Here is an 87,206-nt window from a genome sequence, read left to right as displayed (position 1 = left end):
AACGGACACGCCACCAGCGAATCAACCTGACCAGGCACTACTAGAGGTCGTCCGGTGTGCCGAGGCCGGTGAGGGCGCCCACCGGGTCCAGGTCGGGGGTGCCGCGGGGCCACCAGTCGTCCTGGCCGGGCTCCGACTCGTAGGCGTACCACAGGCCGTCATGGCCGAGGCGGAGCTGGACGTGGCCGTGTGGGTGGGTGAGGCGGTTGCGCCAGGGGCGGAACGCCGGGAGGTCGGCGGCGAGCAGCAGCGGGCGGGCCCGGTCGAAGCGGCCGGCCGGCGGGTCCCATGTCTCCTCCAGGACGGCCAGTCCCGCGAGCCCGCCCTGGCGCCAGGCCGCGACGGCACGCGCGAGGTCGGCCGAGGTGCGGCCGACGGCCGTGGCGAGCGTGGCGTAGAGCGTGCGGGTGGTGGCCGTGAGGCCGGAACCGGGGCGGGCCGCGGCCAGCCGCACCGCGTCCTGCCACAGGGTCAGCTCGCCCACCGGGTCGTGTCCGGTCACGAGCAGCGCATGGGCGCGGGCGGCGGCGTCGGTCGCCAGCTGGTCCAGCGCGAACGGATCGGGGCCGCCGGGCGCCGCCGGATACGCCGGTGGCTGCTCGGGGTGCGGGGGCGTTGGCAACGGCATGGGCAGCGGCGGGAGTTGGCGTGGGGCGAGGGCGTCGGTGGCGCGTACGCCGGGCAGGGAGTCCGGCTGCCGGTCCTGGGCGGCGCGGGCCGCGCGGGCGGCACTGCGCCGGGACAACGCATCGACCAGGTCCTTCTCGCTACGTCCGCGCAGCAGGAGCAACACGAAAGGGTCGGCGTCGAGCAGCCGTGCCGTCTGGTAGCAGAGTGCGGCCGCGTGCTTGCAGGGATGACCGGAGTCGGGGCAACTGCAACGCGGGGCGAGGTCGCCGGGGCCGGGCAGCAGAGGGACCCCGCAGTCGGCCAGGGACTGGGGCAACTCCTTGTCGAGCAGCGCGGCGATGTGCCCCGGCCGGTCGGCGGCCGCGTCCAGGAAGCGCGCCCAGACCTCGTCCTCCAGCGTGCGGACCCGCACCTGCACCCGGTACGGGCGTGGCCGGCTCCCGCGCACGTACGCCAGCACGAGCCCCGGTGTCACGGTGATCGCGTCGACATGGCCCTGGTCGGCATAACCGCGGCCCCGTGCCACCCTCTTGGCGTCCAGCGCACCCTGCTCCAGCGCGTCCGCCCATGCGTTGCCCCACCAGGTGGCGGCGAACGCCGTGCCCTCGGCAGTGGCCTCTCTCGGTGCGAACGCCCGGAACGTACGCCTCAGTTCGGTGTCGCGGTGAGGGGCGGCCATGGTGGCGGGCAGGTGCGGGGACGCCGGGATGGGCGCGGGGGCCGGGTGGTCCGGTCCGATGCGGTCGGCGGAGTCACTGGTGGTCTCCGGGGGCTGTGTCCACTTCTCCTCCGGGGTGTCGGACTCCGGGGTGTCGGACCCCGTCGGCATCCGGAAGGCGTTGGCCAGGTAGTACCGCATGTCCCGGGCGGCCTTGACCCGGGCGCCCCGGGAGTCTGCCCCAGGAGCGGGTGACGTGCGCGGCCCAGGGGCGGGGGACGCGTGCGGCGCGGCAGTGGGTGACGCCTGCGGCGCTGGGGCGGCGGAACTCCCGCTCGCGCGCGGGCCGCGCCCGGTACGGGGGTCGGCCGTCCGCTTGCCGCGCGCGGCAGCCTCCGCCGCCTCGGCCTCGGCCTGCAGCGCCTCCCGCCGGGCCGCACGCAGCGCTTCCCGGGCCAGGTCGGCGGGACGCCCGCCCTGCGTGGCGGCCGGGCGGTCCGGGCCAGCCGGTGGCATGGGGTGTTCGTCCTCGGCCGCGGCGGTCACGCCGGGCGGTGCGGTCGCGGCTGCGGCTGCGGCTGCGGCTGACGGTGCGGTGACGGCAGCCCTGAGTGCCGCCCGTGCCGCGTCGGCGGGCCTCGGCCCGGTGCCGGCCGGGTGTTCCGCCGTGGGCTCGGCGGGCTCGGCGGGGTCCGCCGGCGCGTCGGCCGGTGCGACGGGTGACTCTTCCTCAGTCTTCTCCGGTGTCTGCGGGCTTGAATCGGCCTGTGCCAAGGGTGCCGCTTCCCCAGTCCCCTCCGGTGCCTGTGCGCGCTCGGTTCCAGCCCGTTCCCGTGCGGCCCGCAAGGCGCGGCGGGCCGCGTCGGCGGGGCGTGGTGCGGTGGCTGTCGTGGGGTGCTCCGGCGGGAGACTCATGGCGTCCTCCGGTTGGGGAGTCATGGTGTCCTCCGGAGCGAGACGAGGTCGGACAGCTCGCGGTCGGTCAGTTCGGTGAGGGCTGCCTCGCCGGAGCCGAGGATGGCGTCCGCGAGGGCGCGCTTGGCCGCCAGCATCTCGGCGATGCGGTCCTCGACCGTGCCCTCCGTGACCAGGCGGTGGACCTGGACGGGCTGGGTCTGGCCGATGCGGTACGCGCGGTCCGTGGCCTGCTCCTCGACAGCCGGGTTCCACCAGCGGTCGAAGTGGACGACGTGGCCCGCGCGGGTGAGGTTCAGGCCGGTGCCGGCGGCCTTCAGGGAGAGCACCAGGACCGGGGTCTCGCCGCTCTGGAAGCGGTCAACCATGCGCTCGCGCTCCGGGACCGGGGTGCCGCCGTGCAGCAGCTCGGCCGGGATCGCGCGGGCGGAGAGGTGGGCGCTGATGAGGCGGGCCATGCCGACGTACTGGGTGAAGACGAGCGCCGAGCCGTCCTCGGCCAGCAGGGTGTCCAACAGCTCGTCCAGCAGGGCGAGTTTCCCTGAGCGGTGGACGAGGCGGCGGGTGTCGGTCTCCTCCTTCAGGTACAGCGCCGGGTGGTCACAGATCTGCTTCAGGGCGCCGAGCAGCTTCAGGACCAGGCCCCGGCGGGCGATGCCCTCGGCGGTCTCGATGGCCAGCATCGACTCGCGCACCACCGCCTCGTACAGCGCGGCCTGTTCCCGGGTGAGCGGGACCGGGTGGTCCGTCTCGGTCTTGGGCGGCAGTTCGGGCACGATGCCGGGGTCGGACTTCTTGCGGCGCAGGAGGAAGGGGCGGACCAGGCGGGCCAGCCGGTCGACGGCTTCCCCGTTCTCATCCCCGCCGTTCTCCACGGCGCGGGCGTGGCGGGCGCGGAAGGACTTGAGGGGACCGAGGAGTCCGGGGGTGGTCCAGTCGAGCAGGGCCCACAGTTCGGAGAGATTGTTCTCGACCGGGGTGCCGGTGAGCGCCACGCGCGCGGGTGCCGGGATTGTGCGAAGGGCCTTGGCCGTGGCGGAGTACGGGTTCTTCACATGCTGGGCCTCGTCGGCGACGACCATGCCCCAGGGCTGCTCGGCCAGGCGGGCCGCGGTGGAGCGCATGGTGCCGTACGTGGTGAGGACGAAACCGCCGTCGAGGCCGTCCAGGGTGCGATCGGGGCCGTGGAAGCGGCGCACCGGCACACCGGGCGCGAAGCGGGTGATCTCCCGCTGCCAGTTGCCGAGCAGGGAGGCCGGGCAGACCACGAGGGTCGGCTCGGTGCGGGCGCGCTTCAGGTGCAGGGCGATGAGGGTGACGGTCTTGCCGAGGCCCATGTCGTCGGCGAGGCAGCCGCCGAGACCCAGGGAGGTCATGAGGTCCAGCCAGGCGAGACCGCGCAGTTGGTAGTCGCGGAGGGTGGCGGCCAACCCCTCGGGCGGGTCGGCCGGGTGCAGGCCTGCCGTGAGGCGGTCGCGCAGGGCGGCCAGCGCGCCCACGGGGACGGCTTCGACGGTCTCGCCGTCGACGTCGGCGGTGCCGATGAGTGCGACGGACAGCGCGTCGACCGGGTCGAGCAGGCCCAGTTCGCGCTTGCGGGCCTTGCGGACGAGGGCCGGGTCGACCAGCACCCAGCTGTCCCGGAGTCGTACGACCGGACGGTGGGCCTCGGCGAGGGCGTCCATCTCGGCCTCGCTGAGCGGCTCTCCGCCGAGCGCCAGCTGCCAGCGGAACTGGAGCAGGTCCTCGCTCTCGAAGAAGCCCGTGCCGTCGGTCGCCGAGCCGGGGGCCGGGCGGACCACCGCGGCGGCCGTCAGATCGCGGGCGAGGTCACGGGGCCAGTGCACGGCGACCCCGGCGGCGGCCAGCCGTGCGGCGCCGACGCCGAGCAGCTCGCCCAGCTCCTCCTCGGACAGGGCGAGAACGTCCGGCGCCTCCTGCTCGGCGAGCCGGTCCAGGGGCGGCCAGACGCGGGCCGCGCGCCGCACGGCGAGGGCGGCGTCCACACGCGCGCGGGGCCCGAACGCCGTGCCGGCCTCCCCGGCCCACAGGGCCGCCGCGTCGGCCACCAGGGTGGGGTCGGCGAGGCTGTGCACTTGAACGATGGCCGCTCCCGCGGCGCGGGCGCCGTCGCGCACGCCAGGGTCGAAGACGTCGTACGCGGACAGGTCCAGGCGCAGAGAGATCCGTACGCCCGCGTCCATGCCGGCGGCGACCTCGGCCGCCCATTCGTGGGCCTGCGGCAGGGCCACGGGCTCCCGGGCGGCGAAGGGCCGGCCGGAGGTGTGCGGGGCGGCCGGGGTGCGGGGCAGGGTGTCGGCGACCGCGTCCAGGAAGGAGCGGACCAGGGACTCCGGCTCGGGCAGCCGGAGCGGGCCGGGGTCCGGGAGCGGAACGGCGTGGCCCTCCGGGGGCAGGGCCGCGGCCACCGCGCGCAGGTGCGCGATGTCGTCGGGCTCCAGCGGGCCGGCCCGCCAGGCGTCCTGCCCTGCCGGGGTGAGGCCCGGCAGCAGTCGGCCGCGGGCGACCAGCCGCAGCGCGTGCAGCGCGGCGGCGCCCCAGCAGGCCGTGGCCGGATGGGCGGCCGGGTCGCGGCGGGCCCGGACCAGCAGCGGCAGGGCCTCGTCGAGCGGCAGGGTCAGCGCGGGCACCCGGCGGCGGCGCACGCCGGTTCCGTGACGTCGTACGACCGTCAGCTCGGTTGTGCCGCCCTCGGTGCCCGTCCGGGCGGGCAGGGTGCCGCCGTCGGGGTCCCAGAAGGCGATGCGGCCCTCGCGCGGGAGGGGCGCGGGGAGATAGACGGACGCGAGGCGCACCGGAATGGGGGGTCCGGCCTTGCCGGTATCTCCCGTGTGCTCGGCCACTGGCGCCGTGCCGCCGCTCATACGTCCTGCCACCTCCCGCCCATGTGTCGGATCAGCCGTCGTCGGATCAGCCGTCTTCGACTCTACGGGCGGGGTCTGACAACGGGCCCCGGAGACCGGCCGGGGCCGGTGTTCACGGCACCGTGCGGGAGACGACGTAGACCATCGGGTTGTCCGGGTCGGACAGGTTCACGACGACGTCCTGGGTGGGCGCCGGGTTCTTCTGCGCGTGGGTGAGTCCCCACCAGGGGCCGGGGCCGGTGAAGTGCCAGCCGCTGACCTTCCGGTCGCGGGCGCCGATGGTGATGTCGTCCTTCTTGAGCTGGTCCCGGCGGGTGCCCATGATCTCCAGGAAGCTGTCCAGACCCGCGGGGTTGGTGCTGAACTGCATATAGAGACGGCTGGTCTTCCAGTTGTTCGTCTCGTAGTAGGCGACGTGGTCGGCGGGGTGCGGGACGGTCACCTGGTAGAGGCGGCGCTGTACCTTCGACGGCCAGCCCGCGCTGAGGCCGGTCGCCGAGTACTTCGCCTCCTTGTCCTTGCCGCTGTTGCGGCTCTGGTTGGCGGAGATCACCAGGTAGCCGGCCGGGACGCCGATCAGCAGGCCGATGATCAGCAGGGTGAGCGCGCGGCGTCTGGCCTTGTGCCGGCCGTCTTCGGCGGGGCGGCGCGGCTCGTCCGGCGGGCCGCCCTGGTGGGGCAGCGCCGGGGTCATGCGCTGTCCCGGTCGCGGCGGGCCTGGGTGTACCGCTCGTAGCGCTCGTACCGCTCCACCCGGCGGCGCTTGGCGCGGCGGAACCGGCGGGCGACCAGCCGGGCCAGGTCGGCGGCGCCCACCATGCCGGCCTCGGGACCGAGCTGGGCACGGGTGATGCGGGCCTCGGGGCGGTAGCCGCGGCCGGTGAGATGGCGCTTGAAGGCGTCCCGGGCCGGGCCGATGAGCAGGTCGTCGGCGGCCGAGACCCCGCCGCCGATGACGAAGCAGGACGGGTCGAGGGCGGCGGCGAGGTTGGCGATTCCGACGCCGAGCCACTGGCCGATGTCCTGGAGCAGCTCGATGCACATGGCGTCGCCCTCGCGGGCCAGCTCGGTGATCATCGGGCCGGTGATGTCGGCGATGTTGCCCTTGACGTGCTCGATGATGCCGTAGGCGACGGGCGAGTCGGCGGCGGCCAGCTCCTTGGCCTCGCGGACGAGGGCGTTGCCGGAGCTGTACTGCTCCCAGCAGCCGCGGTTGCCGCACGGGCAGCGGTGCCCGCCGGGCACGACCTGCATATGGCCGAACTCGCCGGCGACGCCGTACTTGCCGCGCTTGACCTGGCCGTCCTCCAGGATGGCGCCGCCGATGCCGGTGCCGAGCGTGATCATGACGAGGTGGTCCTCGCCACGCCCCGCGCCGAAGCGCCACTCCGCCCAGGCGGCGGTGTTGGCGTCGTTGTCCACCAGGACCGGCACGGAGAGGCGACCGCTCAGGCGGTCGCGCAGCGGTTCGTTGCGCCAGGACAGATGGGGTGCGAACAGGACGCGGTTGCGGTCGGCGTCGACCCAGCCTGCCGCGCCGATGCCGACCGCGTGCACGTCGTGCCGGTCGGACAGGTCCAGGACCAGTTCGACGATGGTGTCCTCGACGACCTTGGGGCTCTTGGACTTGTCCGGGGTCTCGGCGCGGAGCTTCTCCAGGATGTTGCCGTCGGCGTCCACGACGCCCGCCATGACCTTGGTGCCGCCGATGTCGATGCCGACCGTTGGCACACGGGGTGCGGTCAGGTGGGAGCGGCGCTCGCGCGTGCCGACGGTTCGCAGGACCGGGGCTCGGCGGGAGCCGATGGGGGCGGTGAGGTCGCGGTAGGTGCTCATCGTTCGTCGATTCTGCCTCACCGTGGGTATGGGTGCCGTACGGGGAAGGGGGAGGGGGTGGGGCGAGTATTGCCGTCCGCGGGTGCGCTGTGGTTGCTCGCGCCCCGCGGCGGAGCCGCGCATCGGCACAGCCCCGCTCCCCTTCAGGTCCGCTGCAGTTCGTGGACCAGAGCGTCGAGGTCGGATCCCCCGGCCATCTGCTTCGTCAGCTCGTCCAGCGATATTTCGTCCCGGATGTAATTGCCCACCATCGTGCCCCGCCTCAGAAGCACGAAGCGGTCGCCCACCAGGTACGCATGGTGCGGGTTGTGGGTGATCAAGACGACACCCAGGCCCTCGTCGCGTGCCGCGGCCACATATTTGAGGACCACACCGGACTGCTTCACACCCAGTGCCGCCGTCGGCTCGTCGAGGACGAGGACCTTCGCGCCGAAGTGGACGGCGCGGGCGATGGCCACGCACTGGCGTTCACCGCCGGAGAGGGTACCGATGGGCTGATCCACGTCGCGCAGGTCGATGCCCATGCGCAGCAGTGCCTCGCGGGTGGTGCGGCGCATGAGGTCGGTGTCCAGGCGCTTGAAGGGGCCGACGCCCTTGCGGGGCTCGGAGCCCAGGAAGAAGTTGCGCCAGACCGGCATCAGCGGGACGACGGCCAGGTCCTGGTAGACCGTGGCGATGCCCCGGTCCAGGGCCTCGCGCGGGGAGGCGAGGCGGGTCTCCTCGCCCTCGATGCGCAGGGTGCCGGCGTCGTGCCGGTGCAGGCCCGCGATCATCTTGATCAGGGTCGACTTGCCGGCGCCGTTGTCGCCGAGTACGCAGGTGATCTCACCCGCGTGGACCTCCAGGGAGACACCCTCCAGGGCGCGGACGTTGCCGTACTGCTTGCCGGCGTCGGTCAGTTCGACCAGCGGCGTGCGCTCGGCGGTCTCGGTCTCGGTCACGTCATCGGTCACATGGTCGGTCATGTCGTCGCCTCCGCGCGCTTCTTGACCCAGGCGTTGAGCAGGGTCGCGAGGAGCAGCATCGCTCCGAGGAAGAACTTGAACCAGTCGGGGTTCCACTCGGCGAAGACGATGCCCTTGCTGGTCATGCCGAAGAGGAGGGCACCCACGGCGGAGCCGATCGCGCTGCCGTAGCCGCCGGTGATCAGACAGCCGCCGATGACGGCCGCGATGATGTAGATCAGCTCGTTGCCGACGCCCTCGCCCGACTGGACGGCGTCGAACGAGAAGAGCAGGTGCTCGCCCGAGATCCAGGCGCCGAAGGCCACGCCCATGTAGAGGCCGATCTTTGTCTTGGCGACGGGGACGCCGACGGCGCGGGCCGCGTCCTGGTTACCGCCGACGGCGAAGATCCAGTTGCCGGCGCGGGTGCGCAGCAGGATCCAGGAGGCGAGGGCGACCAGGCCCAGCCACCACAGGATCGTGACCTTGAAGTCGACGCCGCCGATCGTGAGGGTCGAGGCGAAGAGGGCGTGGGCGGAGGGGAAGCCCTCCATGTCTGCGATGGTCTTCGTCGACACCGTGCCGTCGATCAGCTTGGTGAAGCCGAGGTTCACGCCGGTCAGCATGAGGAACGTGCCGAGCGTGACGATGAAGCTGGGCAGCTTGGTGCGGGTGAGCATGAAGCCGTTGAAGGCGCCCACGGCCAGCGTCACGAGGAGGGACACTCCTACGCCGACCCAGGTGTTCGCCGTCATCTGGTAGCTGAACATCGAGGAGATCAGCGCCGAGGACGTCACGAGGACACCGGCCGACAGGTCGAACTCGCCGCCGATCATCAGCAGGGCCACGGGTACGGCCATGATGCCGATGGTCGAGGAGGCGTACAGGACCGTGCTGAGGCTGGCGACGTTGAGGAAGCCGTCGGCGGCGAAGGCGAAGAAGACGAAGACGGCGAGGGCGCCGACGACCGAGCCCAGTTCGGGGCGGGAGAGGAGCTTCTTCAGCGGAGAGGTCTGCAGAATCCTTTCATCGCCCGACATTCCGTCGCCCGACATTCCGTCGGCCGATCTCTCATCGGCCGTCCTGTCGACCGTCGCGCTCATCGGGTGCCCCGCTCGGTGTAGGCGGCCAGCGCGGCGGCCTGGTCCTTGGTGACGATCTGCGGGCCGGTCAGAACCGGCTGGCCGCCGCCGAGGACGTCGCCGTTGTACTTGTAGGCCCACAGCAGGTCGACCGCCTCGTAGCCCTGGAGGTACGGCTGCTGGTCCACGGCGAAGCCGAGGGTGCCGTTCTTCAGCTCGGCGGCGACCTGGGCGTTGAGGTCGAAGGTGTCGATCTCGGCCTTGCTGCCCGCGTCGTTCTTCGCCTTCACGGCGGTATCGGCGTAAGGGGCGCCCAGGGTGACTACGGCGTCGAGGGAGCTGTCGGCCTGGAGCTTGGCCTCGATCGCGGACTGGACGTCGGGCATGTTGGTGCCGTTGACGTAGAGCTTCTGCAGGGTGCCGTGGAAGGTCTTGGCGACGCCGTCGCAGCGCTGCTCGTGGCCCACGTTGCCCTGCTCGTGCAGCACGCACAGGGCCTTCTTCCTGCCGCGCTTGTTCAGCTCGTCGCCGACGGCCTCACCGGCGACGGTCTCGTCCTGGCCGATGTGGGTGAGGGCGCCGAAGGCCTTGGACTCGGCGGAGCCGGAGTTCACCGTGATGACCGGGATGCCGGCCTTCTCGGCGCGGGCCACGGCGGCCTTCATGGCGTCCGGCTTGGCGAGGGTGACGATGATGCCGTCGACCTTCTTGTCCACGGCCGCGTCCACGAGCTGCGCCTGCTGCTGGGCCTGGTCGTCGTGCGAGTACAGGAAGTTGATGTTGTCCTTGACAGCGGCCTGCTTGGCGCCGTTCTGCACGATGTCCCAGAAGGTGTCGCCGTCTCCCGAGTGGGTGATCATCGCGAAGGTCCAGCGCGGGGTGTTCACCGCCGCCCTCCCCTGGGCCGCGGCGGCCTTGCGGGCGTCCTCGGCCCGCTTGCCTCCGGTGCTGCTGCACGCCGACAAGGACAGCGAAACTGCCCCTGCCAGCGCGATGACTGCCCAGGTCCGAAACCGTGCCACGAGGCGGTGCCCCTTCTCGCTGTGTTCTTGCTGTGTTCCGACGGACGAGAGGGCTGCCGATCACCTCGGCAGCCCCAAACGCTCCAGTATCGAACACGGGGAACACTCATGACACAGTCGGGGGTGCCGCCGCCCGTCCGGTTGTCCGGACATTGCGACGTAGCCGGCCACTGTCGGTCAGGGCCGGACGAGCAACTGGAACTCGAAGGAGTAGCGCGTCGGACGGTAGATGTGGTCGCCGAACTCGACCGCGCGGCCGGTGTCGTCGAAGGTGGTGCGCTGCATGGTGAGCAGCGGGGCGCCCTCGGCCTCGGCGAGCCGCTCGGCCTCGGCGGCCGTGGCCGCGCGGGCGCCGATGGACTGGCGGGCGCTGTGCAGGGTGATGCCGGCGGAGCGCATCAGCCGGTACAGGCCGGTGGCCTCCAGCTGCTCGGTGTCCAGGTCGAGCAGGCCCGCCGGAAGGTGGTTGATCAGGTACGCCATCGGCTCGCCGTGGGCGAGGCGGAGCCGCTCGACGCGGCGCACATCGCTGCCCTCGGGGACGCCGAGCGCGGCAGCGACGGCGGCGCCGGCCGGCAGCACGTCGTTGACCAGCACCTTGGTCGCGGGGCGCTGGCCGGCCGCCTCCAGGTCGTCGTAGAGGCTGCTCAGCTCCAGCGGGCGCTTGACCTGGCTGTGCACCACCTGCGTACCGACGCCGCGGCGGCGCACGAGGAGCCCCTTGTCGACGAGGGACTGGATGGCCTGGCGGACGGTCGGCCGGGACAGGCCGAGCCGCGCGGCCAGCTCGATCTCGTTGCCGAGCAGGCTGCCCGGGGTGAGGCTGCCGTGCTCGATGGCGGCCTCCAGCTGCTGGGAGAGCTGGAAGTACAGCGGCACCGGGGAGCTACGGTCCACACGGAGGTCGAGCGAGACGGTCGGGTCCACATCTGGTTTCGGCACGGGCTTGAGCGTAGCCCCGTGATCGGTTGACGGGAAGTTGTGTAGTCCGATTGTCCGGACATGCACATTGACAGCGTGCGGGCTCCGCCCTCACTTTGTTTCCATGCGCATCGGGGTCATCGGTACGGGCCGCATCGGCACCCTTCACGCGAGAACGCTCAGCCGCCACCGTGATGTCGGATCGCTGATCCTGACGGACGCGGATCCGGCGCGGGCGCAGGGGCTGGCGCACCGGCTGGGCGAGACGGCGGCGCCGGGGGTGGACGAGATCTTCACGTGGGGCGTGGACGCGGTGGTGATCACCACGGCGACACCGGCCCATGCGGAGCTGATCGGGCGGGCGGCACGCTCGGGTCTGCCGGTCTTCTGCGAGAAGCCGATCGCGCTCGATCTGCCGGGCACGCTCGCCGCGCTCGCCGAGGTGGAGACGGCGGGAACGGTCCTGCAGATGGGGTTCCAGCGACGCTTCGACGCGGGATACGCGGGCGCCCGCGAGGCCGTGCGCGCGGGGCGGCTCGGGCGGCTGCACACCGTACGCGCCATGACGTGCGACCAGTCCCCTCCCCCGGCCGTGTGGCTGGCGCTGTCCGGCGGGCTGTTCCGGGACACGCTGATCCACGACTTCGACGTGCTGCGGTGGGTGACGGGGCGTGAGGTGGCCGACGTGTACGCCGCCGGGTCGGACGGCGGGCCCGCGATGTTCCGTGCGGCCGGCGACGTCGGCACGGGTGCGGCACTGCTCACCCTGGACGACGGCACGCTCGCCACGGCCACGGCGACGCGGCTGAACGGGGCCGGGTACGACGTGCGCATGGAGCTGGCCGGGGAGCAGGACACGGTCGTGGTGGGCCTGGACGACCGTACGCCGCTCGCGTCCACCGAGCCAACGGGGCCGCCGCCCGCGGACAAGCCGTGGACGGGCTTCCTGGAGCGGTTCGGGCCCGCGTACGAGGCCGAACTGAACGCCTTCGTGGACGTGGTGCTGGGCGAGCGTCCCAACCCGTGCGACGGCCACGAGGCCCTGCAGGCCCTGCGGGTGGCCGAGGCCTGCGAGGTCTCCCGACGGGAGCGGCGCCCGGTGGCCCTGGCCGAGATCCCCGACCGGGTGCGGGCGTCCTAGACCGGTCCCGGCACAGCTGTCGCACGGCGGGCGGCCCGGTACGACGATGGTGCGGCGGGCCGTCGGCGCCGTCAGTCCGGGCCGGCCGGGGGTTGAGGCCCGACGGCCCGCAGCTACGTGGGCGCGACAGCCCAGCCAGGGTCCGCCCCAGAGGGCTACCAGCGGACCGGAAGGGTGCGTACGCCTCTCATCAGGAGGCCGGGGAGCCAGTCGGTGGGGTGGCTGTCGAGGGTGAGGGCGGGGGCTCGGCGCAGGAGGGTGGCTATGGCCGTGCGGCCCTCCAGGCGGGCCAGGGGGGCGCCCAGGCAGAAGTGGATGCCGTGGCCGAAGGCGAGGTGGCCGCGGGGGTCGCGGTGGATGTCGAAGCGGTCCGGTTCGGCGTAGCGGGCGGCGTCCCGCTGGGCCGCGGTGAGGCCGACCATCACGTGGTCGCCCTGCTTGATGGGGACGCCTGCGATCTCCATCGGCTCGGCGGCATAGCGGAACGTGGCGGTCTCCACCGGGCCTTCGTACCGCAACATCTCCTCGATCGCGCCGTCCAGCAGGCCCATGTCGGCGCGCAGGGCGGCGAGTTGGCCGGGGTGGGTGAGAAGGGCCAGGACGCCGTTGCCGATGAGGTTGACCGTGGTCTCATGGCCCGCGATCAGCAGCAGGAAGGCCATGCCGCGCAGTTCCTCCGGCGAGAGCCGGTCGCCGTCCTCGGCGGTGGTGCGGATCAGGTCGCTGAGCAGGTCGTCGGCCGGACCGGAGCGCCGCTTTTCCTCGATCAGCTCCGTCAGATACTCGGCGAGGCGGACCATGGCGTCGTACTCGGTCTGCGAGTTGGTCGGTGCGACCACCTCCGTCGACATGCCGCGGAACTCGTCGCGGTCGATCTCGGGGACGCCGAGCAGTTCACAGATGACGGTGATGGGCAGCGGGTAGGCGAGGGCGCCGATGAGGTCGGCCCGGCCGGCCGGCAGCATCTCGTCCAGCAGATCGTCGGTGATCTGCTGGATGCGCGGGCGCAGCCGCTCCACCCGGCGCATCGTGAACGCGCGGGCGACGAGGCCGCGCAGGCGGGTGTGCTGCGGTGGGTCGACGGTGAGCAGGTTCGGGCCGATCAGGTCCTCGTCGAGAAACCGCACATCGATCTTGCTGCCGTCCTTGGCCAGGCGGGGGTCGGCGAGTGCGGCGCGGGCCTCCTCGTATCCGACGACGAGCCAGCTCGCGTAGCCCTCCTCGGCGCCCGGGGGCCGGACGAGGTGCACCGGGCCCTGCTCGCGCAGCCGGGCGTACACCGCGTGCGGATCGCGGCGCAGTTCGTCGCCGTACTCCCCCAGATCGATCCGTTCCATGACCATCCCGTCCTCCCGTGGCGGCCCCCGAGGCCAGGACTCAGCACCCCATGCACCGACAACGTCCCGAGCACGCGATCAGTGCCCGTCGCCTTCGAGGAGTCCGGCGTCGTACGCCAGCAGAGCGATCTGTACCCGGTTGTCCAGGTCGAGCTTGGCGAGGATGCGGGAGACGTGGGTCTTGACGGTGGCCACGCTCATGAACAGGTCCGCGGCGATCGCGGCGTTGGCCAGGCCGCGGCCGACGGCGACGGCGACCTCGCGCTCGCGGTCGTTGAGGACGGCGAGCCGGTCACGCGCGCGTGCCTGGCGTGCGTCGGCGGCGCTGCCGGCCGCGTGCCGCATCAACTGCCGGGTGACGGCGGGCGACAGCACGGGGTCGCCGGCCGCGACCCGGCGTACGGCGTCGACGATCTCGGCGGGCGGGGTGTCCTTCAGCACGAATCCGGCGGCGCCCGCGCGCAGGGCGTGCAGCACCTGCTCGTCGGCGTGGAAGGTGGTGAGCACAACGACCTGCGGGGCGTCGGCCCGTGCACGCAGCCGCTCGGTCGCGGTGAGCCCGTCCACCGACGGCATACGGATGTCCATGAGGACGACGTCGGGCCGGGTCTGCACGACGAGTTCCTCGGCCTGGGCGCCGTCCGCGGCCTCCCCGACGATCTCGATGTCCTCGGCCCCGCCGATCATCAGGGCCAGTCCGGCCCGGACCAGCGGGTCGTCGTCGACGAGGAGGAGTCTGATCGGCGTCATGAGCCTTACGTAATCATGGTGCGGGCGGCGCGTGGGGGGTGTATCGGCGTACGGGCGCCGTCGTCAGGGCGTCGGTCCGGTCTGTCCCCAGGGCAGCCAGGCCCGGACCGCGAACCCGCCGTCGACGGTGCTGCCGTGCTCCAGGCGGCCGCCGGTGAGGGTCGCGCGTTCGGTGAGGCCGATCAGGCCCTGGCCGGAGCCGGGGACGAGCGTGGGCTCGGCGGTGGGCGGCGGGTTGGTGACCGTGAGGGTGAGGCCGTCGCCGGGGGTGCCGGTGAGGCTCAGGGTGACCTCGGCGCCGGGGGCGTGTTTACGGGCGTTGGTCAGTGCCTCCTGGGCGATGCGGTAGGCCGTGCGGCCGACGGAGGCGGGGACCGCGGCCGGATCGGCGACGCGGTGGTCCAGCGCGACCTTCATGCCGGCCTCGCGGCACTCGCCGACGAGGGCGTCCAGGGCGGCCAGGGTCGGCTGGCGCCGCTCGCCGGCCGTGTCCTCGGACTCCCCGGCCCGCAGCACGCCGATGATCTCCCGCAGATCCTGCAGTGCCTCGTGCGCGCTCTCCCGGATCACCCCTGCGGCCCGGACGATCTCCTCGCGGGGCGCGTCCGGCCGGAATTCCAGGGCGCCCGCGTGCACGCTGAGCAGGGTGAGCCGGTGGGCGAGGACGTCGTGCATCTCGCGGGCGATGGCCTCCCGGGCGAGCCGTTGCGCCTGCTCGGCACGCAGCCGGGCCTCGCTCTCCGCCCGGCGGGCCCGCTCGCGCAGGCTCAGCATCAGCAGCCGCTTGGAGCGTACGAACATGCCCCAGCCGATGACGGAGACGGCGAGCAGCACGGCGAACACGACCGATCCCGCGTAGGGCAGGTCGTTGTCCGGGCGCAGCCAGTAGTAGAGGGGTACGAGGGCGAGGTTCACCCCGCCGATCCAGGCGACATAGCGGAAGGGCCGGTGCACGGCCAGGGTGAACAGGGCGACCAGGCTCGCGCCGCCCGCGGTGGAGGAGACCAGGCCGACGGCGACCATCGCGGCCGCGAGAGCGACCGGCCAGCGGCGGCGCACCCAGACGGTGCCGCAGGACAGGCCGCCGAGCACCACATCGAGGACGACGATGCCTTCGGGCACGTCCGGGTGCTCGAACAGAACGGCGGCGGTCGCGAGGTACAGCAGGACGGCCAGCAGGAAGCAGCAGGTGTCGACGACCCAGTCCCGAGCGGTGCGCCGGGGCGGCCGGCCGTCGGGGCCGGAGTCGGGGTCGAGCCCGTGGAGCAGGGCCGAGGGCAGCATCCACCGGCGGGCTCCTGCCTCGCTCGCCATGGTGTGGCCCAGCCCGTTCTCGTTCACGGTCGACCAATTTACGCAGGGCGCGGGGCGCCGGCCGCATCCTGCGCGGGATCGGCTACCAAAGTCGCGGCCGCATGGACTTTGGGCATCCGCGGAAGCAGGAACTCTGGCGCGTCGCGGAAGCATGGATTCCGGCGGCGCTCCGTCCCACCAGGCCCGGCGTGCCGGAACACCAGGCCGGCGTGCGTCCCCGCAGACTCGTTCCGCCACCCTCGGCCGGCCGCGTTCCCGGCGGTCCTCCGGCCCCGCACGGCACCCGGGGACGTCGAACCACGCGTCATGCACAGCGGCATCGCCCGGCGCCGGCTCGGCACGGTCCGGCTGACCGCCCGTATCGGGGCGACCGGTGGCGGCGAGTTCCTAGGCTCCTGCGGGATCCGGTACGTCGCTCATCCGCCCGTCGCACCGTCCCTGGTCGACCGCACCGGCCCCGGGGACGTCGTCGTCGCTCCCCCGTCCAGGCCGCACCGCCGCCAACTGCGCACGGGCTTCTCGAATTCCGTGCTCCTGGGCCATCCGCACGACCGTCTGCCGGGCATGGTGCCGCTCGGGGCCGCGACCCGGGCCGTACGCGCCTCGGCATCGGGCCATGCGCGGCCCGCCGTTCGCGGCTCCTGGTGACCGGCGCCCAGAACGGCGCCGAGGCCTTCGTCACGACGGTGGCCTTCGAGTCGCCGACCGTCGCACTCCTCGGGGCATCCGTAGCGCACGACAGCGGGCCGCCGGGACGGATTCCCGGCGACCCATCGTGACATGGAGCTCCTGCCCTGCCCGCGGCCACTGGCGTGGGGGGTCAGCCGCGGGGCGGGGCCTGTGTCTCACACGTGTCGCGCTGTTCCCTGTGATCCTGCCGACCGGTTCAGCAGCTGAAGTCGATCAGGTTGAACGTGGCGTAATGGTCGGAGGTGTAGTAGTCCTCCTGGCTCTGCTCACCGGTGACGATGCGTCGGGCACCGCGGGTGGGAGAGCCGGGGGTGATCACCGTGTACTCGTGGTAGTACCCGGACGACTGGCTGGGCAGGACGCCTTCCTTGTTCGTGAAGACGGTGCCGTCCTGGGAGTACGGGTAGGGGCCGCCCTTGGCGATCAGGTCCAGGGTGTCGTGGGCCTGCGACGGCAGGGAGTTGTAGCAGATGCTGCCGACCGAGTCGGCCGCGGCGTCCGCCGTGGTGGCGGAGACGGTGCCGCCCACGAGGAGGGCGGACAGGAGCGCGGCTGCGGCGCCGATACGAGTTGCGCGTGGGGGGAATCTCATGCACCCATGATGACGCGCGTAGACGTTGGCATGTCAACGACAAGGTTGAAGATTTTTCCTTCATGTCAGTTGAGTTTTCAGGGAGTTAACCTGCCGGGCCGCGCCCCCACGCGGCCCCCACAAGCATCGGAACAGCGACACTCTGCGGTCAGGGGACGCGGGCGGCTCAGGCGTCCTCGGGGAGTTCGTACGAGCCGTACTCGGGGTCGCCTGCCAGGTCGTAGGTCTGGATGGAGACACCCGCGCCCGTGACGCGGCCGCCGGTGTGCCGGAAGCCGGTGGGGACCGTGCCCTCGGTGAACAGGCGGTGGCCGGTGCCGAGGACGACCGGGAAGGTCAGCAGGTGCAGGGTGTCCAGGAGCCGGAGGTCGATCAGGGAGCGGACCAGGGCGCCGCTGCCGTGGACCTGGAGTTCGCCGTCCGTGCGCTCCTTCAGGGCCTGCACCTCCTTGGCGAGGTCGCCGCCGATCACGGTGGTACCGGACCACTGCGGGTCCTGGAGAGTGGAGGAGACGACGTACTTCGGGCGTGCGTTGAGCCGGGCGGCGATCAGGTCGGCCGGGTCGGTCACCTTCGGCCAGTGGGCGGCGAAGATGTCGTACGTACGGCGGCCGAGCAGGAAGGCGCCGACGCGGTCGAAGACCTCGGTGACGAAGCGGCCGAAGTCCTCGTCGCCGTACACAAAGCTCCAGCCGCCGTGGGTGAAGCCGCCCCTGGTGTCCTCCTGGGGGCCGCCGGGCGCCTGGTACACGCCGTCGAGGGTGACGAAGATGGTGGAGACGAGCTTGCCCATGGCGGGTGCCTACTTCCGGGTGCGGGGTCTGCGGTCATCGGTGCAGACCCCGCGGGCACCCGGAACTCATCGGTTCATCTGGGTCCATTCATGAATACCCCCCGGCTTCAGCCCGGGCGTGTCCGACGGGTCCGTGACCTGGCAGCGTCGGCGTCGTTCGGGCTCTTGTGGGCGGGGTGATCCGTCAGACGCGAAGTGGCTCGGCCGGAGCCATACCTTCCGAAGAACATGGGTCGGGGCGGGCGTTGGAAGAGTCGTCGCAGGGTGTTCAACGGTGTTCTCTTCCGGCAGCGAACCGGTATTCCGTGGCGGGACCTGCCGACGCGGTTCGGGAAGTGGAAGACGGTGCGTGACCGCCACCGCGGGTGGTCGGCGGACGGCACCTGGGACCGGATTGTGCGGGCCGTCCAGGCTGACGCCGACGCGGAGGGCCGGGTCGACTGGTCCATGGCCAGTGTGGATTCGACCTCCTGCCGGGCCCATCAGCACTCCGCAGGTGCCCGCATCCGCGCAGCACGTCTCCCCAGACGTCGGGGCCGGCCGGCTCATCGTCGCGAGGACGAGGCACCGGGACGGCCCCGGGGTGGCCTGACCACCAATTCATCTGGCCGGTGAGGGCGATCGGCGTCCGCTCGCGTTGTCATCACGCCAGGGCAGTGGGGCGATGCTCCACAGTTGATCCCTGTCTTGGACCGGATCCGTGTACCGCGTCAAGGCGGAGGACACCCGCGCACCCGGCCCGACCATCCGGACGGCGACAGGCGTACAGCTCCCGGCGGAACCGACGCTGCCTGCGACGCCGCCAGATCAAGCACACCATCCCCGAACGCCGGGACCAGCGGGCCAACCGACAGCGACGCGGCAGCGTCGACGGCCGGCCCACCGGATTCGACAGCGCCAGGTACAGGCGCCGCGACGAAGTCGAGCGAACGATCAACGCCCTCAAGGGCTTCCGGGCCGTAGCCACAGGGCAGCGGCGTCAGGTCGTCCGGTGACGTCACCGGACCGTCCGCGCGCATCACCGCGGCGGTCGCGACGACGAACGCGATCCCGCCACCAGCGAGACCATGATCCGCTGGGCCGCCATCGGCCTCACGAACCGGCGCCGCCCGGGGTGAGGATCTCCATGAGATGCGCGTCGGGGTCGCGGAAGTAGGTGCCCCTGCGGCCTTTGGTGCACTTACTGTGATAGATCTGCCCAATCTCTTGGCATGCGGGATCGCCGTAGTGGGTGATTCCGCCGTGCTGGATGCGGGCGAGGGCGGCGTCGAACTCCTGCTCGCCGACCATGAACGCGTAGTGGTGTGGCTCGAAGTCGTCCAGCTGGTCGTAGTCCAGGCTGACCTGGTTGGCCAGCGTGACCGGCGTGAAGTGCGCCAGCTGCGGATCGACACTCAGGCCGAGGATTTCGGCCAGGAACTGCGCCGAGGCTTGCGGGTCACGGGCGGGGACGATGGTGTGATTCAGTTCCACGGTCATAGTGACTCCTCTTCAGGGACGGGACTCCGCGTAGTGGGGGTGCTCGGCGCCCTTGGCGACCCGCCATGGTGCGTGGATGTGTGACTGCAGGGGGGAGGGCAGGGCTTCTCCGGCTGCCCTCCCCTGCTACGGCTGCCGTGTCATACGTCGATCTGCTCGAAGATGTGCGGGTACGACACGACGTCGTCGGGGGACTCGGCCACCATGCGCTGGAACTCCGGGCTGGCGAACGCCGTGGCGAGCGCCTCGGTCGACTCCCAGACCGCGACGTTCATCAGGAGTTGGCTGTCCGCCGTTCCCTTGTGCATCTGCAGGGAGACGAATCCCGGCTGAGCCTTCATGAATTCGGCCTGCCTGTGAAAAAGGGCCAGGAACGATTCGGTCCTCTCCTTCGGGACGACGAAGGTGTTGGCCAGGACGATGGGCCCGGTCTTCTCCTTGAACTGCGCGAACAACGGTGTATTCGGGTCGAGACTCTGCAGCTTGGCCATCTTCGGTACTTCCTCTCGCTATCGGTCAGTGGGTGTCGCCGGCGCCCGAGTCCTGGGGATACCAGCGGAGTTCGAGGGTGTTGGTGTCCGGGTCCTGGATGCAGACGGAGGTCGCGGTGCCGCACTTCGGGCGCACGGCCGGGCGGCTGCGGCTGACAGCCGGGCGGGTGAGCCCGCGGGCTCATGCAAGGGCGGCGACCAGTGAGGCGAAGGCGGCGATGAGGACGGCGACGCGGACGTAGTGGAGGCGCTCCCAGCGGTTCAGCTGCTGCTTCCAGTCGGCGGGCCGGTTGTCAGGGGTCCACGTCTTGTTCCGGTTGTTGATCGGAACGAGCAGCAGAAGCGACATGACCACACTGAGGATCAGCAGCGCGCCGGCGGTGACGAGGAGGCTGGTGCCGTGGTGGTGCCGTCCGGCGACGGCCCAGACCGCAACGAGGACGAGCGAGCCGATGTACCAGACCGGCATCACGGCGCCGAGCATCCGGCCCCCGTGGGCGTGGCCGAGCTGGCCGGCGTCGCCCGGGAGTGCGTTGAGGATCCGGTTCATGACGAAGGCGACGGAGAACTCCACCCCCACCATCACACCGACGATCACGGTGGTGACGACCTCAAGTGCGCTGAGCATGATGACCCCTCCTGGGATCTAGCGTCGCTAGATGATGAATCAACGCTAGCCCTGCTGCCGCTCGCTTGTCTAGCGATGCTAGGATCGAATCATGTCGGTACAGGAACGCAAGGCACGCGAACGGGCGGAGCGCGAGCGCCTCATCGTGGCGACGGCCCGCGAACTCGCCGAGGAGCAGGGCTGGGACGCGGTCACCACCCGTCGGCTCGCCGAGCGCATCGAATACAGCCAGCCCGTCCTCTACAGCCACTTCCGCGGCAAGCGCGAGATCATCGGCGCCGTCGCCCTCCAGGGCGCCACCGAGATGGCCGCGGCGGTGCGGGCCGCGACCGCCGCCGCGGACGGCCCGCGCGCCCGGGTGTACGCCCTCGCCCGCGCCTACCTCGACTTCGCCGCACGCAACCCGGCGGTCTACGACGCCCTCTTCCAGCTCGACGGCGGCCTGGCGTACGCGCAGGAGGACACCCCGGAACCTCTCAAGGACGCCTTCGCCGCGCTGCTGGAGTGCCTCGGCGAGGTCGCCGGGGACGGCGTTGCCCCGGGGCTGTTCACCGAGGTGTTCTGGGCGTCCCTGCACGGGGTGGCGACCCTGACCCGGTCGGGACGGCTGCCGCCGGAATACACCGAGCCGAGGGTGGAACTGCTGGTGGACCGGCTCGCCATGCTCTGACGCACCGCCCTTGCGGGCACACAGCCGGGGCCCTCGGGCCCCGCCGCTGCCTGTCTGCGGCATCGCTTCCGGTCACGCGCGCCCATATGGCGCAGCCGCAGATCGCCGGGCCCCGTACCCCAGACGGGCACCAGCCCCGGAAGCTGCGACGCTCATTGATCACGACCCGATACGCGCCCCAGGGGATTCAGAGCTGTGGTGACTCCTGCGAACAGAAAGTCGACACCGTTCTCCGCACACAGTCGTGGCCCCGGCGGCGCACCGATCCGACAGATCACCTCGCCCCACGCCGGCCGGAACGACGCCAGCGCGGCTCGCTCACGCGACCCGTCGGACACGCCGCGTCGGACACGCCGTAGGGAGGAAACGCGCTCCTGCGGAGCAGGGCAGGACGCGGGGTTTCACCTTCAGGGCGAAAGTCAGTGCTCTGACCAGCAGACTTGAGCTTCACGAACAACATGGCGCTTGCGGTCCGCAGGGCGGCGTGGGCGCTGCGTCAGGAGCGGATCAACTACGACGCGACGTCGGCGATGCTGACAGCGTTCACGAACTTCTTTGGGAAGCGGGCGAAGTACCCGCGGTTCAAGTCGAAGAAGAAGTCGCGCCGGTCGGCCGAGTAACCGGAAGGAGCGCGGCCGTCCACAGTGACGGCTTCGCAGGACAGCGGGGGCCGATGGTTCGTCTCCCTCCTGGTCGAAGACCCCACCGCGTCCGGCTGGCCAGAGCCCAGCGGAGACTCGCCCGCAAGACCAGGGGCAGCAGCAACCGGGCCAAAGCCGACAAGGAGTGGCGCGCATTCATGCCCGCATGGCGGACCGGCGCCGCGACACCCTCCACAAGATCACTACCTGGCTCGTTCGTGAGAACCAAACGTTCGTGATCGAGGATCTGACCGTCCGGAACATGCTCAAGAACCGCAAGCTTGCCCGCGCCATCTCTGACGCCGCCTTGGCCGACTTCCGGAGTCTGCTGGAGTACAAAGCCCACTGGTACGGCCGCACCCTGATCGCCGTCGACCGCTGGTTCCCCAGTTCCAAACTCTGCTCGAAAGGAGTACTCCTGGCGGGCAGTCGGCGACGAAGCAGGAAACCCCACGGCGCGAGTCGTAGGAATCCCCCCTCCTTGAGGAAGGGGAGGAAGTCAACCGGCGTGGGTGGAGAACAGTCCGCCGGTCGGGCCCTGCTTGTCGCCGCCCTGTGCCTTCTTCAGGGCGTTGGCGAGGCTCTCGATGGTGAGGGACTGCAGGATCACCCGGCCGTGGCCCTCCAGCGTGGCCAGGGACAGGCCCTCGCCGCCGAACACGGCGTTCATGATCCCCTGGCGGTTGAGGCCGCCGATGCGCTGGACGCCGTACTGGATGCCCTCCTCGAAGGCGACCACGCAGCCGGTGTCCACCTCGATGCGGCCGCCGAAGTCCGCCGGGTTGAGGTCGATGAAGTTGCCCGCGCCGGCGATGATCACCGTGCCGTACCCGGTGAACTTCTCCAGGATGAAGCCCTCGCCGCCGCTCATGCCCGTACGGCCGCCGGCGAAGGCGATACCGAAGTCGACGGTGGACTCGGCGGCCACGAAGGCGTCCTTCTCGGCGAACCACGCGCGCGTGCCGTCGAGTTCCAGGGCCCGCATCTCGCCGGGGAGCACGCCCGCGAAGCCGACCGTGCCCTCGCCGCCCTGGGAGGTGAAGTACTGGAACGCCATCGACTCGCCGGCCAGCATGCGCTGGCCGACCTGCATGGCGGTGCCCATGGCCTGGCGCAGCATGCCGCCCATGCCGCCGCCCGAGCCGCTCTGCTGCTGGCCGCCGCTGCCCGACGGGCCGGACAGCCGCGTCTCCATGGTCACGTTCGTGGTCTTGAACAGGAACTTTCCGGCCTCGCAGTACACGGTCTGGCCGGGCTGCAGGTTGACGACCGCCATCTGCATGGCATTGCCGACGATCTCTTGCTGAAGGGTCACGTCGGAAAGAACGCGGGAGACGGACCCGTAAGTTCCAGAGGGCGGGAACCGGGTCCATACGGGTGACACGCGAGGCGCCCGGTGCTGTCCATGCCGGGGCGCCCCGCGCGCGTGCGGGGTGGGTTCAGCCGCCCAGTTCCTGGTGACGGGCGGCGAGGCCCGCCGCGCCCTGCTCCGTCAGGGAGCCGAAGAGGCGCAGGCGCGAGATGCCGCCGTCGGGGAAGATGTCGATCCGGGCGTGTGTGCCGACGGCCGGCTCGGGGAGCACGAAGCGGTGGCCGGTGTCGGGCTGGAGGCGGGTGCGCGGCAGGATCTCGGTCCACTCGCCGCTCTCGCCGTCCTTGACGGAGACCGAGGCCCAGCCCGCGCTGTTGCCCTTCAGATAGGCGGTGTCGATCTCGACGGCGCGGATCTGCGCCTGGGCGACCAGCTGGTAGCGGATCCAGTCGTTGCCCTGGTCACGGCGGCGGCGGGTCTCCCAGCCGTCGTCCATCTTGCGGGAGCGGCCCGGCTGGATGGTGTTGGTGGCCGGGGAGTAGAAGAGGTTGGAGGCGTCCTCGACCCGGCCGCCGTTCTCCAGGGCGACCACATCGAGGGTGCCGAGGACCGCGAGCCACTCGGGGTCGGGGACGACCTCGCCGTACACCCGCAGGCGGGCGATGCCGCCGTCGGGGTGCTGGTTGACGCGCAGGTGCGTGAAGCGCTGCTCGACCGATATGGAGAAACCGTTCGCCGCGTGACCGCCGACCGCGGTGCGCGGGACTAGGGTTGTCCACTTCACCTCGCCGGAGAGCAGCTCTTCGGGCGAGGGCGAGCCCGGTACCGAGGCAGCCTCGATGGAGACGGCCTGCGGGTAGTTGCCGCGGAAGTGGGCGGTGTCGACGACGATCCCGCGGATCACACCGGGCGCGCCGAGGCGGACCAGCGCCCAGTCGTGGTCCTCCGCGGTCGGCCACGGGTGCTCGGCGGACACACCGCGCCGGCGGCGGGTCTCCCAGCCGTCCATGATCTTGCCCTTGTGCCCGAAGTGCTCGGGGTCGAACTCGGCCCGCTCGGGCACCAGCAGGTTCTCCCGCTGGGCGAAGAACTCGTCGTTGGCGGCGATGACACCGGCGCCGAGCTGCCGGTCGGCGAGGTTGGCGTACTGGGTGAAGGGGAAGTCGGCGGTGCGGTAGTCCGCGTACGGGTCGCCGCCTCCGTAGGGGTTCGCGTCGCCGGTGAAGCTAGGTATCGCCGTCACGGTGATCAGGGGTTCCTTTCTGGGCGTCGGCCGTTTGCCGGTGGCCGGGGTGGCTTACTGGGGGCGGGCGAGCAGGGAGCCCTTGGGCTGGGTGAACTCGCCGCCGTCGACGATGCGTTCGCCGCGCAGCCAGGTGGACTTCACGACGCCGTACAGGGTCTTGCCGGCGTACGCGGTGACCCGGTTGCGGTGCTGGAGGCCGGCCGGGTCGACGGTGAAGGTCTCGTCGGGGGCGAGGACGGCGAAGTCGGCGTCGCGGCCGGCCTCGATGGCGCCCTTGTCCCCCAGGCCCACGAGTGCGGCCGTCCGCGTGGACATCCAGCGCGCGACGTCCTCCAGGCCGTATCCACGCGCGCGTGCCTCGGTCCATACCGCTGAGAGGCTGAGCTGGAGACCGGAGATGCCGCCCCAGGCGGTGGCGAAGTCGGCGGTCTTCAGGTCGGCGGTGGAGGGCGAGTGGTCGGTGACGACACAGTCGATGGTGCCGTCGGCCAGCGCCTCCCAGAGCAGGTCCTGGTTGGCGGCCTCGCGGATGGGCGGGCAGCACTTGAACTCGCTGGCGCCGTCCGGGACTTCCTCGGCGGTGAGGGTGAGGTAGTGCGGGCAGGTCTCCACGGTGACGCGGACGCCCTCGGCGCGGGCGGCGCGGATCAACGGCAGCGCGTCGCTGGAGGACAGGTGCAGGACGTGCACGCGCGCGCCGAGCCGCTTCGCCTGCGCGATGAGGTTCGCGATGGCCGTGTCCTCGGCGCCGCGCGGGCGGGAGGCGAGGAAGTCGGCGTACTTGGGGCCGCCGTGCTGCGGGGCGGCGGCCAGGTGGTGCGGGTCCTCGGCGTGCGCGATCAGCAGGCCGCCGAAGCCGGCGATCTCTGCCAGGGACTGGGCGAGCTGGTCCTGGTCGAGGTGCGGGAACTCGTCCACGCCGGACGGGGACAGAAACGCCTTGAAGCCGAAGACGCCGGCGTCGTGCAGCGGGCGCAGGTCCTTGACGTTGTCCGGCAGGGCGCCGCCCCAGAAGCCGACGTCGATGTGCGCCTTGTCGGCGGCGACCTGCTGCTTGACCCGCAGGTGCTCGACCGTGGTGGTCGGCGGGAGGGAGTTCAGCGGCATGTCGATCAGCGTGGTGATGCCGCCGGCCGCCGCCGCGCGGGTGGCGGTCCAGAAGCCCTCCCACTCGGTGCGGCCCGGGTCGTTGACGTGCACGTGGGTGTCGACCAGGCCGGGCAGCAGGACGTGGTCGCCGAAGTCCTCCAGCCGGGCGCCGGCCGGGATCTCGGTGTCGTACGGCAGGACGGCCGTGATCTTCCCGGCGGACACGGCGACCGAGGCGGCCCGCGTTCCTTCCGGAGTGATGACGCGCGTCGAGCGCAGGACCAGTTCAGCGTCGGACACCCGAACCCCTCTCTGTACCGCCGTTTTACGCCCCAGAAACGGGATTTACACCCACGTAACGGATTTCAACGTTCTGTTGAAGGAGTCTTCACTCCCACTTCTCCGCCGTCAAGGGGCACACTGCTGGGCAGCGCGCACCCTGCACCCACTCTGGACGTTTCCACAAAGCGGAATTAGAATTCCAGCAAGCAGAACGTAGCTACGTACAAGCAGGGAGTCAACCGACTGCCGGGTAGGCTTCTGCACTCCTGCCAGCCCCCGAAAGGAACGCGCCGTGCCGACGTCCAGCGCCAGCACCACCGACTCCGCCAAGCCCTCCGCCGGGGGCGGTGTCCAGTCCCTGGAGCGCGCCTTCGACCTGCTCGAGCGCATGGCGGACGCGGGTGGCGAGGTCGGTCTGAGCGAACTGTCCGCGACCAGCGGGCTACCGCTGCCGACCATCCACCGGCTGATGCGCACGCTGGTCGCCTGCGGCTACGTCCGCCAGCAGCCGAACCGGCGGTACGCGCTCGGCCCCCGGCTCATCCGGCTCGGCGAGTCGGCGTCCCGGCTGCTCGGCACATGGGCGCGGCCGTATCTCGCCCGGCTGGTCGAGGAGACCGGCGAGACCGCGAACATGGCACTGCTCGACGGCGACGAGATCGTGTACGTGGCACAGGTGCCGTCGAAGCACTCGATGCGGATGTTCACCGAGGTGGGCCGGCGGGTGCTGCCGCACTCGACCGGGGTGGGCAAGGCGCTGCTGGCCGGGGTGCCGGACGACGACGTGCGGGCCCTGCTGTCGCGCACCGGGATGCCCGCGGCCACGGAGAAGACCATCACCACACCCGAGGGGTTCCTGGCGGCGCTGGAGGATGTGCGACGCACCGGGTACGCCGTCGACGACAACGAGCAGGAGATCGGGGTGCGGTGCCTCGCGGTGTCCGTGCCCGAGTCTCCGACGGCTGCGGCGATTTCGATCTCCGGGCCTGCTGGACGGGTCACCGAAGCCGCGACCGACAAGATCGTGCCGGTGCTGCAGCAGATCGCCCTTGAGCTGTCTCAGGCGCTGGCCAGTTCCGGCACCTGAGAGCCCGGGAGGCCTTCCTCGCCGGCGGGTGCGGGCGCGTTGCGGCTTGTCGCACGGCTCTCCGCGCCCCTGGGCGGCAGACCTAGGGGTTTCGTACGGATCAGCCCGGGTCCGCGACGCCCGGCACGGCACCTCGCCGCGTTGTCCGATCACCCGAGTACGCCCAGTACGCGGGTGATCCTCCGCCCTGCGATGCACCACCCCGGACGCCGCGGCCCGATCCGACCTGATCCAAACGAAACCCCCTAACCCCACTGTGTCGGTTCCCCGAAGAGGTCCACTGCCTCCCGGACCCCGCTCAGGCCCCTCGCCAGGGCACTCACCGAACCGATGGCCCCGGCGATCAGTAACAGGGAGTTGCGCAGGCGCGGGATCTCCGGCGAACCGCCGGTGGCCATCGCGGCGAGGGCCGCCAGTTCGTCCTCGGCGATGGCGCGGTCGGGGAACTCGGACGGGAGCGCGGCGAGTTCGCGGCGCAGCCGGGACACCGCGGTCCGCAGTTCCGCCACTCTCGGGTCCTCGTAGCTGCCGGTCACCGGTCTCTGCCCCAAGCTCCGCAACACAGCCCTCCCCCTCACACGCCGTCGTGCGCGGGCCAGTAAACGCCACCCCGTCCGGGAGCGCCACAGCGCGGACCGAAATTCAGCCCAAGGGAAACCGGCCGCCCCGTCCTGCGTCAGGTATGCAGGACTCATGACGGAGAACCATCACGACGAGGTCGCCGGGCTGCTGCTCGCCGCCGGCGGGGGCAGACGGCTCGGGGGGCGGCCCAAGGCGCTGCTGACGCACCGGGGGCGGCCGCTGGTCGAGCATGCGGTGGGGGTGCTGCGCGCGGCCGGATGCGCGCGGGTGCACGTCGTGCTGGGCGCCCGGGCGGACGAGGTGCGGGCGCGGGCCGATCTGAGCGGCTGTGTGCTCGTGGACAACCCCGACTGGGCCGAGGGCATGGGTTCCTCGCTGCGGGCCGGACTGGCCTCGCTCGCCGGTACAGGGGCGCGGGCCGCCCTGGTCAGCCTCGTCGACCAGCCGGGCATCGGGCCGGCGGCCGTGGCGCGGGTACTCGGCGCCTACGAGGACGAGAAATCACTGGCCTCGGCCGCCTACGACGGTATGCGCGGGCATCCGGTGCTGTTCGGCGCGGCCCACTGGGCGGACATCGCGGCGACCGCCACCGGCGATCGTGGCGCTCGCGCCTATCTCAAGGAACACGTGGCTCAGATCCGGCTCGTGGAGTGCGCCGACGTGGCCGAACCGTACGACATCGACACCGAGGCCGATCTACGCCACCTTGAGTGAAGAGGGTGGCACTGGGCGCCACCTTGCCTCGACCCAGAGAATCTCGACATCAACAAACCATTGAAGTTCCACAATGAGGAAACTACTATCCACTGTTCAGAAGCGCCTGCCCGCACAGTCGGCGCTGTTTGCCCTATTCGTGCCACCAGGCACCCGGTGCCACCGCTGAAGGAAGTGACAGCTCATGTCCGCACCAGCGCCGTCCCCGCTGGCCATCGTCGACGCCGAGCCCCTGCCCCGGCAGGAAGAGGTCCTCACGGACGCGGCGCTCGCCTTCGTGGCGGAGCTGCACCGGCGGTTCACCCCGCGCCGTGACGAACTCCTCGCCCGCCGGGCCGGGCGCCGCGCCGAGATCGCCCGCACCTCCACGCTCGACTTCCTTCCCGAGACGGCCGCGATCCGCGCGGACGACTCCTGGAAGGTCGCCCCGGCCCCGGCCGCGCTGAACGACCGGCGGGTCGAGATCACCGGCCCCACCGACCGCAAGATGACCATCAACGCGCTCAACTCGGGCGCGAAGGTCTGGCTCGCCGACTTCGAGGACGCCTCCGCGCCGACCTGGGAGAACGTGATCCTCGGCCAGGTCAACCTGATCGACGCCTACACCCGGAACATCGACTTCACCGACCCGGCTTCCGGGAAGTCGTACGCCCTGCGCCCGAACGAGGAGCTGGCGACCGTCGTCATGCGGCCGCGCGGCTGGCACCTGACCGAGCGGCACCTCGTCGACGCCGACGGCACACCGGTCCCCGGTGCCTTCGTCGACTTCGGCCTCTACTTCTTCCACAACGCCCAGCGGCTGCTGGACCTCGGCAAGGGCCCGTACTTCTATCTGCCGAAGACCGAGTCGCACCAAGAGGCGCGGCTGTGGAACGACGTGTTCGTGTTCGCGCAGGACTACGTCGGCATCCCGCAGGGCACCGTCCGTGCCACCGTGCTGATCGAGACGATCACGGCCGCGTACGAGATGGAGGAGATCCTCTACGAACTCCGCGACCACGCCGCCGGGTTGAACGCCGGGCGCTGGGACTATCTGTTCTCCATCGTGAAGAACTTCCGGGACGGCGGCGCCAAGTTCGTCCTGCCGGACCGCAACGCGGTCACGATGACGGCCCCGTTCATGCGGGCGTACACCGAACTCCTCGTCCGCACCTGCCACAAGCGCGGCGCGCACGCCATCGGCGGCATGGCGGCCTTCATCCCGTCCCGCAGGGACGCCGAGGTCAACCAGGTGGCCTTCGAGAAGGTCCGCGCCGACAAGGACCGCGAGGCGAACGACGGTTTCGACGGTTCCTGGGTCGCGCACCCCGACCTCGTCCCGATCGCCATGGAGTCCTTCGACAAGGTCCTCGGCGACAAGCCCAACCAGAAGGACCGGCTGCGCGAGGACGTCCACGTCGAGGCGGCCGACCTCATCGCGATCGACTCGCTGGAGGCGAAGCCGACGTACCACGGTCTCATCAACGCCGTCCAGGTCGGCATCCGTTACATCGAGGCCTGGCTGCGCGGGCTCGGCGCGGTCGCCATCTTCAACCTGATGGAGGACGCGGCCACCGCGGAGATCTCCCGCTCGCAGATCTGGCAGTGGATCAACGCGGGCGTCGAGTTCGAGAACGGCGACCGGGCCACGCCGGAACTGGCCCGCAAGGTCGCCGCCGAGGAACTGTCCAATATCCGCCAGGAGATCGGCGAGCAGGCCTTCGCCGCCGGCCACTGGCAGGAGGCCCACGATCTGCTGCTGCGGGTCTCCCTGGACGAGAACTACGCCGACTTCCTCACCCTGCCGGCGTACGAGCAGCTCAAGGGCTGAGCCTTACGCGTACGAGGCGGGTGCGAGCGGCCCCGGGATCCTCCGGGGCCGCTCGGTCGTCTCTCAGCCCAGGTGGGCCGACCAGTCCTGTTCCGCGGCGGGCTTGCCGTGCAGGTCGGGGACCTGCTTGAGCCAGGCCGGGCGGCCCGCCTGGATCTTCGCCGTGCGGAGGGACTCCTCGGCGGCGAGTTGCTCGCGGCTCGGGAAGTCGGTGGGCAGCCACTCCTGCGACAGGCGCACCCGGGCGAGCAGGTAGTCGGCATAGGCGGCGCGGACGTCGTCCGGGGTGGCGAAGCCGGCGTCCTCGGCCAGCCAGGCGTCCGGGACCTCGGCGACGATGCCGCGCAGCAGTTCCTCGGTCACCCGCGGGGCCAGTTCGGCGTCGGCGGCGCGGACGTCGGGGCCGTAGTGGCCGAGGGCGTGGTGCCGGAAGTCGTACCTCTTGCCCGGAGTCGTGGTGTCCCAGCGGTGGTGGAAGACGAGGGCGGCGCCGTGGTCGATGAGCCACAGGCGCGGCGGTACGGTGCCGAGCGTGGGCCAGACCATGAGGTTGGAGCTGTGCACCGTGCGGTCCACGTTGACGGTCAGCGCGTCCAGCCAGACGATCCGGCCGGCCTCCAGCGGGTCCACGGGGAAGCTCCTCGCGATCTCCGGAGTGAAGTCTCGGGCCCCGGGCAGATGGTCCATGCCGAGGTTCACGCCCGCGCTCGCGCCGTGCAGCTCCCGCACCTCCTGGTGCGGTTCGGCGGCGGCGATGGCGGGGTCGAAGTGGACGAGGACCAGCTCGGGGAAGCGCAGGCCGAGCGCGCGGGCGAGTTCCCCGACGATCACCTCGGCGACCAGCGCCTTGTGCCCCTGCGCGGACCCGGTGAACTTCACCACGTACGTGCCGTCGTCGTCGGCCTCGACGACTGCGGGCACGGAGCCGCCGGACCGCAGCGGGGTCAGGTATCGAACAGCAGTCACGTCGCGCAGCACATCGATCAGCGTATGCGCTCCGCCGGGAGAGCCGGATCGGTTGCGCCTTCCGACGTGATATCCATCACAGTCACATCGGCAACTACGCGTGGGAGATAGTAGACGCGACTCCGGAGACATATGGGATTTGTCCCTCTTGCTGTGGACATGAGGCGTCCCTGCGAGCAGCCGCACGCTGCCCGCTCGACACCCTCCCGTATTTGTCGCCCATGGACTCCTCCTGACGGAGCGCCAGCCGCAAGCAAACATCGCGGACGCGAAGGCGGCACCTCAGGGCCCTCCTGGCAAGAGGCTTCCAGATCTACGAGGTGCGATAGTAGGAGCGGCCTTTGCGCTCCATGTGAGGCCGTTCTGAAAATGAGCGCTCGGCGATCACCGAGTGAGGTTCACGCATGGCCAAGCACCGCAAGACGCAGCGTTTCCGGCGAATAGTCGTCGCGTCCGTCGTCATCGGCGCCGTGGGCGTACCGTCCGTCGCGCTGGCCTGTTCCGACTGGCCGTACGACAGGGCGGACCGGACGGACCAGGCCGACGTCGCGGCGACGAGCACGCACCAGCAGCAGAGGCACCACGGCCACCGGCATCACCATCGCAACGACCGTCACCACACCGGCACGCCGCGGGCCACCGGGTCGCCCTCGGGGCACCCGACCGCCCACGAGCCCCGGCGGACCGCCGCTCCCCAGCCGGCCGCCTCCGCTTCCTCGGCCCCCGCCGCGCCGAGCACCCCGAAACCCACCGCCACGGCGTCCGGGGTCGTCGCGCGCATCCTGCAGCTCGTCAACGCCGAGCGCGCCAAGGTGGGGTGCCAGGAACTGACCCTGAACTCGGCGCTGGCCAATGCCGCGCAGGCGCACAGCGCGGACATGGCGGCCCACCAGAACATGTCGCACACCGGATCCGACGGCTCGTCCCCGGGCGACCGCATCACGCGGGCCGGCTTCGACTGGAGCGCCTACGGCGAGAACGTCGCCTACGGCTACGCCACCGCGGACCAGGTCATGGCGGGCTGGATGTCCAGCCCGGGACACCGGGCCAACATCCTCAACTGCTCGTTCAAACAGATCGGCGTCGGTCTCGCGCAGCCGGGCAGCTACTGGACCCAGGACTTCGGCACGGCCCGGTGACCCCGGATCAGCGGCCGGCCAGCGGGTTCGGCACGGGCAGATAGCGGGCGGCCGCGCCGTCCGCTCCGGTCCAGCGCAGCAGCAGGTTGGTCTTGCCGGGCAGGGTGGGCGAGGCCAGCAGGGCCGGGATCTCGGGCAGGTCGTGCCGGGCCAGTTCACGGCGGGCGGCGGGCCAGGGGTCGAGGCCGGGGTGGTGATCGGCGAGGGCGGCGGCGATCTCGGTGAGATGGTTGACGACCAGGCAGTACACCAGCCGCTCCCAGCCGGCGGCCCGTGTGACGTCGGGCAGCAGCTTGGCGCCCTCCGCGTCCCGGAACAGCGCCTGGACGGGCATGCCGGCGGCGTCGACGGCGACGAGGGTGTTCTGCAAGTGGGCCTCAAGGACGACCCCGTGGTCGTCGAAGGCCTCCAGCGCGGGCGGGACGACCTGGCGCAGATACGCCTCCCACCAGAGCGCCGGATCGGGCGCGGCGGCCAGCGGGCTGCCTTCGAAGCCCTCGGCGAGGGCGGCGGCGAGCAGCGCGGTGGTGCCCGGCAGCAGATGGCCGCGCAGCCCGTCCCGGGCGAGGACGGCCAGTTCCTCGAAGGCGAAGGCGGCCGTGCGGTAGCCACGGTCGCTCAGCCAGGCCGCGGGCCCGCCCAGCGCCGCGAAGGCGTCCCCGGCGGCCGAGTCGGTACGGCGCAGTTTGCGCAGGTCGTGGCCCCACAGCCGGCGGATGTCGTTGGTGATGCGGACGTCCAGGCTGAACTTCAGGAACAGATCGCGCCCAGGCTCGTACACCGTGCGGATCGCCGCCGTCGGCCAGGTGTCGCAGGCGGTCGTGCCGAGGCGGAGCAGACGGCCGTCCGCGAAGGCCTCCGCCAGCTCCCGGCCCACCAGGTCCAGCTGCCAGGGGTGGGCCGGGAGGAGCCGGTAGCCGGGCGGTGCCGTGCCGAGGGCGTCCAGGGCGCTCGTGTCGCCCTCCTCGGCGACCTGGTCCTCGCGGACGGCGAGCAGCACCAGCGGGAAGCGGGCGTGCGCCTCGGGGGCGTACGGCAGCCAGGACGCGACCGGGCCGCCGCCGCGCGCCTTGGGCGCCGGGTGGTACGGGTGGCCGGTGATCAGGGACTGCTCGGAGCGCAGATAGGGGTCCGTGGGTGCCGTCGCCCGGGCGCGGGCGGTGAGGAGCGCGGCGACCGCGTCCCGGCTGTCGATCATCTCGGCGGGCAGATCGCCGCCCGGCAGCCCGGTGTACCCACGCAGTTCCTCCGCCACCAGTTTGACCAGCTCGGTGTGGCCGACGTGGTGCCAGGTCCCGGCCGCGCACAGCTCGGGGTCGGCGGGGCGGCGGCCGGCCGGCACCCGCAGCAGCCGCCCGCTCGGCAGCCGGTGGACCCGTGGGTCACCGGGGGCCGCGCATGGCTCGGCCACCTCGCGCAGCAGGCAGTTCAGCAGGGGTGCGGCCGCGTAGGCGTCGGCGCGGGGGCCGACGTCGCCGGTGGGGGGTGTGAGGTCCACGCGATCCGTTCGTTTCGTCGGGGGTCGTCGCGCTCAGTATGTCTCTCGTCCCCGACAATCGTCCTCCGCCGTCCGCGTCCCCGAGGAGCCGCCGTGCACCGTCCCCCCGCCGCCGAGGCCGTCGCCGAGGAACTGGCCGTCGTCCGGCCCGCGCTGCTGCCCCGGTACACGGCGGAGCTGCCGGGCGCCCGCGCCGCCGTTCTGACCCGGCTGTGGCGGGCGCTGGCCCATGAGCCGCTGCCGTGGATCACCGGCAGGGTGCGGGGCGCGCACAGCCTCGCGCTGCGCCTCGCCGACGGACGGACGTTGTACGGGCCGCACGCGGACCCGTACGCCACGAGCGCGTATGTCACCGGGGTCCGCCTGGACCGGGAGCGCCAGGTGGATCCGGCCGAGCTGATGACCGCCCTGGCGGTGCCGCACTCCGCCTCCTTCGCGGCCGAACTGGCGGACAGCGTCGCCTCGTTGGCGCTGTCGCGGGCCGACGCGGATCACTCGAAGGAGTGGCCGGACCGGGACTGGGCATGGGAGCAGCGGGTGACCGACGGGCACCCCTTCCACCCCAACTGCCGTTCCCGGCCCGGTTTCTCGGTGGCGGAGCAGCTGGCGTACGGCCCGGAGCACCGGCCGGTGGTGGAGCTGGGGACGGTGCCGGTACCGGCGGACGAGTGCCTGGTGAGCGGCGACTGGCCGGCCGAACTGCGGGACGGCGAGCGGGTGCTGGTGCCCGTGCACCCATGGCAGGCCGAGCACGTCCTCAAGCGGTCGTACGACCCCTGGTGCCCGGCCCGTCCGCTGCTGTCCCTGCGCACCCTCGCGCTGGACGACGGCCCGCATGTGAAGACCGCGCTGAGCGCCCGGCTGACGTCCTCCGTGCGGAACATCTCCCTGTACTCGGTGCGGGCCGCCGCGCCGCTGTCCGCCCTCGGCGAGGAGCTGGCGGCGCGCACCGACGGCCTGCTGCACATCACCCGCACGCTCGGCGCGGTCTCGGCCCACTCCCCCGATCTGGCCGCGCTGCTGCGGGAGTCACCGCAGGGGTACGCGGGTCCGGGCGAACGGGTCGTCCCGGTGGCCGCGCTCGCCATGACCGGCCTGCCAACGGCGCCGGGCCGGCTGGCCGCGCTCACCCGGCTGGCGCTGGCCGTGGGCCTGCGGCTGCTCGACCTCGGCGTGGCCCTGGAGGCGCACGGGCAGAACCTGCTGGTGGTCCTGGCGGCCGACGGAAGCCCGGTGCGGCTGGTCTACCGCGATCTGGCCGACATCCGGATCAGCCCGGCCCGGCTGCGGCGGCACGGCATCACCCCACCGCCGCTCGCCGGCCGCCTGATCACCGACGACGAAACGGTCCTGCGCCGCAAGCTGTTCGGCTCCCTGGTGGGGGGTGCCCTGGCGGGTACGGCGGGTTCGGGCCCGGCGCTGGGGGCGGCGCTGTCCGCCGCCGTACCGGACCTGCCGGACACCCCGGACCTGCGCGCCCTGCGCCAAGGACCGCTGCCGGTGAAGGCGTTGACGCTGATGCGACTGTCCCCGGGAATGCCGGGCGACCAGTGGGCGTCCCTGCCGAATCCGCTCGTTTTGGAGCCCGGCCCGTCCGATCAATAGGATCCGGCGATGATCACAAGACAACGGCTGGCGGCGGGAGTCTGTGCGCTGCTCGCCGCCCTGGCGGCCGGGATCGCGTTTCCCGGCGGAGCCGTCGCCGACGAGACACAGACGGCCGCGCCGAAGGTCGAACTCGTGCTGGACGTCAGCGGTTCGATGCGGACGCGGGACATCGACGGCGGCTCCCGGATGGCCGCGGCGAAGCAGGCGTTCGACGAGGTGCTGGACGCGACCCCGCAGGAGGTCCAGCTCGGCATCCGCACCCTGGGCGCCAACTACCCCGGCAACGACCGCAAGGAGGGCTGCAAGGACACCGCGCAGCTCTACCCCGTCGGCACGCTGAACCGGACCGACGCCAAGACGGCGGTGGCCACGCTGCAGCCCACCGGCTGGACGCCGATCGGGCCCGCGCTGCTGAAGGCGGCGGACGACCTGAACAGCGGCGGCGGAACGCGCCGGATCGTCCTGATCACCGATGGCGAGGACACCTGCCAGCCGCTCGACCCGTGCGAGGTGGCCCGTGAGATAGCGGCCAAGGGCGTCGGGCTGACCATCGACACCCTCGGCCTGGTGCCGGACGCCAAGACCCGTGACCAGCTCAGCTGCATCGCGGACGCCACCGGCGGCACCTACACCGACGTACGGCACAAGGAGCAACTGAGCAGCCGGGTCGGCCAGTTGGTCGACCGGGCGGCCGATCCGGTGGTGACACCGGTGGCCACCGAGGGTGCCGCGCAGTGCGAGAAGGCGCCGACGCTGAAGTCCGGGCTGTACACGGACCGTGAGGAGTTCGGGCAGCAGCGCTGGTACAAGGTCGACGTCGATCCCGGCAAGGAGCTGCGCGCCTCGGTGAGCGTGGCCGACGACCGTGCCGTGGGCCCGAACTACGGGATGCTGTTGCGCGCGGTGACCGTGCACGGACGGGAGATCGTGCGCGGCGAGGCCGCCGGCACCGGGCGTACGGACGTGATCTCGACGGGTCTGCGCTATCCGAAGGCCGCGAGCGGCGACGACAACGCGCCCGCGGAGACCGTGTGTCTGCAGGTCACCAACTCCTTCGCGGCCGGCCCCGGGGTCAAGACCACGCCCGGACTGCCGCTGGAACTGACCGTCGACGTCGTGGACGGGCCCTCGGGCCATCACGACGTGGCGTCCTTCGGCCTCGGCAGGGGCTGGTGGCTGCTGGGCGCGCTGGTGCTGATCGGCTTCCTGGCAGGTCTGCTGTGGGGCTGGCTGTCGCGCTGGCGGGTCGCGGTCTGGAGGACGAACTGATGCGGATCACTCGTGTACTGGGCGGCGCGCTGCTGGCGCTGGGCCTGGCCGCCGGGCCGGCCGCCGCCGACTCCCCGAGCCCTTCGCCGAGCGCGTCCGCCGACGGCTCGGCGCCCACCAAGGCGGGCACCTCCTTCCGCACGGCGACGGAGCTGGAGCAGGGGCAGCAGGCCACCGCGTCCGGCTCCACCGGTGACTACCTGTACTGGTCGTTCCCTGCGGACATCGGCCAGCGGCCCACCGTCAAGGCGACGGTGAAGCTCCCGCGGACGCACGGCGCGCAGAGCTGGCAGCTCGACGTGTACGACGGGCTGCGGCGCAGGCAGGCCTGCCAGTACGGCGCCGACCCCGGTACCGCCGCGCAGGACGCCCCCTCGGTCGAGCTGGCCTGTGTGCTGCGTACGGTGCGCGGCTGGGCGGAGCCGTCGGCCGACGACCCGCTGCCGGGCACGTACTACATCCGGCTGACCGTCGTGGACCTCGGGGCCACCGACCTCGGTCAGCCGGTGAGCGCCGAGGTGCGCGTCGACTCCAAGGACATCGGCGGTGCGGCCGCGGCGGACGGCACGCTGGGCAAGCCGCTGGTACCCGGTATCGCCGTCAAGTCCGGGGAGAAGACCGGCGCTTCGAAGGCAGCGGTGCTGTCCAGCTTCGGCTCGCACGACGGCTGGTCCTCCGGGTGGTGGTCCGACCGATGGGTGTGGACCGGGATCGGGGCCGTGCTGGCGGCTCTCGCCGGGATCGGGGGGTACGCGCTGACGCGCGGGTCGGGACGGCCGTCCCGGGTGCCGCCGAACGTCTGAGCCGACACGGCCGAAGGCCCGCCCGCCGGCGGGCCTTCATTCTTTGTCCACCCGCCCACCCGACTCGGCCGGAAGGCAGGTCGGAGTCCGGGGTGGCGGCTCGTTTCACGCCTCCCGCAGGGCCTTCGCCAGTGTGCTGTCGCCGGTCACCGTCACCCGCCCGGCCCGTACCGCCTCCGTCAGGCCCAGCTCGCCCCGCGCCACGGCCTCGCAGGTCGCCGCGTCCATCGCCAAGCGGGCGTCGGCCTCGGTGGGCGCGGGCCCGTCGCCGTACACCGGACCTTCTTCCGCGCCCACTCGCAGATGGAAGTCCCCTTCCTCCAGATGGACTTCGACCAGGCCCTCCCCGTCCAGGCCGCGCAGCAGCGGCAGGGCGAACCAGTGGGCGCGGACCGCGTCCGTCGGGCGGCGTTCACCCAGTTCCGGTGCGCCCCATGCGCCCAGCGCCTGGAGCACCGGCAGCAACTCCCGCCCGCGGTCGGTGAGTTCGTAGACATAGGCCGCGCCCGGCGGTGGCAGCCTGCGGCGGGTCGTGAGGCCGTCGCGCTCCATGTCCTTGAGCCGGGAGGCGAGGACGTCCGTGCTCACACCGGGCAGGTCCGCGTGCAGGTCCGTGTAGCGGCGGGGGCCGGCCAGCAGCTCCCGGACGATCAGCAGGGTCCAGCGGTCGCCGACGAGATCGAGGGCGCGGGCGGCGGAGCAGTACTGGTCGTAGCTTCGGCGTGGTGACATGCGACGCAGTCTAGACACGTTGTTGGACTTTCCAAGCTCTAACTTGGTAAAACCAAGCAACACAAGTTTCCGGAGGGGCGCATGGAGTTCCGGCAGTCGAACAAGCTCAGCGAGGTCTGTTACGAGATCCGCGGCCCGGTCATCGAGCACGCCAACGCGCTGGAGAAGGCGGGGCACAGCGTGCTGCGCCTGAACACCGGCAACCCCGCGGCCTTCGGCTTCGAGGCGCCGGAGGAGATCCTCCAGGACATGATCCGGATGCTGCCGCAGGCGCACGGCTACACCGACTCGCGCGGCATCCTCTCCGCCCGCCGTGCGGTCGCCCAGCGCTATCAGAACCTGGGCCTGGAGGTGGGCGTCGACGACGTCTTCCTCGGCAACGGCGTCTCCGAGCTGGTCTCCATGGCCGTCACCGCGCTCGTGGAGGACGGCGACGAAATCCTCATCCCCGCCCCGGACTTCCCGCTCTGGACGGCCGCGACGACCCTGGCCGGCGGCAAGGCGGTCCACTACCTGTGCGACGAACAGGCCGACTGGAACCCGGACCTGGCCGACATGGCGGCGAAGATCACGGACCGGACGAAGGCGGTCGTGATCATCAACCCGAACAACCCGACCGGCGCGGTCTACCCCAAGGAGGTCGTCGAGGGCATCCTCGACCTCGCCCGCCGGCACGGCCTGATGGTGTTCGCCGACGAGATCTACGACCAGATCCTCTACGACGACGCCGTCCACCACTCCGCCGCGTCCCTCGCCCCCGACCTGGTCGTCCTCACCTTCTGCGGTCTGTCGAAGACGTACCGGGTGGCGGGCTTCCGCTCCGGCTGGCTGGTCGTGACCGGTCCCAAGCAGCACGCGAAGGACTATCTGGAGGGCATGACCATGCTGGCCTCCATGCGGCTGTGCGCCAACGCACCCGCGCAGTACGCCATCCAGGCCGCGCTCGGCGGACGCCAGTCCATCCGCGAACTGACGCTGCCCGGCGGCAGGTTGTACGAGCAGCGGAACGTGGCCTGGGAGAAGCTCAACGAGATTCCCGGCGTGTCCTGTGTGAAGCCGAAGGGCGCGCTGTACGCGTTCCCGCGCATCGACCCGAAGGCGCACCGGATCCACGACGACGAGAAGTTCGTCCTCGACCTGCTGCTGCGCGAGAAGATCCAGGTGGTCCAGGGCACGGGCTTCAACTGGCCCTCCCCCGACCACTTCCGCATCCTCACCCTGCCGCACGCGGAGGACCTGGAGGCCGCGATCGGCCGGATCGGCCGCTTCCTCGGCGGGTACCGGCAGTAAGGCCTGCGGCCCGAGCCCGGTACCGGCTTCGATGTGCGCGCCGGGCACCGGTGCCCGAGTTCGGGGGTGACCGGGGTCGCGGTCACGCCGTGGCGGCGCCGTCGTGGTCGGGCGGAGGCGCGGATGAGGTGCGGGGCAGCAGGAGAGCAGCCGTGACCACGGACGTGGTCAGACCGGCGCCGAGGGTGAGGGCGGCCAGGTCCGGGACTGACGTCAGCGCGCCCGTGCCGAACAGTGGCCACAGGGTGTCGCGGAACGCCGTCGCCGCACCGATCGCGACGCAGCCGGCGACCACCGACGCCTCGGCGATGCGGCGGGACCCGGTGCGCGGGGGCCGGGCGACGAATCCGGCGACCGCGTTGCCGATCAGACAGAACGCGAGGTCGGAGGTGGTCTCGACGATCAGCATCCAGGCGATGAGCAGCGGATCCGTCAGCCGTTCGCCGACGGCCTGCGCACCGGTGACCGCCGCCGCGGCCAGGACGCTCAGCACGAGGAACACCGTCATCGCCCGGCGGCGCACCCAGTCCGCGGCATCCGGACCGGCCAGGCGTCGCAGGACGGGAATCCGTCGGCAGAGGTGGACGGCGTCACCGAGCCAGTCGTGCCGCCAGCCGGGCCACCGGTCGTCCCGCCGCTCCCCGGCCCGGCCGCGCCATCGGCGCCGTCGCATGAGCGACACGGCCACCGGCGCGGTGAGTACGGAGTTCGCGGCCAGCCCGCCGATCAGCACCGAGGTCCATATCCCCGAGAACGACGGGGACTTGGCGAGGACCGCGGCCCACTCGGTCGCGAGCGTGAGTCCGACCAGCGTGATCATCGCCGCCACCGCGCGCACCGTCTGCCGTGCCCGGTCCGCGCCGCCCGGCGCCTGCCACACGAGCAGTCGTAACGCGATCACCAGCGCGAGCACCGGCACCGTGAACTGTGTCAGGGACACCACCACGTCGTAGGGGTCGTCCTGCCACGGACTGGCCGCCCTGACCGTCTTGTCCTGGGTCGCCAGTACCGTCCACGCCTCGAACACACCGGCCATGCCGAGTCCGGCGCGGATCGTGGCCGTCGAAGCTCGTTCGTCGTCCGCAGTTGTCATGACTCGCATAGTACGCGCCTCGTACTACGTGACAAGTAGCAACGCGCTTCGTACCATGGGGCCGGGAGGAGACCCATGCACAGCAACGACGCCCAGATGCTCGTGCTCACCGTCCTCGCGGGCGGGCCGCTGCACGGATACGCCATCAACACCGCGATCGAGGAACTCACCGGCCGCAGACTCGGCCCCGGCAGCCTCTACGGAGCGCTGTCCCGGCTGGAGGCGCGCGAGCTGATCCGGCCCGCGGGCGAGGCTGCCGAGGCCCAGGAACGCCACCGCACCGTGCAGATCACCGACACCGGCCGCGACCAACTGCGCACCGAACTCCAGCAGATGGCCCGCGTCTCCGCCGCCGGCCTGCGCGCGCTCGGGATCACCCCGGCGTGAACGCGGCCACGCTCCTGACCCGGCTCTACCCGCCGGCGGTACGCGAGCGCTGGGGCGCGGACATCGGTCACGAGGTGTCCACATCGGGAATCCGCTCCTGGCCCGACACCCTCATGGGCGCCGTGCGGCTCTGGCTGCACCCCGGCGACTGGCCCGAGACGTGCACCGGTCAGACCCGGCGCGTCCTGACCGTCGCCCTGTTCGCGCTCACCGCGGCCACCGGCCTGCTGCTGCGCTCGGCCGAGCCGTCCTCCACTCTGACGGCAGATGTCCATCACCCCACGGGCAGCGTCTGGTTGGTCCCGCTCCTGGTGGGCGTCGGGCTCGCCGTGCCGCTTCCACCGCTGCGCGCCGCGGCGCTCCGTCGCCTGACCGCCGCGGCGGTCCGCACCCTGGCAGCCCCGGCCACCGCGGCCCTGACCCTGTGTCTGACGGCATGGAGCGGCCTGGCCGGCCACCTCACCGGCCCGGCCGACGCCGCCATGGTCCTCTTCTACTGGCTCACGCTCGGATTCGTCGCCCTGCGCCTGTGCACCGTCGTCGCCCATGTCACCCGGACCGCCGCCCCGCCGACCACGCGCCGGCTGTCCACGGCCCTGCTGTCCCTCGGGACGGGACTCGCCCTCGCGGCAGGGCAGAACCTCCTCGCCCTCGTCCGGACCGCGCCGCACCCGGGCTCACTCACGGACACCTTGACGCTGGGCCTCCTGGCGGCCGCGGCGATCGGCACCGGCCACGATCTGCGGCGGACCAAGGGCTAGGGCCTGTCCGGCGGGTCATGCCTGAATCGCGGAGCACGGCTCGCCCTCCCGCACTGCCTCAAGGGCGTGGGGGTACCCCCAGCGGCGCGTTGTCGTCGGTTGCCGACGCGCGTCGCCGCCCTCATCCGCCGTGCAGCTGGACACACCAGGCTCCGCTCACCCGTACTGACAAGACACCGTTGCCTGGGCCGACCTGTTCCGCCGAACAGGCCCTAGCCCCGCCGTGGCCGGGGCCTTATGACAGGCTCTGACCCGGTTGACCCGCGCTGCGGGCTTCATGCGAAGATCGCCCCGTACGACCAGGGGACTTCAGCACAGCACAGGCGCCGCAGGCCCTCGGCGCGCGCCCGACCGGCGCCGCGCCGCTGTTCTCCCTGGTCCGGTTCCATCAGACCCACGGGGAGCAAGTGTGTTGTCGTACCGAACGCGTTGGACAGCCGCGGCCGTGGCCACGGTGTGCGGGGCGGCGGTCGGACTCGCGGCGCCGGCCGCGCAGGCCGCGTCGCCGACGCCGCCGGACTCGTCCGCCGGGCAGGAGGCCCGCAAGGCGGCCCGGTTCTGGACCGCGCAGCGCATGGCGGACGCCAGGCCGCTGGACGGGGGCCGGACGGCACCGGGCGGCACCGGGCCAGGGGTCGCGGGGGCGGGCCGGCCGCAGGGCACCCTGTTCAAGGGGACCCGGCTCGTGGGGACGTTCTTCGGGTCCGACGGGCCGGGCGGCACCACCTGGCACTGCACGGGCAGCGTCATCGACACCTCCGTACGGAACGTCGTCCTCACCGCGGCCCACTGTGCGCTGAACATGAAGGGCGACTACATCTTCGTCCCGCAGTTCGCGCACGGCGCCGGCCCCGACCGGCAGCCGTACGGCATCTTCCACATCCAGCACATCTACAGCGACCCCCGGTACACGCCCGACAAGGGCTCGTCGACCACCAAGGGGCCCTCGTCCGACCTGGACACGGCGTTCGCCCGGGTCTCGCCCAACCAGAGCGGCCAGACCCTCCAGGACGCCGTGGGCGGCGGACTGACCTTCACTCAGCCCGGCGGCTACGCGCAGAAGAACGTCACCGTCGTCGGTTACCCCTCGTACCAGCACAACAGCACGGGACAGGCCGTCAAGTGCAACGTGCCGACGGCTCAACTTCCCGGCTACCGGCAGATGTCCATGACCTGCGGCGGCTACTACGGCGGCACGTCGGGCAGCCCGTGGATCACCGACTACCAGGACGACGGCCGCAGCGGGCACGTCATCGGCAACCTGGGCGGCTACAACGGCGGCGGCAACGACGCGAACGTCGACTACGTCAGCTACGCCCCGGTGTTCGGCGCCGACGCCGCGAACCTCCTCGCGGACGCGGTGGCCGGCCAGGACCCCCCGTCCGGCCAGCCGCCGTACCTGGGCCTGCAGTTGCCCGGTGGCGCGGCCCGCTGGCAGAAGGCCGCCCTGATGGCCTCCGCCGACTACACCGGCGACCGCCTCGGCGATCTGCTCGTCGTGTGGTCCGACGGCGGGGTCACGCTGTATCCGGGGGACGGCCAGGGCGGGTTCGGGTCCGAACAGCGGCTGCTGGCGGCGAACGGCACCTGGACACATGCCCGGAGCGTCACCGGCGGGACCTTCGGCGGCGGCCGGCCCGGCCTGCTGGTGCGCTGGTCCGACGGCGAGGTCACCCTGTACCCGGCCCTCGGCGCCTCCGGCGTGGGCAAGGAGGTGCAGATGGCGAAGCCCAACTCCGACTGGAAGAACGCCGTGCAGCTCACCGCCGGGCAGTTCCACGGCGCCAGGGGCGCGACCGATCTGCTGGTGCGCCGGTCCGACGGCAGCCTGAACCTGTACACGGGGATCCGCTCGGGCTCGTTCGGCACCGGCAAGCGCATCCTCGCCGCGAACGGCACCTGGACCAAGGCCGCGCTGCTGACCGGCGGCGCCCTCAAGGGCACGGCGGGCGCGGACCTGCTCGTGCGCTGGTCCGACGGCTCGCTCGACAGCTACACCGGAGTCTCGTCCGCCGGGCTCGGCACCCGGTCCCGGCTGCTCGGCCCGAACGGCACGTGGCAGCACGCCCAGGTCATGGCCACGGGCGACCTCACCGCCGACCACACCGGCAACGACCTGGTCGTGCGCTGGTCCGACGGCGAGACCTCGCTGTACGCCGACACCGGCGCCAAGGCCCTCGGCACCGAGAACACGCTGGTCCCACCGGGCACCTGACCGACGCCGCCGGGCACCCCGGCCGAAGACACCGGCAGGTGGGAATGCCGGGCGGCCACCGCCCGTTGACGATCTCCGTTGGTTATCACCGGACAGGGGGAGCGACGTATGACGATCGACGTGCACGGAACGGTCGCGGAGGGATTCGAGGGCGTACGCGAGGAGTTCGCGGCGGTGCTCACCGAGGAGCGGGATGATCCGGGCGCCCAGCTGGTGGTGTACCGGCACGGGCGGCGCGTGGTGGACCTGTGGGGCGGCGACGGCATCGACGGGGACTCGCTGACGACCCTGTACTCCATCGCCAAGGGGGCCGCGCACCTCGTCGTCGCGCTGCTGGTGCAGGAGGGGGTGCTCGACCTGGACCGTGAAGTGGCCGCGTACTGGCCCGAGTTCGGCGCCCACGGCAAGGACCGGCTGACCCTGGGCGAACTCCTGGAGCACCGGGCCGGGCTCGTCGGCGATGCCGAACGGCCCTTCACCGTCGAGGAGTTGGCCGACGACCGGATCACCGCGGCCCGACTGGCGGAGCGCCGGCCGCTGTGGGAGCCCGGCAGCGCCTGGGGCTATCACGCCTTCGTCATCGGAGCCCTCACCGGCGAGGTGGTACGCCGGGTGACCGGCCGCTCGATCCAGGAGCTGTACGAGGAGCGGATCCGGGCGCCGTACGGCCTCGACTACTATCTGGGCCTGCCCGCGGCGGCCGAGTCGCGCTGGGTGGACGTACAGCCGCTGGTGCCGACCCCGGAGGAGGCCGCGCAGCTGAAGGAGCGGGCGGCGGCCCCGGACAGCATCCGGGGCATCGCCTTCAACGCGCACGCGCCGGAGCCGACCGACCTGGTGGCCTTCGGCAACCACCCCCGGGTGAAGGCGCTCGGGCCGACGTCCTCGGGCGGGGTGGGCAACGCGCGGGGCGTCGCCGGGATGTTCGCGGCCGCCATCAGCACCGTGGACGGCAGGCCGCCACTGCTCACGCCCGCGACCGCGGCCCGGTTCGCCGAGCTGCGCACCCCGGGCGGGCCGGACCTGGTCACCGGCAGCGACGACCACTTCGCGCGCGGCTTCGAGCACACCCCCGCGATCTTTCCGTTCCTCGACGCCGGGACCTTCGGGCACAGCGGCGCGACCGGCTCGCTGGGCTTCGCCGACCCGGCGAACGGCATCGCGTACGCCTACACCCGGCGCCGGTTCAACTTCCCCTCGGGGGTGGGCGCCGCCTGGGAGAACGGCCGTCTGGCGCAGTCCGTCCTGCGGGCGGCCGGCGCCCTGTGACACCGTGCTGACAGGCGAGCGGGAAGGGCGCTGACGTGGGTGACCTCTTTCTCGTCCGGCACGGTGAGACCGAGTGGTCGCGGTCCGGACGGCACACCGGCTGGACCGACGTACCCCTCACCGAGCAGGGGCGGGAGGAGGCGCGCCGGCTGGTGCCGCTGATCCGCTCGCACCTCATCGGGGCCGCGTTCGTCAGCCCCCTGCAGCGGGCCCGGGAGACCGCCGAGCTGATCGGGATCCACGACGCCCGGGTCGACGCCGACCTGCGCGAATGGGACTACGGCGGGTACGAGGGCGTGACCACCGTGGAGATCCAGCGGACCCGGCCCGACTGGTTCCTGTTCACGGACGGGGTCGCGCCGGGGCCACCGCAACATCCGGGCGAGACCCCGGAGCAGGTCGGCGAGCGCGCCGATCGCATGCTGGCCAAGGCCGACGCCGCCCTCGCCGGCACCGAGGGCGGCGTCGTCCTGATCGCCCACGGTCACTTCCTGCGCGTTCTCACCGCGCGCCGCCTCGGCCTGCCGCCCCGGCACGGGGCCCTGTTCCAGCTGGCGACAGGCGCGCTGGGCCGGCTGGGCTCGGAGCACGGCCGGCCGGTGGTGGCGGCGTGGAACATCCGGCCACCGGCGTAAGGGGCGCAGCCCGGCCGGGTACGGCGTCCCCGGGCGTTGTCAGACCCGGACCGTACTCTGCGAAGAGGCCGCCCTCCATGGGCGGGCCGGGTCAGGGGACGGTTGCGGAAGGAGTGCGCTGTGACTCGACCGCCGAGCGCCGCGCAGCGGCGTGTGATCGAGGGCGCCGATCCGGTGACCGGGCGGCTGCGCGGTACGGAGGCGCAGCTGACGGCGCTGGTGAGGCGGGGGCTGGCCTTCCGCCACCCGCGCCCGCCGCACGAGCACTTCCTCACCCCTGCGGGCCATCGCATACGGGAGGCCGTGGCCGAGCCGGTGACACAGGAACCCGCGCCGGACGGGGGCGTGTTCGCGGCCCGGGTCGGCGGCGCGGAGGAGCCGCCCGGGGATGCCGCGGTGCGGCTGCGTGAGGTGCGCAGCGCCTGGCAGGGGCTGCTGGAGCTGCGCCGGATGACCAATCCCGACGGCGCCGTGGACCGGCCGTGCGGCTGGGAGCGGGCGCATCTGGTCCGGGCCGCCGCGCTCGCCCTGGAGGCGGCCGGGCACCGGCCGGCGGACGGGGGCGCGGACGGCTACCGGGTGCGCGCGACCCCGCAGCCGGAGGCGGTCGCCGTGTACGCGCCGGACGCGGAGAGCCTGGCGGCCTGCGCGGCCACCCTGGCGGGCGCGGGCTGGCAGGCCGGCGAGTACACCGAGCCGCGGACGAGGGTGCGCTATCTGCTCGCTTCACCGCGCCGGGTGTGAACGGCGTGCCAGGATCGGAGGGCCCGTGTGCCGTACAGAGAGAGGGGAACCCGTGAGTGAGTCGTTTTCCGTGCGCGTGAGCGTCCGTGGCTACGAGACCGACACCCAGGGACACCTCAACCAGTCCGTGTACCTCAACTACGCGGAGCACGCCCGCTGGTCGCTGCTCCGGGCGGCGGGCATAGGCCAGGCGCGGCTCGTGGCCCGGGGTGTGGGTCCGGTGACGCTGGAGACGACCATCCGCTACGAGCGCGAACTGCTCGCCGGCGACGAAGTCGATGTGACCTGTGCGTTCGAGTGGGGTGACGGCAAGACGTTCCGCATCCTCCAGGAGGTACGCAAGGCCGACGGCACGGTGGCGGCCCACATCAGCGCGGTCGTGGGCCTGCTGGACCTCAAGGAGCGCAAGCTGCTCAACGACCCGCGGGAGGTGTTCAAGCAACTGGCCACGGACCTCACCGTGTTCGGCCTGTGAGGGCTGCGCCGCGGCCGCGGAGCCGGCGAGAGGACATCCTCAACTCACCTCGAAGTGCCGCTTGTTGTCCTCCGCCCACTCCTTGAACGTCCTGGCCGGACGGCCCAGAACCTCCGGTACGTCCTCGGTGACAGTCGTGTTGCGGCCGTCGCGGAGGTAGGCGAGACCGGTCAGGACGTCCTCCACGCTGGTCTCGTCGATGCCGTAGGCGGTGCGGAGGAAGTCGCGGGTCTCGTCCGGCGTCAGGTTCCGGACGGTGAGCGGGCGGCCGAGGACCGTGGCGAGCACGGCGACCTGGTCCGGGACGCTGATGGCCTCGGGTCCGGTCAGGGTGTACGTCCGCCCCGCGTGCGCGTCGTCGACGAGCGCCCGCACCACCACCCCGGCGATGTCGCGCGGGTCGATCACGCCCGACGCCCCGTCGGCGGTCATGTTCGGCACCGGCTCGCCCCGGCGGACCGCCTCCGCCCAGGCCAGCGTGTTCGCGGCGAACGACGTCGGCCGCAGGACCGTCCACTCGGCCCCGCTCTCCCGGACCACCCGCTCCCCCTCCGCGTGCCAGGCGACGGTCGGACCCGTGGCGGGATCGTCGGCACCGATGGCAGAGAGCTTCACCAGCCGCCGTACGCCCGACGCCCGGGCCGCCGCGACCAGCGCCGTGTCGTGGGCGGCGCCGGGACCGGGCGGGCACACCAGGTAGGCGGCCGTCACACCCGCCATGGCGGCCGTCAGGGAGGCGGGGTCGGCGTAGTCCCCGCGGACCGTCTCCGCCCCGGCGGGCACCTCGGCCCTTGCCGGGTCGCGGGTCAGGGCGCGGACCTTCTCGCCGCGCGCCGTGAGCTGTCGTACGACTTCACTGCCGGTGGTGCCCGTGGCACCCGTCACCAGAATCATGAGGTCCACGATGGGCGTCGGGCGGCGGCGGTCTCTTGGAAATTCCGGCACGGTTCGCCCGCCCGGAAGCGGTCGCGGCGACTTACCGTGGAGTGATGCCGAACGCCATCGCCGAGCAGACCCTGACCACACCCGAGGCTCTGCGCCCCTGGATCGCCGGAGTGCGGACGCTGTCCGTGTCCCGCGCCGAGCCCGCCGATGAGCCCTTCGTGCGCCTGCCCGCCGCGGTCACCAAGGTGTTGCTGCGGGTCGGGGCGGACGGGCGGCGCGATGTGCTCGCCTCCGGGCCGCGGGTGCGGGCCTCGTACCACGACGGCAAGGCCCATGTGCACTGCGTCGAACTGCGTCTCTCCCCGGGCATGACCCGTCCCCTGCTGGGTGTCAGGGCCGCCGAACTGGTCGGCCGCGTCGTGCCGTTGGAGGAGCTGCCGGGCGCGATGCCTCGCCGGCTCGCGGCCGGGCTGCGCCGGCTGCGCCCCGAGGAGGCGGTGCCGTATCTCGTCGAGACGCTCCCTGATCTGCTGGCCACCAACGTGGACCCGGCCCGTACGGCGCTGCTGCGGGCGGGCGTCGACGCGCTGTCGGTCCGCCCCGACCGGGCCCCCGCCCAGGTGCGGGAGGTGGCCCGGGAACTGGCCGTCAGCGAGCGGCAGTTGCGCAATCTGTTCGCCGAGGGCGTCGGGGTGTCCCCGAAGCACTACGCCCGCATCGATCGCGTCCGTACGCTCGTCACCCGGGCCGGGCACGCCCCCTGGTCCCAACTCGCCGCGTCCACCGGCTACTTCGACCAGTCGCACATGACGTCCGACTTCCGCGCCCTGATGGGTGTCCCGCCGCGCTCGTACTTCACCGGCCGGCTGCCCGCCCGGACGCCCTGCCAGTCGGTGTCGCGCATCTGAGCGGGCCCGCTCACGGTGCGGCCCGGTCACGGCGAAGCGGCACAGGCACCTGGTTGAAGCCGTAGTACAGGGCGAGCAGGCCGTGGGCGGCCAGGGTCAGGGGGGCGGAGACGAAGGCGAGGCCCACGGTCAGCGGGTAGCCGAGGGAGCCGAGCGCGAACCGGGCGCGGGTGGCGCGGGCCGCCGCGGTGTCCACGCGGGCGTCGAAGAGGTGGCCGGTGCGGGTGAGGTGCCACCACAGGGCCTGGAAGGCGAGGGCCATGGCGACCATGACCAGGCTGTAGACCGCGGCCGCCGCATGCGAGGCGGTGTCCTCGCGCAGGTACTCGGCGAGCATCGCGGTCGGCCAGGGCACGGCGGCCACGATCATCAGCACCAGCAGGTTCAGGAACATCAGCGGGCGGTCGACCCGGGCGACGTAACTGAACACCTGGTGGTGGTTCACCCACATGATCCCGATGACCAGGAAGCTCACCACATAGGCGGCGTACGACGGCCACTGCGCGCCGATCGCCTGCCACAGGCCGCCGCGGTCACCGGTCCTGGGCACCTTGATGTCCAGGATGAGCAGGGTGATGGCGATGGCGAACACGCCGTCGCTGAAGGCCTCGACCCGGCCGGACTCGTTCGTGGGCATGCGCCCAAGAGTGCCCGATCGGACGGCGCGGGGCACGGCACTTGCCGTGCCCCGGGCGGGTGTTCAGTGGGCCGGTGTGAGTTCCTGGCCCGCCTCCATCGGATGCGTGACGTCCTCGGCCTCGTTGCCCTTGCCGAGGTGGTTGAAGACCAGGTTGAGCAGGACGGCGGCGACACAGCCGGTGGAGATTCCGGAGTCCAGGACGATCTTCGCGGTTTCGGGGAAGGCGTGGTAGAAGCCCGGCGCGGTGATCGGGATGATGCCGACCGCGAGGGAGACAGCGACGATCAGGACATTGTTGTCCTTCTCCAGTCCGGCCCGGACCAGGGTCTGGATGCCGCTCGCGGCGACCGAGCCGAACAGGACGACGCCGGCGCCGCCGAGGACCGGGCGGGGGACGACCGCGATGAGCGAGGCGGCCATCGGACACAGGCCCATCAGGACCAGGAAGCCGCCGCCCACGGCGACGACGAAGCGGCTGCGGATCCGTGTCATGGCGACGAGGCCGATGTTCTGCGCGAAGGCGCTGCACATGAAGCCGTTGAACAGCGGGCTGAGCGCGGAGCCGAGGGTGTCGGCGCGCAGGCCGGCCGCGATGGTCTTCTCGTCCGAGGGGCGTTCGACGATCTCGCCGAGCGCCAGCATGTCGGCCGTGGACTCGGTCATGGAGACGACCATGACCACCAGCATCGACAGGATCGCCGCGATGTGGAAGGTCGGGGCGCCGAAGTGGAACGGCGTCGGGAAGCCGACGACGTGGGCGTGGGCGACGGGGCTGAAGTCCGTGGCGCCGAAGGGTATCGCGATGAGGGTGCCGAGGATCAGGCCGAGCAGGACCGCGATCTGCTTGACGAAGCCGCGGGTGAAGCGGCGCAGCAGCAGGACGATCAGGAGGGTGATGCCGGCGAGGGTGAGGTTGGTCGTCGAGCCGTAGTCGTGTGCGGCGGGGTTCGGGCCCTGGGCCCAGCCGAAGGCGACGGGCAGCAGGGAGACGCCGATCAGGGTGATGACCGAGCCGGTGACGACCGGCGGGAAGAAGCGGATGGCCTTGCTGAAGAAGGGGGCGGCTATGAAGCCGAGCAGACCGGCGACGATGACCGCGCCGAAGATCATCGGCAGGGCGTCTGACTTGTCCTTGGCGGAGGCGACGATCGCCGTCATGGGGGCGACGCCGGCGAAGGTGACGCCGTTGACGAAGGGGAGGCGGGCGCCGATCTTCCAGAAGCCCAGGGTCTGCAGGAAGGTGGCGAGCCCGGCGGTGAACAGACAGGCTCCGGTGAGGAAGGTGAGGTCGGTGGCGGACAGGCCTACGGCCGCGCCGACGATCAGGGGTGGGGCGACGACTCCCGCGTACATGGCAGCCACGTGCTGCAGTCCGCTGGTCGCCATTTTGAGGGCGGGGAGTTTCTCGTCTACTGGATGGGCGGCCACGGCGGCTCCTCCGGTCGGGTAACACGTCGTCGTCAACGCGGGTTTCATGGAGGTGGTGCGAGTGGTCGTGCGGGACCGGGACGGGGTGGTGCTTGAGCGGGTCGAGCGGTGACCGTTCCGGGGCGCGTGCGTCCACACGCGCCCCGGAGCGGCTGCCGTGGACCCCGCTCGGGTCCACGAACCCCGGCCGGGAGCCGTCCCTCCCGGCCGGAGCGTGTCCGGCGAGCCACCCACAGGGGGCGACCGCCGCGTCTTCCGGCAGGCCGCCCGTACGGGGCGGACTGCCAGGTCCTGCGGCAGGCCGGCCGCATGTTCCGGCCTGCCGAGACCTGCGGCGAATCACCCGTACCGGGCGACCGCCACGTTTTCCGGCGAGCCGCCCGTACAGGGCGACCGCCAAGATTGCCGGCAAGGCACCCGTACGGGGCGACCGCCGCGTTTGTCGAGTTGTTCGACGGGCCACCCGTGCGGGGTGGCCGCCGCGTCCTTTGGCGGGCCGTTCGGGGCGGCTTCGCCGAAGGCGTCCGGTGAGCCTGCCGTGGGAGCGGCCGGCCTCCGGCGTCGGTGGGGGATCAGGCCTGGGCGGTGATCCGGGCGAGGCGCTGGGCCTCTTCGCGGGTGGAGCGGGCGATGGCGTCCTCGTCGACGTGGAGCAGGCGGCCGTTCTCCACGATCTGCCGGCCGTTGACGAAGGAGGCGGTGACCGGGGCCGCCGCACCGAAGACCAGCGCGGTGACCGGGTCGGCGATGGAGGCGTGGGCGAGGGTGTCCATCTTCCACAGGACCACGTCGGCAAGCTTGCCGGCCTCCAGCGAGCCGATCTGGTCGGCCCGGCCGAGCACCTGCGCACCGCCGTGGGTGCCGAGCCGCAGCGACTGGCGGGCGTTGAGCGCGGCCTCGCGGTGGGCGCCGAGGCGGTTGATCAGCAGGGCGTTGCGCAGTTCGGTGTGGAGTTCGCCGGACTCGTTGGACGCGGTGCCGTCGACGCCGAGGCCGACCGGGACGCCGGCCTGGAGCATGTCGGGGACGCGGGCGATACCGGCGGCGAGGCGGGCGTTGGACGAGGGACAGTGGGCGACACCGGTCTTCGTGCGGGCGAAGGCGGCGATGTCGGAGTCGTTCATGTGGACGCAGTGCGCCATCCACACGTCCTCACCGAGCCAGCCGGTGGACTCGAAGTAGTCCGTCGGGCCCATGCCGAACAGCTCGTGGCAGAACTTCTCCTCCTCCACGGTCTCCGAGCCGTGGGTGTGCAGCCGTACGCCCAGCCGGCGCGCCAACTCGGCGCCCTGCCTGAGGAGTTCGGTGGAGACGGAGAAGGGGGAGCAGGGGGCGACGGCGACCTGGGTCATGGCGTCGAAGGAGGCGTCGTGGTGCTGCTTGACGGTCTCCTCGGTCGCGGCGAGCGCGCCCTCCAGGGTCTCGACGGCGAAGTCCGGCGGCAGGCCGCCGTCCTTCTCGCTGCGGTCCATCGAGCCGCGGGCCAGCGTGAAGCGGACGCCCATCTCGGCGGCGGCCCGGATGATCGCCCCGGACAGGTCGCCGGAGCCGTGCGGGTAGACGTAGTGGTGGTCCATGGCGGTGGTGACACCGCCGCGGGCCATCATGCCGAGGGAGCCCTGCGCCGCCGCGTAGGCCATCTGCTCGTCGATGCGCGCCCAGGTGGGGTAGAGCGCGACGAGCCAGTTGAACAGGTTGTGGTCGGTGGCGAGGCCCCGGGTGATCCACTGGTAGAAGTGGTGGTGGGTGTTGACCAGACCGGGCGTGGCCAGATGGCCGCTCGCGTCGATCCGGCGCACCACGTTCTCCAGGTTCGCGGGGGCCTGACCCGCGCCGAGCGACTCGATGCGGTTGCCGGCGAGGACCAGGTACCCGGAGGCGTACTCGGTGTCTCCGGCGTCCACGGTCGCGATGGCGCAGTTCTCGATGACGATGCGCTGGGCTGCCGATGGTGCCATGGTGCTTCCTTGTCTTTCAGTGGCGGCCCGTGAACCGAAGGGGTGTTCACGGGGAGGGCACGGCAGGACCCTAGGAGGATTTGAGTGCCGGAGCCGGTTGCCTGCTCCGGGTGCCGAGATGATGGAAGAACAGATTGAGCAGAACGGCGGCGAGCGCACCCGCACTGATCCCGGAGCCGAGCACGGTCCGCGCCCAGGCCGGGAAGCCGGCGTAGAAGGTCGGTGCGGCCAGCGGGATGATGCCGGCGCCGAGCGCCACGGCGACCAAGACGATGTTGGAGCTGTCGTCGAGCCCGGCTTCCGACAGCGTACGGATGCCGCTGACGGCGATGGAGCCGAAGAGCACGATGCCCGCGCCGCCGAGGACCGGCATGGGGACCAGGGAGACGACCGCGCCGAGCACCGGGAAGGCACCGAGGACGAGCAGGGCGCCGCCGGCGACCGCGACGACATAGCGGCTGCGCACCCGGGTCAACGACACCACGCCGACGTTCTGGGCGAAGGCCGAGGTGGGGAAGCCGCCGAAGACGGGGCCGAGCAGGGTGGCGATGCCGTCGGTGCGCAGACCGCGGGTGAGGGTCTTCGCGTCGGTGCGGCGCCCGCAGATCTCGCCGAGGGCGAGCATGCCGGCGCTCGACTCGGTCATCAGCACCAGCATCACGATGCACAGCGACAGGACGGCCGCGGGCTGGAACGCGGGCATGCCGAAGGCGAACGGCGTCGGCAGCGCGGCGACGGGCGCGGACTTCAGGGCGCCGAAGTCGGCCATGCCGAACGGGATGGCGGCCAGGGTGCCGATGAGCAGCCCGAAGAGCAGGGCGACCTGCTTGACGAAGCCGCGGCCGAAGCGCTGGATCAGCAGGATGACGGCGAGTGTGAAGCCGGCGAGCGCGAGGTTGCGCATGGCGCCGAAGTCGGGGGCGGTCTTGTCGCCGCCCTGTGCCCAGCTGACCGGGACGGGCATCAGGGTGACGCCGATCAGGGTGATGACGACGCCGGTGACGAGCGGCGGGAAGAAGCGGAGCAGCCGGCCGAAGAAGGGTCCGGCGGCGAGGCAGAAGACACCGGCGACCATCACCGCGCCGTAGATGGCGGGGAGTTGGTGCCCTTTGCCGTTGGTCTCGGCGATCGCGAGGATCGGGGCGATGCCGGCGGAGGAGGCGGCGTTGACGAAGGGCAGCCGGTTGCCGACGAGGCCCTTGACGCCGATGGTCTGCAGGACGGTCGCGACGCCCGCGATCAGCAGGCTCGCGGCGATCAGCCGGGTGCGGGCGGCCAGGTCGAGTCCGCAGGCCTGGCCGATGATGAGCGGAGGAGTGACAACGCCCGCGTACATCGCGGCGATGTGCTGGAGCGCGGCGGGGACGAGCCGCGCGACAGGAAGCTTCTCGTCCACCGGGTGCACGGACGTGACGGCGTCCCCGGTGTGCACCGGCGGGGTGGAACAGGGGGCTTCGGCCGGTCCCTGTGCAGGCTGTGCCATGGGGTTCCCTCCGGTGTGGCGTGTCCCCGGCCCGGGCGGCGGGACCGGGGATACGCGTCCCGCGTCAGAGGTTGGTCATGTCGACCGGGATCTTCGGCTCACAGCCGTCCCGGAGGATGGTCGCCTCGATCAGGCCGTAGGGCCGGTCGGCGGCGTAGTAGACCTCGTTGTCGTTCTTGAGCCCGAAGGGCTCCAGGTCGACCAGGAAGTGGTGCTTGTTCGGCAGCGAGAAGCGGACCTCGTCGATCTCGCTGCGGTTGTTGATGATGCGCGCACCCATCTGGTACAGGGTCTGCTGCAGGGAGAGGGAGTAGGTCTCGGCGAAGGCCTGGAGCATGTGCTTCTTGACCTGCTCGTAGGACTTCTCCCAGTTGGGCATCTTCTGCTCGTCGTCGGTCCAGTTGAAGCGCCAGCGGCCGGAGACCTGGGTGGCCAGGATGCGGTCGTACGCCTCCTGAAGGGTCGTGTACTTGTCCTTGACGTAACCCCAGAATTCCGAGTTCGTCGAGTTCATCACGACCAGGTCCTTCAGACCGGAGACGACCTCCCACTTCTCACCGTCGTAGGTGATCTGGGTGACGCGGATCTCCTGGCCCTTGCGGACGAAGGAGTGCTTGACCTCGTCGGCGCCGATGAACTTGGAGTTGGCGTCGGAGGTCTCGATCCGCTCCCAGGCGTACTCCTCGATGCGGATCCGGGCGCGGTGGATCGGCTCCTGCGAGGTGACGAAGTGGCGGGCGAGGTGGATGCCGAACTGCTCGGCGGACTCGATGCCGTACTCCTTGGCGAACGCGAACACCGTGTTCTTGGTGGTGTCGGTCGGCAGGACGTTGGCGTTGGAGCCGGAGTAGTGGACCTCGTCCATGTCGCCGCTCAGGGCGACGGAGACGTTGAGGTCCTTGATGTGGTGGGTGGCGCCGTCCCGCGTGATCTTTACGACTCGGTTCTCGGCCTTGCCGTACTGGTTCTGTCCCAGGATCGTGGGCATGTTTCTGCTAGCTCCCTCGGTAAACGGAGTAGCCGAACGGGTTGAGCAGCAGCGGCACGTGGTAGTGCTCCCCGGGCTGCACGGCGAAAGTGATCGCCACCTCGGGGAAGAACACGGCACCGCTGTCCCGATTCGCGGGGGCGTCCTGCTGCGCATCGGCTTGCTTGTTCTCGAACTGCAAGAAATACGCCTCGACCGCGAAGTCGAGCCGTACGTGTGTGGTCCCCTCCGGCAGTGCCGGCAGGTCCTTGCACCGACCGTCGGCGTCGGTCGCGGAGCCGCCGAGCGCCTGCCAGTCCCCTCCTTGCCCGTCATGGGCGGACCGCCCCGAACGGGCGGAGAGCTGGACGGCGACGCCCTCGGCGGGGCGGCCGATCGAGGTGTCCAGGATGTGCGTGGACACGGAGGCGGTGGTGCTGGTGCTCATGGTGTCAGGCGTCCTCTTCGACGAGTCGGGCCAGTCGGATGCGGTTGATCTTGCCCAGCTCGGTGCGGACGATCTCCCGCTCCTGCTCCGGCGCGTTCCCGATCCGCTCCTTGAGGGCGTCGCGCATCTGCTCGCCGGTCCGGCCGGTGGCGCAGATCAGGAACACATGGCCGAACTTGTCCTGGTAGGCCAGGTTGAGTTCGAGCAGCTCGGCCTTGAGTGCCTCCGAGGCTCCGGCCATACCGCGCTGCTCGCGGGCGGAGGTGGGGTCGCCGGGCTTGGGGCGGCCGATCGGCGGGTGCCCCGCCATGGCCTCCTCCAGGTCCGCCGTGGTCAGCTCGGCCATGGCGGCGTCACTGGCGGCGTAGAGCTCGTCGGCGCCGGCGTAGGGGCGGGCGGCGAGCAGTCGCCGGGCCCACGCGGTGGAGGCACACGCCTCGTGGAGGGCGGCGAGGGCCGCGTGTTCCTCCAGGTCGTTGAACCGGGCCAGGCCCGGGGGCGTGGAAGTCGAAGTCACGGGAGCCTCCGTGGCCGGATTCGGCCTTCGTGCTGAACGGGCTGCCGATAGCTAACGCTCCCGGAAACGCCACGTCAACACTTTGTTGAAAATTCCGCGTAACAAGCCGGGCGGCTCCGAGGCGGTCCCACCACCCCGGAGCCGTGGCCGGTCAGGCGCCCTTCTCCCGGTTGAGGTAGTTGTAGACGGTGAAGCGGCTGACGCCGAGCGCGCTCGCGACGGTCTCCACACCGTGGCGCACGGCGAAGGCACCACGCGCCTCCAGCGTACGCACGATCCCCTGCTTCGCCTTGCGGTCCAGGTCGGCCAGCGGCCGGCCCTGCCGGCGCTCCATGGCGGCCAGGATGTGATCGAGGGAGTCGGCGAGCTGGGGCAGGCGCACGGCGACGACATCGACGCCCTCCCAGGCGAGGACGACATCCTCGGGGCCTGCCTCGTCCGGCGGGAGCATCTCCGCGCCCATGGCGTCGACCAGCGGCTTCACAGCCGTGATGAAGGGCTCGTCCCCGGACACCTACCGCCCTCCCCGATCATCGTCGAGCACATTGACCTGGAGCGAGATCCGGGTGGCCCCGGCCTCCAGGCTCTTGCGCAGAAGCGCGTCCACGGCCGTCAGCACGCGGTCCGCGGCACCCTCGGCCGTGTTGCCGAACGGCCCGACGTCGACGTCGTCCAGTTCGGCCGTCTCGATGACCTCCCGCGCCACCAGGGCGTGCGCGGGCGCCTCGTCCAGATCGAAGGGTTCGGTCGTGAACTCCACTCTCAATCGCACGCGCACAACCTAGCGCCCGGCGGCGCTTTTCGGGCGGTCGGCGATGGACCCCCCTTGACAAGCGCCGACACACGACGGCAATCTTCCATTAAGCAGAAACAAACTTCCGTAATACGGAATCTCGACCCACGGAAGGGAGCGCGGCCCGAATGGGATTCGCAGACCAGCGCTTCAACGTCAACCTGTCGATCCTCTTCACGGAACTCCCGCTCCTGGAGCGTCCCGCGGCCGCCGCCGCGGCGGGCTTCACGGCGGTCGAGCTGTGGTGGCCCTGGGTCGACTCCCCCACCCCCGAGCAGGCCGAGCTCGACGCCCTGAAGAAGGCGATCGAGGACGCGGGCGTCCAGCTCACGGGCCTGAACTTCTACGCCGGACAGCTGCCGGGCCCCGACCGCGGCGCCCTGTCCATCCCCGGTGAGGAGTCGGACAGGTTCCGCGCCAACATCGACGTGGCCATCGCCTTCGCCCAGTCCCTGGGCTGCTCGGTGTTCAACGCCCTGTACGGCAACCGCGTCGACGGCGTGGACCCGGCCGAGCAGGACGCGCTCGCCCTGGAGAACCTGGTCCTCGCGGCCCGGGCCGTCGGCCAGATCGGCGGAACCGTCCTGATCGAGGCCCTCAACCAGCCCGAGTCGCCGAAGTGCCCGATCGTGAGCGCGCCCAAGGCGATCGAGATCGTGGACAAGGTCAACGCGGCGACGGGTCTCGGGAACGCGAAGTTCCTGATGGACCTGTACCACCTGTCGATGAACGGTGAGGACCTGCCCTCGGTCATCGAACGGTACGCGGCGAAGACCGGCCATGTGCAGATCGCCGACAACCCCGGCCGTGGCGCCCCCGGCACGGGCTCGCTCCCGCTGGAGGAACTGCTCGACCAGCTGAGGAAGGCCGGTTACGACGGCTGGGTCGGCCTGGAGTACAAGGCCGGCGACCGCCCGAGCGCCGAGTCCTTCGACTGGCTCCCGCGCGAAGCGCGCGCCGCCCGCTGAAGCCAGGGCGCGCCGCCCAGAGGCGCGAACTCATAGACGTAGCAAGGAAGTCAGAGAGGCACCCCCGATGAGCAACCTTCCCAAGATCGCCTGGATCGGCCTCGGCATCATGGGCTCCCCCATGTCCGAGAACCTGATCAAGGCGGGTTACGACGTCACCGGCTTCACCCTGGAGCAGGACAAGCTGGACCGGCTGGCCGCCGCCGGCGGCACCGCGGCCGGCTCGATCGCCGAGGCCGTGCGCGACGCCGACGTGGTGATCACCATGGTGCCCGCGTCCCCGCACGTCGAGGCCATCTCCTACGGCCCGGACGGCATCCTGGAGAACGCCAGGCAGGGCGCCCTGCTGATCGACATGTCCTCGATCACCCCGCAGACCTCCGTCGACCTGGCCGCCGCGGCCAAGGACAAGGGCATCCGGGTGCTCGACGCCCCGGTGTCCGGCGGTGAGGCCGGCGCCATCGAGGCCGTGCTGTCGATCATGGTCGGCGGCGAGCAGGCCGACTTCGACCAGGCCAAGCCGATCTTCGACGCGCTGGGCAAGACCATCGTGCTGTGCGGCCCGCACGGCTCCGGCCAGACCGTGAAGGCGGCCAACCAGCTGATCGTCGCCGTCAACATCCAGGCCTGCGCCGAGGCCGTGGTCTTCCTGGAGAAGTCGGGCGTGGACCTGGCGGCCGCGCTGGACGTCCTCAACGGCGGCCTCGCGGGCTCGACGGTGCTGACGCGCAAGAAGGACAACTTCCTCAACCGCGACTTCAAGCCGGGCTTCCGCATCGACCTGCACCACAAGGACATGGGCATCGTCACCGACGCCGCCCGCAACGTCGGCGCCGCGCTGCCGGTCGGCGCCGTGGTCGCCCAGCTGGTCGCCTCGCTGCGCACCCAGGGCGACGGCGGTCTGGACCACTCGGCCCTGCTGCGGGCCGTGGAGCGCCTGTCCGGCGCCCAGGTCTGACACCCCTGAGACTTCCGGGCGGCGCCGCCGCTGACACCTGTCCTGTCGCGCCCAGGCGCCGGCGCCGCCCGGAACCACCCTCGGATCACCTTCGGATCACTCCGAGATCGACTTCAACAAACTGTTGACGTTCAGATTGCCCCACTTCTAGGCTCCATAAGACTTCTAGGCTCCACAAAGCGGAAGAAGATTTCCGCTGCCATCCGCACGGAAGGTCCACGATGTCGAAGCGCGTGCTCACGACCGAGGCCGGCGCCCCGATCGCCGACAACCAGAACTCCGCATCCGCCGGCATCGGCGGCCCGCTCCTGATCCAGGACCAGCAGCTCCTGGAGAAGCTCGCGCGCTTCAACCGCGAGCGGATCCCGGAGCGCGTGGTGCACGCCCGTGGCTCCGGCGCGTACGGCCACTTCGAGGTGACCGACGACGTCACCGGCTTCACCCACGCCGACTTCCTGAGCGAGATCGGCAAGCGCACCGAGGTCTTCCTGCGCTTCTCCACGGTCGCCGACTCCCTCGGCGGCGCGGACGCGGTCCGCGACCCGCGCGGCTTCGCGCTGAAGTTCTACACCGAAGAGGGCAACTACGACCTCGTCGGCAACAACACCCCGGTGTTCTTCATCAAGGACCCGATCAAGTTCCCCGACTTCATCCACTCGCAGAAGCGGGACCCGTTCACCGGCAAGCAGGAGCCGGACAACGTGTGGGACTTCTGGGCGCACGCCCCCGAGGCCACGCACCAGGTGACCTGGCTGATGGGCGACCGCGGCATCCCGGCGTCGTACCGGCACATGAACGGTTACGGCTCGCACACCTACCAGTGGACGAACGCGGAGGGCGAGGCCTTCTTCGTCAAGTACCACTTCAAGACGAACCAGGGCATCCGCTGCCTGAGCAGCGAGCAGGCCGCGGAGCTGGCGGGCAAGGACCCCAACTCGCACCAGACGGACCTGCTGCAGGCCATCGAGCGGGGTGTGCACCCGTCCTGGACCCTCCACGTCCAGATCATGCCGGCGGCCGAGGCGGCGGACTACCGCTTCAACCCGTTCGACCTGACCAAGGTCTGGCCGCACAAGGACTACCCGCTGCAGCGCGTGGGCCGTCTGGTCCTCGACCGCAACCCGGACAACGTCTTCGCCGAGGTCGAGCAGGCCGCGTTCTCCCCGAACAACTTCGTTCCGGGCATCGGCCCCTCCCCCGACAAGATGCTGCAGGGCCGCCTGTTCGCCTACGCGGACGCGCACCGCTACCGCCTGGGCGTCAACCACACCCTGCTGGCGGTCAACGCCCCGAAGGCGACGACCGCGCAGAACTACGGCCGGGACGGCTTCATGGCGGTCAACGGCCAGGGCCGCGGCGCCAAGAACTACGAGCCGAACTCCTACGACGGCCCGGCCGAGACCGGCCGCCCGCTGTCGGCCCCCCTGGCGATCTCCGGCTACACGGGCAACCACGAGGCCCCGCTGCACACCAAGGACGACGCCTTCTTCCAGGCGGGCGAGCTGTTCCGTCTGATGTCCGAGGAGGAGAAGTCCCGCCTCGTCGCGAACATCGCCGGCGGCCTCTCGCAGGTCTCCCGCGACGACGTGATCGAGAAGAACCTGGCCCACTTCCACGCCGCCGACGCGGAGTACGGCAAGCGCGTGGAGGAGGCGGTCCGCGCCCTGCGCGAGGACTGAGACCGGTAACAGTAACCCGCAAGCGGCGTACGGAATCTGACGGGAGGTCAGGCTTCCGCACGCGGCCCGCGCGACACGCCGGGCGGCCCGGATGAGGGGTGGCCGTACGGCGGTGGGCGCGGGCAGGGCGAGGACCGTGGCGGCGTGCGAGCCAGTGCGGTGGTGAAGAACCGAGCCCCCTTCTCGACCAGAGGGAAGGGGCACCCCGGTTCCGTCGCATCCGCCACGGTCCCACCCAGCCCCCTCCAGGGGGCCACCCGCTCCGTCCGGCGGCGCGAACGTCCTGTCGCGCCCAGCCTCGCGTCGTCGGACGGCCATCACCCGAGAACGCTCCCTACGCCCGCTCGATGCCTGCGGCGAGGGAGCGTTCGGCGTTGGGGCCTCGTTGACGTCGTCCTCCGGCATGTCGGGGTGCAGGTCCGGGTGCCCTGAAGCGGGGGCGCTCCTCGCCCGGCCCGACGAGATGGTCGACCGCCTGGCCACGGCCTCATGGACGGACCGGATCCGCATCCAGGCACCGCGGTGGCGCCCGACCAGGGACCTGCCGAGGCTCATGGCACGCTTCAACCCGAGAATGTGCGGGGCGCCGTCCGCGCGTATCAGCGGGATGCCGACCTCGTCACCGGGCACGGAGCCGGCGCCGGTCCGCCTCCTCGCCGGACCGGCCGCCGAAGATCCAGTGACTCCCTCCGAGGGCCCCTGGAGATCCGTCTCGGTCGCCACACGGTCCTCGCAGTTCGGCGACCTGGAGGATGAGCCGGCCGTCGCGGCCGGCGGCGAGCAGAGCCTACGCCTCGGGCGAGGAGGCGATCCGACGGGCTTCCGTATCCGACGTGCTTTCGTCCAGGGAGTCGTCCACGAGCCGAACGACCTGCCACTCCCCTGCGTCGGCCGCCGCCTTCCGCGCGGCCTCGTCGGCGGCTTCCCTCTGCACCTCGTGCAGCTGCCCCTCCAGCACCCCGTCGCTTCTCACGCCCATACAGGGAAGTGTGCGGGTCGGCGCCGGCAGTCACCGGCGTGCGTATCGGCGGCCCGCGTCGCACGCTGAAGCCATGGGCAATCCGACGCACTACCCGCACATCGTGGTCCACTCCCCCGCCCTGGACGGCTCCCGGCGGGTCACCGAGGGGGATGTGACCCTGGGGATCGCCTCGCATCTGGACGACGTCGTGGAGATCCTGCGGCTGGCCGACCTGGACCGGATCGAGGTGGAGGAGAGCGATCTCATCGAGTGGCAGGGCGGCGGGCCCGACGACTGGCCGGGACTGTCGGAGCACGAGCTGTGACGGCACGGCGTACGGCAGTGGTCGTAGCCGGGCTACGCCATCCTCAAATCAACCTCTGAACACCGCGGCACAGGCTTCGGCCACCCCCACGGCCGGGCAGAGTACGGGCACAAGGGGCCCGCCGGCACGGGGGCGGCGGGCCCCACGACGGGGGACGCACGGGGGTGCCACGGGGGACGCGAAAGGGCGGCCCGTCCGCGGGGACGGGCCGCCCTTGGTGTGCCTGGCGGTGTCGGACCTTCGGCGTCAGACCTTCGGCGTCAGACCTTCAGCGGCTTGATCGACGTCGGCGCGTGGCCCGGCTCGGTGGCCAGCTCCTCGAACTCGGAGATGTCACTGATGTCCATCGTGCGGCTCATCGAGATGTTGGTGATCCGCTCCAGGATCGCCTCGACGACGACCGGCACCTGGTACTCGGCGGCCAGCTTCTTCGCCTGCTCGAACGCCGCGCCCAGCTGGTCCGGCTCGGTGACCCGGATCGCCTTGCAGCCCAGGCCCTCGGCGACCTTGACGTGGTCCACGCCGTAGACGCCGAGCTCGGGCGCGTTGATGTTCTCGAACTCCAGGTTGACCTGGAAGTTGATGTCCAGGCCGATCTGCGCCTGCCGGATCAGGCCCAGGTAGGCGTTGTTCACCAGGACATGGACGTACGGGATCCTGTGCTGGGCGGCGACCGCCAGCTCCTCGATCAGGAACTGGAAGTCGTAGTCGCCGGACAGGGCGACGACCGGGGAGTCCGGGTCGGCCTTGGCGACGCCGATCGCGGCCGGGATGGTCCAGCCGAGCGGGCCGGCCTGGCCGCAGTTGATCCAGTGGCGCGGCTTGTAGACGTGCAGCATCTGCGCGCCGGCGATCTGGGAGAGGCCGATGGTGGTGACGTACCGGGTGTCCGGGCCGAAGGCCTTGTTCATCTCCTCGTACACGCGCTGCGGCTTCATCGGCACGTTGTCGAAGTGCGTACGGCGCAGGAGAGTCGCCTTGCGCTCCTGCGTCGAGGCGACCCAGTCGGCACGGTCGGGCAGCTTGCCCGCGGCCTTCAGCTCCTTGGCCACCTCGACGAACAGCTCCAGCGCGACCTTGGCGTCGGAGACGACCCCGTAGTCCGGCGGGAAGATCTTGCCGATCTGGGTGGGCTCGATGTCGACGTGGACGAACTTACGGCCCTGGCGGTAGACGTCGAGCTTGTAGCCGGTGTGGCGGTTGGCCCAGCGGTTGCCGATGCCGAGGACGAAGTCCGACTCCAGGAAGTTGGCGTTGCCGTACCGGTGCGAGGTCTGGACGCCCACCATGCCGGCGTTCAGCTCGTGGTCGTCGGACAGCGCGCCCCAGCCCATCAGGGTCGGGACGACCGGGGTCTGGGTCAGTTCGGCGAACTCCACCAGCAGGTCGGCGGCGTCGGCGCCGATGACGCCGCCGCCGGCGACGATGACCGGGCGCTCGGCGGCCAGCAGGAAGGAGATCGCCTTCTCGATCTGGGCGCGGGTCGCGGCCGGCTTGTAGACGGGCAGCGGCTCGTACGTCTCCGGGTCGAACTCGATCTCGGTGAGCTGGACGTCGATCGGCAGGTCGATCAGGACCGGGCCGGGACGGCCGGAGCGCATCAGGTGGAAGGCCTGCTGGAAGACGCCGGGGACCTGCGCGGCCTCCAGGACGGTGACCGCCATTTTCGTCACCGGCTTGGCGATCGAGGCGATGTCGACGGCCTGGAAGTCCTCTTTGTGGATCACATGGGTGGGCGCCTGGCCCGTGATGCACAGGATCGGGATGGAGTCGCCGATGGCCGAGTACAGGCCGGTGATCATGTCGGTGCCGGCCGGACCGGAGGTGCCGATGCAGACGCCGATGTTGCCCGGCTTGGTGCGGGTGTACCCCTCGGCCATGTGCGAGGCACCTTCGACATGGCGGGCGAGGGTGTGGCTGATGCCGCCACCCTCCTTGAGCGCCTTGTAGAAGGGGTTGATCGCCGCGCCCGGCACACCGAAGGCGTCGGTGACGCCCTCGCGCTTGAGGATCTCAACTGCCGCGCGGGCAGCGGTCATACGAGCCATCGAGTACTCCTGCTTCGGCTGTCGGATGCGTACTCCCGTCGCGCCCCGCGGTGAGCACAGTCTCCAGAACTTCAAAATTCCGCATTGCGGAACTTAACTTCTACTATCTGGAATCAATGTAGAAGCGCTCGTCAATGTCGTCAAGAGAGGTGGAGACATGGCAAGCGCCGGACAAGCGGGGTGCGGGAGGAGGACGATGAGAGGCGCTGTCCCGACGCGACGCCTGGGAGTGGGCCATGCCCGAGAGCATGCCGGTGCGCTGTCCGGCCTGCCGGCGCGAGCACCTCTACACCGCGCCGGTGTATCCGTGCGCGTGCGGCACGCCCACCGCGCCGCGCCTCGATCCGGCCGCGGACCCGGTCGTGGCGGAGCACCGGGCCTGGGACGACGAGTGGATCGCGCTGCCGTGTACCCGCTGCGACCGCCGCAACCACTGGCCGCACCCGGAACTGGGCTGCCCCTGCGGCACGGTCCTGCGCATCCCGGTGGCCGTACCACCCGCGCCGGAGACCACCACCGCGTCACTGGTGTCGGACTCGACGCCGGATGCGGCACCCGGGCCGACCGCGGCGCCGTCAGCGGCCTCTGAGCCGGGCGCGACACCAGGAGCGACGTCAGCGCCGCCATCGGCATCACAGCCCACGTCGGCCTCGCCGTCTCAACCCACGTCGGCCTCGCCGTCCCCGTCCGGGTCCGCCACCAGATCCGGCACCCGGCCCGTCCGCCCCGCCTTCCAGCCGCGCACCATCCGCACCGCCCGCGACGCCGTCACCAGCGCCGCGCTCTATCTGCGCTGGCTCGGCTACCGGGACATCCGCCGCGCCGACCAGCGCCCGCCGAACGGCATCGGGCTGGCCGGACACGGGGTCCTCGCCCAGGTGGACCCGACCGTACGACCGGCGGCCCCCCGGGACGTGGAGTGCCTGTGGCTGACGGCGATGACGGAGTCCGCGGACTGTGTGTACTTCTCCCTGGCCGGCTACACGGACGACGCCCGCAGCCGGGCCGACGCCCTGTGCGTCCCCCTGTTCGTCCTGGACCTCACGGGCACCCCCCGCCCGGTCAACACACCGGCGGGCGACCTGAGCACCGACGGCGCCTGATCACCTGCCGCGGGACGGGGGGCGACGTTCTTGTCGATCCGTCGCGCCCCGCGTCATTCGGCCGCCGTCTCCGAAGTCGCGTACCTCTCCCGCAGTTCGATCTTGCGTACCTTTCCGCTCACCGTCATCGGGAAGGCCTCCAGAATCTGCAGCCTGCTCGGGATCTTGTAATGCGCGAGCCGACCCTGGCAGAAGGCGCGCAGGTCCGCCAGGGTGAGCGGGTCGGCGGGGTCCCGCGGGATGACGCAGGCCAGGACCTCCTCGCCGTAGGTGTCGTGCGGCACCCCGACGATCTGCACGTCCCTGATCTTCGGGTGGCCGTAGAGGAACTCCTCGATCTCGCGCGGGTAGATGTTCTCGCCGCCCCGGAGGATCATGTCCTTGATCCGGCCGACGATCTCGACGTAGCCGTCGTCGCGCATCACCGCCAGGTCTCCGGTGTGCATCCAGCGGCCCGCGTCGACGGCCTCCGCGGTCTTCTCGGGTTCGTTCCAGTAGCCGAGCATCACGTTGTAGCCGCGGGTGCACAACTCGCCCGACCTGCCACGTGGTTGCGTGACTCCGGTGGCAGGGTCGACCACCTTGACCTCCAGGTGCGGCAGGACCCGGCCGACGGTGCCGGTGCGGTGCTCCAGGTCGTCGTCCCGGCGGGTCTGCAGCGACACCGGGGATGTCTCGGTCATGCCGTAGCAGATGGAGACCTCGGCCATGTGCATCTCGGCGACGACCCGCTTCATCACCTCCACCGGGCACGGCGAGCCCGCCATGATGCCGGTGCGCAGGGTCGAGAGGTCGTACGACGCGAAGTCGGGGAGGTTCAGCTCGGCGATGAACATGGTCGGCACGCCGTACAGGGACGTACAGCGCTCGCGCTGCACCGCCTCCAGGGTGGCCCTCGGTTCGAAGGACGGGGCCGGGATGATCATGCAGGCGCCGTGCGAGGTGGCCGCGAGGTTGCCCATCACCATGCCGAAGCAGTGGTAGAAGGGCACCGGGATGCAGATCCTGTCCTGCTCGGTGTAGCCGACCAACTCCCCGACGAAGTAACCATTGTTGAGGATGTTGTGGTGGGACAGGGTGGCGCCCTTCGGAAAGCCCGTGGTCCCCGAGGTGTACTGGATGTTGATGGGGTCGTCGCAGGACAGTTCCGCGTACGTGACGTCAGGCGTCCCCCGCCCGAGCAGTTCCTCCCAGCTCGGGTCGCCGATGTACACGACCTCGCGCAGTTCGGGGCAGTTTCCCCGCACTTCTTCGACCATCGCCCGGTAGTCGCTGGTCTTGTGCCGCAGGGAGGCGAACAGCAGGGAGATCCCCGCCTGGCGCAGGACGTACTCGACCTCGTGGGTGCGGTAGGCCGGGTTGATGTTCACCATGATCGCGCCGATACGGGCGGTGGCGTACTGGACCAGCACCCACTCCGGGCAGTTGACCGCCCAGATACCCACCCGGTCGCCCTTGGCCACACCGGCGGCGACCAGCGCCTGCGCCAACTCCGCCACGTCCGCGCCGAATCGGGCATAGGTCCACCGCCGGCCCGACGGCACGTCGACCAGCGCCTCACGGTCCGGCCAGGCCGCCACGGCCCGGTCCAGATCGGCGCCGATGGTGTCTGCGAGCAGGACGGTCGGAGACGTCCCGTGCGTGTACGACAGCTGTGGGGTCACCGGAAGTCCTCCTCGCGGTACTCGTTCGCCGAGCCCTGGGCCGTCGCCTCGCGCAGCTCGATCCGGCGGATCTTGCCGGAGACGGTCTTGGGCAGCGCGCCGAACTCCAGCCGGCGGATCCGCTTGTAGGGGGCGAGCACCTGACGGGAGTGCTCGAAGATGGCCTTCGCGGTGTCCGGGCCGGGCTCATAGCCCGCGGCGAGGACGACGTACGCCTTCGGCACCGCGAGCCGCAGCTCGTCCGGCGCGGGCACGACGGCGGCCTCGGCCACCGCCTCGTGCTCCAGCAGCGCGCTCTCCAGCTCGAACGGGCTGATCTTGTAGTCGGATGCCTTGAAGACGTCGTCCGCGCGGCCGACGTAGGTCAGATAGCCGTCCGCGTCGCGCGAGGCGATGTCCCCGGTGCGGTAGTAGCCGCCCGCCATCGCCTCCGCCGTGCGGTCCGGGTCGCCGTGGTAGCCGGTCATCAGGCCGACCGGACGCTCGGACAGATCGAGGGCGATCTCGCCCTCGGCGGCGCCGGGCGCGCCGGAGACCGGGTCGAGGAGTTCCACACGGTAGCCGGGGCTCGGGCGGCCCATGGAACCGCTCTTGAGCACCTGTCCGGGGCTGTTGGAGACCTGCACGGCGGTCTCGGTCTGCCCGAAGCCGTCCCGGATGGTGACGCCCCAGGCCCGCCGAACCTGCTCGATGACCTCTGGGTTGAGCGGCTCGCCGGCGGCGACCACCTCGCGGGGCGGGGTGGCGAGCAGGCCGAGGTCGGCCTGGATGAGCATGCGCCACACGGTCGGTGGGGCGCAGAAGGTGGTCACCCGGGCCCGGTCCATCTCGGCCATCAGCCGGGCCGCGTCGAAGCGGGTGTAGTTGAAGAGGAAGACGGTCGCCTCGGCGTTCCACGGCGCGAACAGATTGGACCAGGCGTGCTTGGCCCAGCCCGGCGAGGAGATGTTCAGATGCACGTCGCCGGGCTTGAGGCCGATCCAGTACAAGGTCGCCAGGTGCCCGACCGGGTACGAGGTGTGGGTGTGCTCGACCAGTTTGGGGCGGGCGGTCGTACCGGAGGTGAAGTAGAGCATCAGCGGGTCGTCGGCCAGGGTGGGGCCGTCGGGCAGGTACTCGGCGGGGGCGGTGTACGCGTCCTCGTACGCCTCCCAGCCCTGCTCGGGCCGGCCGCCGACGGCGATGCGCGTGTAACCGCCGGGCACGTCGGCGAACTTCGCGGTGTCCTCGGCCCGTGCGATCACATGCCGCACCCGGCCGCGCTCCACGCGGTCGCGCAGATCGGCGGGTCCCAGCAGCGGGGTGGCCGGGATGACCACCGCGCGCAGCTTCATCGCGGCCAGCGCGGTCTCCCACAACTCGGCCTGGTTGCCGAGCATGACGAGGATGCGGTCCTCGGCGGCGACGCCCCGCTCGCGCAGCCACCGGGCGACGCGGTTCGACCGCTCGGACATCTCGGCGAAGGACAACCGGGTCTCGGCGCCGTCCTCCTCGACGATGTGCAGCGCGGTCCGGTCGTTGCCGGCGGCGATCACGTCGAACCAGTCCAGCGCCCAGTTGAAGTGCGCGGGCCGCGGCCAGGCGAAGCCCTCGCAGGCGCCGGCGTAGTCCGCACGGTGCTCCAGCAGGAAGTCCCGGGCGGAGCGGAACTCCTCAGTCGCCGTCGTCATCACATACTCCTCGTACTGTGGGTCGTTCACCTCCGGGCGCGCCCTGCGGCTCACTCCCTCTGTTCCGGACCATTGCCGGGCGGCTCTCTGGCATCGTCTAATCCGTGATGCAGGTCTCACTACCCCCGAACGGGGGTGGGGACGGCAGAAGGAGCGGACAGGTGACGGCGGACGCGGCGGGGACGGTGGAGATCGGCGGCGCGCTGGCCCGGCTGCGGCGGGCCACGGGACTTCCCGTCGCCTTCGGCGGCCTCGTCGAGTCCGGCCGGCCGCAGATCCGGATCAGCGAGCTGAGCGGCACGACCACGGCCGCCCTGCGCTCGCTCGCGGTGACCTCCGGCAACGGGCTCGGCGGCAAGGCGGTGGCGCTGGCCCGGCCCTGCGCGGTGACGGACTACTCCAGCTCCCGGCAGATCAGCCACGAGTACGACGTCCCGGTGGCCGCCGAGGGCATCCGCTCGGTCGTCGCGGTCCCGGTGGTGGTACGGCGTCGGGTGCGCGGGGTGCTCTACGGCGCGCTGCGCTCGGCTCAGCCGCTCGGCGACCGCACGCTGGGCGCGGCCATGGCCGTCGCACGGGACGTGGAACAGACGCTGGTGCTGCGGGACGAGGCGTGGGAGCTGCTGCTGGCCGCCCGGCCGGAGCCCGTCGGAGTCGACCAGGGGGCGGCCTGGGAGCAGGTGCGTGAGGCGCATGCGGCGCTGCGGGCCCTGGCCCCGCGTATCACCGATCCGGTACTGCGGGCCGAACTGCTCGCGGCCTGCGGTCTGCTGACTGCTTCTCCGCGCGCCGGGAGCGTGACCCTGGCGCCGCGGGAGCTGGACGTGCTGTCCTGGGTGGCGGCGGGCGCGACCAACGCGGCGGTGGCCGAACGGCTGGGACTGCGCCCGGAGACCGTCAAGGGCTATCTGCGCTCGGCGATGCGGAAGCTGGGCGCGCACACCCGAGGGGAGGCGGTGACCGCGGCCCGCAGGGCGGGGCTGCTGCCGTGAGCCGGGCAGTGGCCGCCACCGACGGGCAGGCCTTGAGGAAACCTGCCCATTCAAGCGGAGACGCCTTGAATTTCCTTATGCGTGACCGTTTGTTATTTCCCTCACCACAACTTCCGTCCGAATTTCAAGGATCGTTGCCTAGAATTTGGCCCGGACACGACACACGAGGGGAGCGGTGACCGTGCGACGGGACTTCCAGGAGCCTGCCAGGTGCCGCCCCGACCTGGTCATCGGCCGCGAGGAACTGTTCGCCGGCGCCCGTGACCAACTCGCCTCGGGTGGCAGTGTGCTGCTCCACGGTCCCGCCGGAATTGGGAAATCCACCGTCCTGCGGGCATTGGCCGAGGAATACGGCGCCACCGCGCGCACCGTCCTGCGCTGCTCCGCCACCGAGTCCGAATCCCACCTCCCCTTCCTGGCCCTCGCCGACCTCCTCGGCCTGGTCCTCGACGACGTCTCCCCCCGGCTGCCCGTCGCCCAGCGCACCGCCCTGGAGTCGGCGCTCACCGGCCGCGGCGAGTCCAGCCTGCAGCGCGACGGCCTCGCCCTGCGGCTCGCGGTGCTCTCCGCACTGCGCGCGCTGGCCGCCGAGGGCGGTGTCCTCGTCGTCGCCGACGATCTGCAGTGGCTGGACCCGGCCAGCGCCGAACTGCTCGGCTTCGCCGCCCGGCGCCTGGAGGGCACCCCGGTGCAGCTCCTGTGCGCGGTCCGTACCGAGGGCCAGGAGAGCCAGGAGTACGACCGGCATCTGCGCGCCTGCCCGCCGGGCACCCTCGCGGTCCGGCTCGGTGCGCTCTCCCGCACCCAGGTCGCCCAGTTGCTCGACCACCGCGGCCACGGCTCACTGCCCCGCTCCACCGTCCGCGAGATCCACCGCACGTCCGGCGGCAATCCGCTGTTCGCCCTGGAACTCGGCCGCGCCCTCGCCGAGCGCCCCACCCCGCCACGGCCGGGCGAGCCGCTGCCGGTGCCGACCTCGCTGCGCGCCCTGGTGCTCAGCCGCCTGGACATGCTCTCCGTCGAGGCCCGCCGCACCCTGCTCGTGGCCAGTGCCGGTGCCCGGCCCACCCCGGCGCTGCTGCACGCGGCCGGCCGGGAGAACGCCGAGGCCGAGTGCGCCCAGGCCGCCGAACTCGGGCTGCTGGCCACCGAGCCCGACGCCCCGGCCGTACGGTTCGCGCACCCGCTGATTTCGGCCGCGCTGTACGCGGAGGCACCCGCACACGAGCGGCGCGCCGCGCACGCGGCCCTGTCCACGGCCGCCTCCGACCCGATCGAACGGGCCCGGCACCTGGCCCTGGCCAGCAGCGGCACCGATCCGGAGGTCGCCGCCCGGCTCGCCGAGGCCGCCGCCCTCGCCCGGGACCGCGGCGCCCCCTCGGTCGCCGCCCACCTCGGGCTGCTGGCCGCCCGGCGCACCCCCGCCGACAGCGCACCGAGCCCGGAGGAGCGCCGGCTGCAGGCCGCCGAGGACGCGATCACCGCGGGCGAACTCGACCTGGCCCGGGACATCGCCCGTGAGGTGCTGTCCCGGGCGAGCGTCCCCGCCGACCGGGTGCGCGCCTGGATCATCGTCATCGACAGCGCCGGCCACACCATGGCCGAGGTCGACGCGGTCTTCCCGCAGGCCCTCGCCGACGCCGGCGACGATCCCCGGCTGCTGGGCCTGGTCCACTACCAGCTGGCCTGGCGGGCGCTGATCGTGGAGGGCGACTTCACCGACGCCCGCGAGGCCGCCGCACACGCCGCCGAGCTGGCCGCACGCGGCGAGGACCGGCGCACCGAACTGCTCTCCCTGGCCTTCCAGGCGCAGACCGAGACCCTGATGGGCCACCCGGAGGCACCCCGGACCATCAAGCGCGCCCTGAAGGAACCTCAGGACCCCCGGGTGGCCTGGCACCACAACGGGGCGGGCAGCGCCCGGTTCCGCTGGCTGGTCATGGGCGACCAGCTGACCGAGGCCCGGGCGACGGTCACCGCCCTGCTGCGCGAGGTGCGCCGGCGCGGCTCGGTGGAGAGCGAGGTGCACTTCCTGCGCGGCCTCGCCGAGACAGAGCTGCGCGCCGGGCACTGCGGGCGCGCCCTGGAGCTGGCCCGCGACAGCCTGCGCCTCGCCCGGGACTCCGGGATCGGCGAGACCGCCTCGGCGATGCTCACCTCGCTCGCGGAGGCCTCCGGCGGCGATGTGGACCGGGCCCTCGCCCTCGCCCGGGAGGCGGTGGAACACGCCGAGGAGGACGGCGACCAGATGTACCTCTCCAGAGCCCTGGGCGCGCTCGGGTACGCCCAGTTGGTGGCCGGGGACCCGGCGGGCACGGTCCGCTCGCTGCGCCGGGTGCGCCGGCTCGAACTGGGGCTCGGCATCACCGACCCGGCGCGCGGCCGCTGGCAGGGCGACCTCGCCGAGGCACTGGTCCGCATCGGTGAACCGGCCGAGGCGCAGGACGTCATCGACACCAGCCGCGAGCACGCGCTGCGGCTGGACCGGGAGAGCGTCCTCGCCGTCCTCGACCGCTCCGAGGCCCTGGTACGGGCCGCCCAGGGCGACCTGGAGGCCGCCGCGGCCCAGCTGACGTCCGCTCAGCACCGGCTCGGCAAGCTCGGCTACGGGCTGGAGGAGGCACGGGCGGCGTTCGCACTGGCCCGGCTGCACGGCGGACGCCCCGGCTCGTCGGCCTACGACGAGGCGACCCGGATGTTCCGCCGCTGCCGGGCGCTGCCCTGGTTGCGCCAAGTGGACGAATCCCTGACCACTGCCGAGCCGGGACCGGCGCTCGCCGTGCCGGACGCCCTGGAGGGGCTGGCCGGGCTGGAGGTGCTGGCCTCGATGGAGCGTCAGGTCGCCGCGCTGGTCATGGAGGGCGCCACCAACCGGGAGATCGCCGCGCGGCTGTTCATCAGCGTGAAGACGGTGGAGGCGACACTGACCCGGGTCTACCGCAAGCTGGGGATCCGCTCCCGCGTGGACATCGTCCGATTGGCGGCAGCTCGCCGCGCGAAGTGAGAACGCGGCCGGTTAACTGAACCGGACCGAGGGTTTTCCCTCACCCAACCCCCTAGGGGGTTCCCTCATTGGGAGCCGAGGGTTCCGGGTCCTAGCGTAAAGGGCGTGCCGCTCGCCCGGGCACACGGGGGTCGGTCCCGCGACCCCCGTGCAAACCCCCGCCCGATGCGACCCCCCACCGGTGCAACCCCACTGAGGAGACTCATGTTCGGGCTCAGACGTGCCAGAAAGACCGCCGCGATCCTGGTGGCCACCGCCGCCACCGCGGCGACCGCGCTGCTCGCCTCCCCCACAGCGAGCGCCGCACCGCAGCCGATCGTCGGCGGTACGACCACCACCACGACGGAGTACCCGTTCGTCGTCCAGATCACCGACGCGTCCGGGAACCAGTTCTGCGGCGGCACCCTGGTGGCCGCCACGAAGGTCGTCACGGCCGCGCACTGCATGGCAGGCGAGTCCGCCGGCAGCGTCCACGTGGTCGGCGGCCGGACCTATCTGAACGGCACCGACGGCACCGTCAGCAACGTCAGCAAGATCTGGGTCAACCCGGACTACACGGACGCCACCAACGGCCACGACGTGGCGGTGCTGACCCTGTCGACGGCGCTGCCGTACACCCCGGTGTCGTACGTCTCCTCCTCCCAGACGAGCGTGTACGCGGCCGGCACCACGGCCCGGATCCTCGGCTGGGGGACCACCTCCGAGAACGGCAGTTCCTCCAACCAGCTGCGGACCGCGACCGTCCCGATCGTGGCCGACTCCAGCTGCAAGACTTCTTACGGTTCGGACTTCGTCCAGTCCGACATGGTGTGCGCCGGACTCACCACCGGCGGCGTAGACACCTGCCAGGGCGACAGCGGCGGTCCCCTGCTCATCGGGGGCGTCCTGGCAGGGATCACTTCCTGGGGCGAGGGATGCGCGGAGGCCGGTTACCCGGGTGTGTACACCCGGCTGACCACCTTCTCGGACCTCGTGACCGCGCAGATCAACTCGTGACCCGGAAGACCTCCCGAGCACCCCTCGGGTAAATGCCAGGGGAGCGTTGCGAGCCACCACGAGCGGCCCGCAACGCTCCCCTCTCCACATCCACCCCCGTGGGACGCGGGGGCTACTTGTCGGCCGTGAGCTTCCCGGCCGCGCCCCAGCTGTCCGCGGGCACCTCGTGGATCCACACCTGCACGGTCTCCGCCGGGATCCGGTACGCGTCGACGAACGCGTCGGTGACCCGCTTGACCAGCTCCCGCTTCAGCTCGACATCGCGCGGGCCCTGCTGGATGGTGACGATCGGCATGACTGAACTCCCTTGAACGGTCTTCCTGTTCGGTGGGTCCAGTCCATCGCGGCACGCGCCCCCGACCAAGAAGCAGTCCGCGACCACAGCGATCAGCTTTCATGATCACCGCAGGCCAGGAGCAGTTTCTCCAGATGCGGCGAGGGGTCGGCGGCGGGCACCGCGAGCCCGGTGGCCAGGGCCAGGCCGGGCGCGCGGAAGGGGACGTACGCCACCCGGGGCGTGGCCAGCACGCGCGCGTGGGAGGCGTAGACGACCGTCCACAGCGGCCGGGCGCCGATGGTGGCGAGGGTGTCGTGCAGGGTGCCGCCCGCGGGCCCGGGCACCGGCTCGAACCCGGCCGCGTGGCAGGCGCCGACGACCAGGTCGGCCAGGGCGGGGTTGACGCGGCGCGGGGCGAGGGCGAGGGGCAGCCCGGCGAGGTCGGCGAGGTCGATCTCGTCCCGCCGCGCGAGCGGGTGCGTGGCCGGCAGGGCGGCGACCAGCGGATCGGACCACAGGGGCAGCACCCGTACTCCGGCCGGGGGTTCGGCCGAACGGACGAACGCGGCGTCCAGCCGGCCCGCCGCGACCCGGGCCAGCCGTTCGCCGGCCGGCAGCGAGACCAGCTCCACCGGCACCTCGGGCGCCCGCGCGGCGAACGCGGCCAGCACCCGGTCCAGATGCGCGCCGAGCCCGGTGCTGGTGCCGAGGCGCAGCCCGGCGGGCACCGCCACCACGGCCCGCGCCCGCTCCGCCGCCGCGAGCACCGCCCGTGCCTCGGGCAGCAGCCGCTCCCCCGCCCCGGTCAGCCGCACCCGGCGCGGCGAGCGGTCGAACAGCTCGGCGCCCAGCTCCCGCTCCAGCCGCTGTATCTGCTGGCTGACCGCCGACTGCACGATGTGCAGCCGCTCGGCCGCCCGCCCGAAGTGCAACTCCTCGGCGACGGCGACGAAATAGCTGAGCTGGCGGAGTTCCATGGGCCCGACTGTAGAGGGGCCGAGACCGACGAGGAACTCCAGCGCTGTCTGCCGGACGTCGCCGGCCACGTCACCCGCATCAGCGAGCGCGTGGACGGTTTCCGCCAGGCCCTCACCGAGATCCTCACCCAGCAGCAGAACGCGGAGACGCGGGCGCCGGCGGAGGCGGCGGGCGTCGATCTGACCGGCCCGCCGCCGGCCTCAGGCCCGCGGCAGCCAGCTGCCGACCTCGTCCATGGCGGCGGCGAAGTCCGCACGGTCGCTGTCCAGGAACCTCCGGAAGAACCAGTTGGGCACCCGGGCCTGTGCCAGACGAGTCCGCAGCAGCACGTCCTGGGCCTGCCGGGCGAGCACCAGCAGGTCCGGGACGCGCTCCGGCGGCAGCCCCGAGTGCGCGTGCTCTCGCATCTCCCGAAGGATCACCTGCCGCGCGTGTTCTCGCGCCGCCGCGGTCTCACGCTGCGCACGCACGATGTCGACACCGAGCAGCAGCAGCCCCAGCGAGGGGATGAACCAGGTCGTGAGCAGGGAGGCGAGGGTCATTCCGGTAGACACGCCCACGGCCACCCCGGTGACGATCCATCCGATCACGCCGGCCTGGACCGCGGCGGCGTAGCGCCGGCGGATCCGCGCGCCCCACGCGAGGTTCTGCAGGATGCAGGACAGAAGGTCCAAGGGGCGCGGCAGTTCACGGATCTCGTAGTAGTCCCGCAGCCGCTCCTCCGGCCCCTGGTAGCGCCGCGCCAGCCTGCTGATCTCGTCGGCGGACGGGGCGTTCCCGGCCAGCATCTCGTTCCACGGGATGTCGTACAGCCGGGTGTCGAACGTCTCCTGCAGCAGTGCCGCCGTGCGGAACTCGCTCTCCGTCCACGAGCCGGCCCCGACGGCATACACGAGCGCCCACAGGAACCCGGCCGTCGTGAGCACCGTCTGCAGGGCCGGAACCACGACCGCGAGCACCGCGCCCGCGGCCAGGAACACGGACACGGCGACCCGGGCGGAAGCGAGTCTTCGGGCGCGGGCGTGCGCGGACTCCCCGGCACGCAGCACGGTCAGCAGGTCCTCGTCGTTCTGGCGTCGCACGATCGGAGCCGGCACTCGTTGACTCACGTGGTCCCCCCTGCTCACCCCTGGACGTGCAGCACCCTATTCCGGCGTCCGCCGCGGCGCGGCGTCCCGGACCATGTTCCTACCCGTGAATCTCGTCGAACGTGTTTGGCTGTGCGCCCAATCCCCATACCCTGATCGGGTGTTGGAGCGGAGGCGCCAGGTGGGGCTGCGTGCGGGGGAGAGACGCCTATGCCATGGGGACTCGCTGTCCAGACCGAACAGCGCAACGGGATCGTGCGCCGGGTCGTGGGCGTCCTGGCGGAGTCGTCGGCTCTGACGGACACTCGCGGCCGGCACCAGTGGCGGCTGGAACTGACGCGGCGGCTTGGCAGTCGCGGTCAGGCCCTGGAGGAGCTTCCCACCGCCCAGCAGGAGTTCGTCGCGGCGGTGCGGGCGTGCGAGGAGCTGCCGGACGGGCTGGCGGTGCTGGTGGACGCCACCTGTCTCGTGGCCCCCGCGCTGGAGCATCGTCTGATGCCGCTCATGGAGGAGTTCTACGCGCTGCGGCTCTACGACGGCAGGGACTGGACGGCGTTGCGCGACGCCCTGGCCGTCAGTCTGCCCGAACTCGACACGACGGTCGCGGTGATCACGGGCGGCCGGGTGCGTCTGCCGGCGTACTGCACCACGGCCTGGCACGCGTTCCTGCATCTCTCCGGCCTCACGAGCCTGCCGGGCACGGTCCTGTCGCCCGGCATGCTGCTGCTGGAACACCTGGCTCTCCACCCCGATCTCGCCTCGCACGTCGGCGAGTTGCACGGCTGGAACGACCACTTCGCCGAACGGTGGAAGCTGACCGACGGCGAGGACGGCCTCGCGGAGTTACGGGCGTCCCTGCTCGGCGGCCGGTCCTCCCCGGCGGAGCGCGCCGTCGTGTTCCCGGTGGCACGCGCCGTCGTGGAGCCCGAAGCCCCGCCCGGTCAGCCGGCGGACCCGCCCGCCCGGCCGGAACGCCCGGTGATCAGGCTGTACATCAAACTCGTACCGGACCTCACACCGTTGCCCGGGACCGGCAGACGGCCGGCACGCAGGGGGCGCCGCTACTGGGTGTCCGCCCGGGTGAAGTACGCCGAGTCCCCGGAGTTGCATCACGCCAAGGAGGGCGAGGCCCAGCAGCCGGTCCCCCGCGCGCAGGTACCGGCCACGGTGGCGCGCATGCTGACCCGCATGGCCTCCATGTGGCACACGCGCGCCCAAGAGGTGGTGCTGGAGTTCTTCCTGCCGACCGAATTACTGAACGAGCCGGTGGAATGGTGGGACCGCGACCCCTCGCTCGGCTACGCCAACCCGCTGTTCAGCAAGTATCCGGAGATAGTTCTGCACAGCCTGGAACGCCTGCACCGGCGGGACAGCTACCAGATCTGGCGGATGCGCTGGGCACGCTGGAAGGACGCGCCGAAGAACGAGAAGGCCGTCCACTACTGCGACCAGGCGGGCCGTCCCGTGAAGGAGCATCTCGGGCGCCTGGACAAGACGATCGGCACGAAGGAGGACGTCGTCGCCATGGTGCTCAGCGAGCCGCCGGCCGCCGGCAGGACGGCCGGCCTCGGAGAAGTTCGCGTGGCCATCGATCTGGGCATCCCTGTCCTCATACTCCATCGGGAAGCGACCTCCGAGCAGTTCCATGGCATGGTCCGGGACGGCCTGACCGAAGGCGGTCTGGCAGGCCTTCCGTTCCATGCCCGACAGTGGAAGAGCGATTCCGCAACGCCTGCGGACGGCCGTACGCAGGCCTCGGCCCGGCACCTCTGCGTCGTCTGGGACGACCCTGAGCAGCTGCTGGGCGATGGTGCCGGCGCGCCCGCCGCGTTCATAGGGGGGATTGAATGAGTACATCACCTCAGGCGGGCTTACCGGCACCGGACGGTCGTCCTCCGGGCCCGCGGCTCTACACCGGCACCGGTGCGGCGTTCACCGACGAGACGCCGTACGAGGACCGCCCGTGGCCGCCGGGCCCGCGCTGGCGGACCTTCGACGGAGGGCCGGTGCAGCCCGCGCCCCCCGAGGACGGCGAGGCGGACCGGCGGCTGGGACCGGCCTCGGCGACCCGGCGTCCGCCGGCGGCCGAGGTGCGGCTGGTCAACGCCGCCCTCCTGCTGAGGCGTCCCTTGCTGGTGACGGGCCGGCCCGGCGTCGGCAAGTCCGCGCTCGCCTTTCGCATCGCCCGTGAACTGGGCCTGGGACGGGTGCTCCAATGGCCGGTCACCAGCAGGACGACGCTGGCTTCGGGGCTGTTCGAGTACGACGTCCTGGGGCGTGCGCAGGCGGGACAGGCGTGGTTCGCGGCACAGGAGCGCGGGTCAGGGCAGGACGCCGCCGACGACGGATCACCGGTGCCCGCCCTGGACATCGGCGATTTCATCCAGCTGGGTCCACTGGGCACCGCCCTCCTGCCCCACCGTCTGCCGCGTGTCCTGCTGATCGATGAGCTGGACAAGGGAGATGCCGACCTTCCCAATGACCTGCTGTCATTGTTCGAGGACGGCTGGTTCCCGGTTCAGCCTCTCGTTCGGGTGAAGCGCCGGACGGGGAGTGTCACCGTTTACACGGCAGACCCGGGCAGGACCGCGACAATTAATGACGGGATCATCAAAACTCGATCATTCCCGATCGTCATCATGACGTCCAACGGTGAACGTGAGTTTCCTGAGGCGTTCATGCGCCGATGCCTGCGACTTGATATACCGGACCCCACACCGGAGACGCTGGGCGAGTTGGTCGCGGCACACTTCGGGGGCGGGTTGGGAGACGTGCAAGAAAGGCTCGTCCAGGAGTTCATGACGCGCAGCGCTCAGGTCGACGGACTGGCATCCGACCAATTACTCAATGCGGCACACCTGGTCACCTCAGGTGCCTACTCCTACGGTGAGGAGGACCACGCCGAGTGGCAGGCCGTCCTCGAAGCTATCTGGCACCCGCTGAGCGGAGACGGAGCGGACTGGGGTGTCTGACCAACCGCCGAAGATCAACGGTCGCGAGGCGGCCGGCGGACCGAGTCGAGCGTCCGCCGCCGCCGCCTCCGCCGTGCCCGTCGGTGAACTGCACCCACGGGAGATCGCGGACGCCCTGTGGCTCGCGGCCTGCCACCCGGACATCGCGGCCTGGGCGGGCGACGAGGGAGATCCGCCCGAGCACGCGCCGCCGACCGCCCGGCCTCCTCGACAGGCGCCGAACCCGGCCCCCGCCGAGCAGCAGACACCACCGCCCCGGTTCCCGCAGTGGCCGGCGGACCGGGACCTCCTCGCCCCGCGCACCGACCGGAAGACGCCCGCGGAGGACATCCGGCGCGGCCGCACCAACGGCGACCACCGGCCCACCGAGCCGGACCCGCTGCCGTTCCTCCCGCTCACAGACGACCTCCCGGCGCCCGGCGACACGGGCACCGTCCGCCCGATCCGCGCCCTGCGTCCCCGTCCTGACCCCCCGCTCCCCCACCTCGCGCGCGCCCTGCGGCCGTTGCGCCGGCAGACCCCGAACCCTAGGGCGCCGCAGGTCGACACGGACGCCACGGCCGAACGCCTGGCGGTGGATCCCGGACTGCCGCCCGCCATGCGTCCGGGACCGGGTCCGCGCTGGCACGCGGTGCTGCTCCTCGACGTCGCACCACGGATGGCCGTGTGGCGTGACACCACCGAACACGCCGCACGCCTGTTCCGGCAGTACGGCGGCTTCGGCGATTTCCGGCTGCTCCATCTCGACACCAGCCGGCCCGAGTCGGTGTCCGTGCACTGGCCGGGCACCGCGCACGGCATCTCGCCCGGGCGGCTGCTGGATCCCACCGGCCGCACGCTCGTCCTCGTCCTCACCGACGGTCTGGCTCCGGCCTGGCAGTCCGGCGCCGTACAGGCACACCTCGCGTCCTGGGGCCGCCATCAGCCGACCGCCGTCCTGAACGTGCTGCCCCAACACCTGTGGTACCGCAGCGCGCTGCACCGGCTGGAGCGCGTCCGGCTGCACACGGCGGGCGACCGGCCGGGCCCCGGGTCGTGGGAGTACGCGGAGCCGTCGGGACGGACTCCGGCCCACCGGACGGACACCGTCGTCCCCGTCCTGGAGCTGTCCGAGGAGTGGCTGCTCCCCTGGACCACGTTCCTGACCGGGACGGGGCCGCGCTGGACCGAGGTGGCCGCCCTGCTCCTGCCCCGGACCTCACGGCCGCCCGCCGAGTCCGTGCGCGCACCCCGTGAGAAGACCGCGGCGGAACGCGTCGCCCTGTTCCGGGTCTGGGCCTCTCCCGACACGTTCCAGCTGGCCACCCGCCTCGCCACCGCTCCGCTGGACCTGCGGGTCATGACGGCCCTGCAACGGCGCACCCTGCCGCGCACCGGGCCGGAGCACCTGGCCGAGTTCCTCATGAGCGACCTGGTGACCTCCGACCCGGCCGACGACGGGTTTTTCTCCTTTCACCCGGGAGTCCGCGAGGAAGTACTGGCGGCAAGCAACCGGCACGCCACCGAACTGGCCACAAAAGCGGTGGCGGAGTTACTCGCCCCGCGCAGCGCTGCCGCACGGGAGATGCTGGCTTACCTGGATGGAGCAACCGCCTCCAAACCGAAGGTCACCGAAGAGAATCGGCGACTTCGCGAGATCGAGTTCGCGGTTCTCCGATCGCTCTCCGGCGCCCACGCGCGCCGGGCCCGGTTAATCGGGCAGCTCATTCGGGCGCACGAGGAATCAACACAGCAGATGAGCGAATCGACACGCGGCGAGCGACCCATCGCGCCACACACGGAAAGCTATGGCATAGTGACTGAACCGAACACCTCCGAGGCACCGGTGCTGGCCGAGCAGCTCGGCCACGCTGATACTGGCACCTCCCCAGGAGACGCCACCATGGTCACGGCTTACCCCGACACTGGGTCACGGCAGGGAATTACACTGAGCCGTCCCGCGCCTCTTGCCACCGTGCGCCCCATGGTCTGGGGAAACATGCCGCCGCGCAATCTCGTCTTCACCGGACGGGAAGATCTGCTGCAAAGGCTGGAAAGGGAACTGCGGGGCGGGCCGACCGCCGTGCTTCCGCATGCCCTGCACGGCCTCGGCGGAGTCGGGAAATCCCAACTCGCCCAGGAATACGTATATCGCCAGGCCGGTCAGTACGACATCGTCTGGTGGATCCCCGCCGAACGCCCCACGCAGATCGCCCAGGCCCTGGTCGAACTGGCCCACCGGCTGCATCTTCCGGTCAGCAGTGAGGCGATCACCGCGGTACCGGCCGTGCTGGAGGCCCTGCGTACCGGAAACCCGTACAGCAAATGGCTGCTGGTGTTCGACAACGCCGAAAGTCCGGAAGCGGTCCAGGAATTCTTCCCGAGCAGCTCGGAAAACAATTCGGGCGGCTCCATCCTCATTACGTCGCGCAATCCGCAGTGGAACACCCTCGCCCGCCCACTGGAAGTCGACGTGTTCGAACGCGCGGAGAGCATTCAGCTGCTCCAGCGCCGCAACCCCGACCTGTCCGACGACGAGGCGGACCAGCTCGCCCATGTCCTGGGCGATCTGCCGCTCGCGGTCGAGCAGGCATCGGCTTGGCGAGCCGAGACCGGCATGCCCGCCGCCGAGTACCTGCGGCTGTTCGCAGAGAAACGTGCAGAACTCATGACAGTTTCCCGTCCGACGCACTACGAGCAGACCGTGGCAACGGCCTGGAACGTCTCGCTGGACCATCTGGCGAGCAAGAACCCCGCCGCCCTGCAACTGCTGCAGATCTGTGCGTACTTCGCCCCCGAGCCCATCGCGCGGTCTCTCTTCTCCGGGGCACCGGTCCAGCCCATCGCCCCCGATCTGGACCGGGCGCTGACCGACCCGCTGCGCCTGGCGCGGGCCATCCGGGAAATCAACCGGTATTCCCTTGCCAAGATCGACCACCGCAACAACAGCATCCAGATGCACCGTCTGGTGCAGGCGGTGCTCATCGCGCGGATGACGGAGGAACAGCAGCAGCGCATGCGGCACGGCGCCCATCTGCTCCTGGCGGCCAACGCGCCCCGCGATCCCCGGGACCCGGACCACTGGGGCCGCTTCGGCGACCTGTACCCGCATGTGGTGGAGTCCGGCGCGATCGACTCGGAGGTCGGCAACGTCCGGCAGCTCATCATCAACACCGCGGACTACCTCTACTACTGGGGCGACCACGAGAGCGCCCGCGAGTTCGGCCAGAAGGCGTACGAGCGGTGGCGGGAGAAGTACGGGGAGGGCGACCAGCAGACCCTGCTGCTGTGCCGCAGCCTGTGGTACGTCCTGTGGCGGATGGGCCGTTACGGAGAGGCCGCCGAACTGAGCCAGCGGATGCTGACCGCCGTACGGGCACTGGGCTCCGACGCGGAGGAGGAGCTGCTGTCCACGATGGGGTCGGTAGCGGTCGACCGCCGTTCGCACGGTGATTTCCGCGGGGCCCTGGACATCGCCCGGGAGGTGCACGAGAGGGCCGTACGCGCCTATGGCGAGGAGGACCCGCTCACCCTCGACCACACGCACAACCTCGCCGTGGCCCTGCGCGCGTGCGGTCACTACCGCGAGGCGCTCGAACTCGACGAGGAGACCTGGCGCCGCAACGTCGTCATCTACGGCGAGGAAGCCTACGACACCCTGCTGTCCGAGATGGGTCTGGCGCTGGACCGCCGGGAAGCGGGCGACTACGCGCTCGGCGCCCGCATGTTCGAGGAGATCGTCGAGAAGTACCGCAACGTGTTCGGTGAGACCAACCCGCACACGCTGCGTGCCCTGGCCAGGCTGGCCGTGTCACGGCGCAAGGCCGGAGACCACCAGGCCGCCTACGACCTCAGTCTGCAGGCCAGCAAGGCGCTCACCGACCGCTACGGAGAGCGCAGTCCGGACTCCCTGGTGGCCTCCCTCAGTCTGTCGATCGACCTCAGGCAGCTCAACAACCTGGACGACGCGCTCAAACTCGGTGAGCGGACCCGCGATCTGTATGCCGAGGTCTTCGGCTCGCAGCACCCCGACACGGTGGCGGCGGACATCGACCTCGCCATCACCCTGCGGCTGGTCAACCAGGTGGAGGACGCGCGCGCCCTCAACGAGAACGCCCTGGACCGCGCGGTCCGGGCCCTGGGCGAGGACCACCCCACGGTGCTCGTGTGCGCCGCCAACCTGGCCAGCGACAGGTACGCGCAGGGCGATGCCGCCGGCGCCCTGGAGCTGGGCCTGCGCACCCTGGAGCGGGTCAAGGCCACGCTGGGCGAACAGCACCCCACCGCGTTCGCCCTGATGAACAACATCGCCAGTGATCTGCGGGCGCTGCGCCGGACCGAGGAGGCCGAGGCCATGCACACGGCCGCCGTGGAGGGACTGCGCAGCAAGCTCGGGGCCGTTCACCCGGCCTGCACGGACGCCGAGGCCTGGCGCCGCTCCAACTGCGACGCCGACCCCATGCCCTAGGCCCCGGCAGCGCACGGCACGGCACCGGGCCGGTGCCGCGGGCCCTGGTCAGGGCACGGCGACGGTGTGGCCGAGCCATTCGGCCACGGCGAGGGGGTCCGGTGCGGACGCGCTCTTGAGCTTGACGGCCGCGTAGACGTGCCGGACCAGTTCCGGGCAGGCGGTGAGGGCGCGGGCCGCCCCCTCGCGCTCCCGCCGCCCCCGCAGGGTCCACGCCAGCCCGGACCACACGGTGCCCGGAGCCGGGCCGGCGTCGCTGTGTGCCCTGATCTCGTCGGCATACAGGCGCTCCGCGGCCGGCAGTCGGCCGTCGAGCAGGTGGACGTCCGCCGGCCGCGCCCCCAGCACGAGGTCGCCCAGGGCGTCCGTGGCCCGTACCCGGACGGCCGTGACGCGCATCAGCCGCATCCGCATGAGCACGGCGCGGGCGTCCAGGTGCCGCGCCGCCGGATCCGGCACCAGGCGCGGGGGCGGACAGTGCCAGGCCTGCTCGGGTGCCGCCGTCCCGGCCCGGCCGTCGCCCCACTCCCGCACCAGGTCGGCCACCAGGTCCGGATCGGGCGCGAGATGGTGGGACCGCCAGCTCAGGGCGTGGTCGTCGACGGCCAGCTCCGCCCATGCGAGCGGCTCCGGCAGAACCGGCTCGTCCGCCCACTCCCGCACGGTCTCTAGCAGCCGGCCGACCAACCTGCGCCCCAGGGGGGTCAGTTCCGCCTCCCGTTCCAACGCGGGCAGCACCCGCAGCAGTTGGCGGCGGCGTAACGCGAACTCGAACGCCGCCAGCCGTTGCTCGTCCTGCGGGCATCCGTTGAGGAGGTGGCCGCGCCAGAACCGCGCCACTCCCGTGAAGGCGTAGACCCCGTGCAGCACGCCCCGCAACGGGCGGGGGTCGTCTCGCCAGGGCACCTGGAAACGCCGTGTCGCATCGGGGGTGTGCAGTGAGTACATGTGCAGCAGGGCGCTGAGTTTGCTGTGCTGCGCCTCGTGCGTGAGCACGGCGGCGAACTGGGCCGCGGCGGCGGGTTCGGTCCCGGCCGGTGCGGACGCCGCCATGCCGCCCATGCCGTCCTCCATCGTGGCGCTGTGCCAGCGGAACGGCCGTGCGACGGGCAGCGGCTCGATGGACCGCAGACAGGCGGTGACGTCCTCGGCGCCGCTGGGATCCACCCGGGCGAGCAACGGCCAGGCAAGTTCGAGGAGTTCGGTCCATCGGTGCACCGCCTCCGCCGCGGCGGGGCCGACAGCCCGGTCCGGGGTGTCCCAGGCCTTCCCCTGCATCCGGTAGGGGCCCAGCTCGTGCAGCATGACCCGCCGGGGGCCGTCCGGCAGGTCCAGGGACAGCACCTGGGGGACCTGCCAGTGCGCGGACGGCTGCGCGAAGGGCCGCTCGATCCGCACCGGGTCGGGGCCGCCGGACCCCGTGCCGCTCGGCGTCACGATGAGCGTACGGGAGTCGTACATGGCCTCGGCCGTCTGCCATGCCCTGGCCTCCCCCGGGAGCACGGCGCAGCCGAGCGTGGGAAACCAGACCCGTCCGGCCCGGACGGGCACCCTCAGCCGGAACGGGAGCCCGCTGCGCACCCCGGCCACGGCGGCGAGCAGATGCAGATGGCCCACGTCGGCCCAGAGCGGCGGATCGCCCGGCTCCCGCCCGTGGCCGGGGCTTTGTAATCGCCCGAGGCAGTGCCGCAGCCAGTGCCCCGTCTCGGGCAGCAGGAGCATGTCGTCGGCTATCGCGGCGCTCTGCCGTTCAGCGGCGATGAGCAGGTCCCAGGCCGCCTCGATGTCCGACAAGGGCCCCGTCGCGTCGGCGCGCCTGCTCGCGGACCCCATGAGCAGTCCCAGCAGGACCAGCCGGTGGCTGCGCTCGGAGTCCCACAGATGGGCGACGACCGCGTGCCCGGCCCCGCCGCCGGCCAGGAGGTCGAAGTGCCTGGGAGGAAGCCCGTGTCGCGGGAGTCCTGATGCCGACCACCCCGAGGACAGAGAGGAGCCACCCACCGATGAGCCTCCGTGGTCGCCGTCGGGGCCTCGACATCACACCGTGAAACTGGTCTTCGGATCGCCGGCGAAGACGGAGGGGTTGCCGGACTCCGTGAGAAGCCGTCGCTCCGCCTTCTGCCAGTCGCGGCCATTCCGGCAAGCCGGTACGTCCTCCAACGCGAGCTGCGAGAGATCGGGCAGTTCCGACTCGATGATCGCCCCAGCCTGGTCCATCCTGTGCGGCCCTCCCCGTCCCCCGGCGTACGGCCCTTTCCCCTGTCATTTCATGATGTCCCCGCGACCCATATCCGGAAACCCCGAGTCGGGAAATCAGGCCTCGCGCCGTCCGTTGTCCGTCAGGGGACCGAACTCGGGCATTGCCTCCAGAAGGCCGAAAACCACGTCGCGTTCTCCGGTGCCGGTGTCCACCTGCCGTATGGCTTCCCGGAGTTCGCGCAGGCCGTCGGGGAACGCGAGGCAGGTGTCGAGCAGCCCGAGGACTTCCACCCGCAGAATGCTGGATCTCGGGATGCTCGTCGCCAGTTTCCTGGGCAGCCGGCGCAGCATGGCCTCGCGGGAGTCCTTGTCGATCAGCGCGGGCAGCGCTTCGAGGGCTTCCACCAGCGCCTCCCGCCGGTCCGTCGCCCCCTCGTCCGGGTGGCCGTACCGCGCCCGCGCGACGGACGGGCGGGCCGCTGTACCGGGATCCGGCGGGCGCACCGGTCCGGCCTGCGACGGCTCGGGCGCCCATGGGACCGGCCGGGCGAGCGCGGGCCGGGCTCCGGTGCGGGGCTCAAGGACGGCCCCGCAGGCGTGGGCGGCGAGCATCAGGTACCAGGTGCGGGCGCGGGCACCGAGATTGGAGAAGGTCGTGTACGTCAGGGCACCGGCGACGACGGACAGCAGGAACTGGTCCGTCCACGGTTCCCGCCATCCGGCCATCACGTCGGCGGCGGTGTCCCGCACGCAGTCGACCCGCCGCACCAGCTCGGCGGGCAGCCGCTCGGCATGCTCCTGGCGGGGTGCGACCACGTGGTCGAGCAGCGCCTGCTCCTGCCGGGCCGGCAACGCCCCCGCGACGAACGGCGCGAGCGCCGACAGCAGCAGCATGACGATGTCGCACGTCAGCGCGCCGTCGGCACGGAAGCCGCCGAGGTCGATCAGGCGGTACGCCGGTTCGAGGGGGGCGCCGCGCCGCACCGGGACGATGACGTTGTCCACGTGCAGATCCCCGTGGGTGAGTCCGGTGACGACCGGCACCTCGGGGTCGGGCAGGTCCGGGTGCCCGCCGGAGAGCAGCAGATACGGATTGGGCAGCCGGCGGCCTCCGGCCTCGAACCAGGGCCGGGTGAACCCCGCGAGCCCGGCCTCACGACGCCAGGACTCCAGCGAGCCCGCTCCGCCTCCCTCGGGGTCCGCCTCCCCGCGCACGAAGACGGAGGCCGGCATCCGCCGCGGCCGTACCTGCGCAGTGTTCCACTCGGTGAGCAGTCCCCGCACCACGTGCGCGCAGGTGCGGGTGAACGTCTCGCCCTCCAGGGCGCCGAGCGGCAGGGCGTCGCGCAGTCCGTCACCGGCGACGGACTGGAACATCAGCGCGCCGCCGCTCGCGACGGGATAGGGCGCGAAGGCCTGCTCGACGAGATGGTCCGCCGCGAATGAGCGGGGTGACGTCCGCAACGCCCTGCTGTGCCGGGCGGGTTCGGTCCGGTGCGGTCCTTCGGGCAGCACTTTCAGGATGGCGATCCTGGGCGGTGGGGCCACCTCCAGCGCCGCCAGCACGGCTCCGGTGTGCCCCTTTCCCGGCGGCAGCCAGGACGGCTGGAAAAGGCGCACCGTCTGGTCGTTCAACTCCGCCCAGTCGAGCAGGGCATGAGCCGCGTCGCGGCCCAACCGGTCGGCGAGCGCCGAGGGTTCGTGGACCGGGGACACGTACGCCTCCTCGGGCGGCCTGGTGCACACGGATGCCGCACGGCGCGGCGGCGTACACCCACTCAGTTTTCCATGTCCGCCCGGGACCGGCCAGAGCCCGCAGGGGCGGACGGCGCTGTGCCGGACGCTCCCGTCAAGCCCGGTGCAACTGCAGTGCAGCCAGCACTTCGTCGTCCGTGAGCTGCTCGAAGTCCTCGTACCACTGCCCCACCGCGCTGAAGCCGACCGGCCGGTACGGGCACACGATCGTGTCGGCTTCGCCGACGAGCAGGTCCAGGGAGTCCGGGGCACCGACAGGGACGGCCAGGACGAGGTGTGCCGGCCGGCGCCGCCGCACATGGCGCAGGGCCGCACGGGCGGTCGCGCCGGTGGCGAGGCCGTCGTCGACGATGATCACCGTACGGCCCGCCGGATCCGGCGCCGGGCGGTCGCCGCGGTAGCGCCGCTCGCGCCGGTGCAGTTCCCGCCGCTCGCGTTCGACCGCCGGGGCCATGGATTCCTCGGTCAGACCGAGCAGGCCCAGGGAGTGCGCATCGAAGAGGGGCGGGTCGTCCGCGGCGAGCGCGCCGACGGCGAACTCCTGGTGGTGCGGGGCACCGATCTTGCGGACGACGAGTACGTCGAGCGGGGCGCCGAGGGCCTCGGCGACCGGCTCGGCGACGGCGATGCCGCCGCGCGGCAGCGCGAGCACAAGGGGATCGACGAGGAC

The 87,206-nt window shown here is 71.6% G+C and carries 76 protein-coding genes and 3 pseudogenes (1 of these 79 only partly in view); 33 read left to right on the top strand and 46 right to left on the bottom strand.

The annotated features are described in order from the left end of the window. Nucleotides 1-40 precede the first annotated feature (40 nt). The 8 genes from AV521_RS51060 to AV521_RS24765 all read right to left on the bottom strand — a co-directional run bounded on the left by AV521_RS51060 (nt 41) and on the right by AV521_RS24765 (nt 10,899). Nucleotides 41-2,203: an SWIM zinc finger family protein gene (locus tag AV521_RS51060; protein WP_256725672.1), complete on the bottom strand. Its 2,163-nt coding sequence runs from the start codon at nt 2,201-2,203 to the stop codon at nt 41-43. A 20-nt stretch (nt 2,204-2,223) separates the two neighbouring features. Continuing rightward, on the bottom strand, nt 2,224-5,088 hold the full coding sequence (locus AV521_RS24795; RefSeq protein WP_076090810.1) for a DEAD/DEAH box helicase: 2,865 nt from the start codon (nt 5,086-5,088) through the stop codon (nt 2,224-2,226). A 112-nt stretch (nt 5,089-5,200) separates the two neighbouring features. Continuing rightward, nucleotides 5,201-5,782, bottom strand: coding sequence for a sugar kinase (locus AV521_RS24790; protein WP_076090809.1), 582 nt, complete (start codon nt 5,780-5,782; stop codon nt 5,201-5,203). Next, on the bottom strand, nt 5,779-6,924 hold the full coding sequence (locus AV521_RS24785) for an ROK family glucokinase (RefSeq protein ID WP_076090808.1): 1,146 nt from the start codon (nt 6,922-6,924) through the stop codon (nt 5,779-5,781). Before AV521_RS24785 ends, AV521_RS24790 begins: the two co-directional genes overlap by 4 nt. A gap of 143 nt (nt 6,925-7,067) precedes the next feature. Beyond that, nucleotides 7,068-7,889 (bottom strand): ATP-binding cassette domain-containing protein, encoded by an 822-nt coding sequence (locus AV521_RS24780; RefSeq protein ID WP_076090807.1) that lies wholly within the window; start codon nt 7,887-7,889, stop codon nt 7,068-7,070. Further along, complete coding sequence (locus tag AV521_RS24775) at nt 7,886-8,908, bottom strand: ABC transporter permease (protein ID WP_371917058.1); 1,023 nt, start codon at nt 8,906-8,908, stop codon at nt 7,886-7,888. Before AV521_RS24775 ends, AV521_RS24780 begins: the two co-directional genes overlap by 4 nt. Nucleotides 8,909-8,967: 59 nt before the next feature. After that, nucleotides 8,968-9,972, bottom strand: coding sequence for a sugar ABC transporter substrate-binding protein (locus tag AV521_RS24770; protein ID WP_076090805.1), 1,005 nt, complete (start codon nt 9,970-9,972; stop codon nt 8,968-8,970). A 177-nt stretch (nt 9,973-10,149) separates the two neighbouring features. Next, nucleotides 10,150-10,899: a GntR family transcriptional regulator gene (locus AV521_RS24765; protein ID WP_076090804.1), complete on the bottom strand. Its 750-nt coding sequence runs from the start codon at nt 10,897-10,899 to the stop codon at nt 10,150-10,152. Between the two features lie 118 nt (nt 10,900-11,017). Between AV521_RS24765 and AV521_RS24760 the strand changes: the two genes are divergently transcribed. Further along, nucleotides 11,018-12,034 (top strand): Gfo/Idh/MocA family oxidoreductase, encoded by a 1,017-nt coding sequence (locus tag AV521_RS24760; RefSeq protein WP_076090803.1) that lies wholly within the window; start codon nt 11,018-11,020, stop codon nt 12,032-12,034. A gap of 155 nt (nt 12,035-12,189) precedes the next feature. On the opposite strand, the gene AV521_RS24755 is transcribed toward AV521_RS24760, so the two are convergent. From AV521_RS24755 to AV521_RS24745, 3 genes are all read right to left on the bottom strand, one after another. Next, a complete protein-coding gene (locus tag AV521_RS24755) occupies nt 12,190-13,371 on the bottom strand; it encodes a cytochrome P450 (RefSeq protein WP_076090837.1) in 1,182 nt (393 codons plus the stop codon). A gap of 78 nt (nt 13,372-13,449) precedes the next feature. After that, entirely contained in the window at nt 13,450-14,121 is a 672-nt protein-coding gene (locus AV521_RS24750) for a response regulator transcription factor (RefSeq protein WP_076090802.1), read from the bottom strand. 63 nt (nt 14,122-14,184) lie between these two features. Continuing rightward, on the bottom strand, nt 14,185-15,435 hold the full coding sequence (locus tag AV521_RS24745; RefSeq protein ID WP_076090836.1) for a sensor histidine kinase: 1,251 nt from the start codon (nt 15,433-15,435) through the stop codon (nt 14,185-14,187). 306 nt (nt 15,436-15,741) lie between these two features. On the opposite strand from AV521_RS24745, the gene AV521_RS24740 reads away from it, so the two are divergent. Next, nucleotides 15,742-16,083 (top strand): hypothetical protein, encoded by a 342-nt coding sequence (locus tag AV521_RS24740; protein ID WP_076090801.1) that lies wholly within the window; start codon nt 15,742-15,744, stop codon nt 16,081-16,083. A gap of 238 nt (nt 16,084-16,321) precedes the next feature. Here AV521_RS24740 and AV521_RS24735 read toward each other — a convergent pair whose 3' ends face one another. Further along, nucleotides 16,322-16,717 carry a ribonuclease domain-containing protein gene (locus AV521_RS24735; RefSeq protein ID WP_076090800.1) on the bottom strand — a complete coding sequence of 132 codons (396 nt, stop codon included), beginning with the start codon at nt 16,715-16,717 and terminating at the stop codon, nt 16,322-16,324. Nucleotides 16,718-16,883: 166 nt separating this feature from the next. Next, nucleotides 16,884-17,510 (bottom strand): dihydrofolate reductase family protein, encoded by a 627-nt coding sequence (locus AV521_RS24730; RefSeq protein ID WP_076090799.1) that lies wholly within the window; start codon nt 17,508-17,510, stop codon nt 16,884-16,886. Between the two features lie 133 nt (nt 17,511-17,643). Between AV521_RS24730 and AV521_RS46715 the strand changes: the two are divergent. Further along, nucleotides 17,644-18,478 (top strand): annotated as a pseudogene (locus AV521_RS46715) (IS5 family transposase); the annotation flags it as partial. Between the two features lie 124 nt (nt 18,479-18,602). Here AV521_RS46715 and AV521_RS24715 read toward each other — a convergent pair. The 3 genes from AV521_RS24715 to AV521_RS24705 form a co-directional block, all read right to left on the bottom strand. Further along, entirely contained in the window at nt 18,603-18,989 is a 387-nt protein-coding gene (locus AV521_RS24715) for a VOC family protein (protein ID WP_076090797.1), read from the bottom strand. Between the two features lie 140 nt (nt 18,990-19,129). Continuing rightward, nucleotides 19,130-19,480, bottom strand: a complete 351-nt coding sequence (locus tag AV521_RS24710; RefSeq protein WP_076090796.1) for an antibiotic biosynthesis monooxygenase — start codon at nt 19,478-19,480, stop codon at nt 19,130-19,132. Nucleotides 19,481-19,661: 181 nt separating this feature from the next. Next, nucleotides 19,662-20,108 carry a DUF1772 domain-containing protein gene (locus AV521_RS24705; protein WP_076090795.1) on the bottom strand — a complete coding sequence of 149 codons (447 nt, stop codon included), beginning with the start codon at nt 20,106-20,108 and terminating at the stop codon, nt 19,662-19,664. Between the two features lie 91 nt (nt 20,109-20,199). Between AV521_RS24705 and AV521_RS24700 the strand changes: the two genes are divergently transcribed. Beyond that, complete coding sequence (locus AV521_RS24700) at nt 20,200-20,778, top strand: TetR/AcrR family transcriptional regulator (protein WP_076090794.1); 579 nt, start codon at nt 20,200-20,202, stop codon at nt 20,776-20,778. A 455-nt stretch (nt 20,779-21,233) separates the two neighbouring features. Beyond that, nucleotides 21,234-21,822, top strand: a pseudogene (locus AV521_RS46710) (RNA-guided endonuclease TnpB family protein); the annotation flags it as partial. A gap of 96 nt (nt 21,823-21,918) precedes the next feature. Here the strand turns inward: AV521_RS46710 and AV521_RS24690 are convergent. The 3 genes from AV521_RS24690 to allB form a co-directional block, all read right to left on the bottom strand. Then, complete coding sequence (locus AV521_RS24690) at nt 21,919-22,734, bottom strand: AIM24 family protein (RefSeq protein WP_076090793.1); 816 nt, start codon at nt 22,732-22,734, stop codon at nt 21,919-21,921. 124 nt (nt 22,735-22,858) lie between these two features. Beyond that, a complete protein-coding gene (gene alc / locus AV521_RS24685; RefSeq protein WP_076090792.1) occupies nt 22,859-23,974 on the bottom strand; it encodes an allantoicase in 1,116 nt (371 codons plus the stop codon). Nucleotides 23,975-24,028: 54 nt separating this feature from the next. Then, entirely contained in the window at nt 24,029-25,366 is a 1,338-nt protein-coding gene (allB, locus tag AV521_RS24680; protein WP_076090791.1) for an allantoinase AllB, read from the bottom strand. A 274-nt stretch (nt 25,367-25,640) separates the two neighbouring features. Between allB and AV521_RS24675 the strand changes: the two genes are divergently transcribed. Continuing rightward, nucleotides 25,641-26,435, top strand: a complete 795-nt coding sequence (locus AV521_RS24675) for an IclR family transcriptional regulator (protein ID WP_076090790.1) — start codon at nt 25,641-25,643, stop codon at nt 26,433-26,435. A 245-nt stretch (nt 26,436-26,680) separates the two neighbouring features. On the opposite strand, the gene AV521_RS24670 is transcribed toward AV521_RS24675, so the two are convergent. Next, complete coding sequence (locus AV521_RS24670; RefSeq protein WP_076090789.1) at nt 26,681-26,998, bottom strand: DUF5955 family protein; 318 nt, start codon at nt 26,996-26,998, stop codon at nt 26,681-26,683. Nucleotides 26,999-27,128: 130 nt separating this feature from the next. Between AV521_RS24670 and AV521_RS24665 the strand changes: the two genes are divergently transcribed. Continuing rightward, entirely contained in the window at nt 27,129-27,731 is a 603-nt protein-coding gene (locus tag AV521_RS24665; RefSeq protein WP_076090788.1) for an NTP transferase domain-containing protein, read from the top strand. A 184-nt stretch (nt 27,732-27,915) separates the two neighbouring features. Beyond that, nucleotides 27,916-29,541, top strand: coding sequence for a malate synthase A (gene aceB, locus AV521_RS24660; protein ID WP_076090787.1), 1,626 nt, complete (start codon nt 27,916-27,918; stop codon nt 29,539-29,541). Between the two features lie 63 nt (nt 29,542-29,604). Here the strand turns inward: aceB and AV521_RS24655 are convergent, their stop codons facing one another. After that, on the bottom strand, nt 29,605-30,519 hold the full coding sequence (locus AV521_RS24655; protein ID WP_076090786.1) for a HipA family kinase: 915 nt from the start codon (nt 30,517-30,519) through the stop codon (nt 29,605-29,607). A 392-nt stretch (nt 30,520-30,911) separates the two neighbouring features. Here AV521_RS24655 and AV521_RS24650 point away from each other — a divergent pair, with 392 nt between their 5' ends. After that, entirely contained in the window at nt 30,912-31,646 is a 735-nt protein-coding gene (locus AV521_RS24650) for a CAP domain-containing protein (protein ID WP_076090785.1), read from the top strand. Nucleotides 31,647-31,653: 7 nt separating this feature from the next. Here the strand turns inward: AV521_RS24650 and AV521_RS24645 are convergent, their stop codons facing one another. Then, complete coding sequence (locus AV521_RS24645; RefSeq protein WP_076090784.1) at nt 31,654-33,144, bottom strand: IucA/IucC family protein; 1,491 nt, start codon at nt 33,142-33,144, stop codon at nt 31,654-31,656. A gap of 93 nt (nt 33,145-33,237) precedes the next feature. On the opposite strand from AV521_RS24645, the gene AV521_RS24640 reads away from it, so the two are divergent. The 3 genes from AV521_RS24640 to AV521_RS24630 are packed head-to-tail and all read left to right on the top strand — an operon-like array spanning nt 33,238 to nt 36,824. Then, nucleotides 33,238-34,749, top strand: a complete 1,512-nt coding sequence (locus AV521_RS24640) for an IucA/IucC family protein (protein ID WP_076090783.1) — start codon at nt 33,238-33,240, stop codon at nt 34,747-34,749. 9 nt (nt 34,750-34,758) lie between these two features. Beyond that, a complete protein-coding gene (locus tag AV521_RS24635) occupies nt 34,759-36,021 on the top strand; it encodes a VWA domain-containing protein (RefSeq protein ID WP_076090782.1) in 1,263 nt (420 codons plus the stop codon). Then, complete coding sequence (locus AV521_RS24630; RefSeq protein ID WP_076090835.1) at nt 36,021-36,824, top strand: hypothetical protein; 804 nt, start codon at nt 36,021-36,023, stop codon at nt 36,822-36,824. The genes AV521_RS24635 and AV521_RS24630 overlap by 1 nt, the downstream gene beginning before the upstream one ends. A gap of 105 nt (nt 36,825-36,929) precedes the next feature. Here AV521_RS24630 and AV521_RS24625 read toward each other — a convergent pair whose 3' ends face one another. Beyond that, nucleotides 36,930-37,556 (bottom strand): winged helix-turn-helix transcriptional regulator, encoded by a 627-nt coding sequence (locus AV521_RS24625; RefSeq protein WP_076090781.1) that lies wholly within the window; start codon nt 37,554-37,556, stop codon nt 36,930-36,932. Nucleotides 37,557-37,637: 81 nt separating this feature from the next. Here AV521_RS24625 and AV521_RS24620 point away from each other — a divergent pair, with 81 nt between their 5' ends. After that, nucleotides 37,638-38,846 (top strand): pyridoxal phosphate-dependent aminotransferase, encoded by a 1,209-nt coding sequence (locus AV521_RS24620; protein ID WP_076090780.1) that lies wholly within the window; start codon nt 37,638-37,640, stop codon nt 38,844-38,846. A gap of 82 nt (nt 38,847-38,928) precedes the next feature. On the opposite strand, the gene AV521_RS24615 is transcribed toward AV521_RS24620, so the two are convergent. Next, on the bottom strand, nt 38,929-39,939 hold the full coding sequence (locus AV521_RS24615; protein ID WP_143658643.1) for a hypothetical protein: 1,011 nt from the start codon (nt 39,937-39,939) through the stop codon (nt 38,929-38,931). Nucleotides 39,940-40,014: 75 nt separating this feature from the next. Between AV521_RS24615 and AV521_RS24610 the strand changes: the two genes are divergently transcribed. The 7 genes from AV521_RS24610 (at nt 40,015) to AV521_RS24580 (ending at nt 46,425) form a co-directional block, all read left to right on the top strand. Further along, complete coding sequence (locus AV521_RS24610; protein WP_076090778.1) at nt 40,015-40,326, top strand: PadR family transcriptional regulator; 312 nt, start codon at nt 40,015-40,017, stop codon at nt 40,324-40,326. Continuing rightward, on the top strand, nt 40,323-41,087 hold the full coding sequence (locus tag AV521_RS24605) for a hypothetical protein (protein WP_076090777.1): 765 nt from the start codon (nt 40,323-40,325) through the stop codon (nt 41,085-41,087). Before AV521_RS24610 ends, AV521_RS24605 begins: the two co-directional genes overlap by 4 nt. A gap of 412 nt (nt 41,088-41,499) precedes the next feature. Continuing rightward, nucleotides 41,500-43,302, top strand: a complete 1,803-nt coding sequence (locus AV521_RS24600; RefSeq protein ID WP_256725671.1) for a serine protease — start codon at nt 41,500-41,502, stop codon at nt 43,300-43,302. Nucleotides 43,303-43,410: 108 nt separating this feature from the next. Continuing rightward, nucleotides 43,411-44,571, top strand: coding sequence for a serine hydrolase domain-containing protein (locus tag AV521_RS24595; protein ID WP_076090776.1), 1,161 nt, complete (start codon nt 43,411-43,413; stop codon nt 44,569-44,571). A gap of 35 nt (nt 44,572-44,606) precedes the next feature. Then, a complete protein-coding gene (locus AV521_RS24590) occupies nt 44,607-45,206 on the top strand; it encodes a histidine phosphatase family protein (protein WP_076090775.1) in 600 nt (199 codons plus the stop codon). A gap of 120 nt (nt 45,207-45,326) precedes the next feature. Further along, nucleotides 45,327-45,950 (top strand): hypothetical protein, encoded by a 624-nt coding sequence (locus AV521_RS24585; RefSeq protein ID WP_076090774.1) that lies wholly within the window; start codon nt 45,327-45,329, stop codon nt 45,948-45,950. Between the two features lie 52 nt (nt 45,951-46,002). After that, nucleotides 46,003-46,425: a thioesterase family protein gene (locus AV521_RS24580; protein ID WP_076090773.1), complete on the top strand. Its 423-nt coding sequence runs from the start codon at nt 46,003-46,005 to the stop codon at nt 46,423-46,425. 39 nt (nt 46,426-46,464) lie between these two features. On the opposite strand, the gene AV521_RS24575 is transcribed toward AV521_RS24580, so the two are convergent. Continuing rightward, nucleotides 46,465-47,319: an SDR family oxidoreductase gene (locus tag AV521_RS24575; protein WP_076090833.1), complete on the bottom strand. Its 855-nt coding sequence runs from the start codon at nt 47,317-47,319 to the stop codon at nt 46,465-46,467. A gap of 95 nt (nt 47,320-47,414) precedes the next feature. Between AV521_RS24575 and AV521_RS24570 the strand changes: the two genes are divergently transcribed. Then, nucleotides 47,415-48,218 carry an AraC family transcriptional regulator gene (locus AV521_RS24570; protein ID WP_076090772.1) on the top strand — a complete coding sequence of 268 codons (804 nt, stop codon included), beginning with the start codon at nt 47,415-47,417 and terminating at the stop codon, nt 48,216-48,218. A 10-nt stretch (nt 48,219-48,228) separates the two neighbouring features. Here the strand turns inward: AV521_RS24570 and AV521_RS24565 are convergent, their stop codons facing one another. The 9 genes from AV521_RS24565 to AV521_RS24525 form a co-directional block, all read right to left on the bottom strand. Further along, nucleotides 48,229-48,855 (bottom strand): TMEM175 family protein, encoded by a 627-nt coding sequence (locus tag AV521_RS24565; protein ID WP_076090771.1) that lies wholly within the window; start codon nt 48,853-48,855, stop codon nt 48,229-48,231. A gap of 63 nt (nt 48,856-48,918) precedes the next feature. Next, entirely contained in the window at nt 48,919-50,286 is a 1,368-nt protein-coding gene (locus AV521_RS24560; protein WP_076090770.1) for a nucleobase:cation symporter-2 family protein, read from the bottom strand. A 572-nt stretch (nt 50,287-50,858) separates the two neighbouring features. Further along, entirely contained in the window at nt 50,859-52,244 is a 1,386-nt protein-coding gene (locus tag AV521_RS24555) for an 8-oxoguanine deaminase (protein WP_076090769.1), read from the bottom strand. Between the two features lie 70 nt (nt 52,245-52,314). Continuing rightward, a complete protein-coding gene (locus tag AV521_RS24550; protein WP_076090768.1) occupies nt 52,315-53,727 on the bottom strand; it encodes a nucleobase:cation symporter-2 family protein in 1,413 nt (470 codons plus the stop codon). Nucleotides 53,728-53,791: 64 nt separating this feature from the next. After that, a complete protein-coding gene (pucL, locus tag AV521_RS24545; protein WP_076090767.1) occupies nt 53,792-54,715 on the bottom strand; it encodes a factor-independent urate hydroxylase in 924 nt (307 codons plus the stop codon). A gap of 7 nt (nt 54,716-54,722) precedes the next feature. Beyond that, nucleotides 54,723-55,142, bottom strand: coding sequence for a hydroxyisourate hydrolase (uraH, locus tag AV521_RS24540; protein WP_076090766.1), 420 nt, complete (start codon nt 55,140-55,142; stop codon nt 54,723-54,725). Nucleotides 55,143-55,146: 4 nt separating this feature from the next. Beyond that, a complete protein-coding gene (uraD, locus tag AV521_RS24535; RefSeq protein ID WP_076090765.1) occupies nt 55,147-55,659 on the bottom strand; it encodes a 2-oxo-4-hydroxy-4-carboxy-5-ureidoimidazoline decarboxylase in 513 nt (170 codons plus the stop codon). Between the two features lie 151 nt (nt 55,660-55,810). Then, entirely contained in the window at nt 55,811-56,122 is a 312-nt protein-coding gene (locus AV521_RS24530; RefSeq protein WP_076090832.1) for a helix-turn-helix domain-containing protein, read from the bottom strand. 51 nt (nt 56,123-56,173) lie between these two features. Further along, nucleotides 56,174-56,431, bottom strand: a complete 258-nt coding sequence (locus AV521_RS24525; protein WP_076090831.1) for a hypothetical protein — start codon at nt 56,429-56,431, stop codon at nt 56,174-56,176. Between the two features lie 149 nt (nt 56,432-56,580). Here AV521_RS24525 and AV521_RS24520 point away from each other — a divergent pair, with 149 nt between their 5' ends. The 3 genes from AV521_RS24520 to AV521_RS24510 all read left to right on the top strand — a co-directional run bounded on the left by AV521_RS24520 (nt 56,581) and on the right by AV521_RS24510 (nt 60,057). Then, entirely contained in the window at nt 56,581-57,420 is an 840-nt protein-coding gene (locus AV521_RS24520) for a TIM barrel protein (protein ID WP_076090764.1), read from the top strand. A gap of 67 nt (nt 57,421-57,487) precedes the next feature. After that, nucleotides 57,488-58,378 carry a 2-hydroxy-3-oxopropionate reductase gene (locus AV521_RS24515; protein WP_076090763.1) on the top strand — a complete coding sequence of 297 codons (891 nt, stop codon included), beginning with the start codon at nt 57,488-57,490 and terminating at the stop codon, nt 58,376-58,378. A gap of 221 nt (nt 58,379-58,599) precedes the next feature. Further along, the gene (locus tag AV521_RS24510; protein WP_076090762.1) at nt 58,600-60,057 is read left to right on the top strand and encodes a catalase; all 1,458 of its coding nucleotides are present in this window, start codon (nt 58,600-58,602) and stop codon (nt 60,055-60,057) included. Between the two features lie 787 nt (nt 60,058-60,844). Here AV521_RS24510 and AV521_RS48705 read toward each other — a convergent pair. Next, nucleotides 60,845-61,036, bottom strand: a complete 192-nt coding sequence (locus AV521_RS48705; protein ID WP_143658642.1) for a hypothetical protein — start codon at nt 61,034-61,036, stop codon at nt 60,845-60,847. Between the two features lie 73 nt (nt 61,037-61,109). Between AV521_RS48705 and AV521_RS24505 the strand changes: the two genes are divergently transcribed. After that, nucleotides 61,110-61,343 (top strand): hypothetical protein, encoded by a 234-nt coding sequence (locus tag AV521_RS24505; RefSeq protein WP_023545789.1) that lies wholly within the window; start codon nt 61,110-61,112, stop codon nt 61,341-61,343. A gap of 260 nt (nt 61,344-61,603) precedes the next feature. Here the strand turns inward: AV521_RS24505 and gcl are convergent, their stop codons facing one another. Beyond that, the gene (gene gcl, locus AV521_RS24500; RefSeq protein ID WP_107480996.1) at nt 61,604-63,391 is read right to left on the bottom strand and encodes a glyoxylate carboligase; all 1,788 of its coding nucleotides are present in this window, start codon (nt 63,389-63,391) and stop codon (nt 61,604-61,606) included. Nucleotides 63,392-63,627: 236 nt separating this feature from the next. On the opposite strand from gcl, the gene AV521_RS24495 reads away from it, so the two are divergent. Next, nucleotides 63,628-64,494, top strand: a complete 867-nt coding sequence (locus tag AV521_RS24495) for a hypothetical protein (protein WP_076090760.1) — start codon at nt 63,628-63,630, stop codon at nt 64,492-64,494. A 53-nt stretch (nt 64,495-64,547) separates the two neighbouring features. Here AV521_RS24495 and AV521_RS24490 read toward each other — a convergent pair whose 3' ends face one another. After that, nucleotides 64,548-66,158, bottom strand: coding sequence for an AMP-binding protein (locus AV521_RS24490; RefSeq protein WP_076090759.1), 1,611 nt, complete (start codon nt 66,156-66,158; stop codon nt 64,548-64,550). After that, the gene (locus tag AV521_RS24485) at nt 66,155-67,828 is read right to left on the bottom strand and encodes an AMP-binding protein (protein WP_076090830.1); all 1,674 of its coding nucleotides are present in this window, start codon (nt 67,826-67,828) and stop codon (nt 66,155-66,157) included. The genes AV521_RS24490 and AV521_RS24485 overlap by 4 nt, the downstream gene beginning before the upstream one ends. A gap of 161 nt (nt 67,829-67,989) precedes the next feature. Between AV521_RS24485 and AV521_RS24480 the strand changes: the two genes are divergently transcribed. The 3 genes from AV521_RS24480 to AV521_RS24470 all read left to right on the top strand — a co-directional run bounded on the left by AV521_RS24480 (nt 67,990) and on the right by AV521_RS24470 (nt 72,820). Then, the gene (locus tag AV521_RS24480) at nt 67,990-68,820 is read left to right on the top strand and encodes a helix-turn-helix transcriptional regulator (RefSeq protein ID WP_076090758.1); all 831 of its coding nucleotides are present in this window, start codon (nt 67,990-67,992) and stop codon (nt 68,818-68,820) included. Between the two features lie 175 nt (nt 68,821-68,995). Continuing rightward, nucleotides 68,996-71,824 (top strand): AAA family ATPase, encoded by a 2,829-nt coding sequence (locus AV521_RS24475; RefSeq protein WP_076090757.1) that lies wholly within the window; start codon nt 68,996-68,998, stop codon nt 71,822-71,824. 204 nt (nt 71,825-72,028) lie between these two features. Further along, nucleotides 72,029-72,820 carry a trypsin-like serine protease gene (locus AV521_RS24470; protein ID WP_076090756.1) on the top strand — a complete coding sequence of 264 codons (792 nt, stop codon included), beginning with the start codon at nt 72,029-72,031 and terminating at the stop codon, nt 72,818-72,820. Between the two features lie 112 nt (nt 72,821-72,932). Here AV521_RS24470 and dmpI read toward each other — a convergent pair whose 3' ends face one another. Next, the gene (gene dmpI, locus AV521_RS24465; RefSeq protein WP_076090755.1) at nt 72,933-73,115 is read right to left on the bottom strand and encodes a 4-oxalocrotonate tautomerase DmpI; all 183 of its coding nucleotides are present in this window, start codon (nt 73,113-73,115) and stop codon (nt 72,933-72,935) included. Nucleotides 73,116-73,207: 92 nt separating this feature from the next. Beyond that, nucleotides 73,208-74,074 (bottom strand): LysR family transcriptional regulator, encoded by an 867-nt coding sequence (locus tag AV521_RS24460; RefSeq protein ID WP_076090829.1) that lies wholly within the window; start codon nt 74,072-74,074, stop codon nt 73,208-73,210. A 24-nt stretch (nt 74,075-74,098) separates the two neighbouring features. Here AV521_RS24460 and AV521_RS51055 point away from each other — a divergent pair. Next, nucleotides 74,099-74,242: pseudogene (locus tag AV521_RS51055) on the top strand (transporter); the annotation flags it as partial. Between the two features lie 33 nt (nt 74,243-74,275). Here the strand turns inward: AV521_RS51055 and AV521_RS24455 are convergent. Continuing rightward, nucleotides 74,276-75,157 carry an S-4TM family putative pore-forming effector gene (locus AV521_RS24455; RefSeq protein WP_143658641.1) on the bottom strand — a complete coding sequence of 294 codons (882 nt, stop codon included), beginning with the start codon at nt 75,155-75,157 and terminating at the stop codon, nt 74,276-74,278. A 216-nt stretch (nt 75,158-75,373) separates the two neighbouring features. Here AV521_RS24455 and AV521_RS24450 point away from each other — a divergent pair, with 216 nt between their 5' ends. Next, on the top strand, nt 75,374-77,014 hold the full coding sequence (locus tag AV521_RS24450) for a hypothetical protein (protein WP_076090753.1): 1,641 nt from the start codon (nt 75,374-75,376) through the stop codon (nt 77,012-77,014). Between the two features lie 58 nt (nt 77,015-77,072). Here AV521_RS24450 and AV521_RS51050 read toward each other — a convergent pair whose 3' ends face one another. Beyond that, complete coding sequence (locus AV521_RS51050; RefSeq protein WP_256725670.1) at nt 77,073-77,267, bottom strand: hypothetical protein; 195 nt, start codon at nt 77,265-77,267, stop codon at nt 77,073-77,075. Here AV521_RS51050 and AV521_RS24445 point away from each other — a divergent pair. Both AV521_RS24445 and fxsT read left to right on the top strand, forming a co-directional pair. Then, nucleotides 77,254-78,135, top strand: a complete 882-nt coding sequence (locus tag AV521_RS24445) for a MoxR family ATPase (protein WP_256725669.1) — start codon at nt 77,254-77,256, stop codon at nt 78,133-78,135. The genes AV521_RS51050 and AV521_RS24445 overlap by 14 nt on opposite strands. Further along, entirely contained in the window at nt 78,128-82,582 is a 4,455-nt protein-coding gene (gene fxsT, locus AV521_RS24440) for an FxSxx-COOH system tetratricopeptide repeat protein (RefSeq protein WP_256725668.1), read from the top strand. Before AV521_RS24445 ends, fxsT begins: the two co-directional genes overlap by 8 nt. 48 nt (nt 82,583-82,630) lie before the next feature. Here the strand turns inward: fxsT and AV521_RS24435 are convergent, their stop codons facing one another. The 4 genes from AV521_RS24435 to AV521_RS24420 form a co-directional block, all read right to left on the bottom strand. Further along, nucleotides 82,631-84,583: an HEXXH motif domain-containing protein gene (locus AV521_RS24435; protein ID WP_076090751.1), complete on the bottom strand. Its 1,953-nt coding sequence runs from the start codon at nt 84,581-84,583 to the stop codon at nt 82,631-82,633. 36 nt (nt 84,584-84,619) lie between these two features. After that, on the bottom strand, nt 84,620-84,799 hold the full coding sequence (locus tag AV521_RS24430; protein WP_076090750.1) for a hypothetical protein: 180 nt from the start codon (nt 84,797-84,799) through the stop codon (nt 84,620-84,622). A gap of 96 nt (nt 84,800-84,895) precedes the next feature. Beyond that, complete coding sequence (locus AV521_RS24425) at nt 84,896-86,497, bottom strand: hypothetical protein (RefSeq protein ID WP_076090749.1); 1,602 nt, start codon at nt 86,495-86,497, stop codon at nt 84,896-84,898. A 133-nt stretch (nt 86,498-86,630) separates the two neighbouring features. Then, nucleotides 86,631-87,206: the 3' portion of a phosphoribosyltransferase gene (locus AV521_RS24420; protein ID WP_076090748.1), read on the bottom strand. It continues 72 nt past the right edge of the window; only the last 576 of its 648 coding nucleotides appear in the window; its start codon lies off the right edge, out of view; its stop codon occupies nt 86,631-86,633.

Source organism: Streptomyces sp. IMTB 2501 (assembly GCF_001953885.1).
In the GTDB taxonomy this organism is placed as follows: Bacteria; Actinomycetota; Actinomycetes; order Streptomycetales; family Streptomycetaceae; genus Streptomyces.
Note: the sequence above shows the minus strand (reverse complement) of the source record. Positions and strands in the feature narration are given on the sequence as shown.

What these genes read in the sequence shown, in the direction of transcription:
- AV521_RS51060 (WP_256725672.1), bottom strand. Translation starts at nt 2,203, where the DNA reads ATGAGTCTCCCGCCGGAGCACCCCACGACAGCCACCGCACCACGCCCC.
- AV521_RS24795 (WP_076090810.1), bottom strand. Translation starts at nt 5,088, where the DNA reads ATGAGCGGCGGCACGGCGCCAGTGGCCGAGCACACGGGAGATACCGGC.
- AV521_RS24790 (WP_076090809.1), bottom strand. Translation starts at nt 5,782, where the DNA reads ATGACCCCGGCGCTGCCCCACCAGGGCGGCCCGCCGGACGAGCCGCGC.
- AV521_RS24785 (WP_076090808.1), bottom strand. Translation starts at nt 6,924, where the DNA reads ATGAGCACCTACCGCGACCTCACCGCCCCCATCGGCTCCCGCCGAGCC.
- AV521_RS24780 (WP_076090807.1), bottom strand. Translation starts at nt 7,889, where the DNA reads ATGACCGACCATGTGACCGATGACGTGACCGAGACCGAGACCGCCGAG.
- AV521_RS24775 (WP_371917058.1), bottom strand. Translation starts at nt 8,908, where the DNA reads ATGTCGGGCGATGAAAGGATTCTGCAGACCTCTCCGCTGAAGAAGCTC.
- AV521_RS24760 (WP_076090803.1), top strand. Translation starts at nt 11,018, where the DNA reads ATGCGCATCGGGGTCATCGGTACGGGCCGCATCGGCACCCTTCACGCG.
- AV521_RS24755 (WP_076090837.1), bottom strand. Translation starts at nt 13,371, where the DNA reads ATGGAACGGATCGATCTGGGGGAGTACGGCGACGAACTGCGCCGCGAT.
- AV521_RS24750 (WP_076090802.1), bottom strand. Translation starts at nt 14,121, where the DNA reads ATGACGCCGATCAGACTCCTCCTCGTCGACGACGACCCGCTGGTCCGG.
- AV521_RS24745 (WP_076090836.1), bottom strand. Translation starts at nt 15,435, where the DNA reads ATGGCGAGCGAGGCAGGAGCCCGCCGGTGGATGCTGCCCTCGGCCCTG.
- AV521_RS24740 (WP_076090801.1), top strand. Translation starts at nt 15,742, where the DNA reads ATGCACAGCGGCATCGCCCGGCGCCGGCTCGGCACGGTCCGGCTGACC.
- AV521_RS24735 (WP_076090800.1), bottom strand. Translation starts at nt 16,717, where the DNA reads ATGAGATTCCCCCCACGCGCAACTCGTATCGGCGCCGCAGCCGCGCTC.
- AV521_RS24730 (WP_076090799.1), bottom strand. Translation starts at nt 17,510, where the DNA reads ATGGGCAAGCTCGTCTCCACCATCTTCGTCACCCTCGACGGCGTGTAC.
- AV521_RS24715 (WP_076090797.1), bottom strand. Translation starts at nt 18,989, where the DNA reads ATGACCGTGGAACTGAATCACACCATCGTCCCCGCCCGTGACCCGCAA.
- AV521_RS24710 (WP_076090796.1), bottom strand. Translation starts at nt 19,480, where the DNA reads ATGGCCAAGCTGCAGAGTCTCGACCCGAATACACCGTTGTTCGCGCAG.
- AV521_RS24705 (WP_076090795.1), bottom strand. Translation starts at nt 20,108, where the DNA reads ATGCTCAGCGCACTTGAGGTCGTCACCACCGTGATCGTCGGTGTGATG.
- AV521_RS24700 (WP_076090794.1), top strand. Translation starts at nt 20,200, where the DNA reads ATGTCGGTACAGGAACGCAAGGCACGCGAACGGGCGGAGCGCGAGCGC.
- AV521_RS24665 (WP_076090788.1), top strand. Translation starts at nt 27,129, where the DNA reads ATGACGGAGAACCATCACGACGAGGTCGCCGGGCTGCTGCTCGCCGCC.
- aceB (WP_076090787.1), top strand. Translation starts at nt 27,916, where the DNA reads ATGTCCGCACCAGCGCCGTCCCCGCTGGCCATCGTCGACGCCGAGCCC.
- AV521_RS24650 (WP_076090785.1), top strand. Translation starts at nt 30,912, where the DNA reads ATGGCCAAGCACCGCAAGACGCAGCGTTTCCGGCGAATAGTCGTCGCG.
- AV521_RS24635 (WP_076090782.1), top strand. Translation starts at nt 34,759, where the DNA reads ATGATCACAAGACAACGGCTGGCGGCGGGAGTCTGTGCGCTGCTCGCC.
- AV521_RS24630 (WP_076090835.1), top strand. Translation starts at nt 36,021, where the DNA reads ATGCGGATCACTCGTGTACTGGGCGGCGCGCTGCTGGCGCTGGGCCTG.
- AV521_RS24625 (WP_076090781.1), bottom strand. Translation starts at nt 37,556, where the DNA reads ATGTCACCACGCCGAAGCTACGACCAGTACTGCTCCGCCGCCCGCGCC.
- AV521_RS24620 (WP_076090780.1), top strand. Translation starts at nt 37,638, where the DNA reads ATGGAGTTCCGGCAGTCGAACAAGCTCAGCGAGGTCTGTTACGAGATC.
- AV521_RS24615 (WP_143658643.1), bottom strand. Translation starts at nt 39,939, where the DNA reads ATGACAACTGCGGACGACGAACGAGCTTCGACGGCCACGATCCGCGCC.
- AV521_RS24610 (WP_076090778.1), top strand. Translation starts at nt 40,015, where the DNA reads ATGCACAGCAACGACGCCCAGATGCTCGTGCTCACCGTCCTCGCGGGC.
- AV521_RS24595 (WP_076090776.1), top strand. Translation starts at nt 43,411, where the DNA reads ATGACGATCGACGTGCACGGAACGGTCGCGGAGGGATTCGAGGGCGTA.
- AV521_RS24575 (WP_076090833.1), bottom strand. Translation starts at nt 47,319, where the DNA reads ATGATTCTGGTGACGGGTGCCACGGGCACCACCGGCAGTGAAGTCGTA.
- AV521_RS24570 (WP_076090772.1), top strand. Translation starts at nt 47,415, where the DNA reads ATGCCGAACGCCATCGCCGAGCAGACCCTGACCACACCCGAGGCTCTG.
- AV521_RS24565 (WP_076090771.1), bottom strand. Translation starts at nt 48,855, where the DNA reads ATGCCCACGAACGAGTCCGGCCGGGTCGAGGCCTTCAGCGACGGCGTG.
- AV521_RS24555 (WP_076090769.1), bottom strand. Translation starts at nt 52,244, where the DNA reads ATGGCACCATCGGCAGCCCAGCGCATCGTCATCGAGAACTGCGCCATC.
- AV521_RS24550 (WP_076090768.1), bottom strand. Translation starts at nt 53,727, where the DNA reads ATGGCACAGCCTGCACAGGGACCGGCCGAAGCCCCCTGTTCCACCCCG.
- pucL (WP_076090767.1), bottom strand. Translation starts at nt 54,715, where the DNA reads ATGCCCACGATCCTGGGACAGAACCAGTACGGCAAGGCCGAGAACCGA.
- uraH (WP_076090766.1), bottom strand. Translation starts at nt 55,142, where the DNA reads ATGAGCACCAGCACCACCGCCTCCGTGTCCACGCACATCCTGGACACC.
- AV521_RS24530 (WP_076090832.1), bottom strand. Translation starts at nt 56,122, where the DNA reads ATGGGCGCGGAGATGCTCCCGCCGGACGAGGCAGGCCCCGAGGATGTC.
- AV521_RS24520 (WP_076090764.1), top strand. Translation starts at nt 56,581, where the DNA reads ATGGGATTCGCAGACCAGCGCTTCAACGTCAACCTGTCGATCCTCTTC.
- AV521_RS24515 (WP_076090763.1), top strand. Translation starts at nt 57,488, where the DNA reads ATGAGCAACCTTCCCAAGATCGCCTGGATCGGCCTCGGCATCATGGGC.
- AV521_RS24510 (WP_076090762.1), top strand. Translation starts at nt 58,600, where the DNA reads ATGTCGAAGCGCGTGCTCACGACCGAGGCCGGCGCCCCGATCGCCGAC.
- AV521_RS48705 (WP_143658642.1), bottom strand. Translation starts at nt 61,036, where the DNA reads ATGGGCGTGAGAAGCGACGGGGTGCTGGAGGGGCAGCTGCACGAGGTG.
- AV521_RS24505 (WP_023545789.1), top strand. Translation starts at nt 61,110, where the DNA reads ATGGGCAATCCGACGCACTACCCGCACATCGTGGTCCACTCCCCCGCC.
- gcl (WP_107480996.1), bottom strand. Translation starts at nt 63,391, where the DNA reads ATGGCTCGTATGACCGCTGCCCGCGCGGCAGTTGAGATCCTCAAGCGC.
- AV521_RS24495 (WP_076090760.1), top strand. Translation starts at nt 63,628, where the DNA reads ATGCCCGAGAGCATGCCGGTGCGCTGTCCGGCCTGCCGGCGCGAGCAC.
- AV521_RS24485 (WP_076090830.1), bottom strand. Translation starts at nt 67,828, where the DNA reads ATGACGACGGCGACTGAGGAGTTCCGCTCCGCCCGGGACTTCCTGCTG.
- AV521_RS24470 (WP_076090756.1), top strand. Translation starts at nt 72,029, where the DNA reads ATGTTCGGGCTCAGACGTGCCAGAAAGACCGCCGCGATCCTGGTGGCC.
- dmpI (WP_076090755.1), bottom strand. Translation starts at nt 73,115, where the DNA reads ATGCCGATCGTCACCATCCAGCAGGGCCCGCGCGATGTCGAGCTGAAG.
- AV521_RS24460 (WP_076090829.1), bottom strand. Translation starts at nt 74,074, where the DNA reads ATGGAACTCCGCCAGCTCAGCTATTTCGTCGCCGTCGCCGAGGAGTTG.
- AV521_RS24450 (WP_076090753.1), top strand. Translation starts at nt 75,374, where the DNA reads ATGCCATGGGGACTCGCTGTCCAGACCGAACAGCGCAACGGGATCGTG.
- AV521_RS24430 (WP_076090750.1), bottom strand. Translation starts at nt 84,799, where the DNA reads ATGGACCAGGCTGGGGCGATCATCGAGTCGGAACTGCCCGATCTCTCG.